At 64.8% G+C, this 113,438-nt stretch carries 116 protein-coding genes, 2 tRNA genes and 1 pseudogene (2 of these 119 running past the window's edge); 74 read left to right on the top strand and 45 right to left on the bottom strand.

All coding sequences use genetic code 11. From position 1 onward, the window contains the following. Positions 1-302, bottom strand: partial view of a crotonase/enoyl-CoA hydratase family protein gene (locus H292_RS0111075; RefSeq protein WP_020111474.1) — the beginning only. 499 nt of this gene lie to the left of the window's left edge; only the first 302 of its 801 coding nucleotides appear in the window; it begins with the start codon at positions 300-302; its stop codon lies beyond the left edge, outside the window. Between the two features lie 2 nt (positions 303-304). Continuing rightward, positions 305-1,267, bottom strand: a complete 963-nt coding sequence (locus H292_RS0111070; RefSeq protein ID WP_020111473.1) for a hypothetical protein — start codon at positions 1,265-1,267, stop codon at positions 305-307. A gap of 93 nt (positions 1,268-1,360) precedes the next feature. Here H292_RS0111070 and H292_RS0111065 point away from each other — a divergent pair, with 93 nt between their 5' ends. Next, positions 1,361-1,942 carry a TetR/AcrR family transcriptional regulator gene (locus tag H292_RS0111065; protein WP_019664418.1) on the top strand — a complete coding sequence of 194 codons (582 nt, stop codon included), beginning with the start codon at positions 1,361-1,363 and terminating at the stop codon, positions 1,940-1,942. 85 nt (positions 1,943-2,027) lie between these two features. Here the strand turns inward: H292_RS0111065 and htpG are convergent, their stop codons facing one another. The 3 genes and pseudogenes from htpG to H292_RS28855 all read right to left on the bottom strand — a co-directional run. Then, positions 2,028-3,953, bottom strand: coding sequence for a molecular chaperone HtpG (gene htpG / locus H292_RS0111060; protein ID WP_019664419.1), 1,926 nt, complete (start codon positions 3,951-3,953; stop codon positions 2,028-2,030). A 44-nt stretch (positions 3,954-3,997) separates the two neighbouring features. Further along, positions 3,998-4,456, bottom strand: coding sequence for an ABC transporter substrate-binding protein (locus H292_RS28740; protein ID WP_020111472.1), 459 nt, complete (start codon positions 4,454-4,456; stop codon positions 3,998-4,000). 82 nt (positions 4,457-4,538) lie between these two features. Further along, positions 4,539-4,778, bottom strand: a pseudogene (locus H292_RS28855) (ABC transporter substrate-binding protein); the annotation flags it as partial. A gap of 1 nt (position 4,779) precedes the next feature. On the opposite strand from H292_RS28855, the gene H292_RS28580 reads away from it, so the two are divergent. From H292_RS28580 to H292_RS0110985, 13 genes are all read left to right on the top strand, one after another. Continuing rightward, complete coding sequence (locus tag H292_RS28580) at positions 4,780-4,998, top strand: hypothetical protein (RefSeq protein ID WP_020111470.1); 219 nt, start codon at positions 4,780-4,782, stop codon at positions 4,996-4,998. A gap of 58 nt (positions 4,999-5,056) precedes the next feature. Then, the gene (locus H292_RS0111040; RefSeq protein ID WP_020111469.1) at positions 5,057-6,157 is read left to right on the top strand and encodes an MBL fold metallo-hydrolase; all 1,101 of its coding nucleotides are present in this window, start codon (positions 5,057-5,059) and stop codon (positions 6,155-6,157) included. 19 nt (positions 6,158-6,176) lie between these two features. Beyond that, complete coding sequence (locus tag H292_RS0111035) at positions 6,177-8,567, top strand: HAD-IC family P-type ATPase (protein ID WP_027498759.1); 2,391 nt, start codon at positions 6,177-6,179, stop codon at positions 8,565-8,567. Between the two features lie 41 nt (positions 8,568-8,608). Then, positions 8,609-8,800 carry an antitoxin gene (locus tag H292_RS0111030; RefSeq protein ID WP_019664423.1) on the top strand — a complete coding sequence of 64 codons (192 nt, stop codon included), beginning with the start codon at positions 8,609-8,611 and terminating at the stop codon, positions 8,798-8,800. Between the two features lie 60 nt (positions 8,801-8,860). After that, the gene (locus H292_RS0111025) at positions 8,861-10,498 is read left to right on the top strand and encodes a Na+/H+ antiporter (RefSeq protein ID WP_020111467.1); all 1,638 of its coding nucleotides are present in this window, start codon (positions 8,861-8,863) and stop codon (positions 10,496-10,498) included. Further along, positions 10,498-11,679: a lipase family protein gene (locus H292_RS0111020; RefSeq protein WP_020111466.1), complete on the top strand. Its 1,182-nt coding sequence runs from the start codon at positions 10,498-10,500 to the stop codon at positions 11,677-11,679. The genes H292_RS0111025 and H292_RS0111020 overlap by 1 nt, the downstream gene beginning before the upstream one ends. A gap of 1 nt (position 11,680) precedes the next feature. After that, on the top strand, positions 11,681-12,055 hold the full coding sequence (locus H292_RS0111015; protein ID WP_026347670.1) for an MmcQ/YjbR family DNA-binding protein: 375 nt from the start codon (positions 11,681-11,683) through the stop codon (positions 12,053-12,055). 11 nt (positions 12,056-12,066) lie between these two features. Then, entirely contained in the window at positions 12,067-13,218 is a 1,152-nt protein-coding gene (locus tag H292_RS0111010; RefSeq protein WP_371828072.1) for a sensor histidine kinase, read from the top strand. A 42-nt stretch (positions 13,219-13,260) separates the two neighbouring features. Further along, positions 13,261-14,043, top strand: a complete 783-nt coding sequence (locus H292_RS0111005) for a LytR/AlgR family response regulator transcription factor (RefSeq protein WP_020111465.1) — start codon at positions 13,261-13,263, stop codon at positions 14,041-14,043. Continuing rightward, positions 14,040-14,408, top strand: coding sequence for a hypothetical protein (locus H292_RS0111000; RefSeq protein WP_019664429.1), 369 nt, complete (start codon positions 14,040-14,042; stop codon positions 14,406-14,408). Before H292_RS0111005 ends, H292_RS0111000 begins: the two co-directional genes overlap by 4 nt. A gap of 2 nt (positions 14,409-14,410) precedes the next feature. Beyond that, positions 14,411-16,147 carry a sodium/solute symporter gene (locus tag H292_RS0110995; protein WP_020111464.1) on the top strand — a complete coding sequence of 579 codons (1,737 nt, stop codon included), beginning with the start codon at positions 14,411-14,413 and terminating at the stop codon, positions 16,145-16,147. 210 nt (positions 16,148-16,357) lie between these two features. After that, positions 16,358-16,657 (top strand): DUF485 domain-containing protein, encoded by a 300-nt coding sequence (locus H292_RS0110990; RefSeq protein ID WP_019664431.1) that lies wholly within the window; start codon positions 16,358-16,360, stop codon positions 16,655-16,657. Further along, positions 16,654-18,288 (top strand): solute symporter family protein, encoded by a 1,635-nt coding sequence (locus tag H292_RS0110985; protein WP_019664432.1) that lies wholly within the window; start codon positions 16,654-16,656, stop codon positions 18,286-18,288. Before H292_RS0110990 ends, H292_RS0110985 begins: the two co-directional genes overlap by 4 nt. A gap of 84 nt (positions 18,289-18,372) precedes the next feature. Here H292_RS0110985 and H292_RS0110980 read toward each other — a convergent pair whose 3' ends face one another. Beyond that, positions 18,373-18,936, bottom strand: a complete 564-nt coding sequence (locus tag H292_RS0110980; RefSeq protein ID WP_020111463.1) for a hypothetical protein — start codon at positions 18,934-18,936, stop codon at positions 18,373-18,375. A 254-nt stretch (positions 18,937-19,190) separates the two neighbouring features. Here H292_RS0110980 and H292_RS0110975 point away from each other — a divergent pair, with 254 nt between their 5' ends. The 3 genes from H292_RS0110975 to H292_RS0110965 all read left to right on the top strand — a co-directional run bounded on the left by H292_RS0110975 (position 19,191) and on the right by H292_RS0110965 (position 23,039). Further along, complete coding sequence (locus H292_RS0110975) at positions 19,191-19,625, top strand: type II toxin-antitoxin system Rv0910 family toxin (RefSeq protein WP_019664434.1); 435 nt, start codon at positions 19,191-19,193, stop codon at positions 19,623-19,625. 18 nt (positions 19,626-19,643) lie between these two features. After that, positions 19,644-21,293: a VWA domain-containing protein gene (locus tag H292_RS0110970; RefSeq protein ID WP_442978560.1), complete on the top strand. Its 1,650-nt coding sequence runs from the start codon at positions 19,644-19,646 to the stop codon at positions 21,291-21,293. A 96-nt stretch (positions 21,294-21,389) separates the two neighbouring features. After that, positions 21,390-23,039 carry a substrate-binding domain-containing protein gene (locus H292_RS0110965; protein WP_020111461.1) on the top strand — a complete coding sequence of 550 codons (1,650 nt, stop codon included), beginning with the start codon at positions 21,390-21,392 and terminating at the stop codon, positions 23,037-23,039. Between the two features lie 2 nt (positions 23,040-23,041). Here the strand turns inward: H292_RS0110965 and H292_RS0110960 are convergent, their stop codons facing one another. Both H292_RS0110960 and H292_RS0110955 read right to left on the bottom strand, forming a co-directional pair. After that, positions 23,042-23,773, bottom strand: a complete 732-nt coding sequence (locus H292_RS0110960) for an energy-coupling factor transporter transmembrane component T family protein (RefSeq protein WP_019664437.1) — start codon at positions 23,771-23,773, stop codon at positions 23,042-23,044. Then, entirely contained in the window at positions 23,770-25,767 is a 1,998-nt protein-coding gene (locus H292_RS0110955) for an ATP-binding cassette domain-containing protein (protein ID WP_027498756.1), read from the bottom strand. Before H292_RS0110955 ends, H292_RS0110960 begins: the two co-directional genes overlap by 4 nt. A gap of 65 nt (positions 25,768-25,832) precedes the next feature. Here H292_RS0110955 and H292_RS0110950 point away from each other — a divergent pair, with 65 nt between their 5' ends. Next, complete coding sequence (locus H292_RS0110950; protein ID WP_019664439.1) at positions 25,833-26,285, top strand: GNAT family N-acetyltransferase; 453 nt, start codon at positions 25,833-25,835, stop codon at positions 26,283-26,285. A 79-nt stretch (positions 26,286-26,364) separates the two neighbouring features. Here H292_RS0110950 and H292_RS27090 read toward each other — a convergent pair whose 3' ends face one another. Continuing rightward, positions 26,365-27,840, bottom strand: coding sequence for a DEAD/DEAH box helicase (locus H292_RS27090; RefSeq protein ID WP_051127748.1), 1,476 nt, complete (start codon positions 27,838-27,840; stop codon positions 26,365-26,367). A gap of 252 nt (positions 27,841-28,092) precedes the next feature. Beyond that, positions 28,093-29,430 (bottom strand): HNH endonuclease, encoded by a 1,338-nt coding sequence (locus H292_RS0110940; RefSeq protein ID WP_020111458.1) that lies wholly within the window; start codon positions 29,428-29,430, stop codon positions 28,093-28,095. 518 nt (positions 29,431-29,948) lie between these two features. Between H292_RS0110940 and H292_RS0110935 the strand changes: the two genes are divergently transcribed. Then, entirely contained in the window at positions 29,949-30,554 is a 606-nt protein-coding gene (locus tag H292_RS0110935) for a pentapeptide repeat-containing protein (protein ID WP_020111457.1), read from the top strand. 6 nt (positions 30,555-30,560) lie between these two features. Here the strand turns inward: H292_RS0110935 and H292_RS0110930 are convergent. Next, positions 30,561-30,633, bottom strand: a tRNA-Arg gene (locus tag H292_RS0110930). A 257-nt stretch (positions 30,634-30,890) separates the two neighbouring features. Next, a complete protein-coding gene (locus H292_RS0110925; RefSeq protein WP_019664443.1) occupies positions 30,891-32,123 on the bottom strand; it encodes a PucR family transcriptional regulator in 1,233 nt (410 codons plus the stop codon). A gap of 351 nt (positions 32,124-32,474) precedes the next feature. Between H292_RS0110925 and H292_RS0110920 the strand changes: the two genes are divergently transcribed. Together H292_RS0110920 and H292_RS0110915 are read left to right on the top strand one after the other, a co-directional pair. Further along, positions 32,475-33,395, top strand: coding sequence for an acyl-ACP desaturase (locus H292_RS0110920; protein ID WP_373454666.1), 921 nt, complete (start codon positions 32,475-32,477; stop codon positions 33,393-33,395). A gap of 166 nt (positions 33,396-33,561) precedes the next feature. Next, positions 33,562-34,419, top strand: coding sequence for a universal stress protein (locus H292_RS0110915; protein ID WP_027498755.1), 858 nt, complete (start codon positions 33,562-33,564; stop codon positions 34,417-34,419). 19 nt (positions 34,420-34,438) lie between these two features. Here the strand turns inward: H292_RS0110915 and H292_RS0110910 are convergent, their stop codons facing one another. From H292_RS0110910 to H292_RS0110900, 3 genes are all read right to left on the bottom strand, one after another. Continuing rightward, positions 34,439-34,765 carry a cupin domain-containing protein gene (locus H292_RS0110910; protein ID WP_019664446.1) on the bottom strand — a complete coding sequence of 109 codons (327 nt, stop codon included), beginning with the start codon at positions 34,763-34,765 and terminating at the stop codon, positions 34,439-34,441. Positions 34,766-34,827: 62 nt separating this feature from the next. Then, a complete protein-coding gene (locus H292_RS0110905) occupies positions 34,828-35,331 on the bottom strand; it encodes a dihydrofolate reductase (protein ID WP_020111454.1) in 504 nt (167 codons plus the stop codon). Further along, positions 35,328-36,134, bottom strand: a complete 807-nt coding sequence (locus H292_RS0110900; protein ID WP_020111453.1) for a thymidylate synthase — start codon at positions 36,132-36,134, stop codon at positions 35,328-35,330. The genes H292_RS0110905 and H292_RS0110900 overlap by 4 nt, the downstream gene beginning before the upstream one ends. A gap of 91 nt (positions 36,135-36,225) precedes the next feature. On the opposite strand from H292_RS0110900, the gene H292_RS0110895 reads away from it, so the two are divergent. After that, complete coding sequence (locus H292_RS0110895) at positions 36,226-37,092, top strand: Fpg/Nei family DNA glycosylase (RefSeq protein ID WP_026347676.1); 867 nt, start codon at positions 36,226-36,228, stop codon at positions 37,090-37,092. Here H292_RS0110895 and H292_RS0110890 read toward each other — a convergent pair. Then, positions 37,085-38,629 (bottom strand): carboxylesterase/lipase family protein, encoded by a 1,545-nt coding sequence (locus H292_RS0110890; RefSeq protein WP_020111451.1) that lies wholly within the window; start codon positions 38,627-38,629, stop codon positions 37,085-37,087. The genes H292_RS0110895 and H292_RS0110890 overlap by 8 nt on opposite strands. Positions 38,630-38,694: 65 nt before the next feature. Here H292_RS0110890 and H292_RS0110885 point away from each other — a divergent pair, with 65 nt between their 5' ends. Further along, positions 38,695-39,270, top strand: coding sequence for a hypothetical protein (locus H292_RS0110885; RefSeq protein ID WP_019664451.1), 576 nt, complete (start codon positions 38,695-38,697; stop codon positions 39,268-39,270). 3 nt (positions 39,271-39,273) lie between these two features. Here H292_RS0110885 and H292_RS0110880 read toward each other — a convergent pair whose 3' ends face one another. Continuing rightward, positions 39,274-40,710, bottom strand: coding sequence for a dihydrolipoyl dehydrogenase family protein (locus tag H292_RS0110880; RefSeq protein ID WP_020111450.1), 1,437 nt, complete (start codon positions 40,708-40,710; stop codon positions 39,274-39,276). A 29-nt stretch (positions 40,711-40,739) separates the two neighbouring features. On the opposite strand from H292_RS0110880, the gene H292_RS0110875 reads away from it, so the two are divergent. Continuing rightward, positions 40,740-41,498 carry an SDR family oxidoreductase gene (locus H292_RS0110875; protein WP_019664453.1) on the top strand — a complete coding sequence of 253 codons (759 nt, stop codon included), beginning with the start codon at positions 40,740-40,742 and terminating at the stop codon, positions 41,496-41,498. A gap of 6 nt (positions 41,499-41,504) precedes the next feature. Here H292_RS0110875 and H292_RS0110870 read toward each other — a convergent pair whose 3' ends face one another. The 3 genes from H292_RS0110870 to H292_RS0110860 form a co-directional block, all read right to left on the bottom strand. Then, complete coding sequence (locus H292_RS0110870; protein ID WP_019664454.1) at positions 41,505-41,750, bottom strand: DUF2630 family protein; 246 nt, start codon at positions 41,748-41,750, stop codon at positions 41,505-41,507. Positions 41,751-41,813: 63 nt separating this feature from the next. Next, on the bottom strand, positions 41,814-43,022 hold the full coding sequence (locus H292_RS0110865) for a hypothetical protein (RefSeq protein WP_020111449.1): 1,209 nt from the start codon (positions 43,020-43,022) through the stop codon (positions 41,814-41,816). Further along, a complete protein-coding gene (locus tag H292_RS0110860) occupies positions 43,019-43,774 on the bottom strand; it encodes a crotonase/enoyl-CoA hydratase family protein (RefSeq protein ID WP_027498754.1) in 756 nt (251 codons plus the stop codon). Before H292_RS0110860 ends, H292_RS0110865 begins: the two co-directional genes overlap by 4 nt. Positions 43,775-43,834: 60 nt before the next feature. Between H292_RS0110860 and H292_RS0110855 the strand changes: the two genes are divergently transcribed. Next, positions 43,835-44,530: a TetR/AcrR family transcriptional regulator gene (locus tag H292_RS0110855; protein ID WP_020111447.1), complete on the top strand. Its 696-nt coding sequence runs from the start codon at positions 43,835-43,837 to the stop codon at positions 44,528-44,530. Then, positions 44,527-46,152, top strand: coding sequence for an acyl-CoA dehydrogenase family protein (locus H292_RS0110850; RefSeq protein ID WP_020111446.1), 1,626 nt, complete (start codon positions 44,527-44,529; stop codon positions 46,150-46,152). The genes H292_RS0110855 and H292_RS0110850 overlap by 4 nt, the downstream gene beginning before the upstream one ends. 3 nt (positions 46,153-46,155) lie before the next feature. On the opposite strand, the gene H292_RS0110845 is transcribed toward H292_RS0110850, so the two are convergent. From H292_RS0110845 to pgi, 3 genes are all read right to left on the bottom strand, one after another. Beyond that, on the bottom strand, positions 46,156-47,103 hold the full coding sequence (locus tag H292_RS0110845) for a type IV toxin-antitoxin system AbiEi family antitoxin domain-containing protein (protein ID WP_019664459.1): 948 nt from the start codon (positions 47,101-47,103) through the stop codon (positions 46,156-46,158). A 103-nt stretch (positions 47,104-47,206) separates the two neighbouring features. Next, positions 47,207-48,163: a hypothetical protein gene (locus H292_RS0110840; RefSeq protein WP_020111445.1), complete on the bottom strand. Its 957-nt coding sequence runs from the start codon at positions 48,161-48,163 to the stop codon at positions 47,207-47,209. Positions 48,164-48,280: 117 nt separating this feature from the next. Continuing rightward, entirely contained in the window at positions 48,281-49,930 is a 1,650-nt protein-coding gene (pgi, locus tag H292_RS0110835) for a glucose-6-phosphate isomerase (RefSeq protein WP_020111444.1), read from the bottom strand. A gap of 81 nt (positions 49,931-50,011) precedes the next feature. Between pgi and H292_RS0110830 the strand changes: the two genes are divergently transcribed. Continuing rightward, the gene (locus H292_RS0110830) at positions 50,012-51,463 is read left to right on the top strand and encodes an NAD-dependent succinate-semialdehyde dehydrogenase (protein WP_020111443.1); all 1,452 of its coding nucleotides are present in this window, start codon (positions 50,012-50,014) and stop codon (positions 51,461-51,463) included. Between the two features lie 98 nt (positions 51,464-51,561). Here the strand turns inward: H292_RS0110830 and H292_RS0110825 are convergent, their stop codons facing one another. Further along, complete coding sequence (locus tag H292_RS0110825) at positions 51,562-51,852, bottom strand: chorismate mutase (protein ID WP_019664463.1); 291 nt, start codon at positions 51,850-51,852, stop codon at positions 51,562-51,564. 386 nt (positions 51,853-52,238) lie between these two features. Between H292_RS0110825 and pcrA the strand changes: the two genes are divergently transcribed. Next, positions 52,239-54,713, top strand: coding sequence for a DNA helicase PcrA (gene pcrA / locus H292_RS0110820; protein ID WP_020111442.1), 2,475 nt, complete (start codon positions 52,239-52,241; stop codon positions 54,711-54,713). 86 nt (positions 54,714-54,799) lie between these two features. Here the strand turns inward: pcrA and H292_RS0110815 are convergent, their stop codons facing one another. After that, on the bottom strand, positions 54,800-55,885 hold the full coding sequence (locus H292_RS0110815; protein ID WP_020111441.1) for a M23 family metallopeptidase: 1,086 nt from the start codon (positions 55,883-55,885) through the stop codon (positions 54,800-54,802). A gap of 265 nt (positions 55,886-56,150) precedes the next feature. Between H292_RS0110815 and H292_RS0110810 the strand changes: the two genes are divergently transcribed. The 12 genes from H292_RS0110810 (at position 56,151) to H292_RS0110755 (ending at position 72,308) form a co-directional block, all read left to right on the top strand. Beyond that, positions 56,151-57,959 carry a hypothetical protein gene (locus H292_RS0110810; protein ID WP_231383816.1) on the top strand — a complete coding sequence of 603 codons (1,809 nt, stop codon included), beginning with the start codon at positions 56,151-56,153 and terminating at the stop codon, positions 57,957-57,959. Between the two features lie 147 nt (positions 57,960-58,106). Continuing rightward, positions 58,107-59,270 carry an ADP-forming succinate--CoA ligase subunit beta gene (gene sucC, locus H292_RS0110805; RefSeq protein WP_019664467.1) on the top strand — a complete coding sequence of 388 codons (1,164 nt, stop codon included), beginning with the start codon at positions 58,107-58,109 and terminating at the stop codon, positions 59,268-59,270. 8 nt (positions 59,271-59,278) lie between these two features. Continuing rightward, on the top strand, positions 59,279-60,190 hold the full coding sequence (gene sucD, locus H292_RS0110800; RefSeq protein ID WP_019664468.1) for a succinate--CoA ligase subunit alpha: 912 nt from the start codon (positions 59,279-59,281) through the stop codon (positions 60,188-60,190). 133 nt (positions 60,191-60,323) lie between these two features. Then, positions 60,324-61,550: an acyl-CoA dehydrogenase family protein gene (locus H292_RS0110795; protein ID WP_051127747.1), complete on the top strand. Its 1,227-nt coding sequence runs from the start codon at positions 60,324-60,326 to the stop codon at positions 61,548-61,550. Positions 61,551-61,569: 19 nt separating this feature from the next. Next, positions 61,570-62,682: a dimethylsulfone monooxygenase SfnG gene (sfnG, locus tag H292_RS0110790; protein WP_019664473.1), complete on the top strand. Its 1,113-nt coding sequence runs from the start codon at positions 61,570-61,572 to the stop codon at positions 62,680-62,682. Between the two features lie 98 nt (positions 62,683-62,780). After that, positions 62,781-64,019, top strand: a complete 1,239-nt coding sequence (locus H292_RS0110785) for a DUF5336 domain-containing protein (protein WP_020111438.1) — start codon at positions 62,781-62,783, stop codon at positions 64,017-64,019. A gap of 57 nt (positions 64,020-64,076) precedes the next feature. Then, positions 64,077-65,537, top strand: coding sequence for a cell division protein PerM (locus tag H292_RS0110780; protein WP_231383815.1), 1,461 nt, complete (start codon positions 64,077-64,079; stop codon positions 65,535-65,537). Positions 65,538-65,664: 127 nt separating this feature from the next. Beyond that, on the top strand, positions 65,665-66,321 hold the full coding sequence (gene purN, locus H292_RS0110775) for a phosphoribosylglycinamide formyltransferase (protein WP_051127751.1): 657 nt from the start codon (positions 65,665-65,667) through the stop codon (positions 66,319-66,321). After that, positions 66,318-67,868, top strand: coding sequence for a bifunctional phosphoribosylaminoimidazolecarboxamide formyltransferase/IMP cyclohydrolase (purH, locus tag H292_RS0110770; RefSeq protein ID WP_019664477.1), 1,551 nt, complete (start codon positions 66,318-66,320; stop codon positions 67,866-67,868). Before purN ends, purH begins: the two co-directional genes overlap by 4 nt. Positions 67,869-68,009: 141 nt before the next feature. Then, positions 68,010-68,876, top strand: a complete 867-nt coding sequence (locus tag H292_RS0110765; protein ID WP_027498751.1) for a DUF559 domain-containing protein — start codon at positions 68,010-68,012, stop codon at positions 68,874-68,876. A 97-nt stretch (positions 68,877-68,973) separates the two neighbouring features. After that, on the top strand, positions 68,974-70,359 hold the full coding sequence (locus tag H292_RS0110760) for a sigma 54-interacting transcriptional regulator (protein WP_027498750.1): 1,386 nt from the start codon (positions 68,974-68,976) through the stop codon (positions 70,357-70,359). Next, positions 70,359-72,308, top strand: coding sequence for a vWA domain-containing protein (locus H292_RS0110755; RefSeq protein WP_020111433.1), 1,950 nt, complete (start codon positions 70,359-70,361; stop codon positions 72,306-72,308). Before H292_RS0110760 ends, H292_RS0110755 begins: the two co-directional genes overlap by 1 nt. Here H292_RS0110755 and H292_RS0110750 read toward each other — a convergent pair. The 7 genes from H292_RS0110750 to rpmB form a co-directional block, all read right to left on the bottom strand. Next, entirely contained in the window at positions 72,305-72,874 is a 570-nt protein-coding gene (locus H292_RS0110750) for a DUF1707 SHOCT-like domain-containing protein (RefSeq protein ID WP_019664481.1), read from the bottom strand. The genes H292_RS0110755 and H292_RS0110750 overlap by 4 nt on opposite strands. Before the next feature lie 13 nt (positions 72,875-72,887). Beyond that, entirely contained in the window at positions 72,888-73,349 is a 462-nt protein-coding gene (locus H292_RS0110745) for a hypothetical protein (protein WP_019664482.1), read from the bottom strand. Between the two features lie 63 nt (positions 73,350-73,412). After that, complete coding sequence (locus H292_RS0110740) at positions 73,413-74,336, bottom strand: AEC family transporter (RefSeq protein WP_020111432.1); 924 nt, start codon at positions 74,334-74,336, stop codon at positions 73,413-73,415. Positions 74,337-74,444: 108 nt separating this feature from the next. Next, a complete protein-coding gene (gene rpsR, locus H292_RS0110735; protein ID WP_008719028.1) occupies positions 74,445-74,699 on the bottom strand; it encodes a 30S ribosomal protein S18 in 255 nt (84 codons plus the stop codon). Between the two features lie 17 nt (positions 74,700-74,716). Continuing rightward, on the bottom strand, positions 74,717-75,022 hold the full coding sequence (gene rpsN / locus H292_RS0110730; protein WP_019664484.1) for a 30S ribosomal protein S14: 306 nt from the start codon (positions 75,020-75,022) through the stop codon (positions 74,717-74,719). Positions 75,023-75,039: 17 nt separating this feature from the next. Further along, positions 75,040-75,210, bottom strand: coding sequence for a 50S ribosomal protein L33 (rpmG, locus tag H292_RS0110725; RefSeq protein WP_170947607.1), 171 nt, complete (start codon positions 75,208-75,210; stop codon positions 75,040-75,042). Continuing rightward, positions 75,207-75,443 (bottom strand): 50S ribosomal protein L28, encoded by a 237-nt coding sequence (gene rpmB / locus H292_RS0110720; RefSeq protein ID WP_019664486.1) that lies wholly within the window; start codon positions 75,441-75,443, stop codon positions 75,207-75,209. Before rpmB ends, rpmG begins: the two co-directional genes overlap by 4 nt. Before the next feature lie 109 nt (positions 75,444-75,552). On the opposite strand from rpmB, the gene mrf reads away from it, so the two are divergent. The 5 genes from mrf (at position 75,553) to H292_RS28120 (ending at position 79,128) form a co-directional block, all read left to right on the top strand. Then, positions 75,553-76,803 carry a ribosome hibernation factor-recruiting GTPase MRF gene (gene mrf, locus H292_RS0110715; RefSeq protein ID WP_020111431.1) on the top strand — a complete coding sequence of 417 codons (1,251 nt, stop codon included), beginning with the start codon at positions 75,553-75,555 and terminating at the stop codon, positions 76,801-76,803. Further along, positions 76,800-77,060, top strand: a complete 261-nt coding sequence (locus H292_RS0110710; RefSeq protein WP_019664488.1) for a type B 50S ribosomal protein L31 — start codon at positions 76,800-76,802, stop codon at positions 77,058-77,060. Before mrf ends, H292_RS0110710 begins: the two co-directional genes overlap by 4 nt. Before the next feature lie 3 nt (positions 77,061-77,063). Continuing rightward, on the top strand, positions 77,064-77,231 hold the full coding sequence (gene rpmF, locus H292_RS0110705; RefSeq protein WP_037110618.1) for a 50S ribosomal protein L32: 168 nt from the start codon (positions 77,064-77,066) through the stop codon (positions 77,229-77,231). A 133-nt stretch (positions 77,232-77,364) separates the two neighbouring features. Then, positions 77,365-78,513, top strand: coding sequence for a lipase family protein (locus tag H292_RS0110700; RefSeq protein ID WP_027498748.1), 1,149 nt, complete (start codon positions 77,365-77,367; stop codon positions 78,511-78,513). Between the two features lie 111 nt (positions 78,514-78,624). Beyond that, positions 78,625-79,128: an LAGLIDADG family homing endonuclease gene (locus H292_RS28120; protein ID WP_143545026.1), complete on the top strand. Its 504-nt coding sequence runs from the start codon at positions 78,625-78,627 to the stop codon at positions 79,126-79,128. Positions 79,129-79,237: 109 nt separating this feature from the next. On the opposite strand, the gene H292_RS0110695 is transcribed toward H292_RS28120, so the two are convergent. After that, positions 79,238-80,254 carry a magnesium and cobalt transport protein CorA gene (locus H292_RS0110695; RefSeq protein WP_027498747.1) on the bottom strand — a complete coding sequence of 339 codons (1,017 nt, stop codon included), beginning with the start codon at positions 80,252-80,254 and terminating at the stop codon, positions 79,238-79,240. Between the two features lie 76 nt (positions 80,255-80,330). On the opposite strand from H292_RS0110695, the gene H292_RS0110690 reads away from it, so the two are divergent. The 9 genes from H292_RS0110690 (at position 80,331) to H292_RS0110645 (ending at position 88,326) form a co-directional block, all read left to right on the top strand. Continuing rightward, a complete protein-coding gene (locus H292_RS0110690; protein WP_020111428.1) occupies positions 80,331-80,765 on the top strand; it encodes a VOC family protein in 435 nt (144 codons plus the stop codon). A gap of 7 nt (positions 80,766-80,772) precedes the next feature. After that, positions 80,773-81,234: a DUF6194 family protein gene (locus H292_RS0110685; protein WP_020111427.1), complete on the top strand. Its 462-nt coding sequence runs from the start codon at positions 80,773-80,775 to the stop codon at positions 81,232-81,234. A gap of 55 nt (positions 81,235-81,289) precedes the next feature. Further along, positions 81,290-81,907: a trimeric intracellular cation channel family protein gene (locus H292_RS0110680; RefSeq protein ID WP_019664495.1), complete on the top strand. Its 618-nt coding sequence runs from the start codon at positions 81,290-81,292 to the stop codon at positions 81,905-81,907. A 39-nt stretch (positions 81,908-81,946) separates the two neighbouring features. Continuing rightward, complete coding sequence (locus H292_RS0110675; RefSeq protein ID WP_170945144.1) at positions 81,947-82,639, top strand: response regulator transcription factor; 693 nt, start codon at positions 81,947-81,949, stop codon at positions 82,637-82,639. Continuing rightward, on the top strand, positions 82,639-84,120 hold the full coding sequence (locus H292_RS0110670; RefSeq protein WP_020111426.1) for a HAMP domain-containing sensor histidine kinase: 1,482 nt from the start codon (positions 82,639-82,641) through the stop codon (positions 84,118-84,120). The genes H292_RS0110675 and H292_RS0110670 overlap by 1 nt, the downstream gene beginning before the upstream one ends. A gap of 104 nt (positions 84,121-84,224) precedes the next feature. Next, positions 84,225-85,673, top strand: coding sequence for a S1C family serine protease (locus tag H292_RS27085; RefSeq protein ID WP_020111425.1), 1,449 nt, complete (start codon positions 84,225-84,227; stop codon positions 85,671-85,673). Between the two features lie 89 nt (positions 85,674-85,762). Continuing rightward, positions 85,763-86,260: a MogA/MoaB family molybdenum cofactor biosynthesis protein gene (locus H292_RS0110660; RefSeq protein WP_019664499.1), complete on the top strand. Its 498-nt coding sequence runs from the start codon at positions 85,763-85,765 to the stop codon at positions 86,258-86,260. A gap of 772 nt (positions 86,261-87,032) precedes the next feature. Further along, positions 87,033-87,731 (top strand): MspA family porin, encoded by a 699-nt coding sequence (locus tag H292_RS0110650; RefSeq protein ID WP_020111423.1) that lies wholly within the window; start codon positions 87,033-87,035, stop codon positions 87,729-87,731. A gap of 169 nt (positions 87,732-87,900) precedes the next feature. Next, entirely contained in the window at positions 87,901-88,326 is a 426-nt protein-coding gene (locus H292_RS0110645; RefSeq protein ID WP_020111422.1) for a hypothetical protein, read from the top strand. Between the two features lie 152 nt (positions 88,327-88,478). Here H292_RS0110645 and mscL read toward each other — a convergent pair whose 3' ends face one another. Then, positions 88,479-88,958, bottom strand: coding sequence for a large conductance mechanosensitive channel protein MscL (gene mscL, locus H292_RS0110640; RefSeq protein ID WP_020111421.1), 480 nt, complete (start codon positions 88,956-88,958; stop codon positions 88,479-88,481). A gap of 274 nt (positions 88,959-89,232) precedes the next feature. Between mscL and H292_RS0110635 the strand changes: the two genes are divergently transcribed. The 3 genes from H292_RS0110635 to H292_RS0110625 all read left to right on the top strand — a co-directional run bounded on the left by H292_RS0110635 (position 89,233) and on the right by H292_RS0110625 (position 91,333). After that, positions 89,233-89,901, top strand: a complete 669-nt coding sequence (locus H292_RS0110635; protein WP_020111420.1) for an MspA family porin — start codon at positions 89,233-89,235, stop codon at positions 89,899-89,901. 43 nt (positions 89,902-89,944) lie between these two features. Continuing rightward, the gene (locus H292_RS0110630) at positions 89,945-90,673 is read left to right on the top strand and encodes an MspA family porin (RefSeq protein ID WP_020111419.1); all 729 of its coding nucleotides are present in this window, start codon (positions 89,945-89,947) and stop codon (positions 90,671-90,673) included. A gap of 135 nt (positions 90,674-90,808) precedes the next feature. After that, the gene (locus H292_RS0110625; RefSeq protein WP_020111418.1) at positions 90,809-91,333 is read left to right on the top strand and encodes a hypothetical protein; all 525 of its coding nucleotides are present in this window, start codon (positions 90,809-90,811) and stop codon (positions 91,331-91,333) included. A gap of 7 nt (positions 91,334-91,340) precedes the next feature. Here the strand turns inward: H292_RS0110625 and H292_RS0110620 are convergent, their stop codons facing one another. From H292_RS0110620 to H292_RS0110605, 3 genes are all read right to left on the bottom strand, one after another. Continuing rightward, positions 91,341-92,054, bottom strand: coding sequence for an SAF domain-containing protein (locus H292_RS0110620; protein ID WP_020111417.1), 714 nt, complete (start codon positions 92,052-92,054; stop codon positions 91,341-91,343). 81 nt (positions 92,055-92,135) lie between these two features. Continuing rightward, positions 92,136-92,465 (bottom strand): FmdB family zinc ribbon protein, encoded by a 330-nt coding sequence (locus H292_RS0110610; RefSeq protein ID WP_027498745.1) that lies wholly within the window; start codon positions 92,463-92,465, stop codon positions 92,136-92,138. Positions 92,466-92,555: 90 nt separating this feature from the next. Beyond that, a complete protein-coding gene (locus H292_RS0110605; RefSeq protein ID WP_179276705.1) occupies positions 92,556-93,152 on the bottom strand; it encodes a 5-formyltetrahydrofolate cyclo-ligase in 597 nt (198 codons plus the stop codon). Positions 93,153-93,233: 81 nt separating this feature from the next. On the opposite strand from H292_RS0110605, the gene H292_RS0110600 reads away from it, so the two are divergent. From H292_RS0110600 to H292_RS28405, 9 genes are all read left to right on the top strand, one after another. Next, positions 93,234-94,175 (top strand): UTP--glucose-1-phosphate uridylyltransferase, encoded by a 942-nt coding sequence (locus H292_RS0110600; RefSeq protein WP_019664512.1) that lies wholly within the window; start codon positions 93,234-93,236, stop codon positions 94,173-94,175. 34 nt (positions 94,176-94,209) lie between these two features. Continuing rightward, on the top strand, positions 94,210-95,469 hold the full coding sequence (gene glp / locus H292_RS0110595; protein ID WP_020111413.1) for a molybdotransferase-like divisome protein Glp: 1,260 nt from the start codon (positions 94,210-94,212) through the stop codon (positions 95,467-95,469). Between the two features lie 71 nt (positions 95,470-95,540). Further along, positions 95,541-96,188, top strand: a complete 648-nt coding sequence (locus H292_RS0110590) for a GNAT family N-acetyltransferase (protein ID WP_019664514.1) — start codon at positions 95,541-95,543, stop codon at positions 96,186-96,188. Positions 96,189-96,338: 150 nt separating this feature from the next. Further along, entirely contained in the window at positions 96,339-97,163 is an 825-nt protein-coding gene (gene sepX / locus H292_RS0110585; protein ID WP_019664515.1) for a divisome protein SepX/GlpR, read from the top strand. A 52-nt stretch (positions 97,164-97,215) separates the two neighbouring features. Then, positions 97,216-97,291: transfer RNA gene (locus H292_RS0110580), tRNA-Ala, on the top strand. 567 nt (positions 97,292-97,858) lie between these two features. Then, on the top strand, positions 97,859-98,314 hold the full coding sequence (locus H292_RS0110570) for a GyrI-like domain-containing protein (RefSeq protein WP_019664517.1): 456 nt from the start codon (positions 97,859-97,861) through the stop codon (positions 98,312-98,314). Between the two features lie 44 nt (positions 98,315-98,358). Continuing rightward, the gene (locus H292_RS0110565) at positions 98,359-98,745 is read left to right on the top strand and encodes an effector binding domain-containing protein (RefSeq protein WP_231383814.1); all 387 of its coding nucleotides are present in this window, start codon (positions 98,359-98,361) and stop codon (positions 98,743-98,745) included. Positions 98,746-98,939: 194 nt separating this feature from the next. Next, entirely contained in the window at positions 98,940-99,617 is a 678-nt protein-coding gene (locus H292_RS0110560) for a ScbR family autoregulator-binding transcription factor (RefSeq protein WP_026347686.1), read from the top strand. Positions 99,618-99,660: 43 nt separating this feature from the next. Next, positions 99,661-99,834: a hypothetical protein gene (locus H292_RS28405; protein WP_020111410.1), complete on the top strand. Its 174-nt coding sequence runs from the start codon at positions 99,661-99,663 to the stop codon at positions 99,832-99,834. Here the strand turns inward: H292_RS28405 and H292_RS0110550 are convergent. Beyond that, a complete protein-coding gene (locus H292_RS0110550) occupies positions 99,831-100,535 on the bottom strand; it encodes a ferredoxin reductase (protein WP_020111409.1) in 705 nt (234 codons plus the stop codon). The genes H292_RS28405 and H292_RS0110550 overlap by 4 nt on opposite strands. Beyond that, the gene (locus H292_RS0110545; protein WP_027498742.1) at positions 100,532-101,131 is read right to left on the bottom strand and encodes a sulfite oxidase-like oxidoreductase; all 600 of its coding nucleotides are present in this window, start codon (positions 101,129-101,131) and stop codon (positions 100,532-100,534) included. Before H292_RS0110545 ends, H292_RS0110550 begins: the two co-directional genes overlap by 4 nt. Positions 101,132-101,229: 98 nt before the next feature. Here H292_RS0110545 and H292_RS0110540 point away from each other — a divergent pair, with 98 nt between their 5' ends. Continuing rightward, positions 101,230-102,069 (top strand): SDR family oxidoreductase, encoded by an 840-nt coding sequence (locus H292_RS0110540; protein ID WP_020111407.1) that lies wholly within the window; start codon positions 101,230-101,232, stop codon positions 102,067-102,069. Here H292_RS0110540 and soxR read toward each other — a convergent pair. Both soxR and arsC read right to left on the bottom strand, forming a co-directional pair. Next, positions 102,064-102,522 (bottom strand): redox-sensitive transcriptional activator SoxR, encoded by a 459-nt coding sequence (gene soxR, locus H292_RS0110535; protein ID WP_020111406.1) that lies wholly within the window; start codon positions 102,520-102,522, stop codon positions 102,064-102,066. The genes H292_RS0110540 and soxR overlap by 6 nt on opposite strands. Before the next feature lie 19 nt (positions 102,523-102,541). Further along, positions 102,542-102,889 (bottom strand): arsenate reductase (glutaredoxin), encoded by a 348-nt coding sequence (arsC, locus tag H292_RS0110530; RefSeq protein ID WP_027498741.1) that lies wholly within the window; start codon positions 102,887-102,889, stop codon positions 102,542-102,544. A gap of 54 nt (positions 102,890-102,943) precedes the next feature. Here arsC and H292_RS0110525 point away from each other — a divergent pair, with 54 nt between their 5' ends. The 4 genes from H292_RS0110525 to H292_RS27080 all read left to right on the top strand — a co-directional run bounded on the left by H292_RS0110525 (position 102,944) and on the right by H292_RS27080 (position 106,177). Continuing rightward, complete coding sequence (locus H292_RS0110525; protein ID WP_027498740.1) at positions 102,944-103,609, top strand: NAD(P)-binding oxidoreductase; 666 nt, start codon at positions 102,944-102,946, stop codon at positions 103,607-103,609. Positions 103,610-103,638: 29 nt separating this feature from the next. After that, the gene (locus H292_RS0110520; RefSeq protein WP_020111403.1) at positions 103,639-103,992 is read left to right on the top strand and encodes a GntR family transcriptional regulator; all 354 of its coding nucleotides are present in this window, start codon (positions 103,639-103,641) and stop codon (positions 103,990-103,992) included. A 61-nt stretch (positions 103,993-104,053) separates the two neighbouring features. After that, positions 104,054-104,485 carry a DoxX family protein gene (locus tag H292_RS0110515; RefSeq protein ID WP_020111402.1) on the top strand — a complete coding sequence of 144 codons (432 nt, stop codon included), beginning with the start codon at positions 104,054-104,056 and terminating at the stop codon, positions 104,483-104,485. 78 nt (positions 104,486-104,563) lie between these two features. Beyond that, positions 104,564-106,177: a BCCT family transporter gene (locus tag H292_RS27080; RefSeq protein WP_231383813.1), complete on the top strand. Its 1,614-nt coding sequence runs from the start codon at positions 104,564-104,566 to the stop codon at positions 106,175-106,177. Here H292_RS27080 and H292_RS0110505 read toward each other — a convergent pair. Then, a complete protein-coding gene (locus H292_RS0110505; RefSeq protein ID WP_020111400.1) occupies positions 106,128-107,669 on the bottom strand; it encodes a dolichyl-phosphate-mannose--protein mannosyltransferase in 1,542 nt (513 codons plus the stop codon). The two genes, H292_RS27080 and H292_RS0110505, sit on opposite strands and share 50 nt — an antisense overlap. A 36-nt stretch (positions 107,670-107,705) precedes the next feature. Here H292_RS0110505 and rsmI point away from each other — a divergent pair, with 36 nt between their 5' ends. Next, positions 107,706-108,554: a 16S rRNA (cytidine(1402)-2'-O)-methyltransferase gene (gene rsmI / locus H292_RS0110500; protein ID WP_020111399.1), complete on the top strand. Its 849-nt coding sequence runs from the start codon at positions 107,706-107,708 to the stop codon at positions 108,552-108,554. Here the strand turns inward: rsmI and H292_RS0110495 are convergent. Next, positions 108,531-108,959: an SRPBCC family protein gene (locus H292_RS0110495; protein WP_020111398.1), complete on the bottom strand. Its 429-nt coding sequence runs from the start codon at positions 108,957-108,959 to the stop codon at positions 108,531-108,533. The genes rsmI and H292_RS0110495 overlap by 24 nt on opposite strands. Before the next feature lie 15 nt (positions 108,960-108,974). Beyond that, positions 108,975-110,006, bottom strand: a complete 1,032-nt coding sequence (locus H292_RS0110490; protein WP_020111397.1) for an alpha/beta hydrolase — start codon at positions 110,004-110,006, stop codon at positions 108,975-108,977. A gap of 117 nt (positions 110,007-110,123) precedes the next feature. Between H292_RS0110490 and H292_RS0110485 the strand changes: the two genes are divergently transcribed. Next, positions 110,124-111,506: a WS/DGAT/MGAT family O-acyltransferase gene (locus H292_RS0110485; RefSeq protein ID WP_019664534.1), complete on the top strand. Its 1,383-nt coding sequence runs from the start codon at positions 110,124-110,126 to the stop codon at positions 111,504-111,506. Positions 111,507-111,517: 11 nt separating this feature from the next. On the opposite strand, the gene metG is transcribed toward H292_RS0110485, so the two are convergent. Beyond that, positions 111,518-113,074 (bottom strand): methionine--tRNA ligase, encoded by a 1,557-nt coding sequence (gene metG / locus H292_RS0110480; protein WP_020111396.1) that lies wholly within the window; start codon positions 113,072-113,074, stop codon positions 111,518-111,520. A 20-nt stretch (positions 113,075-113,094) separates the two neighbouring features. Between metG and H292_RS0110475 the strand changes: the two genes are divergently transcribed. Beyond that, positions 113,095-113,438 carry the 5' portion of a TatD family hydrolase gene (locus tag H292_RS0110475; RefSeq protein ID WP_027498739.1) on the top strand. It continues 487 nt past the right edge of the window, so the window shows 344 of its 831 coding nt (coding positions 1-344); the start codon lies at positions 113,095-113,097; the stop codon falls past the right edge of the window.

Below are 113,438 nucleotides of genomic sequence, written 5' to 3'. Positions count from 1 at the left end.
TGATACAACGCTTTCGGGATCCGTTGAATGCCGTGTCGGTACCCCTGCCTCAGCTCGGCGGGGCTACCGCCGAACATTCCTTCCTTGTCGCGCATGTGCTTGACGTTTCCGCCGGAGGAAAACGCGGAACCTGCCCCGGTGAGAATCGCGACCCGAACGCTCGGATCGCGATTCACGTCGGAGACGGCGTCTTCGATCGCCTCCACCGTCTCGATGTCGGAGATCGGATTGCGCGACTCGGGATTGTTCAGCGTCCATACGACGGCATCGCCGCGGCGCTCGGTCAGCAGGAGTTCGGTCATGCCTACAGTGCAACACGCTCGGGTTCGGTCTCCGACGAGGCGCGCACCGTGCTGCGGCTCGCAACGGTGAGCTTGCGGTGTCCGACGGCCATGAGTACCGCCCCGGCCGCCACCCACGCGGCGAGAACCAGCCAGGGCTGAGTCGTCGACGCGCCAGGGAAGTACGACAGGTCGCGGAGCAGGGTGGCACCTGCTCCCGGCGGGAAGAACTGCCCGACGGCTCCCCAGGGCTCGGGGAGGAACTGCCACGGCTGTATGGCGCCGGAGATCTGGTTTCCGATGAACATCATCAGGACGGCCACGACGCCGATTCCTGCGGGTCCGATCAGCGAGGTCAGGCCGACGATCAGCGCGCTCACCGCCAACCCCGACAGCGCTACGGCGGCGATGTTCGGAACGAACGCGCCCTGCAGGATTCCGAACCACCCCTGCGTGATCGCGACGACGACGATACCGGCGCCGACGCCGTACACCACGGTCGCCAGAAGCCGTCGCCCTGTGCCCTTGACGAGCATGGAGATGATGACGCCGCCGACTATTCCGCCGATGACAAGGGGGAAGGCCATCGCGGAAAGCCCGGCACCTCGGGCGTCGGTCGCCGCAAGGGGCACGATGTCGGTCGCCGTCGTGTTCAGGGCAGCGGCCACGCCGTCGAACATCTGCGCGACGACGGTGCCGTTGGCGGATGCGGTGAGGACCTCGGGCGAGGGTCCGGGAACGACGGCGCCGTAGACCTCGCGTGTGGTGATCAGATCGAGGGCCGCAGCGCGGTCGGGCACGGTGGTGACGTCGAACGACGATGCCAACTGGCTGGTCAAGGCCGGATTGTCGCCGACGACCGCGACAGGAACATCGTGGGCCGTCGACGTGACCGAGGGCCACAGAAAGGCAAGTACGACGACGGCGAGCGCGGCAGCGCCTGCGAGTGCGACGACCACTGCGCGTGGCCACGGGGTGGACTTCATGACGACTCCTCATTTAAAACGAATAACCGTTCTTTATCTTGGGTGGGCGGGTCTCGGTTGTCAAGAACGAAGATTCGTTTTTAATATGGACGCGTGCCCAAGGTAAGCGAAGACCACCGTGAGGAACGCCGCAGACAGATCATCGACGCGGCGATGACGTGTTTCGCGAGGTCAGGTTTCGAGAAGACGTCGATGGCGGACATCATCGCCGAGTCGGCGTTGTCCGCGGGCGCGATCTACAGCTACTTCAAGAACAAGCAGGATCTGGTTCTGCACGTCACGCGGGATGTGTTGAAGAGTCGGACCGAGGATCTCGACGGGCTGGAGAAACAGCACCCTCTGCCGCCGCCTGCTGTCGTGGTGCGACTGTTCCTGGACGGCATGACCCGCGACGTCGGCAATCCCAGCATTCTGCTGCAGATCTGGGCCGCGGCAGCCAGGGAGACCGACGCGGACTCCACCGTGGTGCCCGTCGTTACGGAGTTGCGCGGTCTGTACGAGCGATACTTGCGAGTGTGGTTCACCCGCAACGGCTTCGATGATCCAGACACCCGGGCGCAGTCGATGGCGCCGTTGGTGGTCGGCCTCTGTCAGGGATTCATCCTGCAGTCGGCACTGCTACCCGACTTCGATTCCGAGGGCTATCTGAAGGCCCTGGATCACCTCTCGCTGTGAGTGGAAATGTAGCGTTCCCCGGTCGCTCCGCAGGCTCCGCTCCTGACCCAGGGCCTACATTTCCACTCACGTGCGGCGGAGCCGCCTAGACGGTTCTGGTCAACCGATCGGCCAGCAGACGAGAGAACTTCGCCGGATCCTTCAACTCGGTGCCTTCGGCGAGAAGAGCCGTCGCATAGAGCAGTTCGGCGGTCTCGGCAAGGGAGGCGTCGTCGCTGCGCTCCTCGCGTGCCTTCTTGAGCCCCGTCACCAGATCGTGCGTCGGGTTGAGTTCGAGGATGCGCTTGGAGGTCGGAACGAACTGTCCCGACGCCTTGTACATCTTCTCGAGCTGCGGGGAGAAGCTGAACTCGTCACCGACGACGCAGGCGGGCGAGGTGGTCAGGCGGGTCGAGAGGCGAACCTCCTTGACGTCCTCGGACAAGGTCTCGGTGAGCCACTTCAGCAGCTCCTCGAACTCCTTGTCCTGCTCCTCGCGCTTGGCTTCGGCGTCCTTCTTCTCCTCTTCGGTGTCGAGGTCGACCTCGCCCTTGGAGATGGACTGGAAGGATTTGCCGTCGAACTCGGGGACGTTGCCGACCCAGACCTCGTCGACGGAGTCGGTCAGCAGCAGCACCTCGATGCCGCGCGCCTTGAACGCCTCCATGTGCGGCGAGCTTTCGATCTGCTGACGGGATTCGCCCGTCATGTAGTAGATCTGCTCCTGTCCGCCCTTCATCCGGTCGACGTACTCGGCGAGGGTGGTCAGACCCTCCTCGGAGTTGGTGGACGCGAACGACGACACCGACAGCAGCGTCTCGCGGTTGTCGGCGTCGGAGATCAGGCCTTCCTTGAGCGCGCGGCCGAACTGAGACCAGAACGTCTGGTACTTCTCGGCGTTCTCGCTCTGCAGCTCCTTGACCGTGGAGAGGACCTTGCGCGTCAGACGACGACGGATCGCACGGATCTGACGGTCCTGCTGCAGGATTTCACGAGAGACGTTGAGCGAGAGGTCCTGTGCGTCGACGACACCTTTGACGAAGCGCAGGTACTCCGGCAGCAGCTCCTCCGAGTCGTCCATGATGAACACGCGCTTGACGTACAGGTGCACGCCCGACTTGCCTTCGCGCATGAACAGATCGAACGGTGCCTGCGACGGAATGAACAGCAGCGCTTGGTATTCGAACGTGCCCTCGGCCTTGAACGGGATGACCTCGAGCGGCTCGTCCCAGGCATGGGAGACGTGCTTGTAGAACTCCTTGTACTCCTCGTCGGACACTTCGTCCTTCGGCCGAGTCCACAGAGCCTTCTGCGAGTTGATCGTCTGCGTCTCGATTTCGACGGTGTCCTCGGCGCCCTCTTCGGTTGCCTTGACCGTCTTCTCGACGTCGATGCGGATGGGCCACGCGATGAAGTCCGAGTACTTCTTGACGAGCTGCTTGATCTTCGATTCCGACGCGTAGTCGTAGAGGTGATCCTCTTCGTCGGTCGGCTTGAGGTGCAACGTGATCGAGCTGCCCTGCGGTGCGCCGTCGACGTCGGAGATCTCGTAGGTGCCCTCGCCGGTCGACTCCCAGCGGGTGGCGCTGGTTTCGCCGGCCTTGCGGGTCAGCAGCGAGACCTTCTCCGCAACCATGAACGTCGAGTAGAAGCCGATGCCGAACTGGCCGATCAGCTCCTCCGACGCCGCGGCGTCCTTCGCTTCCTTGAGCTTCTTGCGCACCTCGGCCGTGCCGGACTTGGCGAGCGTGCCGATGAGGTCGATGACCTCGTCACGCGTCATGCCGATGCCGTTGTCACGGATCGTGAGCGTCCGTGCTTCCTTGTCGATGTCCAACTCGATGTGGAGATCGGAGACGTCGACGTCGAGGTCCTTGTTGCGGTAGGACTCGAGCCGCAACTTGTCGAGGGCGTCGGATGCGTTGGAGATCAGCTCCCTGAGGAAGCTGTCCTTGTTGGAGTAGATGGAGTGAACCATCAGGTCCAAGAGCTGGCGCGTCTCGGCCTGAAATTCCCGCTGTTCGGTGGTCATGAGTGTGTGCGATCTCCTTCTAGAGCAAAACCGTCGCGAGCATTCTACTTACGAGCCGCATCGCCCAGCTGCGGGACTATCTCGTTCAATGCCCAATCCAGACTGAGCGGCGACGGGAACGCGATCGATTGTGCCTGCGTGGGCGAGAGCGGCACGAACGCACCCCGTCCAACGGCGGGGAGAGACTGCACGGCGGGCTGGGCGGCGAGCTCGTCGACGGAACCTGGCAGGCCGGTCGCGATGATGACGTCCGCGTCCGTCTCCGACAGGTAGTCGTAGCTGATCTGCGCGCGGCCCGGGATGGTGCTGACGGGTTGGGCGGTGGCGAACTCCGTCGGGGTCATGCCGAGCTGTCCCAGCAAGCTGGCACCCGCGTCGTCCGGTGAGTTGACGATGTAGACCGCGCCCTCGCTCGGTCCGACGAAGAACGTGAAGGTCTTGCCGTTCAGTTCGGGGAACTGCGCGGCCGCGTCGGCGATGCGGGACTCGGTGTCGGCGATCACCTGCTCGCCCGTCTCGGGAACCCCCCAGCGCCGACGCCACCGTCGCGGTCGCGCTCTGCCACGTCTCCGACGACGGGGTGTCGGCGAAATGGACGACCGGCGCGATCTCTTTCAGCTGGTCGTACGCGCGCGCGAGGGTGAAGGACTTGGTGGCGACGATCAGATCGGGTTGCAGGGCCGCGATCTCCTCGATGGGGATCGTGGCTCCGCTCGCTTCCCACACGGGAGGGGTCTGCGGCACCGCGTTCTCGAACCACGGTTGATAGCCGGAGTCCGTCTGGGCCTGTGCCACGGAAATCGGCGTTACGCCCAGGGAGAACACGATGTCCGCGTCGGTCCACGTCAAGGCAACGACGCGTTCGGGCTTGTCCGGCACGTCGGCGGTGCCGAGGGCGCCGGCTACCGAGACCGGAAAAGCGCTGTTCGACGCTGGTTCCCGGGCCGGTTCGCCGTCGTCGGCCGAGGAGCATGCGACGAGGGTCAGAGCTGCGGTGGCGGTGACCAGCGTCATGGCCAGGGTGCGTCCGAAAGGCATGAGGTGAGGCTAGCCAACGACCGCCTGTCCTGTTCGCCCGGTTCGGCTCACCTATCCTCGCGGGGGTGACCAAACAGCGGATCGTGCCGATCGCCCTCGGCATCGCAGGTGCAGCATGGGTGGCCCGAGCGGCGTGGGGACTCCCGGCTCAGATCGGTGCGACAGCAGGCAAGATCGCGCCGTACGCGGCAGGGTCGGCACGCTACCGCGACCGCCGATTCCACAACACCGAACCCAGCTCGAGCTTCTCCGGCGGCGGCGACGAGTCGATTCTGGTGTCCTTCCTCCGGCGCCGCGCGCTGGGCAAGCCGCAGCAACCGATTCCCCTCGCACCCCAGGTCGCTCCCGTCGACGCCGGTGAAACAGCCGTCACCTGGTACGGCCACTCGTCCGTGCTGATCGAACTCGACGGCAAGCGCATCCTCGCCGACCCGGTGTGGAGCCACCGAGTGTCGCCCTCGCGCACCGTGGGGCCGTCGCGGCTGCATCCGACGCCTGTTGCCCTCGACGCGCTTCCCTCCGTCGACGCGATCGTCATCTCTCACGACCACTACGACCACCTCGACAAGGCGACCATCGTGCGCCTCGCGAGCCTGCAGACGGCGACGTTCGTCGTCCCGCTGGGGATCGGTGCCCACCTGCGCCACTGGCGGATACCCGAGGACCGAATCGTCGAGTTGGACTGGGACGAACAGACCGAGGTCGCCGGCATCACCATCACCTGCACCGAAGCCAGGCACTTCTCGGGTCGAGGGCTGAGGCGTGATCTGACGCAGTGGGCGTCCTGGGCGTTCGCTGGACCGAAGCACCGGGTCTTCTTCGGCGGTGACACCGGTTACACGGTCAAGTTCGCGGAGATCGGCGCCAAGTACGGCCCGTTCGATCTGACGTTGCTGCCGGTCGGTGCCTACGACCCACGTTGGGCGGACATACACATGAACCCGGAGGAAGCCGTGCGGGCACACGGAGATCTGGGCGGCAACGTGCTCGTCCCCGTGCACTGGGCGACGTTCAATCTGGCGTTCCACCCGTGGTCCGAACCCATCGTTCGGCTGAAGGCCGCAGCGGACAGCGTCGGCGTTCCCACGGTCGTGCCGATGCCGGGTCAGCGGATTGATGCATCCAGGGGAACACAGGACGATCGGTGGTGGGCGAGGCTCGGCTGACGACCACTACTCTGTGTCCATGTCGATCGAGACGGACGCGCAGTGGGAACGTGGACTCACCGAAGCGGAAGTAGCGCAACTTCGAGCCGACGGAAAATCCAACGACGTTCCGGCCCGGGCGAGTCGTTCGGTCAAGGACATCGTCCGCGGCAACGTGTTCACGCGGATCAATGCAATTCTGGGTGTCCTGCTGATCATCGTGCTCTCGACGGGATCGATCGTCGACGGCATGTTCGGGTTGCTGATCATCGCCAACAGCGGTATCGGCATCATCCAGGAGATCCGGGCCAAGAAGACTCTGGACGAACTGGCGATCGTCGGCCAGAGCAAACCGGTCGTTCGACGGGACGGCGTCGCGCGCGAGGTCGCCCCCGACGAGGTGGTTCTCGGTGACGTCATCGAGTTGGGCCCGGGTGATCAGATCGTCGTCGACGGCAGCGTGGTCGAAGCGTCGTCGCTGGAGGTCGACGAGTCGCTGCTGACCGGTGAAGCGGACGCGGTGCACAAGGAGATCGACGCGCCCATCCTGTCCGGCAGTTTCGTCGTGGCCGGTAGTGGTGCCTACCGCGCGACGAAGGTCGGCCGCGATGCGTACGCCGCCAAGCTCGCCGAGGAGGCGAGCAAGTTCACCCTGGTGCACTCCGAGCTGCGCAGCGGCATCGACAAGATCCTGAAGTTCATCACCCACCTGATGATCCCGGCAGGCGCGCTCATCATCTACAACCAGCTGTTCTCGTCGGGGCAGTCGCTGGGCCCTGCGCTGAACGGCATGGTCGCAGCTCTCGTTCCGATGGTGCCCGAAGGTCTGGTGCTGATGACGTCGATCGCGTTCGCCGTCGGTGTCGTTCGGCTCGGGCAACGCAAGTGCCTCGTCCAGGAGCTTCCTGCAATCGAGGGGCTTGCGCGAGTCGACGTGGTCTGTGCGGACAAGACGGGCACGTTGACCGAGAACGGTATGCGGCTCGCGGAGCTTCGCGTCGTGGAGGAAGGGGACACGGCCGTGCTGCCCCGCGTCCTCGCCGCGCTCGCACACGACGATCCACGCCCGAACGCCAGTGTTCTGGCGATCGCCGAAGCGTTCCCGGAGGATCCGGGGTGGACCGAAACCGCGGTCGCGCCGTTCTCGTCGGCGAAGAAGTGGAGCGGCCTGTCCTACGGAGACGACGGCAACTGGCTTCTCGGAGCGCCCGACGTGCTGCTGGACCCGACCAGCGACATCGCACGCCAGGCAGAGGAAGTCGGCTCGTCGGGACTGCGTGTTCTGCTGCTCGCCAGCAGTGATCTCCCGGTCGACGACGACGCGGCCCCCGGTGTGGTCACTCCGCGGGCGCTGGTGATCCTGGAACAGAAGGTGCGGTCCGACGCCCGCGAGACACTCGAGTACTTCGCGAGCCAATCCGTTGCCGTGAAGGTCATCTCCGGGGACAACGCCGTGTCGGTGGGGGCCGTCGCGGGATCTCTCGGCCTCGCCGGCAGCCCCATCGACGCACGCAACCTACCCGAGCGCACCGAGGACCTCGCCGACACCGTCGAGAATTCCACCACGTTCGGACGAGTGCGCCCCGATCAGAAGCGTCGGATGGTCGGCGCCCTGCAGTCCCGGGGACACACCGTGGCGATGACCGGCGACGGCGTCAACGACGTGCTCGCACTCAAGGACGCCGACATCGGTGTCGCCATGGGCTCGGGCAGTGCCGCGACACGCGCAGTCGCGCAGATCGTGTTGCTGGACAACAAGTTCGCGACGCTGCCGTACGTCGTGGGTGAAGGCCGACGCGTCATCGGCAACATCGAACGCGTCTCGAACCTGTTCCTCACCAAGACCGTGTACTCGGTGTTGCTGGCGTTCCTCATCGGCCTGTCCGGGGTGCTGTCGCAGATCTTCCACTTCGAGCCGATTCCGTATCCGTTCCTGCCGCGTCACGTCACCATCGCCGCGTGGTTCACGATCGGCATCCCTGCATTCATCCTGTCGCTCGCCCCCAACAACGAGCGTGCGCGGTCCGGGTTCGTCCCGCGCGTGATGCGCCTCGCGGTGCCGTCGGGCCTGATCGTCGGCGTCGCGACGTTCGTGTCCTACCTGCTCGCCTACCAAGGACCGCAGGCGACCGAGGAACAGGTGACCCAGGCCAGCACGACGGCACTGATCACGTTGATCATGATCGCCGTATGGGTGCTCGCCGTCGTCGCTCGGCCGTACGTGTGGTGGAAGATCGTGCTGCTCGCCGGTTCGGTGCTGGGCTACCTGGCGCTGTTCACCATCCCGTTCTGCCGCACGTTCTTCAAGCTCGACCCGTCGAACATCGCGCTGACGACTTCGGCGTTCGTGATCGGCGCCGTCGGAATCGTGCTCGTGGAGGTGTCCTGGCGCATCAGCGCGGCCCTGCAACGAAACGGTTCCGCGAAGTAAGCTTCTCCCGCCAGCACAATCACAGCGAATGGAGTGATCTCATGGGTTTCGCAGACAACCTCAAGGGCATCGTCGACAAGGGCAAAGAGCTCGCCGCCGAGAACTCCGACAAGATCGAGGACGTCGTCGACAAGGCAGGCGATTTCATCGACGACAAGACCGGTGGCAAGTACGCCGACAAGGTCGACAAAGTGCAGGAAGCGGCGAAGAAGGCCATCCCGGACAAGCCGTGAACGGATGATCGTGTGCGAGTCGGCTGCGCGAGGCCGCGCAGCTGACGGCATGATCTAGCTGTGGACGGACCAGTACTACTACTCGTCGTGATCGCGGCCGTCGCGGTGGCGGGTTTCGCCAAACGCTTCGACCTTCAGGTGCCGCTGGTGCTCGTCGCGGTCGGATCGGCGGCGTCGTTCGTTCCAGGAGTTCCTCAGCTGACCCTGTCACCCGAGCTGATCCTCGGCGTGGTGCTGCCTCCGCTGTTGTACTCGGCCGCCCTCGACTTCTCGTTCGTCAGCTTCCGCAAGAACCTGGGACACATTCTCCGGCTCGGCATCGTCATGGTCATCGTGACCGCGGTGGCCGTGGGGTACTTCGCCAATTGGCTGGTCCCCGAACTCACTCTCGGCGCCGCACTGGTCCTGGGCGCTGTGGTGGCGCCGCCCGACGCCGTGGCCGCGATCGCCGTCGGCCGCAAACTCGGACTGCCCTCCCGCATGATGGCGATCCTTACCGGGGAAAGCCTGGTCAACGATGCGGCCGCCTTGACTCTGTTCACCCTCGCCGTCGCGTCGGTGACGGGCAAGAAGATCGAGATCGACTCGCCCGTACTGTTCTTCGCGTACGAGATCGCGGGCGGAGTGATCGTCGGCTACGTACTGGCCCGCATCGTCCGCTTCGTTCGTTCGCGCATCCGCGATTCCTCGCTGGAAACCGTTCTGGGACTCGTGCTTCCGTTCACCGCGTATCTGGCTGCCGAGGAGATCCACGCGTCGGGAGTGCTGGCCGTCGTGACCGCGGGATTCGTGCTCGGCAGGGTCACCGCCGACGTCGCGGTCCCGACGCGGATCCAGGAACGCCAGGTCTGGCCGTTGATGGACCTGCTGCTCGAAGCATTCGTGTTCGCCTACATGGGGTTGCAACTCAAATCGGTCATCGAGGAAGTGCAGCGGGACGGACTGCCGGTGCACCACATCTTCGCCTACGCCCTGCTCGTTCTGCTCGTCGTCATTCTCGTCCGGCCGGCCTGGATCTTCGTCAACACCTCCAGACGATCCGTGGTGCGCAAACTCCTGCGCAGAAAGGCGTCGGAGACGTCCGACGTACTCGGACTGACGTGGCGACAGAACCTCGTCCTGTCCTGGGCGGGGATGCGCGGCGTGGTGACGCTGGCCGCGGCGTCGGGTGTGCCGCTCGCCACCGTGGCGGGAGATCCGTTCCCGGGCCGCGCCGTCATTCAAGCGGTCGCATTCGTCGTTGCGGTGGGGACGTTGGTGATCCAGGGGCTGACGTTGCCGATGCTGATCCGCAGACTCGACGTCGCCGACGCCGACGAACAGCGTCGAACCGACGAACAGGCGGCTCTCGCACGGTCCATCTCGAGGTCGGCTGCCGAGCAGTACCTCTCCGAGGCCGCGGTGAACGGGATCGACGGAGCCAGCCGAGAATCCGTCGAGCACGTCCTGGAGCGGGTGCGGCGATCGGTTCGCGCGCGACTCGACGCCGACGAAACCGAAGACCACGAAGAGCGGATCGCCGCAGCGGGCGCACTGTTCGACACGTTGCGGCGCAACGTCCTCGTCGCGCAGCGCGCAGCACTGGTGCACGCCCGTGATGCGGGTGAACTGGACGACGAGGTCCTGCGGACCGTGCTCGACGGTCTCGACGTGGAAGAAGCTGCGGCCGAAGCGCGACTGGAACGGAGAAACCGATAGTGCGGCGGTGGCTGGTCGGTGCCCTGGCTCTGACTCTTCTCGCCGGGTGCGGCGGGCCCGAGGCGCAGCCTGCGCTCGATTCGTCCGTACCCGCTGTCGCACCGGCACCCGTCGGCGACGAACGTGGTGCGATCGTCTCGCAGACGGACATGGGTCATCTCGACCTCGCTGTGCGGTTCCTCGGTGCGTCCGCCACCCGCGTGGTGTACGCGTCCACGTCGGGTGACGGCACGTCGCGGACCGAAGTGTCCGGGGTGATCTTCGCCCCGAAAGGTACACCGCCACAGGGTGGTTGGCCCATCGTGTCCGTGGGTCACGGCACGACCGGAGTCACCGACGAGTGCGCTCCGTCGCTGTACCCGAACCTGTTGGGCACCATCGGCACGGTCGCCCCGTTCCTCGAACGAGGCATGGTCGTCGCGGTCACGGACTACGAGGGCATCGGCACTCCCGGTATTCATCCCTACCTCGACCCCAATGCCGCGGCGTACAACGTCATCGACGCAGTCCGCGCGGCCGCGAACGTCGTACCCGGCACCGGTGCGCGGTGGGGAGCGATCGGTAATTCCCAAGGTGGACAGGCCGTGTGGGCGGCAGCGGAGCATGCGGACTACGCCGACGGGTTGGAGCTCGTCGGCAGCGCCGCGCTGTCTCCCGTCCTCGATCTCGCGCCCATGTTCGACGCGGGGCACGTGAACACCCTTCCGCAGATTCTGCTGACGCCGTTTCTCGTCGACGGGCTGCAGTACCGGCATCCGGAGGTGACCGGAACGGAGTTCGTCCGGGGCGCACTCGAGGCCGACAGGCGCGCGCTGACCGCGTGCACGGACCTCCTCGGTGTGCAGAAGGCGGAAGCCGCCGGGCGTCTGACGGCGTCGGACGCGACGCCGGCCACCGAGGCGTCACGTCTGAAGATGGTGGAGTGGTTGACGTCCGTCGCACTGCCGCGGACGCGGACGGATGTGCCGTTGCTGGCTGTCGTCGGGCAACAGGATCAATTGATCGACCCGAAATGGACACGCGACGCCGTAGCGCGGGCATGCTCGATGGGAGACGTCGTGTCCATCCGGGAAGAGCCCGGCCAGGGGCATTCGGACCAGGCGGCCGTCGCCGACGGGGTGGCGTGGTTGGCCGACAGATTTGCCGGCGTACCACCGCCCGACACCTGTGCAGGAGGATGACATGGATCCGAACCCACTGACGATGGTGCGGGCGCTGTGCCTGGCGCTTCCCGAGGCCACCGAGCGCATCAGCCACGGCGAACCGTCCTGGTTCGTCAGAAAGTCTCCACAGTTCGCGATGTTCTCCGATCATCACCACGACGACCGCGTCGGATTCGTCGCCGCCGCCCCGGCCGGGGCGCAGCAAGCCTGGGTTGCGAAGGACAGCACCCGCTTCTACGTACCCCCGTACTTCGGCGGGCGAGGGTGGATCGGCGTCTACCTCGACGTGCCGCAGGACTGGGAGGACATCGCGGACATCGTGGAGGATGCGTACCGGACGGTGGCGCCCAAGACGCTGCTGACCCAACTCGATGCCGAGCGCCAACCCGAATGACCTCGGCTCTGATGTGGTTCGCGGTCATCGTGGCCTGCGCGATCGTTGCCGTCGCCGTGATCAGTCTGCGGGGACGGCGGGATCTGACGACGCCCGAGGAGCGCGCGGTCCACGCGACGCTGCATACCGCATCGTTGGCAGCCCGCCCGCTGCGCCGCGGCCTGGACACCCAGTCCGCGGCCGAGGCCGCGCCTCATCTGCGCGCGCTCACCGGTGGCGACGCACTCGGCGTCGCCGACGCCGACGCGCACCTGCTGGCGTGGAACGGTCCCTTCGAGGAGGTGGTCGGGCAGTTCCTCGAGGCGGCCGCGCGGGCAGTCGGCGGGCAGCGCCGAATTCTGATCACCGCGCCTGCGGGTGCCACGTGGCGCACCGTGGTGGTCCAACCGTTGCTCGTCGAGGACGTCGGTGTCGTCGGGGTTCTCGGTGTCGTCACCACGTCGACGCCCGGACCGGGCATGCTCGGAGCCGTCGGCGAGGTCGCCCGCTACGCCTGCGGGCAGATCGAGTTGGCCGAACTCGACGCCTCGCGTGCACGCCTCGACCGCGCCGAAGTCCGAGCACTGCGCGCTCAGATCAGCCCGCACTTCATCTACAACGCTCTCGGCACGGTCGCCTCGTTCGTCCGTACCGATCCCGACAGAGCACGAGAGCTGGTGCTGGAGTTCGCGGATTTCACCCGCTACTCGTTCCGTAACTCCGGCGAGTTCACCGTCCTGTCCGACGAACTACGCAACATCGATCGGTACCTGACGCTCGAGCGGGCACGCTTCGGCGACACTCTGCAGGTCACGTTGCAGGTCGCGCCCGAGGTACTGAACGTCGCACTGCCGTTTCTCGCGCTGCAGCCCCTGGTCGAGAACGCGGTGCGGCACGGGATCGCGGGTCGCGCCGGTGGCGGCACCATCACCATCGTCGCGGCCGACGAGGGAACCGACTGCCTCATCAGCGTCGAGGACGACGGCGTCGGAATGGATCCGGAACTGCTGCGATCGGGAACGCTGGACTCCGACGAGGCCGCGCACGTGGGTCTGTCCAATGTGGACGATCGACTGCGCGCGGCGTTCGGCAACGACTACGGTCTCGTCGTGGACACGGGCATGGGTGCCGGAACGAAGGTCAGCATGCGGGTTCCCAAGTTCAAAGCGGGGATTCGGGCATGACCGCCGTGGTCGGCAGCGCTGGATGTCTGGGATGATGCGGTGATGACCGGTCTTGTTGTGCTCGCAGTCGACGACGAGAAGCCGGCGCTCGACGAGTTGGCTTTTCTGCTGAACGCGCAGGATTCGGTGGCCGAGGTCTTCGTCGCGTCGGACGCCACGACGGCACTGCGACGACTGCAACATCCGGTCGACGCGTCCTACCCGGCGATCGACGCAGTGTTCCTCGACATCAACATGCCCGGTCTCGACGGGTTGGAGCTCGCCGGGATCCTCTCGAACTTCGTGCGTCCACCGGCGGTCGTGTTCGTCACCGCCCACGACGACCGAGCACTGGCCGCATTCGACCTCGGCGCCGTCGACTACCTGCTCAAACCCTTGCGCGAGGACCGTCTGGCGGAATCTCTGCGCCGAATCACCGCCGCGGGCCGACGACTGGAGGGTCAGGAACCGGCTACAGGGGACGAGATCATCCCGGTCGAGCTCGGCGGCACGACGACGCTCGTGCAACGTGCGAGCGTGGGGTGGGTGGAAGCGGACGGCGATTACGCCCGGCTGCACACCTCCACAGGCTCTCACCTCGTGCGGATCCCTATCTCCACCCTCGAAAGTCGTTGGGCAGAAGTCGGTTTCCTCCGAGTGCACCGGTCCTACCTGGTGTCCCTGTCGTTGGTGACGGGCATCAAGAGCGTCGGATCGGGGCTCGTGGTGTGCCTCCGACGCCACGGAGACCTCGCGGCCGTCGAACTCCCGGTGAGCAGGCGTCACACCCGGGCACTCAAGGATCGTCTCGTCCGCGGCCCGCTGCAATCCTGGTCGAATCGGTGACGGAGCCCGGTCGGAACCCGCGTGAACGCGTGGTCCTTGCCCGCAGGCGCGGCGCCCGGATCGTCAGAACACGGGTGGAAGTGCAGGAACACACCGAGGTCGGCGACGCCATGGTGCGCGGCCTCGTTCGCGCTCAACTGCTGCTGTCGATCCGCCTCGCCGTGGTGACGCTCGCCGTACTGTTCTCGATTCCGTTGCTGGGCCTGCTCGTTCCCGCGTTCTCCGACGCCGTGGTGTTCGGAGTTCGGTTGCCGTGGGTCGTGCTCGGGGTCGCGGTCTACCCGTTGCTGCTGGGTGTCGGCTGGATCCACGTCCGCCGCTCCGAGCGCATCGAGCAGCAATTCCTCGACCTGGTGGACGACTGATCATGACGGGGGTGCCGTGGCTCACGGTGGGAGCGTTGCTGATCGCTGCCGCCGCGACCGTCGCCATCGGTGTGTACGGCGTGCGCCTGGCCCGCACCACGTCGGACTTCCTCGTCGCGTCACGCACCGTGGGGCCGAAATGGAATGCGGCCGCCATCTCCGGCGAATACCTTTCGGCTGCATCGTTTCTCGGGGTCGCCGGCCTCATCGCGAAGTACGGTGCCGACGCCCTGTGGTATCCGATCGGTTTCACTGCCGGGTATCTGGGTCTGCTGCTGTTCGTTGCCGCGCCGCTTCGGCGCAGCGGCGCCTACACCGTTCCCGATTTCGCCGAGTTCCGACTGGGCTCCGGGCGATTGCGCACCCTCGCGATGTTCGTCGTCGTGGTCATCTGCGCTCTGTACCTCGTGCCGCAGTTTCAGGGTGCGGGCCTCACTCTCAATATCTTGCTGGGAGTTCCCGGGTGGGTGGGCGCGGCGGTCGTCGGGTTCATCGTCATCGCCAACGTCGTCGGTGGAGGCATGCGCTCCATCACGTTCGTGCAGGCCTTCCAGTACTGGTTGAAGCTGACGGCCGTCGCTGTTCCGGCCCTCGTGCTTGCCGTGCACTTCTTCGCCGACGATCGTGCGGTCGGTAGTCCGGCGCCACCGACGGTGGACCGGGTGACGACGGTCGAGATCAACACCGATGTTCTCGTTCAGGTGGATTCACCGATCGGCGCGCTCATCAGCGGCACTCTCGACGGTGACAGCGTCGACGGCGCGGTGGTGCTGGGTGCAGGCACGCACGAGTTGTCCGAGGGAACGTCCCTGGTGCTCGACGCGGGTTCGGCCGTTCCCGTCGTGGCGGGCGCACCGACGACGGACCGTCAGTGGGCGATGCCCGGTGGCGGGCTCGGCGGCATGCATCCGCTGTACCAGGTGTATTCGCTCATTCTGGCGACGTTCCTCGGCACCCTCGGTTTGCCTCACGTGCTCGTGCGGTTCTACACCAATCCCGACGGTCGTGCCGCGCGAGTGACGTCGCTGACGGTCCTCGGTCTGCTCGGCTTGTTCTATCTCTTTCCGACTCTGCTGGGAGTCTTCGCGCGTCTGTACGTTCCGCAGTTGTTGATCACCGGGAACTCCGACGCGGCGGTACTGCTGCTCCCCGGGTCGGTGTTGTCCGGTGTGGGAGGCCAACTCCTGGCCGCTCTCGTCGCCGCCGGGGCCATCGCGGCGTTCCTGTCGACGTCGTCGGGTCTGTTGGTGAGCATCGCCGGGGTGCTCAGCACCGATGTACTGCGTGGACGCGTCCGAGACTTCCGCATCGCAGCGGTGCTCGCGGGAGCCGTGCCGCTGGCGATGTCCCTCGGGCTCGCGTCGCTCGATCTGTCCCGCACGGTGGGGCTGGTGTTCGCGGTTGCCGCGTCGACGCTGTGCCCCCTCCTCGTGCTGGGCATCTGGTGGCGCGGACTGACTGCGGCCGGTGCAGCAGCCGGGCTGATCGGCGGCGGAACCGTCTCGCTCGTGGCAGCGTCGCTGTCGGTGTTCGGAATTCCGGAGGCATGGTTCGGGGGATGGGCGGCGACCGTCCTCGGGTACCCGGCCGCTGTCAGCGTGCCCCTCGCTTTCGGGTTGATGTACCTGGTCAGCAAGGCGACATCGCGGACGGTTCCCGTCGACATCGGCGGCATCTTCACCCGATTGCACGCTCCCGAACGCCTGGGTGTCGGCAAGGACCGCGAGCGCGAACTCTGACACCTCGGCCGTTTGTCGCGGTGAGACAACCGTTCGGCGCAGACCTACGCAGCTGAACGTGTGACCGACGCCACCACGTTCTTTTGTGATCCCCATCTCACTACTCTCAGTCCAGATCTTCCGTCACACTCCGTGACGCCACGACGAGGGAGCACTTTCGTGACAACACCGGACACATCTCCACCACCGGACGAGCAAGCGTTCATCGACATGCAAGCAAGCCCGGAATTTCAGGAACTGCGTCGACGCCTGCGCAGCTTCGTCTTCCCGATGACCGCGTTCTTCCTGATCTGGTACATCGTCTACGTGCTGCTGAGCAACTACGCGCACGACTTCATGTCCACCCCTGTGTGGGGCAACGTCAACGTCGGCCTGCTCCTCGGACTGGGGCAGTTCGTCACCACCTTCGCGATCACGGGCATCTACGTTCGTTTCGCGAACCGTGAACTCGACCCGCGCGCCGAGGCACTGCGCAACGACATGATCGCGTCCCAGGAGGCCAAGCGATGAACGTCCTGGCGCAAGCCGCAGACACCACCGTCGGCGAACCACTCGTCAACATCGCGATCTTCGGAGCGTTCGTCGCCGTCACGATGTTCGTCGTCATCCGCGCCTCGAAGAAGAACGCGACCGCCTCCGAGTTCTTCACCGCCGGTGGCGGATTCTCCGGACCACAGAACGGCGTCGCCATCGCAGGCGACTACCTCTCCGCGGCAAGCTTCCTCGGCATCGCGGGCGCCATCGCCGTCTACGGGTACGACGGCTTCCTCTACTCCATCGGCTTCCTCGTCGCCTGGCTCGTCGCGCTGCTGCTCGTGGCCGAGTTGCTCCGCAACACAGGCAAATTCACGATGGCCGACGTGTTGAGCTTCCGCCTCAAGCAACGTCCGGTGCGCACCGCGGCCGCGCTGTCGACGCTGACGGTGTCGCTGTTCTACCTCCTCGCGCAGATGGCGGGCGCAGGCGGACTCGTCGCACTCCTGCTCGACATCTCCGACCGCACCGGGCAGTCCATCGTCATCGCCGTCGTCGGTGTGTTGATGATCGTCTACGTCCTCGTCGGCGGCATGAAGGGCACCACGTGGGTCCAGATCATCAAGGCGGTTCTGCTCATCGCCGGTGCACTGTTCATGACGGTGCTCGTTCTCGCGAAGTTCGGCTTCAACATCTCCGAGCTGCTCGGTAGTGCACAGGAAACGATCACCGGCTCCGCCGATGATGCAGTCGCAGCCCGCCAGGTTCTCGAGCCGGGCGCTCAGTACGGCGGCAGCAACATGTCCAAGCTCAACTTCCTGTCACTCGGTATCGCACTCGTGCTCGGAACTGCTGGTCTCCCACACGTTCTCATGCGCTTCTACACCGTCCCCACCGCGAAGGAAGCTCGTCGCAGCGTCGTCTGGGCCATCGCACTCATCGGCGCGTTCTACCTCTTCACCCTGGTGCTCGGCTACGGAGCCGCAGCAATCGTCGGACCGGACCGCATCCTGGCGTCGGCAGGCGGACAGAACTCCGCGGCACCGCTGTTGGCCTTCGAGCTCGGTGGCGTCATCCTGCTCGGTGTCATCTCGGCGGTCGCCTTCGCGACGATCCTCGCCGTGGTCGCCGGCCTGACCATCACCGCGTCGGCGTCCTTCGCTCACGACATCTACGCCAGCGTCATCAAGAAGGGCGATGTCGACGAGAAGAAGCAGGTCAAGGTCTCGCGCATCACCGCCGTCGTGATCGGTGCACTCGCCATCGGCCTCGGCATCCTGGCGAACGGTCAGAACATCGCGTTCCTCGTCGCACTCGCCTTCGCGGTCGCTGCCGCGGCGAACCTGCCGACCATCGTGTACTCGCTGTTCTGGCGTCGCTTCAACACCACCGGCGCACTGTGCAGCATGTACGGCGGCCTCATCTCGACGCTCGTGCTCATCGTCTTCTCCCCGGCCGTGTCCGGATCCAAGACCGCGATGATCCCCGGCTCGGACTTCGCCTGGTTCCCGTTGTCCAACCCCGGAATCGTCTCCATCCCACTCGCATTCGTGCTGGGAATCGTCGGTACGCTGCTGTCGAAGGACAGCGAGAGCCGCGCCAAGCAAGCCGAGATGGAGGTTCGCTCACTCACCGGTATCGGTGCGGAGAAAGCCACCGCCCACTGAGGGTTCCATCTCTCTCGCACACCTTCCAGTCCCTCGCACAGGTTGCAGCCTGTGCGGGGGACTGCAGTGTGTGCGGGAAGGGGGTCACCTTGCCGACCGCCGGACCACGGTGCGTGGGGTGGGGAGTGCGGCTGCGAGCTCGATCGACGCTCGCAGCTTGGACACCAGCCTGTCGGGGTTCTCGAGGTCGGACCACGTCAACCGGAGAACGATCCAACCGTGCGCTCGCAGCGCGTCCTCGCGCTTCTTCTCGGCGACCACAGCAGCAGCCGGTGTCTGCCCAGGTTTCAGATACTCGAGAGGTGCGGGATGAACGTGCCGCCCACCGGTCTTACGGCCACCACCGCTACGACCGACGGTGAAATGAACACGCTGCAGATCCGGGGCCCACAGTGCGATCCCGTGGACCAGGGCAGCGGACTGGTGACTCACGACGAGTCGGCCACCGGCGGCGTTCGCGTGCGCCCGCGTCCGGAGAACGTGGCGATCCTCGGGCCCCAGAGCCTGGAGCGCCGACGAATCGGCGAATGCGCCGCGTCGGATTCGCTTCATCGTCCCGTTCCTGGTCGCGGTCCGTATCTCGCTGTCCGACGTTCCGGTGCGCACGAGCTGGCTACGCATCAGCAACGGGTCCTCGTCGAATCGCATGGCGACGATCGTGGTCGATCGGGCGCGTTCGCGATAGCTGTGGATGAACGATCCTGGGGATAACTCGATTGTGTTGTACGACGCGCGATTTCGTTCTGCTCCCGCACACCTTCCAGTCCCTCGCACAGGTTGCAGCCTGTGCGGGGGACTGCAGTGTGTGCGGGGGTGGGAGCTGGTAGCTATCACAACTCCGCGGGCCCCGGTGAGGTCTGCCTCACACATCGGGGTTGACGCGTTTGGTTACGATCCCTTCCGTGGCCAAGCTGAAGGTAACCGTCAACGTCCCGCTCGACCCCGAGACTGCGTGGACTCATGCGTCCGATCTCGCCGACTACGACAAGTGGTTGTCCATCCACGAGGGATGGCGCTCCGACCTGCCGGAACAACTGTCCGTCGGCACCACTCTGGAGTCCGTCGCGTCGGTGAAAGGGATGCGTAACCGCGTCCGGTGGACCATCGAGAGCTACGACCCGCCGAAGAAGCTGAAGTTGAAGGGCAACGGCAAGGGCGGAGTGAAGATCGGGCTGGTGTTGTCGGTCGCGGAGGGCAAGAGCGGCGGCTCCGACCTGACGCTGGACGTCGAGCTCGGCGGTGCCCCCTTGTTCGGCCCGATAGGCTCCGGCGTCGCTCGGGCGCTGAAGGGTGACATCGAGAACTCGATGAAGACCTTCGAATCGCTGTACGCCTGACAACGGAGAGGCCTTTCCATGCCCGGCAGACACAGTGCCCCTGGTAGACACAGTGCCCCCGCGTCGGGTGCAAGCGCCGTTCCGGCGGTGAAGTACGGGATCATCGCCGTCGTTCTCCTGCTCGTCGTCGGCGGTGGAGTGTTCGCGGCGCAGAAGGCCTTCGGTTCCGATTGCACGGATCCGGCCACGTACTCCCTGGCCGCGGACCCTGCTATCGCAGGAGTGGTCCAGCAGGTCGTCGACGACACCTCGGCCGAGGATCTCGGGTGCGCGACGGTGGAGGTCACCGCGACCGATTCCGGCACGGCGTCGGCTGCAGTGTCGATGGGTGCGGATGCGCCGTCGTTGTGGATCCCGGATTCCGCACTGTGGGTGGGAAAGGCCGTGCGCGCGACGGGTTCGCTGGTGGATGTAGCAAGCCAGTCGGTGGCGAGTTCCCCGGCGGTGATCGCCGCACGCAAGGACGAGGTTCCGTTCTTCGACTCCTGGTTGACGGCTCTGCAGCTGAAGAGTCTGCGCATCGGAAATCCGTTGACCAACACCATCTCCGACGCTGCCATTCTCGGGGCGCTCTCGGAGGCGGGCTCCGACGCGGACGCCGTGGATTCGGTGTCGGCCGCGCTGGTGCCGATCGCGCAGGCGCAGGCCGCTACCCGCGGTGAAGCAGATCCGACGGTGCGTCTGGAGGAGATGGTCGCCGACGGCGGAGTGTCGGTGGTGTCCGAGCAGTCGTACCTCGACTTCCAGAAATCCACCGGCGCCGAACTCGGCACGACGACGCCCCCCACCGGCAGTTTCTTTCTCAACTTTCCGCTGGCCGTGACCGAACCGGCCGACGATCGCGTCGAGGGCGCGAAGGCCGTCGGGCTCGCCGTGGCGGAGGCCCTGGCGTCGGAGACGGGGTTGCAAGCTCTGTCCGACGCCGGATTCCGAGCACCCGACGGCACTCCGCTCAGCGACGGCCGTGGCGTCGGGGACATCGAGGCGTTGACCATCGCCGACCAGCAGACTGCCGAGGAGACCCTGCGTCGCTACCAGGTTCTGGCCCTGCCGTCGCGCACCCTCGTGATGGAGGACGTGTCGGGGTCGATGGGGTACAGCGCGGGTGCGGACACCCGTATCGGGCTCACCGTGCAGGCCAGCGATACCGGCAATCGGTTGTTCCCGAACAACGCCGCGCTGGGGTTGTGGGCCTTCTCGGTCGGCCTCGGTGGGGGAGACCAGGACTACCGCGAGTTGGTTCCGATTCGTCGGCTCGACGAGGACGTGAACGGCACGTCGCAGCGTGACCTTCTGCTGCAGGCGACGCGCACGCTCCCGGGCCTCGTGGGCGGCGGAACAGGCCTGTACGACACGGCGCTCGCGGCGTTCCGCCAGGTCAAAGAGGGATACGACCCCGATTACATCAACAGCGTCATCATCCTCACCGACGGTTCCAACGAGGACCCGGGCAGCATCTCGCTCGACGAACTCCTCTCGACGTTGCGTGCCGAGCAGGATCCCACCAAGCCTGTCGTCATCGTCACGATCGGTATCACCGACGACGCCGACGCCGGGGTTCTCCAGCAGATCTCCGCGGCGACCGGCGGAACCAGCTTTCTGGCCAGAAATCCGGCGGAAATCCCCAACGTTTTTGTGAATGCTCTCAAGAGCCGCGCAGGACGCTGATTTTCCCGCTATTTTTGGGTTTGCCGTTTGCTCGGCGCGCTTCGTCGTGCATGATGCAGCGTGCAACGGAAGCTGACTGTTTGGGGGAACACGGGGATGTCGGGGCGTCACGGAACGGGAACGCGCAGAAATCCGCTGTACGTGGGGGGCGCGATCGTCGTCACGGCAGTAGTGGTCGTCGTCGGCGGATACTTCGGAGTGCAGGCCGTCCGTGCAGGTGGCGCCGAGTGCGACACCGTCGCGCAGGTGTCCGTTGCAGTCGATCCCACCGTCGCCCCGGTCGTCACGGACGTGCTGTCCACCGTGGAACCTGTCGACCGAGGGTGCACCGATTTCGACATCAGGGCCGAGGCGCCGACGGACACGGCCACCGAACTTGCCGGCAACAACGAGAACCGTCCGGACCTGTGGATCCCTGATTCGACGCTGTGGCTGCTGAAGACTCTCCGGTCGACCGGGGCTCTTCCCGAGGTGGCCAAGTCCTCGGTGGTCAACACCATGCCCGTCGTCGTCACGCGTCCGGGTGAGTCGGTTCCGGTGAACACCTGGCTGGAGGTGCTGCAGAATCCGGGCCTTCGGATCGGCGATCCGCTGGACAGCAGCGGAGCCCTCGCCTCGATTCTCGGAGCTCTGTCGGAATCGGAGGTCGCGATCTCCGACGCCAAGGCAGTCTCTGCCGCACTGGTCCCGAAAGCTCAGGACTACGGCCGGATCGCGAATCTGCCGCACGGAACGGCGGATCTCGTCGACCAGGTCGCGGCCGAGGGTGGCACGTCGGTTGCAACCGAGCAGAGCGTGCTCGCGTACAACGCCGCGCATCCCGATGCCCCGCTCGAAGCGTCGGTTCCACCGACGGGCAGCTATTTCCTGAACTACCCGCTCGCGGTCACCGCGGCAGCAGGCCCGGACTACGACCGCGTCAAGGATGCCGGTACCGCCTTGGCGTCGGCGCTGTCGACCACCTCGGCCACCGAGGCCCTGACGGCCGCCGGTTTTCGGCAGGCCAGCGGTGTTCCAGTGGCCGACGGTAGGGGTGTGGGTTCGGTCGCGTCGCTGGAGTTGAAGAATCCGCTGGCCATCGAATCGACGCTGCGTGACTGGTCGGTGCTGGCCCTTCCGCTTCGCACCCTGGTCGTCGAGGATGTATCCGGGTCCATGGCGGCGCGGTCCGGTGACTCGACACGGATAGCTCTGACCGTCGATGCAAGCCTCGGGGCCAACGCTCTCTTCAGCGACCAGACCGAGATGGGACTGTGGGCGTTCTCCATCGGTCTCGGCGGAGGACAACAGGATTATCGCGAGTTGGTTCCCCTGGGAGCGGTGGACACGGTGTTCAACGGTCTGCCACAGCGCGAAGCGATTCTGTCTGCAATCCGCGGGCTTCCAGGCATCGTGGGTGGCGGAACCGGTTTGTACGACACCACTCTCGCTGCGTTCCGTCGGGTCAAGGAAGGGTACGACCCGAATTTCGTCAACAGTGTCATCCTGCTGACGGACGGTACGAACGAGGACGAAGGCAGCCCCAGCTTGGATCAGCTGATCGAAACCTTGCAGCGCGAACAGGATCCGGTGCGCCCCGTCGTCATCGTCACCGTCGGTATCACCACCGACGCCGATCCTGTTGCGCTGCAGAGAATTGCCGCTGCGACGGGTGGTACCAGCTACGTCGCCGAGGATCCGCGTGACATCCCGGACGTGTTCGTGCAGGCACTGAACAGCCGAACCCAACGCATCGGCGGCGAGTAGCTCTAGACGAACGTCAGCACGATCCCGGCGGTGCAGCACAGTGCGACGACGGCGAGGGCCAGCGCGTCGGACAGCCCCGGTCGGCTCGGGTGCGCGGTGATCTGGCCGGTACCGCCGCGGGCGGTTATCGCTTCGCCCATCTCGGTTGCCCGACGAATGGCGATGGACATCGTCGCGGTGATCAGGTCGACGATCGAGTTGTCCGAAGCGCTGTTGAGCACCGATTTCGGCCGGAGTTTGCGGGCTGCGATCATCGTGCGCATCTCTTCGATGAGCAGGGGTAGCGATCGCAAACACAGTGCCAGGGTCGCGGCCCATTCGTCGACCGGCAATTTCAGCTTCTTCAGCGGCGAGACCAGTACGGCCACTGCGGGTGCGATGTCGCTCATCGACGTCGTCCACCCGATCATCAACGAGGCCCCCAGAAGAACGAAGGCGAAGACGGTCGAGCGTAGGAACAACAGAACCGCATCGAGACCGAGCGGAACGTTGATGAGTGCGCCGACGAGAAACAGCACCCAGATCCACCACGGAGGCCGCGGAACGGCGGTCGGTGGAACTCGGCCGATCACCGCCGCGACGACGAGCACTCCGACGACGAGTCCGATGGATGCCCAGGACGGTGCGACGACGATCGTGATGCTGATCAGCAGCACCGCGAGCAGTTTGGTTCCCGCCCAGAGTCGATGGATGGGCGAGGAACCGGGGACCTGACGGAGAACGACTGTGGTCACGACGCGACCCTGCCGGCGTCGAGTACGACGGTCCGATCGCAGATTCGATCCATTCCGTCGACGTCGTGCGAGATCACCACGATGGCAATCCCTTGTCGTCGCAGCGATCCGAGCACGTCGATGATCTCCGTTCGGCCGGGCGGATCCAAGCCGGCAAGGGGCTCGTCGAGCACGAGAATTCGAGGTTTGTTGACAATCAGGCCTGCAATCACGACGCGACGCATCTGCCCGCCGCTGAGCGAGTCGATCTCGCGGCCCGCAAGGGTGCGATCCAGCCCGACGGCGTCCATGGCCACCGCGACCTTGGCGGATCCCACCTCCGGACCTCCTGCGGACTCGATGTCCTCGGCGACGGTTCGACGCTGCAGTTGCAGACGTGAATGTTGGAAGGCCAGGCCCACGGCACCGACGTTGCCCGCGATGTCGCGTCCGTCCAAACGAGCGGTGCCTGCCGACGGTGACGTCAACCCGGCGAGAATCCAGGCCAGCGTCGACTTGCCGGATCCGTTGCCGCCGAGGACAAGAATGCCGTCGCCCTTCGAGATGGACAGATCGATGCCGTGCAGCGCGTCCTGAGACCACGGTGTCCGGCTGTTGTAGGTGTGGGTGACGCCGGTCAACGTCATCAAGGGCGCGCCGGTGTGGAAAGCGTCCGCGGAGTAGGCGAAGTGCCCGCGCATCCAATCGGGTGTATGCGCGACCTGGAACCCGCTGTGCAGGTGTACGACGCGATCGGCAGCCACCGTCTCCAACTCCTGATGCGTGACGAGCACGACGGACATCGGGTGTCGTTTCGGAAGTGCCGCAACCAATGCCACCAGACTCGCGCGACCCTCCGCGTCGATCATCGCGGTGGCCTCGTCGGCAATCAGAAGAGCGGGACGCCGAGCCAGGGCCGACGCCACGGCAAGTCGTTGCAGCTGGCCGCCGGACAACGACGACGTGTCCCGCTCGCCCAGACCTGCCAGCCCGACTTCGGACAGTACCGATTCGACGTCGATGTCGTAGCCGGGCGGAAGCCCCCACACGACGTCGTCGGCGACGCGGCTGCCCAGCACCTGACTTTCCGGTCGTTGCAGCACGACGGCCGTTCCTCCGGTCAGTCCGAGTCCGGCTGTGCCCGGGCGTTCCACCGTCCCCGACGTCGGCTCACGGCCCGCGAGGATGCGTGCGAGTGTGGATTTGCCCGACCCGTTGTGTCCGACGACGGCAACGAACTCACCGAGCTCGATCCGCAGGTCGATGTTGTCCAGTGCGGCGAATGTGCTGTCCGGATAACGGAATCCGACGCCGCGCAGTTGTACCGGAAGTGGTCCGACGGCACCGTCCGTTGCGACGGGCAACCGGTCGATCACCGGGATGGTGGCGAGCCGATCCAGGACGGCGCCGAGGATCAGCCAGGCGAACAGGGCGCCGAAGACGATCGACAGTGTGGTCGTGCCGAGAATCCACCACCACCAGTGATCGAGGATGGTTCCGACGCTGTCCCGCAGAACATTCGCGGGGGTGACGAGGAATTCGGCCCGAGACATCAAGCGGGCCAAGCCTTCCACGGTGTTCTCGATGGTCCGCAGAAACAGCTCTCGCAGTGGCGACAGAATCAGCAGCAGGCCGACCATGATTGCCCCGATTGCCGGACCCACCACCATCGACGTGGCCAGAACGGACAGCAGCCCCTGCTTCTTCCGTTTGGCCCGGCCGACGAGGCCACCCAGGATCGCGGACATGGCGACGGTGAACGCGGTGGTGGTGCCGGCTGCGACGAACGCCACGAGCACGCCCGCAACCGCCGCTGCCACGAGTGCTCGGGTGCGGTGACGCTGCACCACGACGGCCATCGGCACGGCCGCCACGATCTGAAGCGCTGTGGCCATGGGAACGAGAATCGCGACGACCGACAGGGCGACCGCGAAACTGCTCATCACCGCTGCCGTAGCCAGCTCGGTAGGCGATAGAGCCCCGGACGTGCGAGGCTCGGCGGGGCTGACTGTCACTTGTCCAGTGTGCCAGCAACCGAGATGGGCGTTTCACGCTCTGCGAACGAAAGAGGCACAGCACAGTGATCACAGTCGACGAAGAGGACTGGGAAACCCCCGTCGGCGCGCAACTGCGCGCAGCACAACGCGCTGAACTGGACGCGCGTTACGGCAACAGCAACCACGAGCCCGGCGCGGCGCCCACCTCCGAGGACATCCTGGTGTTCGTCGTCGCACGGGACGACACCCACGTCGGAATCGGGTGCGGGGCGCTACGACTGCTCGACGAGGGCGAAGCGGAAATCAAACGGATGTACGTCATCCCTCCCGAACGGGGACGAGGCGCTTCGGTGGCGATACTGCGACGGCTGGAAACCAGTGCCCGAAATCGGGGGATCCGTGTCCTCAAACTGGAGACCGGATCCGGACAACCCGACGCCGTTCGCTTCTACGAGCGCGAGGGGTACTCCCGCATCGACGGATTCGGGCCTTACACCGACTCGCCGACATCCATCTGTTTCGAACGGACGCTGTAAGCCAGGATCCAAGACACACAACAAGAGCACCCGACCAGGTCGGGTGCTCTTGTCATGTCTTCGGGTAGGTCGAGTCCGACTACCTGGTTCGCTGGCTTGTCGTCGGGCCCGCGGGACGGCGACGACGGCCACCGCCTGCGGCGTGCTGCCGCTGATCCGGCTGTCCCTGGCTGGAGCGTCCCTGGCTCGGCTGGCCCTGCCCGGAACGCGCCTGGCCCGAACGGGTCTGCTGCCCGGACTGCGCGCGGTCACCCTGGCCGGCGCCACGAGCACTACCACCACGAGCACTGCCACCACGGGCACTGCCGCCGCGGGGTGCGCCGTTGCGGGGCCGAGGGGTTCCCTGACGCTGCGGCTGCGGTGCTGCCTTCGGTGCGGGCTCGACGTAGCGAGCCTGCTCGCCCACGAGTTCTGCAACCTGCGGTGAATCTGCCGTGACGCGGACGGGAGTCACCGTGATCGCGGCCTTGCGAAGCAGCACGGCAGTGTCCTTGCGCTGCTCGGGAAGGACGACGGTGACGACGTCTCCTGCGCTTCCAGCTCGGGCGGTACGGCCTGAACGGTGCAGGTAGGCCTTGTGCTCGGCAGGCGGGTCGACGTGCACGACGAGCTGTACGTCGTCGACGTGGACTCCGCGAGCCGCGACGTCGGTAGCGACGAGAACTCGAGCGGTGCCGGACGAGAACGCGAGCAGGTTCCGGTCACGGGCAGCCTGAGACAGGTTGCCGTGGAGGTCCACCGACGGGATACCCGCCTCGGTGAGCTGCTTGGCAAGCTTGCGCGCCTGGTGCTTGGTGCGCATGAACAGGATTCGGCGGCCGGTGCCCGACGCCAACTGCTGAACGAGCTTCTTCTTCGCCTCGACACCGTCGACCTCGAACACGCTGTGGGTCATGGCTTCGACGTGCGACGTTGCTTCGTCGACGGAGTGTGTGACCTGGTCGGTGAGGAATCGCTTGACGAGCTTGTCGACTCCGTTGTCCAGCGTCGCAGAGAACAGCAACCGCTGTCCCTTCTGCGGTGTGGCAGCGAGGATCCGGGTCACGACGGGAAGAAAGCCGAGATCGGCCATGTGGTCGGCCTCGTCGAGGACGGTGATCTGCACGCCGTCGAGGCTGACGTGGCGCTGCTTCATCAGGTCTTCGAGGCGTCCCGGGCAGGCGACGACGATGTCGACGCCTGCGTTCAAGGCGGACACCTGGCGGCCCTGGGACACACCGCCGAAGATCGTGGTGACCTTCAGCTTGTAGGCGGCCGCCAGCGGTTCGATGGCGACGGCGATCTGGGTCGCCAGTTCACGAGTGGGGGCGAGGATCAGCCCACGCGGACGACCGGGCTTGCGGTTGCCCGCGAGCTGGCCGGCGAGGCGAGCGACCATGGGAATGGAGAACGCGAGGGTCTTGCCGCTTCCGGTCTTTCCACGTCCGAGCACGTCGCGTCCGGCGAGTGTGTCGGGAAGGGTGTCGGCCTGGATGGGGAAGGGCTCGGTCTTGCCTTGTGCTGCAAGTGCCTCGGCGAGTGCATTCGGCACGCCGAGTGAAGCAAAGGTAGTCATAGTGATGGGTTGCGCCTTTCGGGCATGGTGCTGCACCGCAAGGTTCACTGCTGTGACCTGTGAGTGCAAGGTTGGCGAGACTGCCGGTGGGCAATTTCGATCGCCGTAAGAAAAGCCTGTGCAGGGTGCACATGGACAACACGGCCGAAGCCGGGCGGAAGTTGAAGCATTCCACGACGTCTGGCGTGCAGCTACACACACCGTTACCCAGTGTAACCGCTGAACGCTCCATCGCCTTCCCGGAGTGACGTATCAGGCAGCTCTGTGGGACGTCGCCAGCAGTTTTGCCGCGTATTCCTCGGCGAACTCGTGTTCGACGAACGAGCAGTACCGTCGTGCGACCGGCATCGGGGGCGCCTGAGAGCTGTACCTGTGCCCGGTAGGAGTCTCGAAGTCGTAGACGTGGATCGCCCGCGGCTCCTGTCGCTTCGGTGTGGACGTCCACCCGTCGGCTTCTTTGGCGTAGTTGCACGCGGCGCACAATCCCGCTCCGTTGTGCGCACTGGTTGCACCGCCGTGTGCGTGGGAGCGAATGTGGTCGCGGTGACGTATCGGGGCGTCGCACCACGGTGTGCGGCACGTTCGGTCACGCACGTCGATCAGCGTGGCCAACGCTGTGGGAAAGCTCCGCGCCTTGGATTCCATCGCGGTCAGAGCGCCGGAGAGCGGTTCCGCGTACAGCTTGCGCAGCTCGGTGCGCACGGGTGATGCGGCGGCGTCGGCGACGAGCTTGCGTGCGATCGACGCGGGGATCTCGCCGTAGCCGCTCAGATGAGCCGGCTTCGAGTCGTGTCCGAACAGCGTCTCGTCGGAGATGACGAGATTGACCGACACCGCGGCCCCCGAGGCTGCGTGCGCTGTACCGGTGATGCGCTCGAACGCGAGGTCGGCCATGATCTGATCGCGGGTGCGACGTTCGTCCCCCACACCGACCAAGGAGTCGGCGTCTCTTCGTAGAGTTGCCCACATCGAGACACCTCTGTCCATCGATGTCATCACCTTGAACTCGCACATGAAGTCGGGATGCGGCCGAGTGCTCGCGCGGCGTTGTTCGAACGCTCTTGCTTTCCTCCTGGCCACCGAGGCGGGGTCCAGTTCAGCTGTCAATGCCCGGGCTCGACGCTCGATCGCGTTGTCTCCCAAATTCTTCAAGGTTGCCGAGTCGGAGCACAGTTGCTCGTCGATCGACCGCCTGTCCTCTGCGGTCAAGCACGCAGTTTCTCTGGCGATCAGAGTTGCTCGCCACTCGTTCAGCTCACCCGAACGCAGGCGTGCGTGGGTATGGGGCATCTCGTGGACGAGGGCCCGGGCGAGGCCCAACAGCCGGCCTCCCTTGTTCGGTGATTCACGACGGGCGAGGCCGATCTGCGACGCGACTCCCTTGCGCCACTCTGCCTTCGGTCGACCCTTCGCCTTACGTTCTGCGGCAATGCTGTTCGCCACGGCGTCCGTGACGGTGGCTTGGTGCGCGGAGCCCGCACTCTTCAAGTCCTCGAGCGCGGAGATGAGGTCGATTCCCGCCGCCGCGTCGTCGTCGAACTCGCTGGTGCGCAGACGGGCCACGAAACCGAGTACTTCTGAAGCGTTCACAAGTCCCCCCCAAGGAATGCATTCGAACGTATGTTCTACAGTAACCGCCACGGGCCCACGCCGCAACCGCGCGCTTCCCTCAGTGGTGAACGGCTTGGTATCGTTCGCGCATCGACACATATTCTCTGTGAACCAGGCCTCTCACGACGGCTGTGTACGCCGCCCACGCGCGGTGGTGATTCCGTGCGCCACGGGAGGAACCCGATCGAGGGTTCCCAGCTCCCGTCCCGTACCGAAACGCCATTCATCGGAGTTCTTTCACCATGTCGTCGACACCTCTTCCCTTCACGTCCGCCATCGGCGCCCGCGCTGAACTGCGGGCAGACTGCAGCAACTGTTTTGCCCTGTGCTGCACAGCTTTAGGATTTTCTCGATCGGCGGATTTCGCCGAGGACAAGGCAGTCGGTGCGCCGTGCCGACACCTCGGGTCGGATCACTCCTGCACTGTTCACGACAGTCTTCGCAGCCGCGGTTTTCGTGGGTGCACGGTATTCGACTGTTTCGGCGCAGGGCAGGCTGTGTCGCAACGTCTTTTCGGCGGTGTCGGCTGGCGTGATCGACCGGACACGCGTCAGTCGATGTTCGCGGCGTTCACGACCGTCAAGCTACTGCACGAAATGCTCTGGTACCTGGCCGAAGTGGGGGAGCGCACGTACGACCCGGATCATGCGGACGAAGCACGCAGCGTCACGAACACGATCACCACGCTGACGGCATCAGGTCCCGAGGAGGTGCTCTCGGCCGACGTCGAGAACCTTCATCTCACCGTGAGAGTGCTTCTGATGGACGTCAGCGCTGAAATACGGTCTCGCTACTTCGCCGAAGGGGATCGCCGGGATCGACGGCTGACACCGGGCGCGGACCTGGCTGAAATCGACCTGCGCGGACTGCCCCTGTGCGGAGCCGATCTTCGTGGCGCGTGCCTCATCGCGGCGGACCTTCGACACTGCGATGTCACGGGCGTCGACCTGCTCGGAGCAGACCTGCGAGACGTACGCGTCGAGGGAACAGATCTCTCGGGTGCTCTGTTTCTGACCCAGTCGCAGGTGAACTACGCGCAGGGTGACGAACGAACACGCCTTCCAGCCGGGATCGAACGCCCACGGCATTGGAACGCGGAGTGACCGAAGTGCCCTCGGCAGGATTCGAACCTGCGACCTACCCTTTAGGAGAGGGTTGCTCTATCCCCTGAGCTACGAAGGCGAGTTGTGCACGTGCGAGTGTACCGGCTCCCTTGGGCGAGATGAACTCGTGCCCGCTACGCCCATCGAGGGCTGGTGAACGCGAGAAGCCGCCCACACGAATGTGGGCGGCTCCGCTGACAGTGTCCGCCAGTGCGCCTCTCGGCAAGAGGCCGCTCGAAGCGGCAATGTGTTGGTACCCGGGGCATGGATCGAACACTGTCGATCGGTTCAACTCATGCCGGTGGAAAATGATTCCCCGCGTCGCCGACGGACGTTCTAGGCAGCGCCCTGTGCTGCTTCCAGTCTGCGAGCGACCAGAGCTGCCTGCAGATGGCGGATGCCCGACGGCCGTGTCGGGTCGAATCCGGTGAGCTGCGCGATTCTCTTGAGGCGGTAGTCGACCGTATTGGTGTGCAAGTGCAGTTGCCGCGCGGACCGCTGACGGTTGAGGTCGTGCGAGATGTGGATCTCCAGCGTTTCCAACAGTTCCGGTGACGCGTCGAGCGGTTCGAGGATCTGCCGGAGGTGGCGTCGTCCTGGGCCTGGGCGCGTCAGCTGGTACTCGAGAACCAGATCGTCCATCCGGTACAACCCTGCCGGGCGGTGGAGTTGGTGCGCGAGCGCAAGCAGTTCGTGCACCTGGTCCGCGGCCGTCGGGATGTCCGCGGTGGCTGCTTGTTCGGCGGTGACGGTGAGTTGTACTTCGGCGGCCGTGCTGAGGCGGTGCACGAGTGCTTCCACCCATTCCTCGTCCTGCACGCCGGGAATGAGGACGGTGCCGCCTTCGGTGCTGAGCATCGACAGGGGGCTACGTCCGCAGACGGTGGCCAGTTCGGCTTGGACCCGCCGGAGCTTGCGGCGAGCAGCGACGGTGCGTTGGATTGCCGGATCGTTCTCGTCGGGATGAGGCGGCACGGACAGAGCGAGGACGAGGTAGCTGTCCGCGAGCTCGATGCCGGACTGCCGAGCGATCGAGACGGCGTTGTGTCCGCTGAGCAAGGAGGACACGAGGGTGTGCGCGGCGGTGTGGTGCTCGCTCGCGACGGACTGCAGTTCCTCGACGTAGCTCTTCGACGCGGCGATCGAGACTTTCTCCGACAGCAGGACGAACATCCGTGCTGCTTCGATCAGATCGCTCGTGTCGCCTTCGCCTGCGCGTTTGGACACCAGGTTCCAGCCGATCTGAATTCCTTCGTGGTACACGGTCAGTACCGATTCCAGCGGCACGCCCTCGCGTGCCCACTGGCTGGCCTTGGCGCGGAGCTCTGCCAGGTCGCTTTCGTTGGGCGGGCGTCGTTCGTCGAGCATCTGCACAGCGATGCTGATGCATTTGACGGTGAACTCGGTGACGTCGCCGTGCAGTTGTTCGCCGGGCAGCGAGCCGCAGGGTGTATTGGCCGCGAAGTGGCCGACCAGCAATCGCGCGACAGCGCGGAAGTCGCGGAGCGGCGCCGACGCCGGCTGGCCGGCAACCATGATTCCGAGGCTTGTCGTGTTGTGAGCGGTCACAGATCAGCCTTTCGTGTAGGAACTTCAGCTCTGTCCGAAAAAAAGTTACTGATGCGTATTGTTGCGCATCCACGCAAAAATGGTTGGAAACTTGACCGAAACCCCGGCGATTCTGAACCCGAAGTTTGTTTTCAGGCGCCTAACAAACTTGATCATAGGATGTTATCAACGCGTTATCCAGTCTTTCAACGGAGAAATTTGTGAAGGCTCTCAACTCGTCTCGGATTCGGGTTGCGACATTGCCTAAACAATCCGGGGAACCTACTCACGGTGCCGATCGTGGGCTTAGCGTCGTCGTGTGCCGATCGGAGTCTGTGGTCGGCACAGAGAATCGGATCCGATCACGAGGGGGTGGGGACAGTGAACGGAGCACCAGGTCGAACGACCTTGCTTCGAGATCTCGAGCCAGTGATCGAGCAGAGACTCGAGCGTCATCTACGTACCGCGCAGAGGTGGGACCCGAGCGCCTACGTTCGTCCGGAACTGTATTGGGGGCAGCGCCGCTCGTCGCTGACCGAGACGGCGAAGGCCGCGCTCGTCACCACGCTGCTCACACACAACAACACTGCGCTCGCCGACCCGGCCCGGGAACTCTTCACGAGTTCACCTGCGTGGGCCGAGTGGAGCGCGGTCTGGTCCGACGAGAAGCGTTCACATGCGGATGCGATCCAGCGATACCTGGTCGCCACCAAGAGCGTCGACGCCGTCGCGCTGGACCGAGCGAGGGTGCAGTGCACCACCATCGGGATCGAGTCGTCGATGGAGGGCGACAACTTCCTTCGCTCGATCGTCCACTCCACGATCGATGTCATGGCGACGATGGTGAGCCACCGCAACACGGCCGTCGAGTGCGCGGATCCGGTGGCGGAGGAGCTGCTCGGGCGCATCGTGGCCGATCAGGAGCGGCACGTGGCGTTCTTCTCCGACGTCGTCGCGGGTGCTTTGGAGTCTGCGCCGGCGCAGACGCTCAAGGCGATCACCGAGGTTCTGATGAATTTTCAGCTGCCCGGGAGTGGGCTCGTCGGTTTCGAGCGCAGCGCAATGCTGCTCGCCCGCGACGGAATCTACGATCTCCGTCTGCATCTCGACGACGTGCTCCTTCCCGCTGTACGGATGTGGCGCATCTTCGATCGGTCGGCCGTGGATTCGTCCGACCGCAATCGCAGGATCCTGTCCGACTTCCTCGATGACATGGAGGTCCAGGCGACCACCTTCGAGCAACTGCGGATTCGCGCTCGTGCGCGGGACGCAGCAAGACTGCGCGCGTCCTAGAACGCTCGCACGAGACCCCGGGGGGTCTGTGGGAAGGCGCCCTCTCTCCGGTTCTCCGATGATTGCTCTCGGAGAACCGGAGAGAGGGTACTTGCCGTTCGAGAACCCGCATGCGCCCGTGGTGTGGACTATCGTGTGGGGCGGCACAGCGAGCGGAGGCAGCCACGTGAGCAGCAGCACCATCGTCGTCGGAATCGACGGGTCGGAAGCGTCGGATCTGGCGGTCGTGTGGGCCGCGCAGACAGCGTCCAATCGGGATTGCACCCTGCGGATCGTCGCCGCTGTCGACCTTCGTTCCTATCTACCCGAGGACAACGACGTTCGAGCCGTGTTCGGCTCTCGGCTCGTCGCCGCGGAAACCCTTGCGCGTGAAAGCATCGAGGGCTCCGCGTTGTCCGTTGTGACCGAGGCCCGGGACGGAACGGTCGTCGACGTTCTGCTGTCCGAGTCCGAGAACAGCGCCCTCGTCGTCCTGGGTGCACGCGGGCTGGGCGAATCGGATTCCGGACTGCTCGGATCTGCTGCCATTGCACTCACCGCCCACGCGTCGTCCCCTGTCGTCGTGGTTCGGGGCCGCAGTATCGACGGACGCCCGCCCACAACGGGGCCCGTCGTCGTCGGAGTCGACGGGTCCGCCGTCGGCCAGGCAGCGGTGGCAGCGGCCTTCGACGAGGCGTCGCACCGCGGTGCGCCCCTGGTTGCGGTGCATGTATGGGCCGACGTGGCCCTCGCTCCGATGTCGGCCGTGCCACTGCAGTGGGACGACATCGCGTCGTCGGAGGAAGCGGTTCTGGCGGAAAGCCTTGCCGGATGGCAGGAGAAGTATCCCGATGTCGAGGTCAGGCGAGTCGTCGCGCAGGACAGGCCGGTGCGGGTGCTCGCACAGTTGTCCGAGCAAGCGTCGCTGATCGTCGTCGGGAATCGCGGCCGCGGTGGTTTCCGCGGGATGTTGCTGGGCTCGACCAGCTACGCCCTCATCCACACGGCGGACTGCCCCGTACTGGTTGCCCGAGGCGAGTCCTGACGCGGCAGAGTATGCCGAACTAGACGGCGACGGTCAGTAGGAACGCGACGTCCTCGATTGCTTCGACGCTGTGGCGGGCATCCGGCACGACGAGGAGGTCGCCTGCCGAGCCCTTCCAGGATTTCTCGCCGCTCACCAGAGTGAGCTGACCGCTGATGACGAGGACGGTCGACTCACCGGACAGGTCGTGCTCGGCCAGTTTGTTCCCGGCAGCCAACGCGACGACCGTCTGGCGCAGGTGACGCTGGTGCCCGCCGTAGACGGTCTGCGAACTGCGGCCACTCGACGTGCCCACGGCGAGCTTCAATTGCTGGCGGGCAAGGGCGGTGAGTGACTTCTTGTCCATGCGCCCCAGTATGGCCCAACCGCAGCCGCGGTGAGGGGCATCGGAGCGAAATCCACTGTGAATCAGGTAGTTCGGTAAGCCTTGCCGTACTGGTTCCAGCGGAAGCGGTGGCCGCTCTTCTCGCTGACATGCCACTCGCCGAGCGTTGCCGCCCAGCCGTCGGGAATGTGCGGTGCACGAGTTTCTCCCTCGACCGAGAGGTCGATCTCGGTGACTTCCAACCGTGTCGTGAACGGCAGTGCAGCGCGGTAGATTTCGCCGCCGCCGATGATCCAGACCTCACCGTCGACGAGGGCGAGCGCGTCCTCGACGCTGCCGGCGGTGTCTGCTCCGTCGGCGTGCCAACTGCGGTCTCGGGTGACGACGATGTTGCGCCGACCGGGCAGCGGTCGAAATCGTTCCGGCAGCGAATCCCAGGTCCTACGACCCATGACGACGGGATGGCCGCGGGTGATCTCGCGGAAGTGAGCCATGTCCTCGGGGATGTGCCACGGGATGGTCGTGCCGTCGCCGATGACTCCGTCGTGGGCCTGTGCCCAGATGGCGCCCACCGTCGTCGGGCTCATACAGCGACCGGCGCCTTGATGGACGGGTGGTGCTGGTACCCGACGACCTCGATGTCCTCGAACTGGTAGTCGAAGATCGAATCACGCTGTGCAAGCTTCAGTTTCGGGTACGGGAACGGTTCCCGGCTCAGTTGCTCGGCAACTTGCTCGCGGTGGTTGTCGTAGATGTGGCAGTCGCCGCCGGTCCACACGAAGTCGCCGACTTCGAGGCCCACCTGCGCAGCGACCATGTGCGTCAGCAGTGCGTAGCTGGCGATGTTGAACGGAACTCCGAGGAACAGATCGGCGCTGCGCTGATAGAGCTGGCAGGACAGTTTGCCGTCGGCGACGTAGAACTGGAAGAAGGCATGGCAGGGCGGCAGTGCCATCTGCGGAATCTCGCCGACGTTCCACGACGAAACGATGTTGCGTCGCGAATCGGGATCCGAGCGCAGAAGGTCGAGAGCAGCCGAGATCTGGTCGATGTGCTCGCCCGACGGTGTCGGCCACGACCTCCACTGGACCCCGTAGACGGGACCGAGTTCACCGTCGGGTGCTGCCCATTCGTCCCAGATGGTGACGCCGTGCTCCTGCAGCCAGGACACGTTGGAGTCGCCGCGGAGAAACCACAGCAATTCGTAGACGATCGACTTCAGATGCACCCGTTTGGTGGTGATCAGCGGGAATCCCTCGGCGAGGTCGAACCGCATCTGGTGGCCGAAGACGCTGGTCGTGCCCGTCCCGGTGCGGTCGGACTTGGCGGTGCCGGTCGCGAGTACGTGCCGCAGCAGATCTTCGTACGGGGTGGAAACCATGTGGAACATTATGCGCTCCGTGCTGTCGATCCGCGCCGAGCACCCGACCGGCGCTGTGTCGATGGTGCGCAAGTGTCGGCGCCGAGCGCATAATTGCGCCATGCCCGAGTTGCCCGAAGTCGAAGCCCTCGCCGGTTTCCTCCGTGAGCACGCCGTCGGCGCTGTGATCGGTCGTGTCGACATCGCCGCACTGAGCGTGCTCAAGACGTTCGATCCGCCCATCACGGAGTTGCAGGGACGAGACGTGACCGACGCAGCGCGGTTCGGCAAGCACCTGGCTGTCCAGGCAGGGGATCTCTGGCTGATCACGCATCTGTCCCGCGGCGGATGGCTTCGGTGGACGGACAACCCGTCGGCGGCTCCGCCGAAACCGGGGAAGGGTCCGCTGGCGCTCCGTGTCCACTTCTTCACGCCGGAGGGGCTGACCCCCGCCATCGACCTCACCGAAGCGGGCACGAAGAAACGGCTGGCAGTCTGGGTGGTGCGTGATCCGCAGGAAGTGCCGGGCATCGCTCGCCTCGGTCCCGACGCCTTGGCCGTCACGGAAACGGAATTCGCGGACATCCTGAAGGGGACGACGGCTCGGCTGAAGACGGTTCTCGTCGACCAGTCGATGCTGGCCGGGATCGGCAACGCCTACTCCGACGAGATCCTCCACGTGGCCAAGCTTTCACCGTTCGCGTCGTCGGGCAAGCTCGATGCCGAGTCGGTCGGAGTGCTGTACGCCGCGATGCGCGAGGTGCTGCTGGACGCCGTCGCCAGGTCGACCGGTCAGGATGCGGCCCGGCTCAAGGGCGAGAAGAGGTCGGGAATGCGGGTGCATGCCCGGGCGGGTCTGCCGTGTCCGGTCTGCGGGGACACCGTCCGCGAGGTCTCCTACGCCGAACGTTCCTTCCAGTACTGCGCGACGTGCCAGACATCCGGCAAGATCCTGGCGGATCGTCGGATGTCCCGCCTGCTCAAGTAGCGGACGCTTCGGTCTTCTGGCTCGCGTAACCGCGGTAGCCCTCCCAGGCCCGTCGCCGATCGCTGCGCGGGTCACGTTGGACCCGGGTTCTGGTGTCGAAAATGAGTGTCTCGCGCGTACTTTCGTCGTACTTCGGCCAACTCGGGAGCGGCGAGCCCGTACGCGCGAACTCCAACCACTGCGACTGGACGTGTTCGGTGACCTCCTGGAAGGCGCGTCGTCCACCGGGAACGGTCATCAACTTGCCGAACGACGTCTCGTTGATTCCGAACACTGCGAACAGTTCGAATCCATGTGTGGCGTCGAGTCCGAGCCACTTCATCACCCGCGGCGCGAAATCGAATCGATAGCTGTAGGTCGGAGCCCTGCGCGAGTGTGTTTCCGCGACCTCGATGGACGGTTTCCAGAACGTGAAATCGCCTCCGACGTCGATCGCTGCCGATTCCTGCGGATAGTCGGGGTACGCCTCGAGGACAACGTCTTTCGCGGCAGGGTCGGTCAGTGCGAAGAGTGTGTCGATGCGTGACGGATTGGTCGGGAGGGCGTCGAGCACCTTGGGGAACAGCGTGCCCTCGCGTCCGTTGGTGCCGATGATCAGCGGAACCGCGTGGGCAGTGCCGTCGGCGCAGGCGTCGACCGGGTTCTTCGGCAGAAAGTCACCGTCGACGACCGGGCCGAACGGATGGAGGCCGGGAGTGCTCTTGACGACCGACAGAGCCAGCTTCGAGCCCGTGCTGCCGAGAGTCTTCACGTCGGCGCTGTCCAGGGTGCTCGCTACGTTGCCTCCGTCGCCGAGGAGTTCGACGAACTGACGTGCCCAGTCCGTCGCTCGGTCCTGGGTGGCGACGAGTCCGGGAGCCGAACTTTCTGCGATGGCCCGTGCGAACAAACCCTTCGCCGACGGTGTCGCCAACAAAGTCGTCACCGCGTTGCCGCCGGCCGATTCGCCGAAGACGGTGACGTTGTCCGGATCGCCACCGAACGCGCTGATGTTGCGCTGCACCCATTCGAGCGCGGCCACCTGATCTCGCAAGCCGAGATTGGAGTCGAATTGCCTGGTCGGTGTCGAGAACTGGGAGAAATCGAGGTAACCGAGCGTGCCCAGGCGGTAGTTGATGGACACGTAGACGATTCCGTCCCCGTCCTTCAGCGCCCGACGCACCAACGAGCCCCCGCCGTAGAGCGGGGTGGCCGACGTTCCCAGCGTGTAGGCGCCGCCGTGGATGAAGACCATGACCGGCAGAGACCCCACGCTCCGGCGTCCGGGAGCCAGAACGTTGAGGGTGAGGCAGTCCTCGCTCGACGGTTGGTACTTGTTCACCGACAGCATGGTTCCGCGCTTGTGCTGGACCGAGGCGTTGCCCCATTCGGTGGCGTCCCGCACTCCGGTCCAGGGCGCTACCGGCTGTGGTGCGCGCAGGCGGAGCGGGCCCACCGGAGGAGCTGCATAAGGGATTCCCCGCCACGTGACAAGGTCAGCCACGGTCTTTCCCTGCAGGACGCCGTCCACGGTGGTGACTCTGGTGTTCGCGAGCATGACACGCAGTCTACGCGGAGATCTTACCGACGGGTAAGTATCGGGGAGTATGGACAATCGGGGTCATGGAGTTCCAGTACCGCGCCGATGTGGTGCAGCTGCTCGTCTCGCCCGCCCACGCGTATTTCGGCCGCGCCAAGGACGGACCTGCGAAGGAGGTGCCGACGCAGTTCCCCGAACAGGTGGACATCGTTGCGCACAAGGGAATTCGCGGTGACCGCTTCTTCGGCGTCAAAGCGCACACCGAAGCCGCGGTGACGTTCCTGGCCGCCGAGGCGTGGGACGCCGTCGGCGACGCACTCGGAATCTCGATGCCCGACACCGCGGTGGCCAGGCGAAACATCGTCGTACGCGGTCTGGAACTCGATCCGTTGCGCGGTGAGGAATTCGAGCTCGATTCCGGTGACGGTCCGGTGAGATTTCGAGGCGGCAGGCCGGCGCATCCCTGCGTGTGGATGGACACCATGGCGGCCGAGGGTTCGCGCAAGGCTCTGATCGGCCGCGGAGGACTCCGCGCCGAGCCGCTCACCGACGGGATTCTCCGCGTGGGAACCGTGGTCGTCGGATCGCCCGTCGAACTGCGTGCCGTCGACGCGGCACGGCAGGTCAAACGGGCTCAGCCACTCCGCGACGGGCGATGAACCCTAACCGCGCCGTGATTCGAGGAGGCGCAGCCAGACTTCGCTGACCGTGGGGTACGACGGTACGGCGTGCCACAAGTCGTCGAGCGTCACCTTGCCGACGACGGCGACGGTGGCGGCGTGGACCAGTTCGTCGACGCCGGGTCCGACGAAGGTGGCGCCGACCACGATGTCCTTCGCTCTGTCGACGACCAACTGAGCGTGCCCGGAGTAGTCGTCCTGCTGAAGCGACGATCCCGCGACCTCGATGTCGACCCCGAGGATTTCGACGTCGATGTCCGCCGAACGCGCCTGCTTCTCGGTGAGACCGACGGACGCGACCTGCAGCGGGGTGAACACCACCTGCGGCACCTGTCCGTGATCGGCCGAGGCGGTGAAGCGCTTGCCGTCCAACGGCTTTCCGTCGGCGCGGGCGGCGATGACGTCGCCGACCACGCGCGCTTGGTATTTGCCCATGTGGGTCAGCGGCGCGCGACCGTTGATGTCGCCTGCCGCATAGAGCCAGGGGACACCGGGTACCTGGAGGTGGTCGTCGGTGTCGACGTAACCTCGATCGTCGACCCCGATGGACGACAGACCGAGGTCGGCGCTCGCCGGCGTGCGGCCTGCGGCGACCAGGATCTCGTCGACGACGATCGTCTCGCCGTTCACCGTCAATTCTGCTGCGCCACCATGGATTCTGCCGATTCCCGTGTCCGACGCGTCCGGCCGCGACACGGCTGTGAGGTCGGCGTCGAACAGTATCGTCGCGCCGCGGGATCGAAGCGCGTCGGCGACGAGGTCGCTCGCAAAGGGTTCGGCGCTCGCCAGCAGGGCCGAGCCGCGCACGATCATCGTCACCTCGGCGCCGAACGACAACAGCCACGTCGCCGCTTCCGACGCCACCACACCGCCTCCGATGACGGCGACTCGGTGGGGGATCTCGTGAATGTTGGTGGCGTCGCGGGAAGTCCAGGGGAGTGCGTCACGCAGGCCAGGGGTGCCCGGAACCGACGCGGTGGTCCCGGTCGCGAGGACGACGGCGTGCCGGGCCGTCAAGGTGCGCCCGCCGACGTCGACCGTTCGGTCTCCGGTGATGCGGCCGTGGCCGCGGACCACGGAGATCCCGGCGGACTCGGCCCACGACACCTGCGAGGAATCGTCGAGGGAATGGGTGAAGGATTCCCGACGCGCCAGCACGGCGTCGACATCGAGGCCGCGGTCGCCGACGAGTTCCTTCACCCCCGGCATGTTGCGTGCGGTGGTGAGCACTTCGCTGGGCCGCAGCAACGCCTTGCTGGGCATGCACGCCCAGTAGGAACACTCGCCGCCGACGAGTTCGTGCTCGACGATCACCGCGGTGCGGTCGCTGCCTGCGATGGCGTAGCTCGCGGCGTTCTCGCCGACGGGGCCCCCGCCGATGACGATGACGTCGAATTCGTCAGTAGTGTTCACGGTCATCTTTCAAGAGTGGCATAGGGTCTTCGGGCATGGGGACGATGCGGAACAAGATTCTGATCACCGGTGCAAGCTCGGGGCTCGGTGAGGAGATGGCCAAGCGATTCGCCGCGCAGGGTAAGGATCTGGCCCTGTGTGCCCGACGCCTGGACCGGCTGGAGGCGCTTCGCGACGAGCTGATCGTGGCCAACCCCGGCGTCACCGTCGCCGTCAGAGCGCTGGACGTGACCGACCACGATGCCGTGGGCCGGGTGTTCGGCGAGTTGCACGACGAACTCGGTGGACTGGATCGGGTTGTCGTCAACGCGGGGCTCGGCAAGGGCGCAAAGATAGGTACCGGCCGCGCCGACGCCAATCTCGCCACCGCCCGAACCAATTTCGTCGGCGCGTTGTCACAGATCGAGGCAGCGCTGGAGATTTTCCGCAAGCAGAAGTTCGGGCACCTGGTGCTCGTGTCCTCGGTCAGTGCCGACCGCGGACTTCCCGGCCCCAAGGCGGTCTACTCCGCGAGCAAGGCGGGCGTTGCGGCGCTGGGTGACGCCTTGGCCACCGAACTCTCCGGCACCGACATCGTCGTCACGACGCTGTTGCCGGGCTTCATCGAGACGGACATGTCCGCGAAGGCCGGCGACAAGAGCGTGCTGACGGCGAGCCTCGACCAGGGCGTGACGGCGATGATCAGCGCAATCGAGAAGGAACCGAGGCGCGCAGCGCTGCCCGGCCTGAAGTGGCGGGGCATCGATGTCGCGCTGCGGTTCCTGCCCAATCGGATCACCGACAGGCTCGTCTGACGCGGTCTACTGGAGGTAGTGCTCCACCTGCTCGACGCTGCCTGCCTGTGCGTCGTCCGGGTCGAGCCCCGCGTCCAGACGCGCTCGGCGCTGCCGAAGCAGATCCCAGCACTGGTCGAGTGCGTGCTCGATCTTCGTCAGCTCGGCCTTTTCGTCTGCCGGATCGATGTCGCCTGCCTGGGTGTCGGACCGAAGTTTGTGCTCGGTGGCCACCAGCTGCTGGATCGTCGTGTAGATGTCGTGCTCGCTCATAGCGACCACGGTAGACCGGTACGAGCCGTGACGACCCCCTGCTACCACCAAATTCTCGGTGGTTCACCACGGCGTGGCGTTCAGACCTCGCCGGGCCAACACCTGGGCCGCGACCTCACCGAGAACAGTCTCGTATCGAGGCTCGGTACCGACGAGTGACAGCGTCGAACGGTTGTCGAGGAAGGACACGTAGGCCGAGACCGCAGTCGTGGTGCGTGCACGTCCGGCTCGTGGGTGAACAGCGCGCGTCGCGACGCTCGATGCGCGGTGCCCGCCGATCGATGCCACTGCCGCCGGGATGTCGCCGATGTTGGAGCACAGCACCCGAGCGGTTCCGGGCGCCGCCGTCAGTGCAGCGGCACGACGATCGGACAGCAGTTGCACCACCTCGGCAGGAAACCCACCGGGAGCACCGGCGGGACGGGAGAACGCGCTCTTGGTGGCCTGCTTGATCCCGTCGACGGTATCGGTCACCGACAGGTTCAGGGTTGCCATTCCGATGCGGTTCGTGCCGCCTCCGGTGGTCCGAAAGGGAACGTTGATGCGGATCGGTTGCGGCTCACCCAGTTCGGCGGCGATCTCCGTGACGACGGAGATGAACTCCGAGTTTGTCAGGACTGCCTCGATGTCGAAGGTTGCGCTGCTGCAGACGATCTCGTGTGTCGTCACGGCTCGCGACACTTGACGGTAGTGGGTCAGCTCGCGTCGAGACGCCTTCTCGAACGCCAATCGTGCCGCGGCACGCACGGATGCCGGCGCCACCCGTCTCACCAGAGACACCGCGTCCATCACATCCGACGTTCGGCGTGGGGCAGGCTCAGGTGCAGTGCCTTCGAACGCCACTCCGGCTGCTGCCACCAGTCCGGCAGCGTCGGCCAGGGTGTGTGAACACGCCAACGATATGACGGTGCCGCCGGCGTCCGTGGTCGCCACCGCCATCCGCCAACCGGGTCCGAACTCCGGGTCGAGGTCCACGTCGGCCTGTCGGTCGGCCCAGTCGAGGATGTCGGAGGTCTTGATCGGCGAGGGCTCGAAGGCCAGCGGATAGGAGTGCGCCGCCTTGACCCATCGTCGACGCGCGCCGGGAACTCTGGGGCTGACTATTCGTCGGCCCAGACGTCCGAGACTCAGGTTGGCGTGGACGGCAGCGAAGTCGACTCGGTCGACCGCGTCGTCGCTACGCCAAATACCCTGCAGTGCAATGGGTAAGCCGTAACCCCTGTGTGTTCTGAGGAAGATCTCGTCGACGACGGACAGTCGGCCCGGAGTCAACGCCCGTGTCTTCCCGCGCCCGACGCGAAGTGCTGTGCACCGCTGAGTGCATCTGCGGCCATCGAGATGGCGCCGTGCCGGAATTCGTTCACGATGGCCGCCTCCTCGTCGAGTCCGTCCTGCTCGAGCAGGGACAACCGATCCTCCCGCATGCAGGTCTGTGGCAGCAAGGCCAGTTCCGCTGCGAGTGCTTCGGCCTCGGAGCGGGCACGCCCGACGGGAACGACACGGTTGGCGAGACCGATGGCGAGGGCTTCCTCGGCGTCGACGGCGCGACCGGTGAGGATCAGATCCATGGCGCGCGACGTGCCGATCAACCGAGGAAGACGCACGGTACCGCCGTCGATCAGCGGAACGCCCCACCTCCGGCAGAAGACTCCGAAAGTGCTGTCGTCCTCGATGATTCGGAGGTCGCACCACAGAGCGAGTTCGAGACCGCCGGCAACCGCGTACCCGGAGACAGCGGCGATGACGGGCTTGGACAGGCGCATACGCGTCGGGCCCATCGGTCCGTCGCCGTGTTCGGTGGCGTGGTTGGAGCGTTCGGTGCCGAGCGCTTTGAGGTCTGCACCGGAACAAAAAGTTCCGCCCTCGCCCCACAGGACCGCAACTGCGGCCGAGTCGTCGGCGTCGAACTCCTCGAATGCGCTGACCAACTGCTCCGCAGTGGGACCGTCGACGGCGTTTCTCGCCTCCGGCCTCGACAGGACGACGGTGGTGACGGGCCCCGAGCGTTCGATCCTCACTGGCATGACTCGACCGTACTCGAGAGGGCTTGCCTGAAGCAATGAATCAGTGCTTCACTTCTTGGCATGCCCTACCGACGGACCTCCGCCGTACAAGCACGAATCGACGCCGGACGAGAGAAACTGTTCGACGCCGCCGTCGAGGTGCTGTCCTCACAGGGCTACCGAGGGCTGTCCATCGCGTCCGTGGCCGCAGCTGCGGGAGTGTCGGCGGGAAGCGTCTACACGCACTTCGACAGCAAGTCCGACCTCGTCGTCGCGATCTTCCGCACCGTCTGTGGACGGGAAGTTCAGGCCGTCGTCGACGCAGCCGGCGCGAGTGGAGCCCGCGGAATGAGCAATTCAGGCGCGAGTGGAGCTCGCGGAATGAGCAATTCAGGCGCGAGTGGAGCCCGCGGAATTAGCCGAACGGGGTCAGGGAGCGTCGTGGAACGGGTCACGGCGATCGTCGAGACCTTCGCCGGGCGCGCGATGAAGAACCGCACCATGGCCTACGCGCTGCTGGCCGAGCCCGTCGATCCAGCCGTCGACGCCGAGCGTCTGGTGTTCCGCCGCAGCTTCGCCGCGGCGATCGGTGATGCTGTCGCCGACGGCATCGCGGCGGGGGACATCCCCGAGCAGAACGTCGAGATCGCTGCCGCGGCCCTCGTCGGAGCGGTGGGGGAAGTGCTCGTCGGCCCGTTGAGTCCGGACCGCACCGACACCGCCGACGTGATTCCGGATCTAGTTGCATTCGCCCTGCGATCGTTAGGAGTGTCATGACCTTCCCAGCCACCCACACAGTCTTCAACCAGGTCCCCGATCTGCTTCCGTACGAAACGTCCGACGACACATCGCTGCTCGAGGGTCTGCGCCGCGAAGGGGGCGGGTGGGCCGAGGACGAGGTTCGGCAGCTCGGAGCTCGCGCGGGAAGCGTCGAGGCCCAGGAGTGGGGACGCCTCGCGAACGAGAACCCGCCTGTCCTGCACACGCACGACAGGTACGGCAATCGCGTCGACGAGGTCGAGTTCCATCCGCACTGGCACGATCTGATGAACGTCGCGATCGAGAACGGACTGCACGCGACGCCGTGGCAGGACGCCCGGCCCGGGGCGCACGTCGCCCGGGCGGCGAAGTTCTACGCGTGGGGCCAGGCCGACGCCGGCCACATGTGCCCCATCTCGATGACCTACGCGGCCGTACCCGCGTTGCGGCACAACCCGGACCTGGCCGAGACGTACGAACCGCTGTTGGCATCGACCCACTACGATTTCGGGCTCCGCATTCCCACCGACAAGCGCGGTCTGACCGCGGGGATGTCGATGACCGAGAAGCAAGGCGGCTCGGACGTCCGGTCGGGAACGACCACCGCGACGCCGTCCGCGGACGGCACGTACACGATCGTCGGACACAAATGGTTCACGTCCGCGCCGATGTCGGACATGTTCCTGACCTTGGCGCAGGCGCCAGGCGGGCTGTCCTGTTTCCTGCTGCCGCGCGTACTGCCCGACGGCTCCCTCAACCGCATCCAGGTGCAACGGCTCAAGGACAAGCTGGGCAACAAGTCCAATGCGTCCGGTGAGCTCGAATACCTCGGTGCCACAGGATGGCTCGTCGGCGACGAAGGCCGGGGTGTGACGACGATCATCGAGATGGTCAACATGACCCGCCTCGACTGCGTCATCGGTTCCGCAGCAGGAATGCGCAATGCCGCCGTTCGAGCGGTGCATCATGCTCGCCACCGCTCCGCCTTCGGTGCCGCCCTGATCGAGCAACCGTTGATGCGGAATGTGTTGTCGGACCTGATCGTGGAATCGGAGGCCGCGACAGCGGCAATGATCCGCCTGGCCGGAGCGACCGACCGGTCCGCGCGTGGAGACACGCAGGAGACCGAATTGCGCCGAATCACGTTGGCCATCACGAAGTACTGGGTGTGCAAGCGTGCACCGTCCCACGCGGCCGAGGCGCTGGAATGTCTGGGCGGCAACGGGTACGTTGAGGAATCCGGTATGCCGAGACTGTTCCGTGAATCCCCGCTGATGTCGATCTGGGAAGGGTCGGGCAACGTCGCAGCACTGGATTCCCTTCGCGCACTGGCCAAGCAACCCGACGTGGTGGAGGCGTACTTCACCGAGGTCACGTCGGCAGCGGGGGCGGATTCTCGTCTGGACGACGCCATCGCGCGCGTGGGCAAGGAGCTCGCGGACAGCACCGACATGGAGTACAGGGCACGCCGAGTGGTCGAACTCATGGCACTGGTGTTCCAGGGTTCGCTGCTGGTGCGGCACGGTGATCCCGCGGTGGCCGACGCATTCTGCGCGAGCCGGCTGGGAGAAGACTGGGGAGGAGCATTCGGGACCCTGCCTACGGGACTGGACACCGCGGCGATAGTGGCCCGAATCTGATGGTTACTTCGAGGTGGAGCTGTAGTGGCCCAACGGTATTCGATTCGATGCGGCCTGCACGAACGCTCGGGCGATCCGGTCGGTGAATTCTCGCGGCGTGGACAGGTCCTCCCAGTCCCACTGCACCACCGTCCATCCGAGCTGTTCCATTCGATGTCGCTCGCGTCGACCATCGATGTCCGTCAGCACCGGATCTGCGCCGTACACCCCTTCACCCTCGTAGCGTCCGACGACTCCTTGATCCGGGTACAGGAACGGAGCACTTCCGACGTACCCGCCCACCTCGTCGTACACGGACTGCCTCAGCAATGGAGGTGGTAGCGGCAGCGTGTCCAACAACATCCTGCTGCGCGTTTCACCGGTGCTCTGACTGCGGCTCGACATCGACTGCACCGCCTGGCGGGCCTTGGCGATTCCGGTTCGGTTCCGGGCGTCGGTGAGCGCACCCTGAAGTTCCCGGTGGGTGGTGAGCCCGGCGCGCATCGCGTAGTCGCCGATACAGACAGCCGGATGCAGTGGAAGCGACCGAGCCAGGTCCACGATCGTTCGAGTCGGTGCGGTGACCGGAAACCCGTCTCGCTCGGTCAGATCCGTGGGCGGAAGCGGCGACCCGTGCAGCACTCGCTGGCGCCCCTTCTTGCCCGCGTAGGACCGCGCAATGGTGAACGTGACCTTGTCCAGCGGAATGTCCCACGTTTCCATGCGATGCAGAACCGCCGCCGACACATGACTGAACACCGCATCGGTGCTCGACTCCGCATAGATCGCCTCGGCGAGCACAGCATGGCGGCGATGCGCGTCGAGCCGTCGATAGACGTCCGCGCGCACGAAATAACCGCGCCGGATGGTGACGATCTCTCCGCTTGCACGGCCGCGTCGCAGATCGTCGTCGGTGTACCCCCGTGCAAGCGCCTCGGTGCGCGAGAACATCCCCTGCTGATCGAAGTCCATACTGAATTGGACGCACTGGAGGTCCGTTCGGTTCACTCCGGGCAAATCCACCCACCTGTTGTGAGTTCCGGCGCCCTCGCAACGCACAACAGGTGGGTGGATTTCAGGGTCGGTACGGGGGAAGCGGTTCGGCTCGAAATGTCCCCTCGGGTTCCGGCATTCGCGCTCCACGAGCAAGCATCCGTCGGACCCGTTCGTTCAGAGCGTCCGGTTGCGCAAGATCACGCCAGCTCGCCCGCGCGAACGGCCATCCAGCGTCGCGGATGCGGTTCTCACGGTCCTTCTCGGCGAGCACGCTTGCCCGCGTGTCGGCCGCGTTCACGCCGTATTTGTCGGCCCCGTCGAACTCGAAGCATCCCCACGGCCCGGTGAACAAGAAGTCCGTTCGGCCCAGGAACGTGCCGCCGGCGTCGTACACCGATTGATTGAGAAGGGGAGCGAACCCGGCGTCGACGAGAATCAACCGGGTGCGGGATTCGCCGACGCTGTCGCTGCGATCGGTCATCGCGGCTACGGCCCGGACGGCGTTCTGGATACCGGTGCGGTGCCGTGCGCTGTAGAGAGCCTCGTCCAGTTCGGTCCTGGTGACGAGGCCTCGACGCAACGCCGAGTCGCCCACGCACACCGACTGTTCGAACGTCGTGGATCGCGCAATGTCCACCACCGTCCGGGCTGGGGTGGTGAGCAAAATTCCCTGAAAGACTGTGCTTTCCGATTCCGACAGCGTCGAACCGTGCACGATTCGGCGCCGGCCCTTCCTCGCAGTGATGGTGCGTCCGGTCGTCGAGTGGACGTAGGCGAGGGGCAGCGCCCAGACATCCATTCCCCACGCGATTGCCGCCGACTGGTGGCTCAGAACCACCGGGGCTTCGTGAGCAATCGCGCGCGCGAGCAGTAGATGCTGCTGCTCGGAATTCAAGGTGGCGAAGAACGCTGCCGACACGAACGCGCCCGGCCGGACCGCGATCAGTTCACCGCGCAACCGCGCGTGCCGCAGTTGACCGTCGGTGACGCCCGATGCCAGCGCGTCGGAGCGAAAGAGCAGGCCCTCGAAGTCCATACCTACTTGGACGCGACGGAGGCAGGCTCGGTTCAGTCAGGTCGGCAAATTCACCCACCTGTTGTGAGCTCCGGGGCCCTCGCAACGCACAACAGGTGGGTGGATTCGGAAACAGTGCTACTTGGTGCGACCCCGCTGATCGCGGTACCAGCGCACGAGTGCGTCGGTCGACGAATCGCTCTGCGGTGCAGGGGCATCGGCGTCGGTCAGGACGGGCGTCAGTTCCAGCGCCTGGGTCTTGCCCAGCTCCACACCCCACTGATCGAACGAGTCGACACCCCACACGACGCCTTCGACGAACACCTGATGCTCGTACAGTGCGATCAGCTGCCCGACCACCGACGGCGTCAGCTTCGGGGCGAGGATCGAGGTGGACGGACGGTTGCCGGGCATGACCTTGTGCGGAACGACGTCGGCGGCCGTACCTTCGGCGGCGATTTCGTCGGCGGTCTTGCCGAATGCCAGAACCTTGGTCTGCGCGAAGAAGTTGCTCATCAGCAGGTCGTGCATGGACCCGGTGCCGTCACGCGTGGGGAGGTCGTCGGTGGGCTCGGCGAATCCGATGAAGTCAGCGGGAATCAACCGTGTGCCCTGGTGCAGCAGCTGGTAGAACGCGTGCTGCCCGTTGGTGCCCGGCTCACCCCAGAAGATCTCACCGGTCGACGTGGTGACGGGGGTGCCGTCGGCCTTGACGGACTTGCCGTTGGATTCCATCGTCAGCTGCTGGAGGTAGGCCGGGAAACGAGACAGGTCGTTGGAGTACGGCAACACAGCTCGGGTCTCCGAGCCGAAGAAGTTGCTGTACCAGAGCCCGATCAGGCCGAGCAGTGCAGGCGCGTTGCGCTCGAGAGGCGTCGTGCGGAAGTGCTCGTCGATCTGGTGGAAGCCGTCGAGGAATTCGCCGAACGCCTCCTTGCCGATGACGGCCATGACCGACAGGCCGATCGCGGAGTCCACCGAGTACCGGCCGCCGACCCAGTCCCAGAACCCGAACATGTTGGCCGTGTCGATGCCGAACTCCGACACCCGCTCCGCGTTGGTCGAGACCGCGACGAAGTGCTTGGACACGGCGTCGTCGCCCAGTGCGTCGACGAGCCACCGCCTGGCCGCCGTGGCATTGGTCAGAGTCTCCAGAGTGGAGAACGTCTTGGACGCCACGATGAACAGGGTCGTGGCCGGATCGAGCCCGTCGAGAGCAGCAACCAGATCGGCAGGGTCGACGTTGGAGACGAACTTGGCGGAGATGCCGGCGTCGGCGTAGTGGCGCAGCGCGTCGTACACCATGACGGGGCCGAGATCGCTGCCGCCGATGCCGATGTTGACGACGGTGGAGATCTTGGATCCGGTTGCGCCGACCCACTCGCCCGACCGGACTCGATCGGTGAAATCACCCATACGCGTGAGGACTTCGTGCACATCGGCGACGACGTTCTGGCCGTCGACCTCGAGGGTCGCGTCCGCGGGCAGGCGAAGGGCGGTGTGCAGTACCGCGCGGTCCTCGGAGGTGTTGATGTGGGCACCCGAGAACATCGCGTCGCGACGGCCTTCGACGTCGGCCGCTCGCGCGAGTTCGACCAGAAGCGAGACGGTCTCGGAATTCACGATGTGCTTGCTGTAATCGATGTGAAGATCACCCGCGGCGAGAGTGAACGTTCGTCCTCGATCGTCGTCCGCAGCGAACAGCTCGCGGAGCGTCGTGGCTCCGAGTGCGTCGTGGTGTGCCTTCAGGTTCTTCCAGGCTTCCGTGCCCGTGATGTCGACGCTCATATCGTCCTACTTTAGTGCCGAGCGCCTCGCTGTGCGCGCCTTCCTCGTTTGTCGCGGCCCCGGCTCGGGCACACTCGGAGCATGGAGATCAACGCACTCATCGAATCCATTTCACCGAAACTGTGGATCGGCGGCAGGCCGGTCGACGCGGAGAACGGCGCAACGTTCGACGTCGTCGATCCCGCCACCGGCACACCCTTCGCGAAGGTCGCCGACGCAAGTCCGGCCGACGCGAAGAAGGCAATCGACGCCGCTGCATCGGCGCAGAAGTCCTGGGCGAAGACCCCCGCGCGTGAACGCGCCGAGCTCCTACGCGCAGCCTTCGAGAAGATCACCGAACGAGCGGACGACGTCGCGGCGATCATGACCAAGGAAATGGGCAAGGCGCTCGCCGAGTCCAAGGCCGAGGTCAAGTACGGTGCCGAGTTCTTCCGGTGGTTCGCCGAGGAAGCGGTGCGCATCGAGGGCCGATTCACACCCGCACCGGCAGGCAACGGCCGCATCCTGGTCACCAAGGTGCCCGTCGGGCCGGTCCTGGCCATCACGCCGTGGAATTTTCCGCTGGCCATGGGCACGCGCAAGATCGGGCCGGCGCTCGCAGCCGGGTGCACCATCATCGTCAAGCCCGCAGGTGAGACGCCGTTGACGATGCTGTTCCTCGCTCAGCTCCTCGCCGAGGTGGGACTGCCCGACGGGGTTCTCTCGGTCATCACCTCGTCGAAATCCAGTGCGGTCAGCGCTCCCATCCTCGAAGACCCGAGACTGCGCAAACTCACCTTCACCGGATCGACCGAAGTGGGCCGAAAGCTCGTCGAACAGTCCGCAGGCGGACTGCTGCGCACGTCGATGGAGCTGGGTGGTAACGCACCGTTCGTCGTCTTCGACGACGCCGACATCGACGCGGCCGTCGACGGCGCCATGCTGGCCAAGATGCGCAACGGCGGCGAGGCATGCACCGCCGCCAACCGGCTCCACGTGGCCAACAGCGTGCGTGAGGAATTCACCACCAAATTCGTCGCCAAGATGAAGGAAATGACGCTCGGTGCGGGCCTCGACCCGGACACCAAGCTCGGACCCCTGATCAACGCAGACCAGCTGAGCAAGGTGCAGGAACTCGTCGACGACGCAGTCGAAGCAGGTGCGACGGTTGCCCTCGGCGGCACAGCACCAGGAGGCGACGGCTACTTCTACCCGGCAACGGTGCTGACCGACGTCCCGGCGAACGCCAGGATCCTGAAGGAAGAAGTCTTCGGTCCGGTCGCCCCCATCGTCGGGTTCGACACCGAGGAAGAAGGAATCAACGCGGCCAACGACACCGAATTCGGATTGGCGTCGTACATCTACACCCGCGGCCTCGACCGCGCACTACGAGTCGCCGACGCCATCGACAGCGGAATGGTGGGCGTCAACCGCGGAGTCATCTCGGACGCGGCCGCACCGTTCGGTGGAGTGAAGGATTCAGGCTTCGGCCGCGAAGGCGGAAGCGAAGGCATCGAGGAGTACCTGGAAACCAAGTACATCGCCCTGACCTAGACAGTCGAGCCGGAGCCCCGGTGGAACCGAATGTACCGTTCGGTCACTCCAAGTGACCGAACGGTACATTCGCTCCCGGAAAGTCAGCTGGCGAAAGGTCAGCGGCCGAGACGCCCGCGGCCGAGACGGAGCAGCAGCATGGCGAGGGTGTGGCCTTCCTGGCCGAGGCTGCTGAAGCGGTCGAGCACCTTCATTTCGCGGCTGTGCACCATGCGCGGTCCACCCGACGCCATACGGGTGCGGCCGATGAGCTGGGAAACTTCGCTGCGACGCTGGATTGCCGCAAGAATTTCGGAATCGAGGCGGTCGATCTCCTGACGCAAGGAATCGATCTCAGCCTCGGACGTCGGCACTGCGCTCTCGGTCTCGATCTTGGTCGTGGATGCCATTTTTTCTCCTCGTGTCACAAGTGTGGATCGTTGCCCTGCTCGTCACCGTTACGTCCTTAGGTGGTTCGTGGACGCTCCGCTCCAGAGACGGGCTGATGTGGTATGAGTCACATCGAATGGCCCGGGGAAGCCTCATGTCTGGACTTCCGGACGCACCTTCTTATGGACAGCCTCCGCTACCGAGAGCCGAAGAACAGGCTGCACAGAGGGGGTGGCGACGAACGGCTATTTCGATCACCGATCCAGTGTGCCACCTCTGTGCGGTCCTGAAAAGTCGGTCGACGGGCCGAATGTCCGCATTGCGGGCGGTCGGCAGAACTGGGCTGGCGGCGCCTGGCAGGTTCGGGTAAAGGACTGTCGGAGCCCGCCGGTAACCTGGGCAGGCGATGAACACGAACCTCACTGCGGTACCAGCCCCCGGAAAATCCAGGTCCGAAACGCTGTTGGAGGGTCTCAATCCGCAGCAGCGTCAGGCCGTCGTGCATTCGGGGTCTCCGCTGTTGATCGTCGCAGGCGCCGGGTCGGGGAAGACCGCGGTGCTCACTCGTCGTATCGCGTATCTGCTTGCCGAGCGAGGCGTGGGTCCCGGCCAGATTCTGGCCATCACCTTCACCAACAAGGCCGCCGCCGAGATGCGTGAGCGTGTCGCTGGCCTCGTCGGTCCACGCGCCAACAGCATGTGGGTTTCGACGTTTCACTCGAGCTGTGTGCGGATCCTGCGCAACCAGGCGTCGTTGCTGCCCGGTCTCAACTCGAACTTCTCGATCTACGACGCCGACGACTCTCGTCGCCTGCTGACGATGATCTCGAAGGATCTGCAGATCGACACCAAGAAGTTCTCGGCGAGATTGCTCTCGACGGCGATCTCCAATCTCAAGAACGAACTCATCGGGCCCGAGGACGCCGCCGCGGACGCGGACAAGCAGATGGTGGAGCTCCCGAAGCTCGTCGCGCAGGTCTACGGCATCTATCAACAGCGACTTCGCGCGGCCAACGCCATGGACTTCGACGACCTCATCGGTGAAACCGTCGGTTTGCTGCAGGCTTTCCCTCAGGTCGCGGAGTACTACCGTCGACGGTTCCGGCACGTCCTGGTCGACGAGTACCAGGACACCAACCACGCGCAGTACATGCTCGTACGGGAACTGGTCGGCCGGGAGGACTCCGACGGCGCCCTGGAGGGCACGGTCGCTCCCGGTGAGCTCTGTGTGGTCGGTGACGCGGATCAGTCGATCTACGCGTTCCGTGGCGCGACCATCCGCAACATCGAGGAGTTCGAGCGCGACTACCCCGACGCCACCACCATCCTGCTCGAACAGAACTACCGGTCGACGCAGAACATTCTGTCGGCCGCCAACTCCGTCATTTCGCGTAATACCGGCAGGCGGGACAAGAAGCTGTGGACCGACTCCGGCGAAGGTGAGCTCATCGTCGGGTACGTCGCGGACAACGAGCACGACGAGGCGTCGTTCGTGGCGTCGGAGATCGACCGTCTGGTCGACAACCACGATGTCCGTTACGACGAGGTGGCGGTTTTCTATCGCACCAACAACTCGTCACGTGCGTTGGAGGAGATCTTCATCAGGCTCGGCCTGCCCTACAAGGTGGTGGGCGGTGTCCGCTTCTACGAGCGCAAGGAAGTCCGCGACATGGTCGCGTACCTGCGCGTGCTGTCCAACGAGGATGACACGGTCAGCATGCGACGCATCCTCAACACCCCGCGCCGGGGGATCGGGGACCGCGCCGAGGCCTGCGTAGCCGTTCACGCCGAGCAGCGAGACATCAGTTTCTCCAAAGCTCTGCACGACGCCGCCGACGGCAAGGTTGCGTTGCTCAACTCTCGCTCGCAGAAGCTCATCGGCCAGTTCCTGGATCTGCTGGACGAACTCCGGGAGGTTCTCAACACCACCGACGACGACGGCAACGACATCGCCGATATCGGTGACGTCGTCGAGGCCGTCCTGGACCGCACGGGATACCGCGCCGAGTTGGAGGCCAGCAGTGATCCTCAGGACGGTGCCCGCCTGGACAACCTCAACGAGCTCGTCAGCGTGGCAAGGGAATTCACGTCCGAGGCACGTAACCTCGCCGCTCTCGAAGCAGAAGCCGAAGCAGAAACCGAAGCAGTCTCCGACGACGAGGTCGAAGTCGAGGAAGGCACCCCCGAGCCTGGTTCCCTCGCGGCGTTTCTCGAGCGGGTCTCGCTCGTCGCGGACACCGATCAGATCCCCGATTCCGGCACCGGCGTCGTCACCTTGATGACGCTGCACACGGCCAAGGGCCTCGAATTCCCGGTGGTCTTCGTGACCGGCTGGGAGGACGGCCAGTTCCCGCACATGCGTGCCCTCGGCGACCCAGCGGAGTTGTCCGAGGAACGACGACTCGCCTACGTGGGCATCACGCGTGCGCGTCACCGTCTGTACGTCACTCGCGCCATCATGCGGTCCGCCTGGGGGCAGCCGATCAACAACCCGGAATCACGATTCCTCCAGGAGATTCCGCAGTCCCTCATCGACTGGAAGCGGGAAGACCCCGGCGTCGGCGGACGGTCGATCGGCGGCGGCCGCGCCCGGCCGGGTGGCTTCGGGGGCGGCGGTTTCGGTGGTGGTGGCTTCGGCGGCGGCGGGGGATTCGGAGACCGACGCGGGCAGCAGTCGTCGCCGAGTTTCGGTGCCGCACGCGCACGCAACAACACTCTCGTGCTCGCGGTGGGAGACCGGGTCAATCACGACAAGTACGGTCTCGGAACGGTTCTCGAATCCACGGGCTCGGGCACCTCGGCCATGGTTCTGGTGGATTTCGGTACGTCGGGGCGAGTGAAGATGATGCTCATCGGCGGCGTTCCGATGACCAAGCTCTGAGAAGCAGAACAGCCGCGCACCGAGGAATCGGTGTGCGGCTGTATGTTTCGCCGGGCCGGTAGGCCGGGAAGAGAGAGTGGGAGTTCTCAGTCCATCTCGGGTCCGAGGCCGATGCCTCGGGACGCGAGCCAGGGGAGAGGATCGATCTTGTTCTCGCCGGGGAGGTGAACCTCGAAGTGCAGGTGAGGGCCGGTGGAGAAGCCGCGGTTGCCCATGCGGGCGATCTGGTCGCCTGCCATGACTTCCTGGCCGACGCTGACGGTGGCGCTGTCGATGTGTCCGTAGACGGTGATGGTGCCGTCTGCGTGCTGCAGGCGAACCCACATGCCGAAGCCGGACGCGGGTCCTGCGTCGATGACCTTGCCGTCGGCGACAGCGAGAATCGGGGTACCGATGGCGTTCGCGATGTCGACGCCTGCGTGCAGGACGCCCCAGCGCTGCCCGAAGTTCGAGGTGTACGTGCCGACTGCCGGGAGCACGAACAGGGGCCGGCGCGCAGCGGCCTCGCGTGCGGCGCGCTCTTCGCTGAAGCGCTGACCCTTGGCAAGCAGATCGTTGAACTGGCTCAGATCCACCGGGTTGGCCACGTTGAGGATCTGCGGGGCCGAGGAGGGGGCGACATCCGTCGTGGTGTCAGCGGCGAAACCGGCGGCCTGGGGGACGGCAGTCGCGGCGATGCCGGGGGCCGCGGGTGCGGCGCCGGCAGCAAGTGCCACTTCCTCGGAAGTGGTCGGTGTTGCAGGACCGTGATCGATGACTGCTTGCCCTGCTGCGACCACGGCGCCGGCGGCGACAGCGAGAACCGCTGCACGTCCCTTCAGCGCGGTGGGAGGCGTCGGGATGCGGTGAGCTCCGCGCCGACGAGACACGGCGATCTCGTTCGCTGCGATGACATCCGAGGAGGGCCCGGAACCGACGGAAGGCTCCGCCGGGACCTCGACGTCGGGAGTGCTGTGCAACTCGTTGTCGTGGTAGCTCTCGGCAGAGCCGTAATTGCTGGCAAAGTAGTCGTATCCGTTGGCCTGGAGATCCGACGCGGCCTGGAGATCCGACGATTGGTAACTGTCGGCTTCCCAGCTGGTCTGGGTCGAGTACACCGTGGGTGCGGTTTCAACAGCCGCGGCCGGTTTGACGAACCGACTGGTGGTGAAGGACGCGCGGTGTTGCGACAAGACCCTGCGACCTCCGTTCCGTGATCTGCTCGTGACTTAAGACTCGGCAGACGGTAACGAAACGATTGCAGGGCGCGCAAGTTAATCGGCTTCTCGGCGGGCATATGTGAGATGGCTCACAAGCCGAGCAGGGGTTTTGCCGAGATCGCCTGTGATCCCGGACAGCGCTGCAATACCCACGACGCCGTTACCGAAACGCATCCACCGAAATCCTACGGCGCGTGCTCTGCCGTCCATCGTCCACCGACCGATAGCGTCGTCAGGCGTGGCTACTTCTCCGCACGCGTCACCGCAAGTGATCTCCGCACGCTCGCAGGCCGGACCGTCGGCCCGCGGTGCGGCTCTCGCTGCAACCGGGCTCGTCTCGATCGCGGCCCTGCTCGGGCTGGCCTCGATGGCGATGGAGGCCGCCTCGTCGACCTCGGACGGGCCTGGCGCCGGCGTGTTCGCGGCGGAAGTGCTGGCCGTTGCCCCGGTGTTCGTCGTGGCCGTCCTCGCGATCCTCACAGTGCTCGCACGGCCCGCGTCGGCGGGCGCGCTCACGGCCGGGTTCGGGGCGATCTCGGCAGGCCTCGCGGTTCTCGACGCGGGACTGCTGGCGTCGCCGATCGACGCGAACAGACTCGAGCTGCTGCGACCGACCACTGCGGAGGCCCTCACGCCTGGTCTCGGCGCGTATGTCGTTCTCGCTGCGCACGCCCTCGCCGCTCTCGCGGGAGTGTTCGGCCTCGTCGCGATCAGCAGGGCGTCGTATGACGACGGCTACGGCATCTCGTCGCGGACCGATTTCACGGGTCGTGCGTCGGCGGTCCGCATCGGGGGCGCACTGTCCGTGGTGGCTGTGCTCGCCGCGATCGCTGCCGCGGCCGCCATGTTCGCGGTTCCCTACGTCTCGACCGACTCCATCGTGCTGATCCGCGCGGTCGTCGAATCTCCGTGGACGACCGCTGTCGGGTCGGGTGTTCTCGCGTGCGCGGCGGTGATCGTCGTGTCGGCGGCACTCGCGTCGATCTCGCCGACGGTTGCTGCAGGCAGCCTGCTCGGTGCAGGCCTCGGCATCGCCGGAGTGTTCGGTGCTCGCGTGATCGCCGGCGAGAGCTCGGGCCCGAACATCGGGGTCTCCGCAGGGAGCTGGATCGGCGCCGTGGCCGGTGTCGCGCTGATCGTGGTCGCACTCGTGGCGCTGCCGGCGTCGGCGATACGGGATCGGGCCTCGGCAGGCGGTCCCGTCACGAGGGGCGAGCTGGACGGCTCGGCGCACTTCATGCGGTGGCACGCCCTGGCAGGGACAACGGGTGTCTTGGCGGGGGTTCTCGTCGGCGCAAGCGCGTTCCTGCCGGTCCTGGACGTACCCGCCGGGTTGTCGGAACCCGACGTACTTGCCACTCGCGTTGCCCTCGTCGCTGGGTTCGTCCTGGTCGTCGTGTCCATCCCACTGTTCTTCTCGCTGTTCGCGGCGGTCGTCAGGCCAGCTGTCGGCGTGCTGGCCGTTGCCGCAGTCTCCGCGTCGGCAGGAGTGCTGCAGGCGGTGGTTCTCGCCACGGACATCGACGGCGTCGGACTCGGTGTGGGCGGCGCCGCCGCGGCCGTCGGAGCCGTTCTCGCCATGGCGTGCGCCGGTGCCGTGCTGTTGGCGGGCAGCGCCGAGCGCGACGACGTCGACACCTCCGACGTGCGCTCCAACAGAACCGTCGGCGCGGTGGCCCTCGTCGGCGGCGTCGTCACAGCCCTCTCCTTCGCACTCCCGCTCTACACCGGAACCGATGTCTCCGCGCCGTCGCTCCTCGGCGTTCCCTGGGGTGCCGAAGGGTGGGGATGGGACGCGTGGGGGCAGGCCGCGTCGGCGTCGACGATTCTTCTTGCCGCCCTCGTGGCGTCCAGGTCGCGCCCGGCCCGCGGGGCCGCACTGCTCGTGGGCTGCGTGATCGCGACAATCGTGCATCTGCTCGGTTGGCCGCTGACGATCGGGCGATCGGTGGACGCCTCGGTGGGGGCCGGTCTGCTGGTAGGAGTCCTCGGCGGGGTCATACTTGCTGTGGCAGCACTACTTTCGGCCAACAGCGCTCGCAAGTGAGGCGTAGGACACACCTACCTCGTCGGTGAGATAGACCACATACCATCTGGCCGGGCGTAACGGCGTCGGAGCACGTGGATAAAGTCGGTGATCGGACCCGCTCACACCCCTGGAGCGGGCAGTCAACGTAGACGAGACGGTGAGCTGATGGATCTCTTCGAATACCAGGCGAAGGAATTGTTCGCCAAGCATGGCGTACCCACCTCCGCCGGTCGTGTCACGGACACGGTCGCAGGAGCAACAGAAATTGCCGAAGAAATCGGCAAGCCAGTAATGGTCAAGGCGCAGGTCAAGGTCGGCGGCCGAGGCAAGGCCGGCGGCGTCAAGTACTCCAAGGACGTTGCAGCAGCTACCGAGAACGCAGAGTCGATTCTCGGCCTCGACATCAAGGGCCACGTCGTCAAGAAGCTTCTCGTTGCAGAAGCCTCCGACATCGCCGAGGAGTACTACATCTCCTTCCTGCTCGACCGCACCAACCGCACCTACCTCGCGATGTGTTCGGTCGAAGGTGGAGTCGAAATCGAGGTGACGGCGGAGGAGAACCCCGACGCACTCGCACGTATCCCGGTCGATGCCGTCAAGGGCGTCGACCTTGCTTTTGCTCGTGACATCGCCGAGAAGGGCAAGCTGCCCGCCGAGGTGCTCGACGCCGCTGCGGTGACCATCCAGAAGCTGTGGGAGGTCTTCATCAAGGAAGACGCTCTCCTGGTCGAGGTCAACCCGCTGGTTCGCACCCCGGACGACCAGATCCTCGCCCTCGACGGCAAGGTGACGCTCGACGCCAACGCAGACTTCCGTCAGGCCGGCCACGCCGACTTCGAGGACAAGGACGCTGCCGATCCTCTCGAGGCCAAGGCCAAGGAGAACGACCTCAACTACGTCAAGCTCGACGGACAGGTCGGCATCATCGGTAACGGTGCCGGACTCGTCATGTCGACCCTCGACGTCGTCGCATACGCAGGCGAGGCACACGGCGGCGTCAAGCCCGCCAACTTCCTCGACATCGGTGGCGGCGCCTCGGCAGAGGTCATGGCCGCAGGCCTCGACGTCATCCTCGGCGACGAGCAGGTCAAGAGCGTGTTCGTCAACGTCTTCGGCGGAATCACCGCCTGCGACGCAGTGGCCAACGGCATCGTCGGCGCACTGAAGAAGCTGGGCGACGACGCCAACAAGCCGCTCGTGGTTCGTCTCGACGGCAACAAGGTCGAAGAGGGACGCAAGATTCTCGCCGACGCCGCGCACCCGCTGGTGACGCTCGCCGGAACCATGGATGAAGGCGCCGACAAGGCCGCCGAGCTGGCAGCGAAGTAGAGGAAACCATGTCTATCTTTCTGAACAAGGACAACAAGGTCATCGTCCAGGGCATCACCGGCGGCGAAGGCACCAAGCACACCGCCCTGATGCTCAAGGCAGGCACCAACGTCGTCGGCGGTGTCAACGCACGCAAGGCCGGCACCACGGTCAAGCACGTCGACGCCCAGGGCAACGACATCGAGCTCCCCGTCTTCGGTTCGGTTGCCGAGGCAATCGAGAAGACCGGCGCCGACGTGTCCATCGCGTTCGTTCCGCCCGCATTCTCCAAGGACGCCATCGTCGAAGCGATCGACGCGGAGATCCCGCTGCTCGTCGTCATCACCGAAGGCATCCCCGTGCAGGACTCCGCATACGCATGGGCCTACAACGTGGAGAAGGGCAAGAAGACCCGCATCATCGGCCCGAACTGCCCCGGAATCATCACCCCCGGTGAAGCTCTCGTCGGCATCACGCCTGCCAACATCTCCGGCACCGGCCCGATCGGCCTGGTCTCGAAGTCCGGCACGCTGACCTACCAGATGATGTTCGAGCTCCGCGACTTCGGCTTCTCGACGGCCATCGGCATCGGCGGAGACCCGGTCATCGGCACCACGCACATCGACGCCATCGAGGCATTCGAAGCGGACCCCGAGACCAAGCTCATCGTCATGATCGGTGAAATCGGTGGCGACGCCGAAGAGCGCGCAGCCGATTACATCAAGGCCAACGTCACCAAGCCGGTCGTCGGCTACGTCGCCGGCTTCACCGCTCCCGAAGGCAAGACCATGGGCCACGCAGGCGCCATCGTCTCCGGCTCCTCGGGCACGGCACAGGCGAAGAAGGACGCACTCGAGGCCGCAGGCGTCAAGGTCGGCAAGACGCCGTCCGAAACCGCTGCTCTCGCACGCGAGATCCTGGAATCGCTCTCCGTGAAGTAAGTTCCAGCTCGAACGAAGCCCGCCGGGAGCCAGTGCCGGCGGGCTTTTTCGTTCTGTTTCGGATGTGAAGTTCTCAGAATCATCGTGATGCGAAATGTGTTCATTACTCCGCGTAACAGTTTCACTTGCCCACATGACAACCACGGAAAATCGCAGTGCACTGACCAAGGACTGGCCTGATGCGCCGACGTCCGCCGAGGGCTGGATTGCTCGGGCGGGGGAGGTGGCGCAGCTGCTTGCCGTCGATGCCGTTGCTCGTGACAAGGGCCATCAGGCTCCGCGCGACGAGGTGCAGCTTCTGAAGGATGCTGGGCTCGTCACGTTGCTGGGGCCGGTCGAGCACGGGGGCGGCGGTCAGGATTGGCCGACGGCGTATCAGGTGATTCGTCGTGTCGCGGCGGCCGACGGGTCGATCGGCCAGCTTCTCGGCTACCACCTGCTGTGGTTCTGGGCTGCGCGGCTGGTCGGCACGAAGGAGCAGATCGAGGCAGTCGAGGCCGATGCGACGAAGAACAAGTGGTTCTTCGGTGGCGCCGTCAACCCGCGTGACAACGACGTCGCCGTCACCGACGAGGGCGACACCATCGTCTTCGAGGGCGCGAAGTCCTTCTCGACGGGCAGTCGCGTCTCCGACGTGACCGTGCTCGAAGGCGCTTTGACCGGCAGCGATGCACACGTTTTCGCTATTGTGCCGTCGAACATCGAGGGTTTGACGTTTCACGACGACTGGGACAACATCGGCCAACGCCAGACCGAGAGTGGCAGCGTCACCATCGACAAGGTGCGGGTCGACTGGGCGAGTGCGGCGGGATTCGTGGACAAGCAGTTCCAGCCACGGGTCTACAACACGTTGAACGTGCCGACGATTCAGCTGGTGTTCGTCAACTTCTACCTCGGCATCGCTCGCGGCGCCTTGGAGGAAGCGGCGTCGTACACCAAGGACAAGACGCGTGCGTGGCTGCACAGCACCGTCGACAAGGCGATCGACGAGCCGTACATCATCGACATCTACGGTGACCTGACGTCCAAGCTGTGGGCCGTGGAAGCGCTGGCCGACGCAGTTGCGTTGGAAGCGCAGAAGATCCACGACAACGCGTGGGACGTGACGGCGGAAGAGCGCGGTGATCACGAGGTTCGCGTCGCTGCGGTGAAGGCGCGTGCCACCGAGGTGTCGCTCGAGATCACGTCGACGGTGTTCGAGGCTCTCGGTGCCCGAGCGACGGCGAGCAAATACGGTTTCGATCGCTTCTGGCGCAACGTTCGCACCCACACGCTGCACGATCCGGTCGCATACAAGCGCCGCGAGGTCGGTCGATGGGTTCTGACCGGCGAGTTGCCGCAGCCGACCTGGTACTCGTGAGTATCACCGAAGGAGAACGATGAGTACCGAAAGAATTTCCGACGCCATCAAATTCGCCTACTGGGTGCCCAATGTCAGTGGCGGATTGGTGACCAGCGACATCGAACAGCGCACCAGCTGGGACTACGAGTACAACAAGAAGCTGGCGCAGACCGCGGAGAACAACGGCTTCGAATACGCGCTCAGTCAGGTTCGCTACGAGGCCAGTTACGGCGCCGAGTTCCAACACGAGTCGACGAGCTTCTCCCTCGCGCTGCTGCTTGCCACCGAACGACTGAAAGTCATTGCGGCCGTTCACCCCGGCTTGTGGCAGCCGGCGGTTCTGGCGAAGCTCGGCGCTACGGCGGACCATCTGTCGAACGGCCGTTTTGCGGTCAACGTCGTCAGCGGCTGGTTCAAGGACGAGTTCACGCACCTGGGTGAGCCGTGGCTCGAACACGACGAAAGATACCGGCGCAGTGCCGAATTCCTTCAGGTTCTCCGCAAGATCTGGACCGAGGACGACGTCGACTTCCGTGGTGATTTCTACCGAATCCACGATTTCACGTTGAAACCGAAGCCGTTGAACACTCCGGAACGACCCAACCCGGAACTGTTCCAGGGCGGTAACTCGTCGGCTGCGCAGGAGAACGCCGGTCGATACTCGGATTGGTACTTCAGCAACGGCAAGGATTACGACGGAGTCACCGAGCAACTCGACAACATTCGTCGCGTCGCTCAGGCGAACGATCGTGAGGTCAAGTTCGGTCTCAACGGGTTCATCATCGCGCGCGACACGGAGAAGGAAGCCAAGGACACTCTCCGCGAGATCATCGAGAAGGCCAACAAGCCCGCTGTCGAAGGTTTCAAGGGTGCTGTGCAGCAGGCCGGTTCGTCGACGAAGGACGGCAAGGGCATGTGGGCGGACTCGACGTTCGAGGATCTCGTGCAGTACAACGACGGTTTCAAGAGCCAGCTGATCGGAACTCCCGAACAGGTGGCACATCGCATCGTCGAATACCGCAAGCGAGGGGTCGACCTGATCCTCGGCGGCTTCCTGCACTTCCAGGAAGAGATCGAGTACTTCGGGGCGAAGGTCCTACCGCTCGTGCGTGAACTGGAGTCGTCCCAGGCGCTCGTCGACGCAGGGTGAGAAAGGGAGCCTCGCGGCGAGCGGGGCAGTCGAGTCGGGTCCGTAGACTAGCTTGGTCTACGGACCCGTACTCATTTTTTTCTATCGAGGAGAGTGCCATGACGTATCCAGCAGAAGGCCAGCGTCCGCAGGGGCCCGGTCCCGGCGGTTATGGCAGTCAATCACCGGAGGGTGCTCGGTCGGCCGAGTCGACTCCGGGTAATTACGGCGGTTACCCGACGCCCAGCCAGTCGTACGGCACTCAGCCGTCCTACGGAACGCAGCCACCGTCGTACGGTCAGCCGCCGTCGCAGCAGTCTGCACCGACGGGTCAGTACAACCCGCCGCTGGCGTCGGACCGATCGTCCTCGCTGCCGCGAATTCTGACGCTCGTTGCCGTAGCACTCGGCGTCGTGAACTTCCTGGTCGGTCTCGCCGGTCAGTACGAGTTCTTCAGCGAAGGCGTCAACTTCTTCTTCGTACAGGCCGGCGACCCGACGTCCATCGCGCTTCTGCTCGCCGCGGGCCTCGTCGCGGCGGTCGGACTGCTGCCGAAGCAACCCAACACGGTCGGTATCGCTGCCGCTCTTGCGTTGTCCGGGTGGCTCGTACTGGTGTTCCAGAGCTTCAACGTCGGCGACGACTCCGCGGTGGGCGCGCCGGTTCAGTTGGGGATCGGCACCTTCGTCGTACTCGTTCTCGGTTTCGTCCAGACCGTCGTGGCCGTCGCTGCCACGCTTTTCGGTGCGGGCATCCTCAAAGCTCCGCAGCCCAAGCCCGCGGGTTACGGTCAGCAGAACCCGTTCCAGGGATACGGCCAGCAGGCACCCGGATACGGCCAGTCGGCGCAGAACCAGAACTACGGCGCCTACGGCCAGACAGCCCAGAACTCAGGTGCGCAGGCTTACGGCGCCCCGCAGGAACGTGGGCAGTGGAGCGATCAGGGAAATGGTCCTCAGCAGGGGTACGCCCCGCCTGCCTACACCGGGCCCTCGCAGAACCAGCAGAATCAGCCGAACCAGCACACCACCGGCAGCCTCGGTTACCCGGTCGGAACGTCCAAGCCGGATGCGGGAGCCAGCGGATTGACCGGTCCGGCCGGTCAGAATTCGCCGTTCGATCAGCAGCCGTACAGCCAGCCTCCGGTCGGTTCGGGTGGCTACGGCGCGCCGCAGCACGCAGCGCCGAGAGCGGAGCCTGCAGGAGCGACATCGGCTGGAGCACAGTCGGCCGGACAACAGCCTGCGGGAGCATCGCGTCAGGGCGACGAGCCCGAGGACACGTCGGACACCCCGCCGTACAGCGCGCCCACGCAGGCCTTCGGCCAGTCGGCCGCGCCGGAGGACGACAACAAATAAGGCTGTGTCGGCGCGCCTGAACCACCCGTCGGCAGCTAGGTGGAACGCTCGACACCGATGAGCGCCGTATTGAATCAGGAGAGGAAACGCGCCCGAGGGACGTCTCGTCCGCCGGAGCGTCGACCTCTGTTGTCTCCTTCCGAATCCACCACCATGCTGACCGTCGGGTTCCGGATTCCGGGTGTGCTCGTCGCGATCATCGCGACGGTCGTTCTCGTGACGCTGGTGTCGGTCAACAGTGAGCTCACCGGGACGTTCGGAGCAATCGCCGGGCTGTGGTTCGCGATCCATCAGGTCCCGTTCAGCATCGAGGGCACCTCCCTGGGCGTCTTCCCGCTCGTCCCGACGCTTGTTCTCGTCCTTGTCGTGGCGCGGGGCGTCGCGCGGGCAGTCGGCCGGGCGGAGACTCGTCGGGAACACGGTCTGATCGTGGGCGCGGCGGTGTTCGGTCCGGTTCTCGTGACCGCGATCGCGTTGGCGGTGGCCGCGGACGCGTCGTCGGTGATCGGGCTCGACACACCCAATGCTTTGCTGGCTTTCGCGTGGGTGGCGGCCGTCCACGCGGTGTCCGCGGGCATCGGACTGGTGTGCGGGGTGTGGGCCACCGAGTCGGATCGTCTGCCGGAATGGCTGCGCGGAATCGTGGCCCCGACCATCCGGGCGGCGGCTGTCCTCGTCGCGGGCGGCGGTGCGATCGTGCTGGCCGCGATGCTGGCGTCGTGGTCGACGATGGAGATGTTGCTGGAATCCGGAAACGGCTTCGTCGGTGTACTCGGCTTGACGGTGCTGTCGATCCTGTACCTGCCCAACGTGCTGCTCGGCGCGATCGCGGTGTCGGTCGGATCGTCGGCGCACGTGGGCGACGTATCGGTCAGCATGTTCCAGGCCACGGGAGGTCCGCTTCCCCCGCTGCCGGTCTTGGCCGTCCTGCCCGAGGGGCCGTCGCAGACGCTGTGGATGCTGATGCTCGTGATTCCGATCGGCGCCGGCCTGCTGCTCGGACGTGACTGCGCGAGGCGCACGGTGGACGTGCACTACGCACTGTCCGCGGTGTGGGTGGCGAGTGCCATGATCGGCGTGTCCACGCTGGTGCTCGGTTTCGCGGCAGGCGGAAACCTGGGCACCTTCGGAACCGTTCAGGTGACGGTATGGTCTCTCGGCCTGCTCGTCTTCGCCTGGCTTGCCGTCGTCGGATCCCTCGCGGCCGCCGTGACCGCATGGCGCGGAGGGTCCAAGCAGACCCCGATCGCCGACGACGTCGACACGGAACCCCGGCGCGAGCAGGAACCCATCGCCGCCATCGCCGCGCCCGTCGCGCATCCAGAACATGCAGTGGACGCGGAAATCGTCGAAGAGCCCGACGCCCTGCCCGAGACCGTCGATTCACCCGACGTCGACGCTGCCGTGGTTGCCGAGGACACAACGGAGACCGAGGACATCGTCGACGCCGAAATCGTCGAGGAAGTGCCCTCGGAAGCTACGCCGCCTGATGATGGCAACACCGACGACCGGTCCTGAACCCGCTGGCGGACTTGGGTGGTCGTGACAGCCGGGTCACCGGCACTCGCGCCCGAGGACCTGCCTGACGGTGGCCTACACGTGGGCGACTATTCTTTCGAGCGAACCCGTCGGTGATCGTCGGGCGATTTTCGGAGAACGACACATCAGGAGAAGTGCGCTGACTGCCACCCGTGAGCACCCAGCACGCGTCGTTGTCCTCGCTTCGGGCACCGGATCGCTTCTGCAGTCCCTGATCGATGCGACGAAGGCCGAGTCCTATCCGGCGCGGATCGTTGCGGTCGGTGTCGATCGTGATTGCGACGCTGCCCGGCATGCACACACTGCCGGGATTGCGCATTTCCGCGTCGGGCTGAAGGAGTTCGCGGACCGTGATGGCTGGGATGCGGCTCTCACCGAACGTGTGCTGGCGCACGAGCCCGATCTGGTGGTGACCGCCGGCTTCATGAAGATTCTCGGTTCCGATTTTCTCGGTGCGTTCGCCGGACGCATCGTCAACACTCATCCTGCGCTGTTGCCGTCGTTCCCCGGTGCGCATGCAGTGGAGGATGCGCTCGCCTACGGCGTCAAACTGACCGGGTCGACGGTGCATCTCGTCGACGCCGGTGTCGATACCGGGCCGATTCTGGCTCAGGAAGCTGTGCCCGTGCTGGGCGACGACGATGTCGCGACTCTGCACGAGCGAATCAAGACCGTGGAACGCAGGCTTCTGGTCGATGTGATCGCAGCTGTTGCCACCCGAGGTGTTGTCTCCGATGGACGAAAGGCTCAGATTCAACCATGAGTGAACGTAAAGCAGTGCGCCGCGCACTGGTCAGCGTCTACGACAAGACCGGTTTGATCGAACTCGCAACCGGCTTGCACAAGGCAGGCGTCGCTCTGGTCTCTACCGGATCGACAGCATCCAAGATCGCCGACGCCGGGATCCCGGTCACCAAGGTCGAGGATCTCACCGGGTTTCCCGAGACCCTCGACGGCCGTGTGAAGACGTTGCATCCGCGTGTCCATGCGGGTGTTCTCGCCGATACCCGTCGGCCGGAGCATGTTTCGCAGCTCGAGGAGCTCGGGATCGAGGCGTTCGAGTTGGTCGTGGTGAACCTCTATCCGTTCACCGACACCGTTGCCAGTGGCGCGACACCGGACGAATGCGTCGAGCAGATCGACATCGGTGGCCCGTCGATGGTCCGCGCTGCCGCGAAGAATCACCCGTCGGTGGCGGTCGTGGTGGATCCGGCTCGGTACTCCGATGTACTCACCGCAGTGTCCGGCGGCGGGTTCACGCTCGCCGAGCGCACTTCGCTTGCGGCACAGGCGTTCCAGCACACCGCTGCGTACGACGTCGCGGTCGCCTCGTGGATGAGCAGCGTTCTCGTGGAATCGGACTCGCAGTTCCCCGAATGGATCGGCGGCACCTGGGACCGCGCGGCAGTGCTGCGCTACGGCGAGAACCCGCATCAGGCCGCAGCCCTGTACAAGGACCCGGCCGGCACCGGCATAGCTCAGGCCGAGCAGCTGCACGGCAAAGAAATGTCTTACAACAACTTCACCGACGCCGACGCAGCGTGGCGTGCCGCTTTCGATCACGAGGGCCCGACCGTCGCGATCATCAAGCACGCCAATCCGTGTGGCATCGCCGTCGGCGCGGATATCGCCGAAGCGCACCGCAAGGCTCACGCCTGCGACCCCGTCAGTGCTTACGGCGGCGTGATCGCAGCCAACCGCGAAGTGACGGTCGCGATGGCCGAGCAGGTCGCGGAAATCTTCACCGAGGTGATCGTCGCTCCGTCCTACGCAGACGGTGCACTCGGAGTTCTGCAGCGCAAGAAGAACATTCGGGTTCTGCTCGCGGCCGCGCCGTCGGGCAAGGGTGTCGAGCTCAAGCCGATCTCCGGTGGGACTCTGCTGCAGGAACGCGACGCCATCGACGCCGACGGCGACAACCCGGCCAACTGGACTCTGGCAGCCGGTGACGCAGCGGACGAGCAGACCCTGAAGGATCTCGAATTCGCCTGGCGTGCAGGCCGTGCCGTCAAGTCCAACGCAATCCTGCTGGCCAAGGACGGCGCGTCCGTCGGCGTCGGTATGGGCCAGGTCAACCGCGTCGACGCAGCTCACCTCGCCGTCCAGCGCGCGGGCGATCGCGTCGTCGGTTCGGTTGCCTCCTCGGACGCCTTCTTCCCGTTCCCCGACGGCCTGCAGGTTCTCTTGGCCGCCGGCGTCAAAGCCGTCGTGCAGCCCGGCGGATCCGTCCGCGACAACGAAGTCATCGCCGCCGCCCAGGACGCCGGCGTCACGCTGTACCTCACCGGTTCGCGTCACTTCGCGCACTGATCCAGTTCGCACTTGTGCGGGCCGAAGCACCTGATTGGTCTGCACAAGTGCGAACTCGCGCCCTGTGGATAGACCGGAATCTATCCACAGGCTCCGGCTCCAGACCGCTTTTCGGGTGGGTAGCCGTGCAATCGTGGGCGGGTGCCCGCCGACCAGCCGTTTAGAGGTTCCCTAGCAGTCCGCGACGGTAGCCTGACTCGACATCAGCTGACCCACGGCTTCAAGCGCATTCACCGCGACGTCTATGTGCGCAAAGGCGTTCGGATCGACGCCGTTGTCCGGGCGCGGGCAGCCCACGTGTTCGCTGGTAGGGCGGCGGTGTGTTGCGGGATGTCGGCAGCTGCATTGCACGGCGCACGATGGATCGACCCCGACTCGCCTGCGGAGGTGATCTGGCTCGGACGCCGACACCAACTCGACGGTATCCGCATCCGATTCGATACCGTCCGCGATGTCGAGATCACCACCGTCGCAGGTCTGCCGGTGACCACGATCCCCAGAACCATGTTCGATCTGGCGAGGCGGCTCCCCAGAGTGCGGGCCGTGCAGGTGCTGGACGACCTGTCAGGAGTGTCCGGAATCTCGGCTGCAGACGTTCTTCCGTTGTGCGCACGGTATGCGGGCTTACGGGGAGTATCCGCGGCGCGATCGGTTCTGGCACTCGTCGACGGTGGTGCAGAGTCTCCGCAGGAAACCGCTACTCGGCTGTTGCTTGTCGATGCAGGACTGCCTCCACCCGAGACACAGATTCGCGTTGCCGACGAACACGGCATGTTGTTCGCTCGCTGCGATCTGGGCTGGCCGGAGTGGAAGGTGGCCGTCGAGTACGACGGGGTGCAGCACTGGACGTCGGAGAAGCAGCGGTCCTGGGACATCGAGCGGTTCGAGAGGCTCGAGCGCGCCGGCTGGCTGGTGGTCCGAGTGAATTCGGAGCAACTGCGCCTCCGTCCGCGCGAGGTGGTCGAGCGTGTTCGACGCAAACTGCGGCAAGCGGGCGCGCCTGTGTGACGAGTTCGCACTTGTGCAGACGAAAGACCCCCGTTTCTCTGCACAAGTGCGAACTCGACGAACGGTGCTTCTTCTGAGACGGGCGTACTTTGGTGAAGTGACCTCTAATCGACCTGGCATCACCACTGTCGGCGAGTTGCGTGCGGCCGGACACGTGCAGCGCTCCGTGAAAGAAGAACTCCGGGAAAATCTGCTCGACGCGTTGCGTGAGGGCAGGGATGCGTGGCCGGGAATTCTGGGCTTCGACAAGACTGTGCTTCCGCAGTTCGAGCGAGCGATTCTTGCTGGTCATGACGTTGTTCTGCTCGGTGAACGAGGGCAAGGAAAGACACGCCTTCTGCGTACGTTGAACCTTCTGCTCGACGAGTGGGCGCCTGTCATTGCAGGTTCCGAGCTCGGTGAGCATCCGTACGAACCCATCACTCCGGCGAGTATCCGACGCGCACGTGAGCTCGGCGACGGGTTGCCCGTCGAGTGGCGTCACCGTAGCGAGCGATACTCGGAGAAGCTGGCGACTCCGGACACGTCGGTTGCGGACCTCGTCGGCGATGTCGATCCGGTGAAGGTCGCCGAGGGTCGGAGTCTGGGAGATCCGGAGACCATCCACTTCGGGCTCGTGCCGCGGAGTCACCGGGGGATCGTGGCGATCAACGAACTCCCCGATCTCGCGGAACGTATTCAGGTTTCACTGCTCAACGTCATGGAGGAGCGGGATATCCAGGTCCGCGGCTACACGTTGCGGCTGCCGCTGGATGTCGTCCTCGTCGCGAGCGCGAACCCCGAGGACTACACCAACCGTGGGCGGATCATCACTCCACTGAAGGACCGCTTCGGCGCCGAGATTCGCACTCACTACCCGCATGCGTTGGCCGACGAGATCTCGGTGATCGAGCAGGAGGCCAACCTCCCGGCGAACGTACCGTCGTACCTGCTCGAGGTGCTGGCTCGGTTCACACGGCTGCTGCGTGAGTCGCCGTCCGTCGACCAGCGTTCGGGTGTGTCGGCGCGGTTCGCCATCGCAGCGGCGGAGACCATCGCGGCCGCAGCGGTGCATCGTGCTGCGGTTCTCGGCGAGAGCGACGCGGTGGCGCGGCCGGTGGACCTCGGGACCATCATCGAAGTGCTCAGGGGCAAGGTGGAATTCGAGTCCGGTGAAGAGGGCCGCGAGACCGAGGTGCTCGAGCATCTGCTTCGGCGCGCGACGGCCGACACGGTGCGGGACAGGCTGGGCGGAATCAACCTGGCACCGCTCGTCACGGCCATCGAACAGGGTGAGCCGGTGGTGACGGGCGACCGAATCGCCGCCAAGACACTCATCGGTGAGCTGCCGGACCTCGAGGTGCTGCAGGACATCGACGAGCGTCTGAACGCGACCTCCGACGGCGAACGCGCTGCCGCAACGGAACTCGCGCTGGAAGGGTTGTACCTTGCGCGGCGGATTTCCAAGGATCCCGACGACGACGGACAGACGGTGTACAGCTGATGCCTGCCAGTAGATACGGGCGGTATCACGACGGCCCCGATCCACTGGCACCGCCGGTAGACCTCCGCGAAGCACTGGAGTCGATCGGCGAGGACGTGCTCGAGGGCGCTTCGCCTCGCCGGGCGATGCAGGAGATGCTCCGGCGGGGTACCCGGAACATGAGGGGCCTCGACGATCTGGCGGCCGAGGCCAACCGTCGGCGACGGGATCTTCTGCGCAAGAACAACCTCGACGGAACACTTCAGGAGGTCCGCGAACTCCTGGACAAAGCTGTGCTCGAGGAGCGCAAGGCGCTGGCGCGTGCGCTCGACGACGATGCGCGTTTCCAGGAGATGCAGATCGGGGATCTGTCCCCGTCGACGGCGCAGGCCGTGCAGGAGTTGGCCGATTACGACTGGCGTTCCTCGGAGGGTCGTGAGAACTACGAGAAGATCAAGGATCTCCTCGGGCGGGAGATGTTGGACCAACGCTTCGCCGGTATGAAGAATGCGCTCGAGAATGCGACGGACGAGGATCGACAATCCATCAGCGAGATGCTGAAGGATCTGAACGAGCTTCTGGACAAGCACAATCGAGGCGAGGACACCGAGCAGGACTTCTCGGAGTTCATGGCCGAGCACGGCCAGCATTTCCCCGAGAATCCGTCGAACGTCGAGGAGCTCCTCGATTCGCTCGCTCAGCGCGCCGCGGCAGCTCAGCGTCTGCGGAACTCGCTGAGCCCGGAGCAGCGAGCGGAATTGGATGCGCTGGCGCAGCAGGCATTCGGAGATTCCACTCTTCGGCAACAGCTCGACCAGCTGGACCAGAACCTTCAGCAGGCCAGGCCGGGGGAGGATTGGGAAGGTTCGCAGAACTTCCGCGGCGAGAACGGGATGGGCCTGGGCGACGGGACCGGTGCGCTGCAGGACATCGCTGATCTGGAGAACCTCGGAAATCAGCTTTCCCAGCAGTACAACGGCGCCGCGCTCGACGACATCGATGCCGACGCGTTGCTGAAACAGTTGGGGCCCGAAGCTGCGGCGGATGCTCGCATGTTGGCCGAGCTCGAAAAGGCGCTCGAACAGCAAGGTTTCATGGACAAGGGTGCCGACGGCCAGTGGCGGCTGTCGCCGAAGGCGATGCGTCAGCTGGGACAGTCGGCCCTCAAGGACGTCGCGGGACGAATTTCCCGACGCGGCGGCGAGCGCGACACGCGCAAGGCCGGTGCGATGGGGGAGCCGACGGGTGCTTCGCGGGCATGGGAATTCGGTGACACGGAGCCGTGGGACGTCACCCGCACCGTCAACAATGCAGTCCTGCGCACCGCAGCCGAGGGCTCGACGTTCCCGGTGCAACTGCAGGTGACCGACGTCGAGATCAGCGAGACCGAAACGCGGACGCAGGCGGCCGTCGCGCTGCTCGTCGACACGTCGTTCTCGATGGTGATGGACGGTCGCTGGGTGCCGATGAAACGCACCGCGCTTGCGTTGAATCACCTTGTCAGCACCAGGTTTCGCGGTGACGATCTGCAGCTGATCGGCTTCGGTCGTCACGCGCAGACGTTGACGGCGTCGGAACTGGCCGGTCTCGACGGGGCGTACGACCAGGGCACCAATCTGCATCACGCGTTGATGCTGGCGGTGCGGCACCTGCGTCGGCATCCCAACGCGCAACCTGTCGTGCTGATCGTGACCGACGGCGAGCCCACCGCGCACCTCGAGCCCGACGGGCACGCGTATTTCGACTATCCGCCGTCGAACAGAACTTTGGGGCTGACGGTCCGTGAACTCGACACGGTGGCGAAGCTGGGTGCGCAGGTCACCATCTTCCGGTTGGGAGACGATCCGGGGTTGGCCCGCGTCGTGGACAAGATGGCCGAGCGGGTCGGCGGGCGAGTCATCGCCCCCGAGCTGGACGGGCTGGGAGCTGCGGTGGTGTCGGACTATCTGAAACGCAGGAAGTCCCGCTAGTCTTTGGCTTTGATGCTGACGCCGCCCCAGAAGGCGAAGCCTGTCACCACGATTCGTGGGGCTCCGGGAGCACCTTGCTGGCTCAGGTGGTCGAAGCCGCCCATGATGCCTGCGCCGCGTACTTCGACGGCGACGTTGCGGGGGACCGTGATGTCGATGCCGCCCATGATCGCGACGCAGTTGAGCGTCACCTCGGGAGCCGAGAAGTGTGCTCGGCGTAGGTCGATCTCACCGCCGCCCCAGAACGCGACGGCCTCGACGCGCGGTGCGACGGTCCATTCTCCCTTGCGCTCGAATCCACTCATGATGGCGACGGCGCGATCGGTGGAACGGCTGGGAGCCGAGTAGAGAGCTTCGGTGGGCGGCGTCAGCGCAAGGTCGCTGGTGAGAACGTCGAGTTCACCGTAGGTTTTCGCGCGATACGCGGCGGCCGTGCGTTCGTCGTACTCGGACACCGTGAGCTGGCCACCGGCCAGAGCGTCACTGAGGAGCTTCGCGACGAGGTTGCGGTCCGCGTCGGCGGCACGGACGGATTCACGGTTTTGTTCGGGCAGGTGATCGCTCACCTGGGTCAGGTTACTAGGCCGCGTTGACTATGGCGCGGTCTCCGACGGGCGAACTCAAGGTCATCTGCATCGTGCCGTACACGGCGACCATGATGCAGGCCTTGTCCGCGGCCTCGGGAAGCGTTCCGGTGCGCAGTGCGATGACGACTTCGGTGTCGGACTCGGTGACCTCCACCTCGGCCCCGTAGCACTCCGGGGTTCCGGTGACGAAATGGATGGCGATGGTGTTGGGGGAGATCTGGCTCCACGACTCGAACGGCGTCGACACCGCGCGCACCAGTCCTGGGGTGGATTCGAACATCGTCCCGACGTCGCCTACCGGAACCTCCACGGGCACCGGCGGTGCACTGGGACTGTGCATCAGCTGCGCAGACGTAGGGGTGGTGGCTTCGACGTCGTCACCGCCGTCGGCAGGGTCGTTGCCGCACCCGACGAGCAGGACGCACAGCAGAACTCCTGCAGCCAGAAACCTCATGATTCCAAAGTAACCGCGGGAGCTGAGGAGAACCTTTGGGTAGTCCAAGAATCGGGCGATCGGTCAGGCCAGCAGGGCTGTCACCAGTGCGATGACGGGTATCGCTGCGATGGTGGTGACGAAGGCCGTGTCCCGCGCCATGACGACGGCGCGGTTGTAGCGGTTCGCGAAGACGAAGACGTTCTGGGCGGTGGGCAGCGCGGAGATGACGGTGATGGCGAAGAGTTCGTGCCCTTCCAATCCCATGGCGAGTCCCATGAGGTAGCCGAGGACCGGCTGGAGCACCATTTTCATCGTCGTCGCGAGGAGTACGTCTCGCCTGGGGCTCGTGCCTTTCTGGAGAACACGGGCGCCGTAGAGCGAGAGACCGAACGCGAGAAGAGCGCCGGGCACGGCGGCGCCGCCGACCAGGTCGAACGGCTGCATGATGGCTTCGGGCAGTTCGATGCCGAAGATGGACAGCAGGAGTCCTGCGGCGCCGGCGAGGACGATGGGGTTCTTGAAGGGCGTGACGACGATATTGCGGATGGATGCTTTCTTGCCCATGGTCGACAGGTCCAGGATGGTCAGCGCCAACGGCGAGTACACCATGATCTGGAAGAGCAGCAGCGGTGCGACGAAGTTGGCGTCGCCCAGCACGAACACCGCGATGGGAATGCCGAGGTTGGCGGCGTTGACGTAGGACGACGCCAGGCCGCCGATCGTTGCCTCGGGCACGCGGCGTTTCAGCACGAGCCGGGCCAGGAGGAAGTACAGGGCGCCGACGGCGAGGGCGGTCACGCCGGCGATCACGAGGATCGGCGACAGGATGACGGCCAGGTCGGCCTGCGCGAGTGTCACGAACAGCAGCGAAGGTGTCGCGACGAAGAACACGAGCCGGCTCAGGACGAACTGGCCGTGCTCGCCGAGAACTCGGAACTTGGCGAGTACGTAGCCGAGCGCGATGACGATGAAGATGACCGTGAAGCCTTCGAGAACACCGGACATGGAGCGGTAGGTCTCGTTTCTCTCGGGGAGGCTGGCCAGGACTAACTCTAGTGCTCACGCAGAAAGGCCACGCACCCGAGAGTGCGTGGCCTTTCCTACGAGAAATTCTTACCGGCTGGTGAACGGCAGCAAAGCCATCTCACGAGCGTTCTTCACTGCGACGGCGACCTGACGCTGCTGCTGCGGCGTGAGGCCGGTGACGCGGCGGCTACGGATCTTGCCGCGGTCCGAGATGAACTGACGAAGAAGGTTGATGTCCTTGTAGTCCACCGTGGTCACCTTGGCGGCGTTCAACGGGTTCTTCTTGGGTCGACGTCCTGCCTCTGCGCGGACCTTCTTCGACGGTGCTCTCTTGACTGCCATCTGTTCTTCCCTGTTCCTTACCAGCTCGACTTGTGGACGCCTGGCAGCTCCCCACGGTGAGCCATCTCGCGTACCTTCACGCGTGACAGTCCAAATTTCCGCAGGTGACCGCGCGGACGTCCATCCGCAGCGTCACGATTGCGCAATCGTACCGGACTCGCGTCGCGCGGTAGACGCTGCAGTGCCGCTTGGGCCTCTGCTCGCTCGGAATCGGGTGTCGACGGCTTCCGGATGATCTCCTTCAGTTCGCTCCGGCGGGCTGCCCACCGGGCGACGACGACCTTCCGCTGCTCGTTCTTGGCGATCTTCGATTTCTTGGCCATGTCAGCGCTCCTCGCGGCTAGCGTTCTTCACGGAAGTCGACGTGCTTGCGGACGACGGGGTCGTACTTCTTGAGCACGATGCGATCGGGGTCGTTTCGACGGTTCTTGCGGGTCACGTAGGTGTATCCGGTGCCTGCGGTCGACTTGAGTTTGATGATCGGACGGACGTCCGTGCTCTTTCCCATCAGAGCTTCTCCCCTCGTGCTACGAGCTTGGCGACGACGGCGTCGATTCCGTCACGGTCGATGGTCTTGATCCCCTTCGCCGAGAGCGTCAGCGTGACGCGGCGGCCGAGGCTCGGGACGAAGTAGGTCTTCTTCTGGATGTTCGGGTCCCAGCGACGGCTGGTCCTGACGTGCGAGTGCGAAACGGACTTACCGAATCCCGGCTTCCGTCCCGTCACCTGGCAGTGCGCGGACATACGCGGTCCTCTCTAGCTGACATGACAATCGTTTTCGACAAAGCGTTGTTTCGAATGTAGCGTGACAACGCAAGAAATGACAATCGTTGTCGATAGAAGGGATCTGCTTGTGGACGGCCGCACACCACTCGTACTCGTATCCGGTTGGACGGGTGCCATGGACGACGTGGTGACCTCACTGCTCGGGCCGGGCACCGTCGCCGTACGCCACGACCTCAGCCGCGTCTACGAGGGCGTCGTCCGCCGGACGCTCTACGCGGACGGCGACGCACCGCGCGAAACCATTCTCGAACTCGCGCACGGCTGTGTCTCCTGCACGCTGCGTGAGGACCTCCTCCCGCTACTGAGGACGCTGTCCACCCGTAGTTCGGTGCAACGGATCGTCCTGGCGATGGATCCTGCCCTCGAGCCGGAAGCGTTGTGCTGGGCGATCGAGAACGTCGTCGTCGCGGGCATCGTCGGTCAGGTCGACGGATCGGCTTCGCGAGACGTCCGTATCGAAGCCGTGATCGACTGCCTCGACGCCGCCACCTGGCTCGCGGACGCCACCGGCGACGACGCCCTGGCCGACCGAGGAATCGTGGCCAGCGGCGACGACGACCGGACCGTCGCGCAGGTCGTCGTCGGGCAGGTCGACTATGCCGATGCTCTCGTCGTCACCGCAGGCCCCGAGGTCGACGCGTGGGAACGCGCCAAGCTCGCCGCCGTGTTGGAGCGTCTGGCACCCGGTGCGCCCATCGCGTGGGTGGGGCCGGGGGACAAGCTCGACGCCGACGCGCTGGTCGCTGCCGTTCCGCTGGGTGCGCGTCGCGGCGCCATCACCGACGCCCACTCGCCGCTGCTGCGCGGTGAACCTCCACTCACGGCGGATTGCGGAGTGACTCTCGTCGAATTCTCGGCGACGCGACCCTTCCATCCCGAACGATTCCACGAGGCAATCGACGTTCTGCTCGACGGTGTCGTCACCGCACGCGGACGCGCCTGGGTGGCAACCCAACCCGACGAGGCCCTGTGGATCGAGTCCGCCGGCGGCGGACTGCGCGTCGCCAGTGCCGGAAAATGGCTGGCCGCAATGACACCGGAGGAACAGGACGGCGTCGACACCTCGCGTCGGGCCATGGCTGCCCTTCGGTGGAACGAGGACTTCGGTGACCGCGACACCTCGCTGGTCGTCCTGGTCCACGCCGCCGATCCGTCGGAAATCGACCGGACGCTGCAGTGGGCGCTGGTGTCCGACGACGAGATGACCGACCGGCAGGCATGGGCCGAATGGAACGACCCGTTCGGTCAGTGGCACGAAGACCCGTGCGAAACAGCAGAATCCCCGTACTCGGAGCAGAAGAAAGAGGCACAGGAATGAAGGCAGGAATCCATCCCGACTACCACCCCGTGGTATTCCAGGACGCAGGAACAGGAACCAAGTTCCTCACCCGGTCCACCATCACCTCGACCCGCGAGGTCGAATGGGAAGACGGCAACACCTACCCACTCGTCATCGTCGACGTCACCAGCGAATCCCACCCCTTCTGGACCGGTGCCGCACGCATCATGGACACCCAGGGTCGCGTGGAGAAGTTCGAGAAGCGCTACGGCCGGCGCAGCCGTAAGGAGGCCTGAGACATGGCTGTACCGAAGCGGAAAATGTCGCGGTCCAACACCCGCAGCCGCCGAGCACAGTGGAAAGCCGTCGCTCCCGACCTCGTGAGCGTCCGCGTCGGCGGGCAGGAATTCAAAGTCCCTCGCCGACTCGTCAAGGCCGTACAGACCGGTGTCTACGACCCGAGCTGAACCCGAGCAACCTTCTCGAGAGCGAACGTGCCGTTCGGTCACTTCAAGTGACCGAACGGCACGTTCGCTCCGCTTCAAGGGGGGGCAAACAAAACCCTGGCGTCCGGTGTGGAGAAGCCGTTAGTCTGTCGAAGTGTCCACTTCCTTCGCTTTTCGGTCCGCTGCTGCCCTGACGTGCGCTGTTCTTGCATGCACCATGGCAGGTGCTGTTGCATCCGCAGAGCCGGTGGACAGGACGCCCGGCACGATTGTGGAGACGTCCCCGCTGCCCACTGATCTGTGGATTCCCGGAACCGGTGAGGCGCAGCGCATCACGTACTGGACTGTCGGATCCGACGGTGCTCCGGCGCTCAGTAGTGGAACGTTTTTCGTTCCGGAGGGACCGGCGCCCGAGGGGGGTTGGCCGGTCGTCGGTTGGGCTCATGGCACTTCCGGTCTCGCCGACGAGTGTGCGCCGTCCCGTGTCGGCCCCGCCGACCGCGAGCGAGATTTCGGCTACTTGTCGACGTGGATCGACCAGGGATACGCGATTGCCGCGACCGATTACGTCGGCCTGGGCACGCCTGGATTGATGCCGTATCTCGACGGCAAGGTGTCTGCACACAGTGTCGTGGATTCGGTGAAGGCGGCCAGATCCGTCGAGCCGTCGTTGTCGAACAAGTGGGTAGTGATCGGCCAGTCCCAGGGCGGTGGCGCAGCGATCACCACTGCCCGATACGCGACGGAATACGGTGGCCCCGAGCTGGATTACCGCGGAGCCGTCGGGACCGGGGTGCCGGCGAACATCGAGCTGGCACTTCTGCCGCTGGGACCGGGAGTTCTTCCGGTCGCCGCTGGCAAGGGTCTGACGACGTATCTGCTGTACATCCTGGCGGGTCTGCGATATGCGCATCCGGAGATCGACCTCGACTCGTACCTCACCGAACAGGGAAGACAGCTGGTCGACCGCGCGGAAAGGGTCTGCGTGTTCGATGCTGAGGACGAGTTCGCCGGCACTGTCTCCGGTGATCTGTTCGCCAAACCGTTGAACCAGATTCCGAATTTCTACGGTCTGTTGAACGACTACATGGGCGTGCCCGTCTCCGGCTACGACCGACCGGTATTCATCGGACAAGGTCTGACGGACGTGGATGTGCCTGCACCCGCTGCACTTTCACTGGTTGCTCAGATGAAGGCGAACGGTCAGGACGTCACGCTTTACACGTACCCGACGGATCACAGCGGTGCACTACTGCAATCACAGGAGGATTCCGTTCCGTTCGTGAAACGACTTTTCGAATAACGCTTTCTCAGCGGCCGACGCTTGCGGTTCGTTCGGGCAGATTTCGGGTGCGAGAATCTGTCAGAGCTGTATGGGACCATGTCCCCCTAGGTCAAGTGCTAAGGGGGAAGTGTGGAACTGGATCTTATGTATGTCGCTGGCTTTTTCGATGGAGAAGGCTCTGTTGGAATTTATAAAGGTGGCCAGTTAGGACGCACTTTGCGGGTGCAAATAACTCAAGCGGACAGCGTTCGCACTCGGGAGATTCTAAAATACTGCCAAACGCTGTGGCGTGGTTCAATAAGCAGTCTTAACAAGCAAAAGCGGCGCAAGGCTCTTATTTGGCAAACCGGCGGTAGTGGGGCCCTCGAGTTTTTGGATGACGTTTGCTCTCGGGTTGTACTGAAAACGGAGCAAGTTGATCTAGCAATTGCATGGCAGAAGTCGAGACCGGTCCGCGTTCGCGATGTAGGTGGACGATGGCAGAGCTGGGATGCTGACCAGCAGCAGTTGGATGAAGACGTCGCCGCGCTGCTGTCGGTGATGAAAACGAAGGATGTGCTCGCGGATTCAGTGCTGCGCGAAACTCTGACATCACTACATTTCAGGATCCGCGCGCTGAGTTCCTTGGTCTGACTAAAATAGATTATTCCAGTGAGTGGCTGTGTAACAGTACGGAAGTCTCGTGCGAGGCCGCGTCGCGGCTAATCGGTCGCCGATCCTTCCCCTCTTCCGTTACATTTTTTCACAGCCACTTCTGGCGTTTGAAGACCAGGTAGAGGACGGAGGACAGGACGACCATGCCGAGGATGGCCATGGGATATCCCAGGTGCCATTTGAGTTCCGGCATGTCCTCGAAGTTCATCCCGTAGATGGCGGCGATCAGCGAGGGAGCGAACAGGATTGCGCCCCAGGACGATATTTTCTTGGTCTGCTCGGTCTGATCCAGGCTGACCTGCGTCATGGCGCGCATTTCCTCGTTCTGCTGCTGCGCGACGAGTGTGGCGTGGGTCTGCAGCGCGTTCTGCAGCGTCGCTTTGAAGCCCTCCACGCGTTCGGTTATGCGGACGCAGTGGTCGAGGACGTCGCGGAGGGATCGTTTGAGTTCGACGTCGAGTTCGTACTCGTTGTTGCCGCGTTTCAGGGCGTCGATCATCGACACCAATGGTTCGGTTGCGCGCTGGAATTCGGCTACTTCACGCGAGAGCGTGTAAATGCGTCGGGACACGGATGGGTCGCCGGAGAAGAGCTGGTCCTCGATTTCGTCGATGTCGTTCTGCAGCCCTTCGACGACGGGCTCGTATTCGTCGACGACCTGGTCGAGGATGGCGTACATGACGGCTTCGGTGCCGAGCGTCAACAGCTCGGGGTCGGCTTCCAATCGCGATCTGACGGCGGACAATTCGGGCGATTCGGCGTGGCGGATAGTGACGACGAAGTCCGGTCCGAGGAAGACGTGCAGCTCACCGAACTCGACCTTCTCGGTTTCATCGATGTAGCGGGCGGGCCTGAAGACGACGAAGAGTTGGTCGCCGTACTGCTCGAGCTTGGGACGCTGGTGCGCGGCGATGGCGTCTTCGACGGCAAGGCGGTGGAGTCCGAATTCGGCTGCAACCGAATTGATCTCCTCTTCCTCGGGTCGGTAGAGACCGATCCACGCCATGCCGTGTCGTTCTCGCATGGCCTCGTAGGTGCTGTCGAGGTTGTCTGGGGTGACGGCACGCTTGCCGTCGACATAGACCGCGTTGTCGACGATCGGCAACTTTCTCACCTGCACTCTCTTCGGTAGTGACCGTGGAAAGCCTGCCAGACCGGGGCGGAGGCGTCAGACTGGGTGCATGGATCAGCGCGTACATTTCCTGACACTCGCTACTCCCGACGTCGATGCGTCCCGAGCGTTCTACCGCGACGGCCTCGGGTGGACACCTCTTCTGGATGTACCGGGAGAGATCATCTTCTTCCAGATCGCGTCGGGCTTGGTTCTGGGCTTGTTCGACGCACAGAAATTCACCGAGGACCTCGGGCGGAACGACGGGCCCGCAACGGTGGGCGGGTTGACGCTCTCCCACAACGTCAGCTCGCCCGCCGAAGCCGACGCAGTGGTGAAGGCAGCCGTCGAGGCAGGTGGGACATTGATCAAGCAGCCGCAGAAAGCTGCATTCGGTGGGTACAACGGTCACTTCGCCGACCCCAACGGCGTCATCTGGGAGGTATGCCACAACCCTGGCTGGAGTGTGGACGAGGACGGGACCGTGAAGCTGAGGGAAGTCTGACCACACCATGTCGATTCAACGGATTCTGTCGGAGGTCGAAACCTACGAGGGTGTACTCGACCTTGCTCCAGGACCTGGGAGTGCACACCCAGAGATATCGTGGGGCGATCACTTCTTCTATTACGCGCCCGACGGACAGATTCCGCGCACCCGTCAACCGTTCGCGACGATCGTGACGAAAAACTATCCTGGGGACACGGGTTCGCGTCTGGACGACACCGATCGTTGGCGCCTGAACATTCATTCGGGAGCGGACCGGTTCACCGAAGATGCGTCGGTGAGTGACGTCGGCGCCGTGGATGTGTTTCGTCCTCATCCGGTGTACCCGGGTTGGGTGTGCGTGGTGAATCCGGAGACTCGAAGCCTAGATACTGCTCTGGAGCTTCTTCGGATCGCGTACCTGGCCGATCGGCAACGCGTCGAGCGCCGAGCGCGTCGATCGGACTCCGCGTCCGACGGATCGGAGTAGGGGACTCGTCCACCAGCGAGTTGGAGGCGTCGACCACTCGTGCGACGCTTGTCCCGTGCTGGTCGAGGTGCTGGGGTATGTGGGGATTGTGGCGTTTGCGGCGTCCGGGGCGCTGATCGGTGTTCGTAAGCGGTTGGACTTGTTCGGGGTGTGCGTTGTCGGGATCACGACGGGTATCGGCGGGGGCATCATTCGCGACGTGCTGCTGGGCATTCATCCGCCGACGTCGTTGGATCAGTGGCCGAATGTGACGGTTGCTCTGGCGACGTCGTTGGTGGTGTTCGTGGCGCATCCGGTGATGAATCGGATTTGGCGTGGGGTTCTGTTGTTCGATGCCTTCGGGATGGGGCTGTTCGCGGCGACGGGTGCGACGGTGGCGTTGGCTGCTGGTGGCAGCTCGTTGTCGGCATGCTTGATCGGCGCGACGACGGCAGTGGCCGGCGGCGTCATCCGGGATGTTCTCGTCAACGAGGTTCCGCTGCTGCTGCGCCGGGACTTGTATGCGGTGCCGGCTCTGCTGGGGTCGACGGTGGTGGCGATCGTCGAGGGGTCGGGCCTTCCGGACAACGTGGGCCTGGTCGCGGGCACGATCATTGCGACGGGTCTGCGGGTGCTGGCTCTGTGGCGTCGGTGGAATCTGCCCATTGCGCGGCGCCTGCCGAGTGTGGACTAGACCCCTTCTCAGACATATCTCAGTCCGTCAGGACAAACTATGACAATGCGCATTTTGGTTGTCGACGACGATCGAGCAGTCCGGGACTCGCTCAGGAGGTCGCTCACCTTCAACGGGTACACGGTGGAATTGGCGGTCGACGGGCTCGATGCGCTCGAGAAAGTCGCTGCGGCTCGCCCGGATGCTTTGGTTCTCGACGTCATGATGCCGCGGCTGGACGGGTTGGAAGTGTGCCGTCGGCTGCGTAGTACGGGCGATGATCTGCCCATCCTGGTGCTGACTGCGCGTGACTCCGTGTCCGAGCGCGTCGCGGGCCTCGATGCCGGCGCCGACGACTATCTGCCCAAGCCTTTCGCGCTCGAAGAACTGCTTGCTCGCTTGCGTGCGCTGCTTCGTCGGACGGCGATGGACGCCGAGGGTGAATCGGAGGCGATGACCTTCGCTGATCTGTCGCTCGATCCCGTGACCCGTGAGGTCACCCGCGGGGAGCGGTCGATCAGTCTGACGCGTACCGAGTTCTCGTTGATGGAGATGTTGATGATGAACCCGCGCCGGGTTCTCACTCGCAGCCGCATCCTGGAGGAGGTGTGGGGGTACGACTTCCCGACGTCGGGCAACGCTCTCGAGGTGTACGTCGGATACTTGCGTCGTAAGACCGAGGCCGAGGGTGAGCCTCGGTTGATCCACACTGTCCGCGGCGTCGGTTACGTTCTCCGCGAGACGCCTCCGTGATGGTCGCTCCTTTCGGTCAGCGTTCGACGGCAGGGCAGCGTTCGTCGGATCCGGCCGCGATGCGTCCTCCGATGCCGCTGACCCGCACGGTCTCCTTGCGCTGGCGGGTGACGTTGTTGGCGGCGTCGGTGGTGGCTGTGGCGGTGGCCGTGATGGCGATCGCGGCGTACGCGGTGGTCTCGCGGGCCCTGTACGGCGACGTGGACAGTCAGCTTCGCACCCGTGCGGACGCTCTGATCAACAGCAACATCGTCACGTTCGACCCTCGTTACGTTGCCGGCGCGACGCTCTACAGCACCGACGTGTCCGTCGCGCTTGTCTTTCCGGACCTGAGCAAGTACGTGCCGCCGGGTTCGAAGGTGCCGATCGGCGAGCCGGAAATCGCTGTCGCGGAGGGCCGGACGGATCTGTCCTTACGCACGGTCGACGATCAGCGTGTTCTGAGTCAGCGTGCACAGGACGGCAGTGCGATCGTCATCGCGCAAAGACTGTCGCCGACGGGTGCAGTGCTGGACCGGCTGGCGTGGGTGCTTCTGGTCGTCGGCGCCTTCGGCGTCGTGCTCGCGGCGGGTGCGGGTATGGCGGTCGGCAGAACCGGGTTGCGACCTATTGCGCGCCTGACCGCTGCCGCGGAACGGGTTGCGCGGACGGATGATCTGACGCCGATTCCGGTGACCGGCGACGACGAATTGGCCCGGCTGACGACGAGTTTCAACACGATGCTTCGTGCGTTGGCGGAATCGCGTGGGCGGCAGAGCCGATTGGTCGCCGACGCCGGTCACGAGTTGCGTACGCCGCTGACGTCGCTGCGGACCAACATGGAATTGTTGATCGCTGCCGGCCGTCCCGGGGCGCCGGCGATTCCGGACGAGGACATGGCAGAGCTGCGTACGGACGTCGTCGCGCAGATTCAGGAGTTGTCCACGCTCGTCGGTGATCTGGTGGATCTGGCTCGGGAGGACGCACCGGAGACGGTGTTCGAGCGGGTGGATCTTGCCGACGCCGTCGAGCGGAGTCTCGAGCGAGCGAGGCGTCGCCGCAATGAAATCGACTTCGATGCGACGCTGGAGCCGTGGTTCGTCTACGGCGATCAGGCCGGATTGTCACGTGCGGTTCTGAACGTGTTGGACAACGCCGCCAAGTGGAGTCCGGCGGGCGGTGAAGTTCGTGTCGTCATGCGCAGGATCGGCGACGGGTTGATGGAACTGACCGTCGACGATGCGGGCCCCGGAATTCCCGAGGAGGACCGGGAATTGGTGTTCGAGCGGTTCTATCGCTCGACGGCATCGCGGTCCATGCCGGGTTCCGGACTCGGCTTGGCGATCGTGCGCCAGGTCGTCGTCAAGCACGGTGGAACCATCGGCGTCGAGGTGTCGGAGCGCGGAGGTGCGCTCATTCGGATCGTTCTGCCGGGGGAATCGGCGCCGGACCTGGTGGCCGCCGAAGAGGGCGAATCCGACGGCACAGTCATGGGAAACTGATAGGCGCATCTCAGCGCACTCTCAGTACGGACCGGCAATGTAGTCGACAACAGAGCGGGTGACTTCGCACCACGCGAGGTTTCTAGTGAAAGAAGCGACTGCAGATGACCGACGATCGTAACGACTCCGAGCCGAACACGACCCCGCACGATCCTGCCCAGCAGAATCCGACGCGGCAGAATCCGGCTCCGCAGTCCGATCAGCATGCGACACAGCAGTTCCCGACTCAGCAGGGGCAGCCGGGTTCGCACAACCCGTACGCCGCTCCTTCGTACGGCCACAATCCGTACCAGCAGGGCGCGCCCACCCAGAGCTACGGGTACAACCAGACACATGCAGCTCCGACGCAGCACGACGCTCCGGTGCAGGCTCCGCCTGCTCTGCGCAGGCGACCGGGCCGCGCGACGATCGCAGCGGGTGCAATTGCACTGGTTCTGGTCGGCGGCGGAATCGGCGGGGCAGTGGGTGTCTACGCGGCGGGAGGCGGCAACGGAGCCGGCAACGCCACCAACTCCCTCAACTCGACGGTGACGGCCGCTCAGCCCGCAGCGAACATCCCCGACGGTTCCATTCAGGCCGTCGCGAACAAGGTCCTGCCCAGCGTCGTGCAGATCCAGGTGACCGGCAGTCAGGCCGAGGGCGAGGGCTCCGGTGTGATCCTCTCGTCGGACGGTCTCATTCTGACCAACAACCACGTGGCGACGGGCGCCGGAGCCAACGGCAAGCTCACGGTCGCCTTCAACGACGGTTCGACGGCTCAGGCGACGCTCGTCGGCGCCGATGCGGTCTCGGACATGGCCGTCATCAAGGTCGAGGGTCGCACGGACCTGACGCCGATCGAACTCGGAACGTCGTCGAACCTCCAGGTCGGTCAGCAGGTCGTGGCCATCGGCTCGCCACTGGGCCTGGCCGGAACCGTCACGACGGGCATCGTGTCCTCGCTCAACCGCCCGGTCTCGACGAGCGGTGAATCCGGTAACCAGAACTCCGTCATCGACGCCATCCAGACGGATGCGGCCATCAACCCCGGTAACTCCGGTGGCGCGCTCGTGAACACCGAGGGTCAGCTGATCGGCATCAACACCGCCATCGCGACACTCGGCGGTGGCCAGTCGAGCGGATCGCAGAGCGGATCCATCGGCCTCGGTTTCGCGATCCCGGTCGATCAAGCAAAACGCATCGCCGACGAACTGAGTACGACGGGCAAGGCTACGCAGGCGATGATCGGCGTGCAGGTGCCCTCTCAGGACAACGCGAACGGTGCGACGGTCGTCGAGGTCACCGAAGGCGGGCCTGCGGCAGGAGCCGGGATCCCGACGGGTGCCGTCATCACCAAGGTCGACGATCGCGTCATCACCAGCGGGGATGCTTTGATCGCAGCCGTGCGCTCGCACGCACCGGGAGACTCGGTGAAGATCACCTACACCGAGGGCGGCAGCGAGAAGACGGTGGACGTGACGCTCGGAACGGCAGAGCCGCAGACGGCAGCGGTGCAGGCGCCGTCCGAGTCGCAGTCGCCTCTGCAGATCCCCGGCTTCCCCGGTGGTCGATGATGCCGATCGACACCGAGCGTCTGGCAACCGTGGCAACGATTTACGCACAGCGTGAATCGGGAGCGGGCTCTACTACTACGGTTATCGGTATGGAACACGAGGCACCTCTGGCCGGGCGGGCGTTGGTCGTGATCGTCGACGATCGGACCGCACACAGCAACGAGAAGGATTCGACGGGTCCGTTGGTAACGGAGCTGCTCACCGAGGCGGGCTTCCTGGTCGACGGGGTGGTCGCGGTGACGTCGGACGAGGTCGACGTCCGCAATGCCCTCAACACTGCGGTGATCGGCGGTGTCGATCTGGTGGTGTCCATCGGCGGGACCGGTGTCTCGCCCCGCGACGTGACTCCCGACGTCACGGCCGAGGTGCTGGATCGCGAGATTCCGGGCATCAGCGAGGCGCTGCGGTCCTCGGGGCTCGCGGCCGGTTCACTCGACGCCGGGCTCTCGCGTGGTCTCGTGGGGGTATCGGGAAGCACCCTGGTGGTCAATCTGGCGTCCTCGCGGGCGGCTATCCGCGACGGTATGGCGACGTTGACTCCGCTGGCCGCTCAGGTCATCACCGAGCTGTCCGGGTTGGACGCTTGAGCATCGCCGATGCCTGAGGACGAGAAGCCCGCGACAAACAGGGCAGAGCAGAACATGACAGAGCAGGACGCTGAGAGCCGGGCCCGTGCGCAACGGGCCCGGCTCGCTCGCGTTTTCGGTGACGTTCTCCCGGAACAGACGGCCGACGATCGGAGTGAGTCGACGTCCAGGACGTCGGCCGAGTGGTTCGAACGCGAACGTCCACCCCACCACTTCTGATGTGATCCACAACACATTTTTAGGTGTGAATCACAGTCCTGTTAGTAGTTCGTTTACGCGCCGTTAGCGTCGGCTCGTGTCCGACACGCACCGCTTGACTTCCAATCAGTGCGATTCGAAACCTCGCGCCCGGTGATCGGTCTCCGTCCGGGCGCTGCGTTACTCGAGCGTCTTCCCATATCAGCGGGTGTTTACGCCGCGGTGAGGTTTGTAACGGATCGACAACGGCGGCGATGGGTGTGACCGGGGTTACTGTCCGGTAGGGTGTGAAAACCGTTCACATGCTTGAAACACATCACGATTCGGGCATGTACGACGGGCAATCGTAGGGATTGTCACGATCCGGCAACTCCTCTAATGTTCCCCTCAGCTTCTGGCAGACCGGGTGCGAGCAACACGCTCCGGACGCGGCTGGCAGAACTGATATACGAACCTGATCCAAGGATCTAGTTCTGCTCGGGGAGTCGTAGCGTCGTTGCTGACGAGGAACCGAGGGTGAAAGCCACAAGCTTCCCGTGCGACTGCGCTGGGACTGAACATGATGAGGAAGTAAATGACGGAGATCCAGAAGCCGCGGCGTAGCCGTGGACTGAAGTCCATGGGCGCTGCAGTTGTTGCCGGCGCTTCGGTTGTCGGCCTGGTGCTCGGTACGGGTACCGCGTCCGCCGCTGTCGACAGCACCAACTCGGTTGTGGATGCCAACGGCAACCTCATCACCGTGACGCTGTCCGACACGTTCCTCAACAGCGTTCCTCCGCTGGACGGCAACCCGCTCACCCGTGAGTGGTTCGCCAACGGCGTTGCAGGCTGGGAAGTTACCGGACCTGACGCTGACGACTTCGAGGGCACCGTCGCCATCGGCTACCAGGTCGGCTACCCGGCCAGCCTCGGCGGATCCGTGACCTTTGGCTATGAGACCCCGAACTTCAGCATCGGGCTGAGTGCGGGACAGGGTGGTGGCGATCCGTCCACCACCGGTCAGAGCCTCAGCACCGGCAACCTCCTTCCCTCGCTCGGATTCTCCGCGGAAATTGCACCGGGACCCGGCATCGTCGACGCCACCGCAGCATCGGGCGAAATCCAGGGCACCAGCGGCGATGCTGCAGGCGCTTCGGGCACCATCCAGATCGCCAATGCTCACGGCACCGCGACCGGCATCCTCGGCAACGTCCGCGTTCGCCCGTACGTGTCGGTCACCAGCTCCACCGGTGACGTTGCTGTGACCTACGGCAACCCGTGGACTTTCAACTGATCTCGATCGGTTGAACCACTGTTTGACCCAGTGTTGACACACTGACATTACGATCGGGCCCGTCCGGAATCATCCGGGCGGGCCCGATCTGTGTTCTGACCCTTCCATCTTCGATAACGTGCGGCAGGTGCCGGTGTGCCTGCTCGGCACGAGAAATGGCTGATACCAAATGCGTTCCACTCTGATCTCCGCGGTTGCACTGACTGCGCTGGTCGCCCTTGCCGGATGTAGCAGTGAGAGCGACGATTCCGCGTCCGGAGCGAATGCCGATGCGTGCACCCAATTTGCGGCTGCACATGACGAGCTGACCGACTTGACTGCGGCCGGTCCCGTCGACGGTGACGCCGAGAAGTGGACGGCGGACAAGGATGCCGCGATCGCCAAGTTCGCACCCCTCGGGGACGTTGCCTCCGGTGACGTTCAGACGCAGCTGCAGACGTTGGTGACAGCACTTCCGGCGGACTCACTGGAACTTGCCGAGCCAGGAAGCGAATCCGGTCAGGCGTTCGTCGATAACTCTGCCGCTGTGGCATCCGCGTGTGAAAGCGACGGAACCACGATCACTCTTGCCGAGTTCCCGCTCCAGAAGTTCTGATCGCCCAGTTCAGAATGAAAATGGCCCCGGCGAATCGCCGGGGCCATTTGTCTTAGGTTCAAAGATTTCCGAACCGAAAGATTGTTTGAATTAAGAAAAGCACCTGATCCTACCGATTCGTCGGTAGAAGCAGGCGCTATTCCTCTCGCTTTTCAGGACTTGCTGTGTGCCCCACCGCTTGGCTCGTCGGTGTCGCCGATGGCTTCGCCGCTGCCGCCGGTGGTGTCCGCGGGTGTGGAGAGCTTACGGCCGACGTCGGTGCCGCCGGCGAGGATGTCGCGAATCTGGACGAGAACGTCGACGTCGCTCAGCTCCTTCTCGGGCTGGCTGACGAACCGCTTCTTGGCCGTGTTCACAGGCAAGATGAGGACGAAGTAGACGACAGCCGCGATGATGATGAAGTTGATGACTGCGGTCACCACTGCGCCGACATTGATGAAAGTCTCGGCGCTGGATGTGATTTGGAATCCCCAGCCGTACTCGTTGGAACCGCCGATGGCGGCCACGAGGGGATTGACGATGTTGGTGGTGAATGCCGTGACGATCGCAGTGAACGCAGCGCCGACGACAACCGCCACGGCGAGGTCCACGACGTTTCCTCGGAGCAGGAAGTCCTTGAATCCCTTGAGCATGAGCCCTCCTCATTTTCGATCGGACGTGCGCGTTGTGTACTGGGGCAAGACGTTAGTCGACCGAGATGCGGATCTGTCGGACGTCGCAAGTGATTGAAAGTGCGCGTATGTGAGGGTTACACACAAAAATCATTCGAAGTTGTTAATGACTACGGGCATTTCATCCCGTATCCTTCCCCAGGAATGAGTCTCGGTGATGTAAGTCGAGGCGGTCGGATTCGGCAGGAGTGGAGCCTGCGAAACGACTCGATGTGTTGCTTCAACGAGGGGAATTATGAACAAGTCTCGTTTCACGGCGCTGCGCCGAATCGGCCGAATCGCGGCGCTCGGTGCAGCCGCATCGATGGCCGTCGGACTGATGTCCACCGGGGTGGCCAATGCCGAAACCTTCGTGCCCCTCCCTAACGGCGAAAAGGTGGCAGGGCCCTACAAGATCGCCCACTTCGACGAGTCCGCCAAGGTTGCTCCGCAGATCGCCTTCAACGGGCTGAACCGGAACGCATGGGCCACCGGCACTGCGCTGTCGGAGGTCCCCGAGGGTGCAGAAGGCACCCTCAAGACCGGATATCTCGTCGGGTGCCAGTTGGACATGGAAGACCTCAACCTCGGTTTCGACCTCGGTGCAGGCATCGAAGGCGGCAACACCAACATCATCACGCTGTTCCCCAATCTGTTCCAGATCGGTGGCGAGGGCGAGACCACCAACAAGATCGAGGGCGGTCTGTCGTTCGAGGTTCCGCTGAAGGATCGCGAAGTTGCTGCGGTCGAGGTCGCCTCGAAGGACGTCAAGGGCCCCGTCACGGCGATTCAGTACCAGGACGTCGCGATCTCCGTGCAGAACTGCGGTGGGTACGCCCAGGCTCGCTCGTACACCACGCTCGAGCTGACCGGCGATTACCGATACAAGGGCACGCTCTACGGCCAGCCGTTCAGCCTCGGCTGACGCTCGAACGACTTCGCAGAACTTACGAGGGGAACAGACCAACGTGAAGAACAACAAGAGCGCAGCCGCACGCATCGCGGCGCTGGGCGCAGCAGGAGCCGTCGCACTCGGCTTCTGGTCGGCCGGCGCAGCCAACGCAGACACCTTCGTGCCGCTCTCGGACAACGAGATCTCGAAGACGCTCATCGACGGAACCGTCGTGACCATCAAGGGATTCGGCCAGAGCGGCCTGATATCGCCGTCCATGGGTGCTACCCCGACCCAGCGCAACGTGTGGGTCACCGGCAACTACACCGTCGAAACCTCCAACCCCGGTGGCGGTTCCATCGAACCGGGCTTCCTCGTCGGATGCCAGGTGGACTTCGCGGCCGGCATCAGCGGCGGCGTCGAAGGATCCTTCGGCCAGGGCAACACGATCAAGCTCGAGCCGGGTAAACCCCTGAGTTCACTCGAGATCAACCGCACGCAGCCGAACACGTACGACATCGGCGCAGGCGTCAACCTGGACCTGGCTCCCGGTCAGCTCAACGACATCAAACTGGTCGCTGACGAGACAAGCGCCAAGATCGACGGCGTCACCGTTGCCACGGACACGTCCAACAGCTTCGACTTCTCCGGCAACGGCGGCGGTTACACGTACGCCGACGAGACCCTCAGTGTCTCGGGCTGCGCAGGATTCGCTGAGGCGCGGTCCTACGTCAACGTCACCATCGACAACGACGCAGTGACGTCCACCGTGACGCTGTGGGGACAGCCCTTCAGCATCGGCTGATTCGTCGCATTTTCCGCTTCTGGCGGTGACGCATTTCGCGTCACCGCCAGAGGTGTTTTACCCGTCAGTAAGCAAAGTACTTGTGATTTTTAACAGAGTTAGTGCAAGGCGACCTCGCACGATAGGATCCCGGTTATGGGTCGTCACAGAGCAGGGGATGCTGCACCGTCACGTGACTGGATCGACGCTCAGATCGGCAAGCGGCACCGGCTGTCGCGGTTCCACGATCCGAGTATCGCGCTGGATGATCAGTCTGCGCTGCTCTGGCTGTTCCCGACGCGTGCCGACGTGGGGGATTACGCCCACCGGGACGAGGCGTACCGGAACCTCGGAACGTCCGCAGCCCTCAATGTCATGCGAAACGTCTTCGCCGACTTCGACTCCTACGTGCTCCACCTCTCGGACCAGCGCGTCGTGGAGCATCGGCCCATGCGCGCCGACGACGCGTTGCACAGTGACGTCTTCATCGAGACCTACGAGGCCGCCGACGGCGCCGACGTCTACGGGGTCCGCGTCGTCTTCACCGACACGATCGGCGCACTCGTGTTCACCGACCACGCCACGTTCGTCGGCAAGTTGGAGCCCCAGCAGGCCCCGATCCACGACGAAGAAGTGAAGCCTCCCGCGAAGACCGACCCGGGGCTTGCCGCCAGCAGCTGAGCGGGCCCTAGCGCAACGTCACCGTGAGCGAGCTGGTCAACGAGGCTCCGGCAACGGTCGTTGCATCGTTCGCTGACATGGCGATCAGCACCACACGGTCACTGCCGCGCTGCTGTGGTGTGTCGGCCGATACGAGAACGACGACGGCCTCCCTCGCCAGAATTCGGGGCGACCTGTCGTCGTCACTGTCGCCGACGGTCAGAACGTCGACGACATCTCCGGACCGCAATAGTTCGGTCACGCCGGGATCGCCCAGACGAACCGGAACCACTCGTGCGTTCGCCGACTCGGTGATGGCCTCGGCCAGGCGCGACGACAGCAAGCGCACATCGGTCAGCGGCTCACCGGCACGGATTGGGCCGGCCAGAGTACGCGCCGACGCGTCGTCGACGTCGGTGATCGCACCGTCCGGCACGGACGACGGTGCGTACTCACGAAGTTCCACGTCGTCGACCGTCAACTGGACTCCTGGCGTCAGATCCCGCGCGGCGACGACCACGACGACATGATCGTCGGCCGCCGCGTCGCGCGCGAACAGAGCCACAGCGCAGGCGGCGAGAACGCCCGCCGCAATGCGGCGGAGCAGAACAGCGTGCATCCAGGTCGGCCGAGCCGACAGGCGATCGAGCAGGGTGGCGTCGAGACGAGAGGACGCAGAGAGTTTCGACGGGTGCCGGCCGGAGGACCGGCGGCGATCACGGGAAGGCGGCATGTCGGTCACGCTAGCGACCGCGGAGTCCTACACCGACGAAAACAGGCTCCGGCTGTGGATGAAGCCGGAGCCTGTGGACAACTGGAAAAACTAGGAGCTGGCAGCAGCCTTCGACGGCGTGCTCGACGTGGTCGTGCTGGAGTTGGAGGACGAGGAATCGCTGGTAGACGACGTCTTGGTCTCCGTCTTGGTCGACGAGTCGCTCTTGGACTCGCCTGCGCTCTCGCTCACCGAGCTGGATCCGCCCCGGCTGTCGGTTCGGTAGAATCCGCTGCCCTTGAACACGATGCCGACAGAGTTGAACAGTTTGCGCAGCTTGCCCGAGCAGGCCGGGCACACCGTCAGGGAGTCGTCACTGAAGGACTGCACGATGTCGAATCGGTTGTCGCATTCGGTGCAGGCGTACGAATATGTGGGCATCGATGATCCTCCGCGCTGGTCCACTCCATCGGTGAAAGAGAGAGCATTGGCACTCTACAGTCATGACTGCCAACGAAGCCATTCGGCCGACTATTCCCCAGTGAGTTCCACCAGGCCTCCGTCCGGTGTCAGCGCGTGCGTCGAGCGACGATCGTGCGGTTCCTCGGGCAACTTATCCACCAGTTCCCCGTCGCGCACGATCGCGACGATCGGAACGCCTGGTTCGACGAAGTCCAGCGTCCTGTCGTAGAAACCGGCACCTCGGCCCAGCCGAACGCCCCGGAAATCGACGGCGAGAGCGGGCACGAACACCAACGAACACCGCGTCACGGACTCCGGGTTCAACACCGGACCGCTCGGTTCGAGCAATCCGTAGGGAGCCGCCCGAAGGCTGCCCCGACCTGTGTATTCTGCCCAGTGCAACGGCCCCGGTTCCCTCGCGACCGGGACCAGAACCTGGGGGGTTCGATGTAGAAGTTCGTCGAGCAGATCGAGTGAGCCCGGTTCACTCCCGACCGGCACGTACGCAGCCACGGCACTCGCTCCCCGCGCCGAATCAGCCGCGGCATGACAGAGTTTCCTGGATTCCTCGGCGTGAACTTCGGCGCTGAGAGCGCGACGAGAATTCAAGACATGACGTCGCCACGCGTCCTTGGACACAGGCGTCGGGAATTCACCATTCGTCATAAGTTTTCAGCTTAAGCACCAACGGGAAACAGCCATCACACGCGGAGCGAATCCGTAGCGAGCATGGATAGGGTAGGCAATATGACAGACGCGTCGACAGGTCCGGTACGGCATTTCAGAACGGCGATCGTTCCCGCCGCAGGAATGGGAACCCGATTCCTTCCTGCCACCAAAACGGTCCCGAAGGAATTGCTGCCCGTCGTCGATACGCCAGGAATCGAGCTGGTCGCCGGCGAGGCTGCCGACTCCGGCGCGCAGCGTCTGGTGATCGTGACATCGCCGGGTAAGGACGGCGTCGTCGCACACTTCGTCGAGGACCTCGTCCTGGAGACGAAGCTCGAAGCCAGCGGCAAGCTCAAGATGCTCGAAAAGGTTCGTGTGGCACCCGCGCTTCTCGACGTCCAGTCGGTCGTGCAGCAGGAGCCGCTCGGACTCGGCCACGCTGTCGCGTGCGCCGAGGAAGTGCTCGACGACGACGAGAGCGCCGTCGCAGTGCTGCTTCCCGACGACCTGGTGCTTCCTCGTGGCGTTCTCGACGTCATGTCGCGCGTCCGCGCCAAGCGCGGCGGCTCGGTGCTGTGCGCATTCGAGGTTCCCGAAGAGAACGTTTCCGCGTACGGCGTCTTCGAGGTCGAGAAGGTTCCCGACGCCGTCAACCCGAACGTGCTCAAGGTCACCGGCATGGTGGAGAAGCCCAACCGAGAAGACGCGCCGTCGCTGTTCGCTGCGGCGGGCCGCTACCTGCTGGACCGCGCGATCTTCGACGCACTCCGACGCATCGAGCCCGGTGCGGGCGGCGAACTTCAGCTGACCGACGCCATCGCCCTCCTCATCGAAGAAGGACACCCGGTCCACGTCGTCGTCCACCGCGGACCCCGACACGACCTCGGAAATCCCGGAGGATATCTCCGCGCTGCGGTTGACTTTGCTCTCGAACGTGATGATTACGGTCCGGCGTTGCGTGAGTGGCTGACCGAGCGTCTGAGTGACGACTGGGCGCCGCAGCTCACGAAGTACGAGTAGGCCCGCGAAGTGTGAAAATCGGAGGAAGGGCCAGATGCGCTCGGTTGAGGATCAGCAGACCCGCGTGACTGCTGCGGCAGTTGCACCGCGGCCTGTTCGGGTCGCGATCTCGGAAGCGCAGGGCCTGCTCTGCGCGGAGGAAGTCGTCACCGAGCGCCCCCTGCCCGGCTTCGACCAGGCGGCCATCGACGGTTACGCCGTCCGCAGCGTCGACGTCGCGCAGGCAGGCACGGACCTCCGCAACGAGGACGACGAGCGGATCGAACTCACCCTGCCCGTCGTGGGTGAGGTGAGCGCAGGGTCGCGTCAACCGATCCGATTGCAGCCACGGCAGGCCGTCCGCGTCGACACCGGCGCGCCGTTGCCGACGCTCGCCGACGCGGTGCTACCGCTCGACCGCACCGACGGCGGGCACGCACGGGTGAAGGTGTATCGCCCGGTGCGTTCGGGTGACTACGTCCGCAAGATCGGCGACGACGTGCAACCCGGCGACGTCGCCGTCCGCTCCGGAACCATCATCGGCGCTGCCCAGGTCGGCCTGCTCGCCGCCGTCGGACGCGACAAGGTGCTGGTCCATCCGCGCCCGAGGCTGTCCGTGATCTCGGTGGGCGGCGAACTCGTCGACACCGACCGGACGCCGGGGCCGGGGCAGGTCTACGACGTCAACTCTTATTCACTGGCCGCCGCGGCCCGAGACGCGGGTGCCGACGTCAACCGCGTCGGCATCGTCAGCACCGACCCGAAGCGACTGCGAGAAGTGGTCGAAGGTCAGCTGATCCGCTCGGAGATCGTCGTCATCGCCGGCGCGGTCGGTGGCGGTGCATCGGACTCGGTACGCGAAGCACTCTCGGACCTGGGCGATCTCGAAGTCGAACGTGTCGCCATGCACCCCGGATCGGTTCAGGGCTTCGGCCAGCTCGGACGGGACGAGGTCCCGACCTTCCTGCTGCCCGCGAACCCCGTCAGCGCGCTGGTGGTCTTCGAGGTGATGGTCCGGCCGCTCATTCGCATCGCGCTCGGACGCAGGCAGCCGATGCGCCGCACCGTCACCGCACGCACCGTCGCCCCCATCACGTCCATCGAGGATCGCAAGGGATTCCTGCGCGGACAGCTGATGCGCGACGAAGAAACCGGTGAATACCTCGTCCAGGCACTCGGGGGAGCGCCGGGAGCCTCGTCTCACCTTCTGGCGACCCTCGCCGAGGCCAACTGTCTGGTCGTCATCGACCCCGACGTCACCGAAATCCGCACCGGCGAAGAGGTCGACGTGTCCTTCCTGGCGCAGAGGGGATAGAGCTCGTGAGTGGAAATGCGTCCTGGGGGACGCATTTCCACTCACATACGCAGGGCGCCTAATATCGAAAAATGTCACGCACGTGGTCGAGCCACCCTGGGTGGCCGGCGAAGTTGGGTCCTCTGACGGTGTCGGCCGGAACGGTCACGCTCCGCCCGGTGCGGCTGCGTGACGGTGCATCCTGGAGTCGGACGAGGATTGCCGACCGTGCACACCTCGAGCCGTGGGAGCCCACAGGTGAAGGCGCATGGGTTGCGCGCCACCACATCTCCGCCTGGCCAGGCCTCGTGTCCGGTCTGAAGTCGGAGGCCCGCAAGGGCCACATGCTGCCGATGGCGATCGAGCTGAACGGCGATTTCTGCGGCCAGCTCACCGTCGGCAACATCGTCCGCGGGGCGCTCCGATCGGCGTGGATCGGATACTGGGTCGCCAAGGAAGTCAACGGCCACGGCGTCGCTACGGCGGCGTTGGCGCTGGGCCTGGACCATTGCTTCGGCCCCGTCGGCCTGCACCGAGTCGAAGCGACGGTGCGGCCGGAGAACCACGCGAGCCAGGCCGTGCTGCGCAACGTCGGGTTCCGCGAAGAGGGCTTGCTGAAGAACTACCTCGACGTCGACGGACGGTGGCGCGACCACGTTCTGGTGGCCATGACATCCACCGAGGTACAGGGGACGGTCGCGGATCGATTGGTACGGGCAGGCCGAGCTGCCTGGGCGTGAGCATCTCCGCTGACGGCTCGAGACTCGTGTGACTAAAGTGACGTGTGTGTAATTCGGGTCGGCGCGTCTCCGCGGTAAGGGCACCTCTTCCGCATAGCCTGATCCAGTCACCGATGTAACCGGATCTGCCTCGGAAGGAGAACGCGCGCGATGCCCAACTCGATCATCTGGATCGGTCTGGTCGCCATCTGGGTGTTCGTTCTGCTCCCGATGATGACGAGCAAGCGTCCTCGGATAATGCAGACATCCGACGTCGCCTTGGCCACCCGCGTACTCCATCGCGGCGGCACCAAGCGGACGGCACGCGGACCGGCAACCGGCCACGCCAGCGACCCGGACTGGCGGCCCGAATACGACGAGCGCGTATCCGCTCCGGCAAGCGTCGTCTTCGGGCGGCGTACCGAGCACACCGACCCATCCGGTCGCGAACACCCGAACACCCAGGCGGAGGACCGTATGGACACTCACGCAGATCCCGACATGGACGACACGGACGTCGCCGACGAGCGGGACTACGTTCCCAACCGCCGGGGGCGCGGCGGATTCGATCCCGAGGCCGACGCCATCGCGCGCGCCGCTCGGTACTCGTTCCGTCAGCGCGCAGTGCTCGGGTTGGTCTTCGCGGCCATCACCACCGGCGCGCTAGCCGTGATCCTCACGCCGATGCTGTGGTGGGCGTGCGGTCTGGCAGTGCTGTCGTTGGTCGGGTACCTCTACTACCTCCGCCGTCAGGTGCAGATCGAGCAGGAAATCCGTCGCCGACGCATGACTCGCATGGGCCGCTCCAGGCTCGGTGTCGAGTCTCGTACGGACGACGAGCTCAAACTGGTACCGCAGCGTCTGAAGCGACCGGGTGCCGTCGTCCTCGAAATCGACGACGAGGACCCGGAATTCGACCACCTGGACCACTACGACGAGCCGTTCCAACAGCAAGGTTCGATGGACGACGACATCCGACGCGCCTCGGGAGCATGACGCCTACGCGCCTTTGATATGGTTGCTCAGCGGTTCGCAAGGATCGCAAGAAGGGGCTGTGGCGCAGTTGGTAGCGCGTCTCGTTCGCATCGAGAAGGTCAGGGGTTCGATTCCCCTCAGCTCCACCAAAGATTCAGCTCCACCGAAAATTCAGATCCACCAGAGATGGTCGTACATACAAGATGAGGCTCGGCCCGGTTGTCCGGGCCGAGCCTCATTTGTTCGGTGCGTCTGGGATCAGTTGGAGGAACCAGCGCCCAGCAGGTCGATGATCGGGATGTCCGATGCGGAGCTTCCCGTGGTGCTGCCGGTGGAGAGAAGGCTGGAGATGAATGCTGCGAGATCCATGCGGTGAGCTCCTTGTACTGAAGGGGTGGTGTTCGCGAACGTCGGCACTCTCACCGACAAGGAGTATTGATACAGGATTCAATTCGGGTACGTCCACGGTTACGGAAGAAATTAATCCATCGCAGTCTGTTTTTGAGAGGTGTCACAAGCGGATGGTCTCGGCGGCGCCATCCGATCGTGATGAATTACTGGTCCATGGGCCGAGTCCGTCGTGATGGCGGGGAGATCGAACCGGTAGGCTTTGGCCGGAAAATGTTTCAATCAGTATCGATGGTCGACGTCTACTGGGGAAGCGTCACCCCGGTCGCGGGCTCGTTCGCCGCGGCCCCGAGGTAGTGGAGTGGTGTATGGCTTTCGAGATCGTCGACCTCGAAGAAACCTGGGTTGCCGGTCTTCCGGTCCGCAGCCCCAAGCGTGCGCTGGGGCGGTTGAACGACCCTGCTCTCGATCAGGCGTGGTCTTCCGTTCTGAAGCAGGACATCGGCGGCCCACTTGCCTCCGTCTACACGGATTTCGCTCCGGGCATCGGTTCGTACAACACTCAGATCGTCGGTTACCGGTGTTCGACTCTCGCTGAGGTCACGCGTGGGCATCTGGTCGCGCGTATTCCGGCCGCCAAGTACGCAAAATTCTCGTCCGTCGGTCATTTCCCCGACGTGATGGTCCGGTTGTGGCAGCAGATCGAGCACGCGGAAGAGCAGCACGAGATCACGCGGACGTTCACCGCCGATTACGAGTGTTATCCGCACGCCTACAAGATCGACCTCTATCTGTCGATCGAGCTGTCGGGTGCTCGGGCGTGAGTCATCGAGTGACCGCACGTAGCGCGGAGTTGTTCGGCGGCCTCGTGGCGCCCAGGATCACTCCGGGCGCCGAGGCCAGCACCAGTGAACTGTTCCGATATCTGCGCGAACGAATTCGCGATCAGCACCTGGAGCCCGTCGACATCAGCACCGTCTACGTCCCGGACGCGGCCGGTGATTACAACGCCGTGGTCGCGACACCGTTCGATTCTCCGTCGGACGTTCCCGTGGGTGATGTCTTCGTGTCCGTACCCAGTGGGGTGTATGCGGTATTCGTCCCCGATGGGGTAATTCAGGACCCGGTCGAGGACGTGTGGGCCCAGGTCGAAGACGCAACAGCAAATGGCGAGCTATTTCGTGCGTACAAAGAAGACATCGAAGTCGTTACAAAAACCGGCGAAGTGGAACTTTATATTTCGATAGTTATCTGATTCGTCCAAGGCGTCACTTACTCGTCACTCGTGGATCACAATAGTGATACATGTGAGGTTAGTATTGTCCTGCGCAACCGGACTGTCGGGTGGGTCGGCGAATTCGAGAAGACGGGTTCGGAGCATTCCTCGAGCGGTCTCAGCAGGGCGGCGTCGGTGTCATGAGTAGGCAACTGAGCAGGGGTGAGTAGTTCATGGTTAGGCAACTGAGGGCAGAAGCCACGCGTGCAGCCGCATTGCGTGCAGCCGCAGATCTCTTTCTCGAGGTCGGTCACGCAAATGCCACACTGAGTCAGGTGTCGGCGAAGTCCGGAGTGACCAAAGGCGCTCTGTATTTCCATTTCGCGTCCAAGGAAGAGCTCGCGCGCGCCATCGTCGACGAGGGCCATGAGCGCGTATCCACCGCCTGTGCAGGCCTCGTTGATTCGCGATCGCCCGCCCTCGAGTCGGTCATCGGTATCTCCTACTCCGTCCTCGAACTTGCCGCGTCGGATCCGTTGGTCCGTGTGATGTACCGCCTGCAGATGGAGATCGACGGCTCGGAGACGGCTCGCGGCAGCGTGTTCGGCACCTGGGGCAACATCTTCGAGCACCTCTTCGACCGGGCGATCGAGCACGGTGACGTGGCCGATCATCTGGATTCGTCCAACGCTGCGCTTCTCGTGTGCGAGATGCTGGCCGGCGTGTTGATGGTGTCCGAGGCTCAGTCGACGCTGGAAACCGCTCCGTCGCGGATGGAGAAGGTGTGGAACACCGTTCTGCCGTCCCTGGTACCGCCGAACAAGCTCGGGTACTTCCGCGAATTCGCGGCTCGCAGCCTGTCCAGTTTCGTTCCCGCTTCCGAGTTGGTGAACGAGTCCGTCCACGTCTGACACCTGCTTGCGGAGTCTCGGAACCAGGCGGACACTGTGTGACATGAACCACACAGCATTGACCGAGCATCGAATGTCCGACGCCGAGCTCCGCAAAGCAATCAAGACGCTGCAGAGCAGGGCCGACGACGCCCGCCACCGCGGAGACGAGGACGATGCAACGCGCATCGAGTCGACCGTTGCCGATTACCGTGAGGAAATGTCGAAGCGCCTCTAACCGAATCGTTCGGTTCTGATGCGCGGCGGTAGGTGGCCGTCCTGCACCAGGAGGTCCGCTGCCGCTTCGACGAATCCCGTCGGTCCACACACGAAGCACGACGGCGCGAACTCGGCGGGCCATCCGTCGACGACGAGATCGTCCGACGTGAGTCGGCCGACGCGGCCTCGGTAGCCCTCGGGAGCTTCCCTGGTGAAGCGGTATGCGACGTCGATTCCGCCGGGCATCGCGCGAAGTTCGGAGGCGTACAGGATCTCCGCGGGTGTCCGGACCGAGTAGATGAGGCGAAAGGGGGTCTTGCGTTCGGCCGTCCTGCGCGCGCGGAGCATCGACATCAGAGGAACGACGCCGGAGCCACCTGCCAGGAGCAGCACCGGGGCAGGGTCGGATTCGTTCCAGACGAACCATCCGCCGATCGGGCCGCGCATTTCGACCTGCTCGCCGACCTCGAGGACTCCGGTGAGATACGGCGACACCTCGCCGTCGTCGACGGTCTGCACGGTGAGCGCGACGGTCGTGCCGTCGGTAGGAGTTGCTATCGAGTAACTACGCTGCGCCGAGTAACCGTCCTCCGCGGTGAGGCGCACGTCGACGTGCTGCCCCGGCATGTGGCCCGGCCAGTCCGGAATGTCGAAGACGAGGGTCTCGGCGGTCGAGGTTTCCTTGATCTTCGCGACGAGTGTTGCAACCAGCCAGTTCAATCTCCCTGATACCTCTGCTCCTGCCACGGATCGCCGTAGTCGTGATATCCGTTGCGTTCCCAGAATCCGGGCTCGTCGCGCATGAGCAGGGTCAGCTTCTCGATCCACTTGGCCGATTTCCAGAAGTACAGGCCCGGAACCAGCAGGCGGGCGGGCCCACCGTGCTCGGGGTGCAACGGCTTTCCGTCGTATTCGTATGCGAGCCAGGCTTTTCCGTTACGCAGTTCACCGAGCGGGAGGTTGGTGGTGTACCCGTCGCGCCCATGGGCCATCACGTGGGTTGCGGTGGTCTCGATTCCGTCCAGCACCGTGTCGAGTGACACCCCGCGCCACCGAGTGTCCAACTTGGACCACTTGGTGACGCAGTGGATGTCCACCGTCGGCTTCTCTGCGGGCAGAGCGCGCATGTCGTTCCACGTCCAACGATGTTTCTCGCCGCGCTCGGTGACGACCGTGAACTCCCAGCCCTCGGTACGAACGCGAGGTGTCGGCCCGGCGGACAGAACCGGGAAATCGTCGGTTCGGTACTGGCCGGGCGGGATACGGGACGAGTCGCCTCGGTTCTTGCCGACGAATCCCCTCGACACAATTGCCATCGGCCCAGTCTCCTCCGTCGACACCACCAGCGACAACCGGACAGGCGCGTAGGGTGCGAAGGACACATTCTTCGAGTTCGTGGGGGACGAGACACACGATGACCATCAAGGATCTGCGAGGAAAGAAGACGCTCGTCACGGGGGCGGGCAGCGGGATCGGGCGTGCCACGGCCATCGCCGCATCCAGAGCAGGCGCGAAGCTGTATCTCACCGACATCAACGAAGTGGGATTGAAGGAGACCGTCGCGGCGGTCGGCTCGTCGGTCGAGATGCACGCGGCCTTCGACGTCTCGGACTACGAAGCAGTGACGTCGTTCGCGTCCACGGTGCACGGGTCCGTCGACAGCCTCGACATCGTCATGAACGTCGCAGGAATCTCGGCGTGGGGAACGGTGGAGAACCTCGAGCACCGGCACTGGAAGTCGATGATCGACGTCAACCTCATGGGACCGATCCACGTCATGGAGAACTTTCTTCCCCCGATGGTCAAGGCAGGTCGCGGAGGTCACCTCGTCAACGTCTCGTCCGCGGCGGGCCTGATCCCATTGCCGTGGCACGCCGCCTACAGTGCCAGCAAATACGGCCTGCGCGGTGCGTCGGAAGTCCTGCGCTACGACCTCAAGCGGCACGGCATCGGCGTCAGCCTCGTCGTACCGGGTGGGGTCAAGACCGGCCTGGTGAACACCGTGGAGATCGCAGGCGTCGACCGCGACGATCCGCGCGTGCAGAAGCTGCAGCATCGCTTCGAGAAACGAGCTGTCGAACCCGACGTGGTGGCCGACGCGATCATCACGGGAATCGTCAAGAACCGCTATCTTGTCTACTCGTCCAACGACATCCGCTTCGGATACTGGTGGGCTCGCAAGTTCGCGCTGCCCTACGAGTTCGTGCTGCAGAAGGCCAACGACCAGTTCGGGAAATTGCTGAAGAAGTCATAGGTCGACGTCCAGACGCCGTGCGCCGGGCCCGCTGTCGGCCAACTCGTCGCCCGGATTGGCCAGCGCGCAACTGGAGAGCGACAGGCAGCCGCACCCGATGCAGCCCGTCAGATCGTCCCGAAGCCTGACGAGTTGCTCGATACGACGGTCCAGGTCGGCATGCCAGTGGCCCGAGAGCTTGGCCCAGTCGCGTTTGGTGGGTGTCCGCTCCTCCGGGAGGTCGGCCAACGCGTCGCGAATTCGTGAAAGCGGAATGCCGACCTTCTGCGAGATGCGAATGAACGCAACGCGCCGCAGAGTGTCGCGGTGGTAGCGCCGTTGATTCCCCGACGTACGTCGGCTGGTGATGAGTCCCTGCTTCTCGTAGAAGTGCAAGGCCGACACCGCAACTCCGCTGCGCTCGGACAGTTGGCCTGGGCTGAGCTCGCGCACTTTCCAATCCGGCATCGGCATACCTCGACATTACTTGCGCTTACAGAACCTCGTGCACCTTGTCAGCCGGCCTCGCGAGCACGGTGCCCTTGTCCGTCACGACGATCGGGCGTTCGATGAGGATCGGGTGTTCGACCATTGCCGCGATCAGACCGTCCTCGGATGCGTCCTTCAGCCCGAGTTCCTTGTACAGCGCTTCCTTTCGACGGATTGCCTGGGCGGCCGTCAGGCCCGCGTCGTCGAGAAGTTTGCGCAGTCCGTCCTTGGTGGGCGGGGTTTCGAGGTATTTCACGACGGTCGGCTCGATCCCCGCCTCCTGGATGGCTTTCAACACGGTGCGCGAAGTGTTGCATCGGGGATTGTGGTAGATGGTCGCAGTCGAAGTCATGGACATAGATAGTGCCACTGTTTGTGGTCCGAGTCGGTCGGGTAGTCGAGTGCAATGACTGATCGACGAGTAGTGATCGCAGGCGGACACGGCAAGATCGCGCAGCACCTGATTCAGGTTCTCACGGCACGGGGCGACCGAGCGGTGGCGTTGATTCGAAACCCACACCACGTCGACGCTGTGACGGCGCTGGGCGCACTCCCCGAGGTGGTGGACCTCGAGAACGCATCCGTCGAGGACGTCGCTGCGCTGTTGCACGACGCCGATGCCGTGGTCTTCGCGGCGGGAGCCGGGCCATCCGGTGGCGTAGAGCGCAAGGACACCGTAGACCGCGCGGCGTCGGTGCTGCTGGCCGACGCTGCCGAGAAGGCCGGTGTTGCACGGTTCGTGCAGATCAGCTCGTTCGGAGCGGGTGAGCCGGTTGCGGACGACGCCGAGGACACCTGGAAGGCGTACATCGCGGCCAAGACGGCGGCCGAGGAAGATCTGAAGTCCAGGCAGAAGCTGGACTGGACGATTCTGCGCCCCGGGGGATTGACGGACGACGACCCGTCGGGCCATGTCACTCTGACCGCGCCGCCGCTGGAGCGTGGGACGGTGCCGCGCGCCGACGTCGCGGCCGTCATCGCAGCATTGATCGACACCCCGGCCGCCGCGGGCAAGACCTTGATGTTGACGTCGGGCGATGTCACCGTGGAGGACGCTGTCTCCGCGGTGTGACCGCGTGAGTGCGTGATAGAAAGTCCTGCATGCGCATCCTCGTCGACCCGGCGTCCGGGACCCCGTTGTTCGAGCAGGTGAGGTCGGGGATTCTCGATCTGGTGCGGAGCGGTGAACTGGTCGCGGAGACCAAGATTCCGACGGTGCGTGGTCTGGCCGAGGAGTTGTCGATCGCGCCGCACACCGTCGCGAAGGCGTACAAGGAACTCGAGGCGCAGGGCGTCATCTCCGCCCGTGGGCGTCTGGGGACGTTCATCGCGTCGGGCGGGGATCCGACGGAGGACAACGCGGCGCGCGCAGCGCGGAAGTACGTCACCGAGTTGCGCGCCCTCGGGTTGTCCGACGAGAAGATTCGCGGACATGTCGACACCGCACTAAGTTGACGCTTCAACATAACTGTGTCAGGGTAGTCCGGTTCCCATTGCCGTGCCCGAAGGATCTGACATGAACTCGACCATCTCCCGCGACATTGCAACACTCGTTGCCCGAATCGGCCTGGGCATCGTGTTCATCGCCCACGGGTGGCAGAAACTCAACACCAACGGACTCGACGCGACCAAGGCCGGTTTCGAAGGCATGGGCGTCCCGCTGCCTGCAGCCTCCGCGTACTTCGCAACCTTCGTCGAACTCATCGGCGGTGTCGCGCTGGTGGTGGGAATCTTCACCCCGATCATCGGCATCCTGCTGTTCCTCGACATGCTCGGTGCATTCCTGTTCGTGCACTACGACCTGGGTGTATTCGTGTCCGAGGGCGGCTACGAGCTCGTCCTGGCGCTCGGCGTCGGCGCCCTGCTGATCGCCGCGACCGGAGCCGGACGCTTCAGCCTCGACGCAGCCACCGGCGGCCGAACCAGCTTCGCGAAAGCGCGCGCCTGACACGTCGCTCGACCCGGAACCCTGGCACCTACTCGGAAATTCGCCACGCCACCACGGTGATAGTGCTTCACTTCACCTATGGCAACGAATACCGAGCGGTCCCAGGGTTCAGTCGTTTCCGGATCGACACCGCACCCACCGCGCACGGATTACCTGGTGTTCGGCACGACGGCAGCGATCACCGCCGCGATTCTGGTGTGGGGCCTGCTCGCTGCCGACTCGCTCGAATCCACGACGACGTCGATCCTGAGCTGGTTGGTGACCAACATCGGGTGGCTGTTCATCATCGCGGCCTCGGGGTTCGTCGTGTTCTCGATCTACCTCGCAGTCAGCAAGTTCGGCAGGATTCCGCTCGGAAAAGACGGCGAGAAGCCGGAATTCAAGACGGTCAGCTGGATCGCCATGATGTTCAGTGCCGGCATGGGGATCGGGTTGATGTTCTTCGGCGTCGCAGAACCCCTGTCTCACTTCGTGTCTCCGCCCCCGGGATCGGACGGCACCGTCGGGGCTGCGATGGCGACGACGATGTTCCACTGGAGTCTGCATCCGTGGTCCATCTACGCGGTGGTCGGACTCGCCGTGGCCTACGGAACGTATCGACGCGGCCGTAAGCAGCTGATCAGTTCGGCGTTCATCCCGTTGCTGGGGCGCCGCGCGGAGGGCCCCATCGGCAAGGTCATCGACATCCTCGCGATCTTCGCCACCATGTTCGGCACCGCCGCGTCGCTCGGTCTCGGCGCACTCCAGATCGGCTCGGGATTTCAGGTTCTCGGCTGGCTGGGGGAGGCGGGCACCCTGCTGCTCGTCGCGATCGTGGCACTGTTGACGCTCGCCTTCGTCGCCTCGGCAGTCTCGGGCGTCGCGAAAGGCATCCAGTGGTTGTCCAACATCAACATGGTGCTGGCGCTGGTTCTCGCGGTCTTCGTCTTCGTCCTCGGACCGACCGTGTTGATACTCAATCTGATTCCGACGACCATCGGTGACTACGCCAGCCAGCTCGTGCACATGTCGGCTCGGTCCGCAGCGGCAGGCGACGGCGGCGAAACCGCCACCTGGTTGTCATCGTGGACCATCTTCTACTGGGCATGGTGGGTGTCCTGGACGCCGTTCGTCGGCATGTTCCTCGCACGAATCAGCCGCGGCCGCACCGTCCGCGAGTTCGTCGTCGGCGTGATCCTCGTACCCAGCACGGTCAGCCTGGTCTGGTTCTCCATCTTCGGTGGAGCGGGTATCGCCGAACAACAGAACGGAATCGATCTCGCGGGCCGGGACAGCAGCGAGTCCCAATTGTTCGGCATGCTCGAGAATCTGCCCGTCGCAGGGATTTCGAGTGTCCTGGTCATGGTGCTCGTGGCCATCTTCTTCGTCTCGGGAGCCGACGCCGCATCGATGGTGATGGGCACACTGAGCCAACGCGGTAGTCAGGAACCGAGCAGATGGGTCGTCGTGTTCTGGGGCGTGCTCACCGGCGGCATCGCCGCGCTGATGCTGTGGACCGGCGGCGCCGACGCACTGAACGGGCTCCAGACCATGACCATCATCGCCGCCGCACCGTTCGTGCTCGTGATGATCGGGCTGTGCATCTCGCTCTACCGCGACCTCTCCCACGACCCCCTTGTGAGCAGAACTCGGACTCCGGGGTCTAACGCCAGGAAGGCAACCAGAGCTGCTGCTGCCACAGATCCGGAGTGATGGGCATTCCCGTCAGGATCGGCCACAACCAGATGAAGTTCGCCACGACGAGCGCCACGTAGAGGCACACGAGCATCAGCCCCGTGCCACGTCGCTCCACCGACGCTCGCGCCCGGCCGATGATCTGCCCCAGGATCAGTGCGAATCCCATGACCATGAACGGCGCGAGCGCGACAGCGTAGAAGTAGTACATCTGCCGATCCAGCGTGGCGAACCACGGCAGATACGCTGCGCCGTAGCCGGTCAGCACGACGGCGAATCGCCAATCCCGACGGACCAGCATCATCCACAGGCACCACAGCAGCATCGGAACCGCGAGCCACCACATGGCCGGGGTGCCGATGAGCATGATCGCCTTGACGCACGAGCTCGCCGAGCATCCCTGAACGGTGTCGCCCTCGGCGAAGTAGTACAGCATCGGCCGCAGACCCATCGGCCACGTCCACGGCTTCGACTCCCACGGGTGGACGTTGCCCGCCGAGTTCGTCAGACCCGAGTGGAACGTGAGCACGTTGCCGCTGTAGTACCACAGTGATCGCAGCGCAGCGGGCACGAACGAGAACGGCCCGTCCGTGCCGATCTGGTTGCCGACGGCATGTCGGTTCACGCTGGTCTCGCTGGCGAACCACCCTGCGTAGGTGCACAGGTACACGATCAGCGGAATCACCACCAGCGCGTAGAGCGCGGGTCCGATGTCGCGTACTGCCGTGCCGATCCACGGCCGCTGCACCCCGCTCGCACGCCGCGCTGCGAGATCGAACGCGACCGACAACAGACCGAAGAATACGATGAAATAGATCCCGGACCACTTGGTTCCGCACGCCAAGCCCAGCAGGATTCCCGCGCCGAACCTCCACCAGCGCACCCCCATTCGTGGGCCGTACACGCTGGCGGCGATGCGACCCTCCGCCTGGACCTTCGCCATGCGTCGTCGAACGTCGTCTCGGTCGACGACCAGACACCCCATCGCGGCCGTCACGAAGAACGCCAGGAAGATGTCCAACATCCCGATGCGCGACGAGACGAACGTGACGCCGTCGACGGTCAGCAGAATGCCCGCGATCGCACCGACCAGCGTCGAGCGGGCAAGACGCCGCACGATCCGAATCACGATCAGCACCAGCAGAGTTCCTGCAACCGCCGCGGAGAACCGCCAGCCCCACCCGTTGTAGCCGAAGAGTGCCTCGCCGACGGCGATCAGCTGCTTTCCGACCGGAGGATGAACCACCAATCCGTACCCGGGGTTGTCCTCGATTCCGCCGCCGGTGAACACCTGCCAGCCCTGCGGCGCGTAATGCTTCTCGTCGAACACCGGAGTACCGGCATCGGTGGGGTAGCGCAGCATCGCGAACCGCGTGACGGCCGCGAGCGCCGTGATCACCAGAGTGACGATCCACCCCCGCCGACGATCGGTGTCGCGGTAATAGTCGGCAGCGGGTGTACTCGGCCCCGGACTGACTACGTATCGCTCGGTCGACTCGCGTAGGGCCACACACCGATCGTAGGGGTCGAGTCCCGGTGGAGAAGAATGGGCGCCATGCTGATCCTTGCCGCAACACCGATGGGCGATCTGGGTGACGCGTCCCAGCGACTCCGCGACGCCTTGGCCACGGCCGACGTCGTCGCAGCCGAAGACACCCGCCGGACGAAACAGCTGGCGTCGGGGCTCGGGGTCGCCATCACCGGCAAGATCGTCAGCTTCTACGACCAGGTGGAGACATCCCGGCTTCCCGGGCTGGTCGACGCTGTCCGCGACGGCAAATCGGTCCTGCTCGTCACCGACGCCGGAATGCCGTCGGTCAGTGACCCCGGCTACCGCCTCGTCGCCGCATGCGTCGACGCCGACCTGCCGGTGACGTGCCTACCCGGCCCGTCCGCAGTCACCACCGCCCTCGCACTCTCCGGATTGCCCGTCGAACGCTTCTGCTTCGACGGCTTCCCGCCGCGCAAACAAGGCGGCCGACGCCGATTCTTCGAATCCCTCGCCACCGAATCGCGCGCCTGCGTCTTCTTCGAGGCCCCTCATCGCCTCTCCGACTGCCTCGCCGACGCCGTCGCAGTACTCGGCCCCGACCGCCGCGCCGCGGTCTGCAGAGAGCTCACCAAGACCTACGAGGAAGTCAAGAGAGGCACCCTCGGCGAACTCGCCGACTGGGCTGCCGACGGCGTACGCGGAGAAATCACCGTCGTACTCGCCGGAGCCGTCGCCGTGGCGTCGGAACCGGAAGACCTCATCGACGACGTCGAGGAGCTGGTGGCGTCGGGCATGCGGTTGAAGGATGCCTGTGCCCAGTTGGCAGTCGGCGGCGTGTCCAAGCGGGATCTCTACGAGGCGGTCCTGGCTGCGAGAAGCTCAGCCGACGACTTGCTGACGTAGCCCTTCGGTTGCGGCCGCGAGGATAGTCTTGGTGCCCTTCTTGACGAGGAAACCCGGGATCGGGATCTTCGGGTCGACCGTCAGTGAGAACGTCACGTGTGTTCCCTTGTCGGTCGGAGTGAGGGTGTACTCGCCGTGCTGGGACTTCTGCTGAGAACCCTCGACGAGGTCCCAGACGACTTTGTCGTCCGCCCAGGTGTATTCGACGGTCTGCTCGTCGTTGATGCCGAGGATCGATACCGACATCTTCACGTGATGGGGCTTGCCGTCGTCGAATCGGTCGATGATCTCGATCTTCTTGTGGACGGGCGACCACGCGGGTAGCCCTTCGACGTCCATGAGTACGTCCAACACCGCTGCCGGCTCGGCCGCGATGTCGACCTCTGTATCTGCTGTGACTGCCATGAGAAGAAAGGTAACTCAGGCGGAGTCGGCAGTGGCCGACATTGGGCTGTGGGCTTTGACGAACGCGCCGAATTTGCGTACCGCGCGGTGCGCTTCGGGCACGAAGTCGGCGGCCTGGAACACGTGTACCTGGTTGTCCCACACCTGAAGTTCGCAGTCGACGCCTGCTGCGGCGAGGCGCTCGGCCATCAGTTCGGCGTCGGCGAGCACCATTTCGGTGGAACCCGCCTGGATCAGAACCGGAGGTAGGCCGACGAGATCCGCGTCGACGGGTGAAACTCGTGGTCCCCGTTCGCCTTCGACGACGATGCGGGCATCCACTCGGTCGGCGAGGACCGTCAGGGCGGGTACGGCCCCGGCAGGGAAGACCGCGCACTTCGATGCGTTGGCGTGTTCGAGCTTGCCGCTGGGGTCCATGTCGGTCAGCGGCGACATGGTCGCGATACCAGCCGGTGTCGGCAGTCCGAGATCGCGCAGCATCAGAGCGACCATGAAGGCGAGGTACCCGCCTGCGGAGTCGCCGGCGATGACGATCTGGTCGGCGCGGTACCCGGATTCCAACAGGAAGCGGAAACCGTCGACGCCGTCCTCCACCGCATGTGCGATGGGGTTGCGCGGCATCATCCGGTAGTCGACCGACAGAACCGGAGCGTCCGCGCTGGCCGAGACACGTGAAGTCAGACGCCGGTGGCTGTTCAGCCCGCAACAGACGAAGGCGCCTCCGTGCAGGTAGAGCACCACGCGGTCGTTGGAAACGCCCTCGGCGCGGATCCATTCCGCCTCGCACTCGGCGAGCGTCACCTTGCTGTGGCGGGTTCCCTTGAGCGGCGGCACCAGCATTCCCGCGTAATCGACGAGGCCCATCGGCCACGGAAGAGCGGACGTCTTGGACCACACCGTGAGGAAGGGGCGAACCGTGAGCTGCAGATACGTCGAAAGAGCGCGCGAGTGAAAGCTGCGACCGTGCATGTCGAGCCTGGTGGGGACGCCTCCGGGCGTCGGCTGGGGCAGAGCGGTGAGCACGGTGGTCATCGTCCTCGCCTCCATTTCGCGTCTTCTTGGAACTCCTGGTAACGGACAATAACCCGTGACCTAGTCTGTCTAAACATGCGGTCGTGTTCGATGTCACACCGTGATCGAAACTAGGCGGAAAGGTGATCGCAGATGGCGCTCATGCCTGTTACCGAGTCCATGTTCTTGATCGCGGAGTCTCGCGAACACCCTATGCACGTCGGCGGATTGCAGTTGTTCGTTCCGCCTGGTGACCCCCACGAATTTGCAGAAGAAATCCACAAACAATTCACAACGGGCGACGTGCACGATCTGTTTCGAAAACGCCCCGGCCGACCGGTGAACGTCATGGGAAGCCTCGCCTGGTCGAGGGAAGACGACATCGATTTCGAATACCACGTGAGGCGCGTGGTACTGCCTGCTCCTGGTCGCATCAGAGAACTCTTCCAATTTCTCTCGCTGCACCACAGTGCACCCCTCGACCGGTACCGGCCGATGTGGGAACTGCACATCATCGAGGGCCTCGCCGACGGCCGGATCGCGCTCTACACCAAGGTTCACCACTCGCTCGTCGACGGCGTGTCCGCGCTCAAGCTGATGTTGAACACCCTCACCACCGACCCCGACGACCGCACCGGCGTCGCCACGTGGGATCCGTCGCTGTTCCGGGAGAAGAAGCGCAAGGAAGCGCCGGGAGCGCTGGAAAGGGTCTCCGGGGGGTTGTCTCTCGGTCGCAAGCTTGCCGGCGACATCGCGGACTTCGTACCTGCCGCAGCACGATTGGGCGTGCGCGCCGTCCGCAACGAAGGTGCGCAACTGCCGCTGCGTGCGCCGCGAACGATGTTCAACGTGCCGATCGGTGGTGCGCGACGCTTCGCGGCCGAAAGCTGGTCGATCAGCCGAATGAACGCGGTCGCAAAGGCATTGGACGTTACCCTGAACGACATTCTGCTCGCCATGTGCTCGGGAGCCCTACGGGGATATCTGATCGATCAGGACGCCTTGCCTGAATCACCCTTGATCGCAATGGTTCCCGTCTCGCTCCGCAAGCCGGGCGAGGACAGCGGACCGGGCAACTCCGTATCCACCATCCTGTGCAATCTCGGTACACACCAACCGGATCCGCTGGACCGGCTCGCCACCATCACCGACTCCACCGTCAAGGGCAAGGACATGATGCGGGAGTTCAACACTCTCGAATCCCTCGCCTTCGGCGCCGTCACCATGCTGCCACTGCTCTTCGGACCGGTACCCGGCTTCGTCAACAACACCCCGCCGCCGTTCAACGTCATCATCTCCAACGTCCCCGGAACGAAGGACGAACTGTACTGGAACGGCGCCAAACTCGACGGAATCTACCCGGCGTCCATCGTCTGCGACGGCATGGCGCTGAACATCACCGTCGCAAGCAACGGCGACTCGCTCAACTTCGGCCTCATCGGCTGCCGTCGCAGCGTCCCACACCTGCAGCGCATGCTCACACACCTGGAGAACTCACTGGAGGAGCTGGAGAAGGCGGTCTCTGCGTCTGCGTGAGGGATGAACCCTCAGAGGTCCTTCACCTCGTACTTGGGGAAGACCGGTGACGGTGCGGGCAGAGGCGAACCCGGCACCATGCGGGTGCCGATGTCGGAGAACTGGTTCGCCGGGCCGCCGAGGAGTTCGAGGATGCGAGCGGCCGACCCCGGCATGACCGGCTGCACCAGAATGCCGACGATGCGCAGGACTTCGAGCGTCACGTACAGCACGGTGGCCATACGGTCCGGGTCGGTCTTGCGCAGCACCCACGGTTCCTGCTGGGAGAAGTAGCGGTTGGTCTCGCCGAGTACCGACCAGATCGCTTCCAGTGCCGTGTGCAGCGCTTGGACGTCGAATTCCCGGCGGCAGATCTCGAGCAGTGCATCGGCGCGGGCCAGCAAAGCTTCGTCGTCGGTCGTGAACGGCCCCGGCGTCGGGACCTTTCCTTCGAGGTTCTTGGCCACCATCGTCAGCGAGCGCTGCGCGAGGTTGCCGAGCTCGTTGGACAGGTCTGCGTTCATGCGGGTGACGATGGCCTCGGCGCTGTAGCTGCCGTCCTGGCCGTAGGAGACCTCGCGCAGCAGGAAGAAGCGCAGCGGGTCCAGGCCGAACTCGTCGACGAGCGCGAACGGGTCGACGACGTTGCCGACCGACTTCGACATCTTCTCGCCCTTGTTGTTCAAGAATCCGTGCACGAACACGCGCTTGGGCAGCTCGATGCCCGCGGACATGAGGAACGCCGGCCAGTACACGGTGTGGAAGCGGGTGATGTCCTTGCCGATGATGTGCAGGTCGGCGGGCCAGTACTTGGCGAACTTCTCCGACGAGCCGTCCGGGTAGCCGACGCCCGTGAGGTAGTTGGTCAGGGCGTCGACCCAGACGTACATGACGTGCTCGGGATCGTTCGGGACCTGCACGCCCCAGTCGAACGTGGTGCGCGAGATGGACAGGTCCTTCAGTCCGCCCTTGACGAAGCTGACGATTTCGTTGCGCCGCGTGTTGGGCGCGATGAAGTCGGGGCTGCTGTCGTACAGCTCGAGCAACTTGTCCTGGTACGCCGACAGCTTGAAGAAGTACGTCGACTCCTCGGTCCACTCCACCGGCGTGTTCGTCTCGGTGGCCACGCGGGTCCCGTCGTCGGCGACGGTCGTTTCGCCCTCGGTGTAGAACGCCTCGTCTCGTACCGAGTACCAACCGGAGTACGTGTCCAGGTAGATGTCGCCGCGCTCGACCATCTTCGACCAGATCGCTTTGCTCGCCTCGTGGTGATCGGCGTCCGTCGTGCGGATGAATCGGTCGTAGGAGATGCCGAGTGTCTCGTCGAGCTTCTTGAACACGTCGGAGTTGCGCGTCGCGAGGTCGCGGACGTCGATGCCCTCTTTGGTGGCCGTCTGCTGCATCTTCAGGCCGTGCTCGTCCGTGCCGGTCAAGAACATGACGTCGTATCCGTCGAGTCGCTTGAATCGAGCGATCACGTCCGTCGAGATGTACTCGTATGCGTGGCCGATGTGCGGGACACCGTTGGGGTACGCAATGGCGGTCGTGACGTAGAAGGTGGGCCGTGAGGCATCAGCTGGCGCAGTCATGGTGCGCCTACTCTATCGGCGTGAGTAGAGAACGTCCTGCACCACCTTTGCCGGAAGCGCTGTCGCCACTCGTCGACGCGCACACACACCTCGATGCCTGCGGCGCGTCCGACGCCGGGAGCGTGGCCGAGATCCTGGATCGGGCCGAGTCCGTCGGCGTCGGGAGAGTCGTGACCGTCGCCGACGACCTCGAGGCCGCGCGCTTCGCCGTCGACGCCGCGAACTGGGACTCTCGGGTCTGGGCGGCCGTCGCGATCCACCCGACGCGGGCGAACGTTCTCGACGACGACGTCAGGGCGGAGATCGAGCGGCTGGCGTCGGATCCTCGGGTCGTGGCCGTCGGCGAGACGGGACTCGACTACTA

The organism is Rhodococcus sp. 114MFTsu3.1 (assembly GCF_000383555.1).
GTDB classification, from domain to species: domain Bacteria; phylum Actinomycetota; class Actinomycetes; order Mycobacteriales; family Mycobacteriaceae; genus Rhodococcoides; species Rhodococcoides fascians_E.
This window is presented reverse-complemented; position numbering and strand designations above follow the sequence as displayed.

Bases quoted from the DNA above. Each gene is read 5' to 3' on its own strand.
- H292_RS0110855 (WP_020111447.1), top strand. From the start codon at position 43,835: ATGCCCTACCGACGGACCTCCGCCGTACAAGCACGAATCGACGCCGGA.
- H292_RS0110570 (WP_019664517.1), top strand. From the start codon at position 97,859: ATGGCTTTCGAGATCGTCGACCTCGAAGAAACCTGGGTTGCCGGTCTT.
- mscL (WP_020111421.1), bottom strand. From the start codon at position 88,958: ATGCTCAAGGGATTCAAGGACTTCCTGCTCCGAGGAAACGTCGTGGAC.
- H292_RS0111005 (WP_020111465.1), top strand. From the start codon at position 13,261: ATGACCGGTCTTGTTGTGCTCGCAGTCGACGACGAGAAGCCGGCGCTC.
- H292_RS0110740 (WP_020111432.1), bottom strand. From the start codon at position 74,336: ATGTCCGGTGTTCTCGAAGGCTTCACGGTCATCTTCATCGTCATCGCG.
- H292_RS0110485 (WP_019664534.1), top strand. From the start codon at position 110,124: ATGGCGCTCATGCCTGTTACCGAGTCCATGTTCTTGATCGCGGAGTCT.
- H292_RS0110600 (WP_019664512.1), top strand. From the start codon at position 93,234: ATGACAGACGCGTCGACAGGTCCGGTACGGCATTTCAGAACGGCGATC.
- glp (WP_020111413.1), top strand. From the start codon at position 94,210: ATGCGCTCGGTTGAGGATCAGCAGACCCGCGTGACTGCTGCGGCAGTT.
- H292_RS0110560 (WP_026347686.1), top strand. From the start codon at position 98,940: ATGGTTAGGCAACTGAGGGCAGAAGCCACGCGTGCAGCCGCATTGCGT.
- H292_RS0110850 (WP_020111446.1), top strand. From the start codon at position 44,527: ATGACCTTCCCAGCCACCCACACAGTCTTCAACCAGGTCCCCGATCTG.
- H292_RS0110490 (WP_020111397.1), bottom strand. From the start codon at position 110,006: ATGGAGGCGAGGACGATGACCACCGTGCTCACCGCTCTGCCCCAGCCG.
- H292_RS0110860 (WP_027498754.1), bottom strand. From the start codon at position 43,774: ATGCCAGTGAGGATCGAACGCTCGGGGCCCGTCACCACCGTCGTCCTG.
- purH (WP_019664477.1), top strand. From the start codon at position 66,318: ATGAGTGAACGTAAAGCAGTGCGCCGCGCACTGGTCAGCGTCTACGAC.
- H292_RS0110590 (WP_019664514.1), top strand. From the start codon at position 95,541: ATGTCACGCACGTGGTCGAGCCACCCTGGGTGGCCGGCGAAGTTGGGT.
- H292_RS0110980 (WP_020111463.1), bottom strand. From the start codon at position 18,936: ATGCGATTCGACGAGGACCCGTTGCTGATGCGTAGCCAGCTCGTGCGC.
- H292_RS0110545 (WP_027498742.1), bottom strand. From the start codon at position 101,131: ATGGCAATTGTGTCGAGGGGATTCGTCGGCAAGAACCGAGGCGACTCG.
- H292_RS0110520 (WP_020111403.1), top strand. From the start codon at position 103,639: ATGCGCATCCTCGTCGACCCGGCGTCCGGGACCCCGTTGTTCGAGCAG.
- H292_RS0110825 (WP_019664463.1), bottom strand. From the start codon at position 51,852: ATGGCATCCACGACCAAGATCGAGACCGAGAGCGCAGTGCCGACGTCC.
- H292_RS0110830 (WP_020111443.1), top strand. From the start codon at position 50,012: ATGGAGATCAACGCACTCATCGAATCCATTTCACCGAAACTGTGGATC.
- H292_RS0110515 (WP_020111402.1), top strand. From the start codon at position 104,054: ATGAACTCGACCATCTCCCGCGACATTGCAACACTCGTTGCCCGAATC.
- H292_RS0110905 (WP_020111454.1), bottom strand. From the start codon at position 35,331: ATGAGCCCGACGACGGTGGGCGCCATCTGGGCACAGGCCCACGACGGA.
- H292_RS0110795 (WP_051127747.1), top strand. From the start codon at position 60,324: ATGACAACCACGGAAAATCGCAGTGCACTGACCAAGGACTGGCCTGAT.
- H292_RS0110875 (WP_019664453.1), top strand. From the start codon at position 40,740: ATGGGGACGATGCGGAACAAGATTCTGATCACCGGTGCAAGCTCGGGG.
- H292_RS0110645 (WP_020111422.1), top strand. From the start codon at position 87,901: ATGCGTTCCACTCTGATCTCCGCGGTTGCACTGACTGCGCTGGTCGCC.
- H292_RS0110605 (WP_179276705.1), bottom strand. From the start codon at position 93,152: ATGACGAATGGTGAATTCCCGACGCCTGTGTCCAAGGACGCGTGGCGA.
- pgi (WP_020111444.1), bottom strand. From the start codon at position 49,930: ATGAGCGTCGACATCACGGGCACGGAAGCCTGGAAGAACCTGAAGGCA.
- H292_RS0110890 (WP_020111451.1), bottom strand. From the start codon at position 38,629: ATGCTCGCGAACACCAGAGTCACCACCGTGGACGGCGTCCTGCAGGGA.
- H292_RS0110965 (WP_020111461.1), top strand. From the start codon at position 21,390: ATGTCGGGGCGTCACGGAACGGGAACGCGCAGAAATCCGCTGTACGTG.
- H292_RS28580 (WP_020111470.1), top strand. From the start codon at position 4,780: ATGTCCGCGTCGGTCCACGTCAAGGCAACGACGCGTTCGGGCTTGTCC.
- H292_RS0110895 (WP_026347676.1), top strand. From the start codon at position 36,226: ATGCCCGAGTTGCCCGAAGTCGAAGCCCTCGCCGGTTTCCTCCGTGAG.
- rpsR (WP_008719028.1), bottom strand. From the start codon at position 74,699: ATGGCAGTCAAGAGAGCACCGTCGAAGAAGGTCCGCGCAGAGGCAGGA.
- H292_RS0110970 (WP_442978560.1), top strand. From the start codon at position 19,644: ATGCCCGGCAGACACAGTGCCCCTGGTAGACACAGTGCCCCCGCGTCG.
- H292_RS0110710 (WP_019664488.1), top strand. From the start codon at position 76,800: ATGAAGGCAGGAATCCATCCCGACTACCACCCCGTGGTATTCCAGGAC.
- H292_RS0110610 (WP_027498745.1), bottom strand. From the start codon at position 92,465: ATGCCCACATATTCGTACGCCTGCACCGAATGCGACAACCGATTCGAC.
- H292_RS0110660 (WP_019664499.1), top strand. From the start codon at position 85,763: ATGGAACACGAGGCACCTCTGGCCGGGCGGGCGTTGGTCGTGATCGTC.
- H292_RS0110885 (WP_019664451.1), top strand. From the start codon at position 38,695: ATGGAGTTCCAGTACCGCGCCGATGTGGTGCAGCTGCTCGTCTCGCCC.
- rpsN (WP_019664484.1), bottom strand. From the start codon at position 75,022: ATGGCCAAGAAATCGAAGATCGCCAAGAACGAGCAGCGGAAGGTCGTC.
- H292_RS0110745 (WP_019664482.1), bottom strand. From the start codon at position 73,349: ATGAGGTTTCTGGCTGCAGGAGTTCTGCTGTGCGTCCTGCTCGTCGGG.
- H292_RS0110540 (WP_020111407.1), top strand. From the start codon at position 101,230: ATGACCATCAAGGATCTGCGAGGAAAGAAGACGCTCGTCACGGGGGCG.
- soxR (WP_020111406.1), bottom strand. From the start codon at position 102,522: ATGCCGATGCCGGATTGGAAAGTGCGCGAGCTCAGCCCAGGCCAACTG.
- pcrA (WP_020111442.1), top strand. From the start codon at position 52,239: ATGAACACGAACCTCACTGCGGTACCAGCCCCCGGAAAATCCAGGTCC.
- H292_RS0111015 (WP_026347670.1), top strand. From the start codon at position 11,681: ATGGATCCGAACCCACTGACGATGGTGCGGGCGCTGTGCCTGGCGCTT.
- H292_RS0110910 (WP_019664446.1), bottom strand. From the start codon at position 34,765: ATGGACAAGAAGTCACTCACCGCCCTTGCCCGCCAGCAATTGAAGCTC.
- H292_RS0111070 (WP_020111473.1), bottom strand. From the start codon at position 1,267: ATGAAGTCCACCCCGTGGCCACGCGCAGTGGTCGTCGCACTCGCAGGC.
- rpmF (WP_037110618.1), top strand. From the start codon at position 77,064: ATGGCTGTACCGAAGCGGAAAATGTCGCGGTCCAACACCCGCAGCCGC.
- H292_RS0110780 (WP_231383815.1), top strand. From the start codon at position 64,077: ATGAGCGCCGTATTGAATCAGGAGAGGAAACGCGCCCGAGGGACGTCT.
- H292_RS0110755 (WP_020111433.1), top strand. From the start codon at position 70,359: ATGCCTGCCAGTAGATACGGGCGGTATCACGACGGCCCCGATCCACTG.
- H292_RS0110845 (WP_019664459.1), bottom strand. From the start codon at position 47,103: ATGGACTTCGATCAGCAGGGGATGTTCTCGCGCACCGAGGCGCTTGCA.
- sucD (WP_019664468.1), top strand. From the start codon at position 59,279: ATGTCTATCTTTCTGAACAAGGACAACAAGGTCATCGTCCAGGGCATC.
- arsC (WP_027498741.1), bottom strand. From the start codon at position 102,889: ATGACTTCGACTGCGACCATCTACCACAATCCCCGATGCAACACTTCG.
- H292_RS0110625 (WP_020111418.1), top strand. From the start codon at position 90,809: ATGGGTCGTCACAGAGCAGGGGATGCTGCACCGTCACGTGACTGGATC.
- H292_RS0110995 (WP_020111464.1), top strand. From the start codon at position 14,411: ATGACGGGGGTGCCGTGGCTCACGGTGGGAGCGTTGCTGATCGCTGCC.
- H292_RS0111010 (WP_371828072.1), top strand. From the start codon at position 12,067: ATGTGGTTCGCGGTCATCGTGGCCTGCGCGATCGTTGCCGTCGCCGTG.
- H292_RS0110870 (WP_019664454.1), bottom strand. From the start codon at position 41,750: ATGAGCGAGCACGACATCTACACGACGATCCAGCAGCTGGTGGCCACC.
- H292_RS0110985 (WP_019664432.1), top strand. From the start codon at position 16,654: ATGAACGTCCTGGCGCAAGCCGCAGACACCACCGTCGGCGAACCACTC.
- H292_RS0111035 (WP_027498759.1), top strand. From the start codon at position 6,177: ATGTCGATCGAGACGGACGCGCAGTGGGAACGTGGACTCACCGAAGCG.
- H292_RS0110785 (WP_020111438.1), top strand. From the start codon at position 62,781: ATGACGTATCCAGCAGAAGGCCAGCGTCCGCAGGGGCCCGGTCCCGGC.
- H292_RS27085 (WP_020111425.1), top strand. From the start codon at position 84,225: ATGACCGACGATCGTAACGACTCCGAGCCGAACACGACCCCGCACGAT.
- H292_RS28405 (WP_020111410.1), top strand. From the start codon at position 99,661: ATGAACCACACAGCATTGACCGAGCATCGAATGTCCGACGCCGAGCTC.
- H292_RS0110840 (WP_020111445.1), bottom strand. From the start codon at position 48,163: ATGGACTTCGAGGGCCTGCTCTTTCGCTCCGACGCGCTGGCATCGGGC.
- H292_RS0110635 (WP_020111420.1), top strand. From the start codon at position 89,233: ATGAACAAGTCTCGTTTCACGGCGCTGCGCCGAATCGGCCGAATCGCG.
- H292_RS0110900 (WP_020111453.1), bottom strand. From the start codon at position 36,134: ATGTTCCACATGGTTTCCACCCCGTACGAAGATCTGCTGCGGCACGTA.
- H292_RS0110990 (WP_019664431.1), top strand. From the start codon at position 16,358: ATGCAAGCAAGCCCGGAATTTCAGGAACTGCGTCGACGCCTGCGCAGC.
- sepX (WP_019664515.1), top strand. From the start codon at position 96,339: ATGCCCAACTCGATCATCTGGATCGGTCTGGTCGCCATCTGGGTGTTC.
- H292_RS27080 (WP_231383813.1), top strand. From the start codon at position 104,564: ATGGCAACGAATACCGAGCGGTCCCAGGGTTCAGTCGTTTCCGGATCG.
- H292_RS0110880 (WP_020111450.1), bottom strand. From the start codon at position 40,710: ATGACCGTGAACACTACTGACGAATTCGACGTCATCGTCATCGGCGGG.
- htpG (WP_019664419.1), bottom strand. From the start codon at position 3,953: ATGACCACCGAACAGCGGGAATTTCAGGCCGAGACGCGCCAGCTCTTG.
- H292_RS0110690 (WP_020111428.1), top strand. From the start codon at position 80,331: ATGGATCAGCGCGTACATTTCCTGACACTCGCTACTCCCGACGTCGAT.
- H292_RS0110670 (WP_020111426.1), top strand. From the start codon at position 82,639: ATGGTCGCTCCTTTCGGTCAGCGTTCGACGGCAGGGCAGCGTTCGTCG.
- H292_RS0111030 (WP_019664423.1), top strand. From the start codon at position 8,609: ATGGGTTTCGCAGACAACCTCAAGGGCATCGTCGACAAGGGCAAAGAG.
- rpmB (WP_019664486.1), bottom strand. From the start codon at position 75,443: ATGTCCGCGCACTGCCAGGTGACGGGACGGAAGCCGGGATTCGGTAAG.
- rsmI (WP_020111399.1), top strand. From the start codon at position 107,706: ATGGGCGCCATGCTGATCCTTGCCGCAACACCGATGGGCGATCTGGGT.
- H292_RS27090 (WP_051127748.1), bottom strand. From the start codon at position 27,840: ATGACTACCTTTGCTTCACTCGGCGTGCCGAATGCACTCGCCGAGGCA.
- H292_RS0110525 (WP_027498740.1), top strand. From the start codon at position 102,944: ATGACTGATCGACGAGTAGTGATCGCAGGCGGACACGGCAAGATCGCG.
- metG (WP_020111396.1), bottom strand. From the start codon at position 113,074: ATGACTGCGCCAGCTGATGCCTCACGGCCCACCTTCTACGTCACGACC.
- H292_RS0110650 (WP_020111423.1), top strand. From the start codon at position 87,033: ATGACGGAGATCCAGAAGCCGCGGCGTAGCCGTGGACTGAAGTCCATG.
- sucC (WP_019664467.1), top strand. From the start codon at position 58,107: ATGGATCTCTTCGAATACCAGGCGAAGGAATTGTTCGCCAAGCATGGC.
- H292_RS0110685 (WP_020111427.1), top strand. From the start codon at position 80,773: ATGTCGATTCAACGGATTCTGTCGGAGGTCGAAACCTACGAGGGTGTA.
- H292_RS0110675 (WP_170945144.1), top strand. From the start codon at position 81,947: ATGACAATGCGCATTTTGGTTGTCGACGACGATCGAGCAGTCCGGGAC.
- H292_RS0110495 (WP_020111398.1), bottom strand. From the start codon at position 108,959: ATGGCAGTCACAGCAGATACAGAGGTCGACATCGCGGCCGAGCCGGCA.
- sfnG (WP_019664473.1), top strand. From the start codon at position 61,570: ATGAGTACCGAAAGAATTTCCGACGCCATCAAATTCGCCTACTGGGTG.